The organism is Microbacterium sp. JAI119 (assembly GCF_013410135.1).
Taxonomy (GTDB): domain Bacteria; phylum Actinomycetota; class Actinomycetes; order Actinomycetales; family Microbacteriaceae; genus Microbacterium; species Microbacterium oxydans.
In genome coordinates, this window is record NZ_JACCCK010000003.1 from 107,971 (window position 1) to 219,738 (window position 111,768).

The window sequence follows — 111,768 nt, forward strand, 5'->3', positions numbered from 1 at the left end:
GCGGCGGACCGGAGGACTTCACGCTCCTCCCGGCCCCGCACATGTGAGGCCGACCATGGCGCAGAGCTTGCGGGAAGAGCATGGCGTGTCCGCACCGCTCGACCAGGTGCACTCGACGCGGGTGCCGTCCGGCCCGTTGCCGCCCGGCCCGAGGGTGAACGCCTGGGGACGGACCGGAGCCGTGGCGGACGAACCTCCTGTCGGTGTGCGCGAGCTCGTCGACGGACTGTGGCACCCCGGGGAGTTCCATCGGGTGGAGGACGGCACGGCCACGAGCATCCGCCGTCGCCCGGTGCCCTCAGCCGGGGCGTGCTACCCGGTGCAGACGCACCTCGTCGACGCGGTCGGTGTGCGCTGGGCGGTCGACCACGACGGAGGCTTCTTCCTCCGGCGTGATCCGCGTTCCGATCGCGTGGACGGATGGCCGTCGACCACCGCGGGGGACGGCATCGCGCGGGTGGTGTTCACGGTCCAGCCGGGTCGATCCTTCGGCCGCTACCGGCATCGGGCCTGGCCGCTCTGGATCGCCGACACCGCCTACGCGGTCGCCGCGGTGCGCTTCCTGCTGGGTGCGCGGGCGGGGCGCGGGCAGTTCGGGCCGTCGTCCCGGCTGCGCGGACTGCTCGGCGTGCCCCGCGCTTCCGACGTCGACAGCTGGCTGCGGCGGGGGCTCGTCCCCGAGATCCCGCTCGCCGCGGTCGAGCTCCCACACACCCCGGTGCCGATCGACGCGGCACGTCGTGCTCTCGGCTCCAGGCGCTCGCCGTCCACGTCCGAGTTCCTCGTCCGGACCTCCGCGCGAGATCGCCTGTCCCCGCGCGGGGAGATCGATCGCGTCGCGCGCGCCTCCGGACAAGCCTGGGTGCGGGGTGCGAGCGCCGTCCGTTCCTGGTCCGTGCCGACCACGGCTCCGGCACCGCTCATCGGCACCGCGCTCTGGAACGCCCACCTCACCGCGGCCGGTCTCTGCTACCGCGCGGCCCTCGACGGAGGCTGTGGCGCTCGCCCGGTGTCCGGCTTCTCCTCGACCGGAGGGCGGTGGATCCTCCATGCGATCGCCTTCCTCGACTCTCCCGGAGGCTCACGATGATGATCGTCCCCGAGCTGTGGCGCGAAGCGCGACGGCACCCCTGGCTGCTGGCCTGGAGCACCCTCCTCCTTCTCCTCGTATACGCGACGCACCTGCTGCAGGCGCTGGCTCTCGCGTGGTCGCTCGCTGCTCTCGTGCGCGGTGAGGGGCAGGGCGCGGTCGTCGGCATCGGGGTGATCCTCGTGATCGGAGTGACGCGGATGCTGCTCACCATCGTGCAGGGAGATGCCGCCGCGCGTCTCGGCGGGAGGGTGAGGGAAGACCTTCGGGGCGCGGCCGTCTCCGCGGTCCTCGTGCCGGAGCGACTGCATGATGCCGGTCTCAGGGACGGCTCGACGCAGCTCGCGCTCGGCGACGGGATCGACGGCACGGACGCCTATGTGTCGAAGTACATCCCCGCCGTGGTGCAGCTCGTCGTCGGCAGCCTGATCGCCGTGTGCCTCGTGGCGGTGCTGTCCCCGCTGATCGCGCTGTGCGTCGCGGCGGGGATCCTGCTCGCGGTGCTCGGCCCGCTGCTGTGGAAGCGCATGCTCGCCCGTCGAGGCTTCGAGCACTGGGACAGCTACGAGGCTCTCAGCGGCGACCTTCTCGAGTCCCTTCGCGGAATGTCGACGTTGCGCGCACTGGGAGACGTCCCCGCCACACGGGCGCGCCTGCACACGAGATCGGAGGCGCTGCGCCTGGCCACCGAACGCGTGATGCGCACGTCGCTCGCGGAGACGGCCATCACAGACCTCGCCGTGCAGGCCGGCGTGGTGGTCGCCGCGGGGCTCGCGGTCGTCGCGGTCCTGACCGGTGAGCCGCCGGCCGTCGAGGTCTACGCGCTGCTGCTGCTCTCCTCCGAGGCGTTCCGTCCGGTGCGTGAGCTCTCCCGACACTGGCACGCGGGTTTCCTCGGTCTCACCGCCGTACCAGGGCTCGTGGCCCTCGGAGCGTTCCGTCGAACGCCCCCTCTCGCAACGACGCGGGTGGAGCCCGACACACACGCTCGTCCTCGGGGCCAGGAACTCCGCATCTCCGGGCTCTCCTACCGCTACCCCGGTGCCGATCGTGACGTCCTGCGCGGTGTCGATCTCCTCGCCGAACGCGGAGAGGTCCACGCGATCGCCGGGCCTTCGGGCGCAGGCAAATCCACGCTCTTCGACCTCGTCCTCGGATTCCTGCCCGCGGCAGCGGGAACGGTCGAGCTCGACGGGCGTCCGCTCCAGCCGAGCGATGTGGCGGTCGTCTCGCAGCGGCCCGTCCTCTTCGCCGGCACCATCCGGGAGAACATCGATCTGTTCGGTGCGGATCGGGAGGACGTCGAACGCGCCTGTGCCGCGGCGGGTGTGCTCGACGAGATCAGGGCCATCCCCGGCGGCTTCGAGGCGATGGTGGCGGAGGCCGGGACGAGTCTGTCGGGAGGACAGCGCCAACGCCTCGCCCTCGCCAGAGCGCTGCTGGCCGGTCGTCCCGTGCTGCTCGTCGACGAGCCGACCAGCGCCCTCGACGACCGCAGCGCCCTGACCGTCGCCGAGACGCTCGAACGCGTCGCCGAAGAGAGGATCGTGCTCATGATCAGCCACCGCCCCGAGGCGCTCGCCCGCGTGGCCGACGTGCGGGTGCTCCGTGACGGGGTGCTCGTGGAGGAGGCTCCGTGACCTCGTCATGGGCCATCCTCGCCCGGCTCCTTCCGCCGCTGCGACCGGAATGGCGTCGCATCATCGGCAGCTACCTGATCGCCACCACGAGTCTGTGCGCCCTCGCCGCCATCGGGGTGCTCACCGCACTCGGCGTCGGCGGCGCCGTCGTTCACGGCACCTGGCCTCCGGCTGTCTGGTGGGTGGCGCTCGGTGCCCTCGTGCTGCTGCGCACCTTCCTCACCTGGCGGGAGATGGACGTGTCGCACGCCCTCGCGTACCGGGTGCTGGCGCGGCTGCGGATGGCTCTCTTCGACGCCTACTCCCGGAGCGTTCCGGGGCGGCGCCGGGAGCATTCGGGCCGCGCGGCCTCCGTGGCGATGACCGACATCGAGAAGCTGGAGTTCTTCTACGCGCACACGGTGGCGCAGATCGGAGCCGCGCTCACCCTGTTCCTGGGAGCCGTGGTCTGCGCGTTCGTCGTGATGCCCGTGGCGGCGCTCGTGATGCTCGGCGGAGCGGCCGCCGTCGCGCTCACCGCCTGGGCGGGAGCAGGTCCGGCGCGCCGGGTGGGGGCGCGCGAGCAGCAGGAACGGGAGGATCAGTCGGAACGGCTGGTCGATGCTCTCGGCGCCGTGCGGGAGGTTCTCGCCTACGGCCTGCAGGGTCGCGTCGTGCGCGAGGCGGTCGCCGGCACCCGGAGGTCGGCGGCGCTCAGCCGTCGGAGGGAGGCCATCGCCCATCTCGTCGACGGCACGCGCGAGCTGATCCTCACCGCCGTGGTGATCGGCGTGATCGCGGCGTCCCTCATCCTCGGCGGCACGGTGGGCGGTACGGTGGGCGGCACTCAGGCCGCGCTGCTTCCCGCGGTGATCGCTCTCGCGGTCGCCGGGGTGGCCGCGGTGGCAGAGGCTGCCCACACGGTGTCGGAGCTGCACCCGCTGATCGCGAGCGCCGACCGTGTGGGGGCGGGTCTGCACCGTCCTCCGGTCGTGGCGCCGGTCGAGCGCCCGATCGCACTGGCCGATGGCCCCGTCGGAGTGCGCTTCGAAAAGGTGTCGTTCTCCTACGACGACAGGACCGACGTGCTCGGAGGGTGGTCGATGGACGTCGATCCGGGGGAGCACGTCGGTCTCGCCGGGCCGTCCGGAGCGGGCAAGAGCACGGTCATCGCGCTCGCCGCCCGCCTGTGGGACCCCTCAGCCGGCACCGTCGCGCTCGTCGACGCGGCAGGCGTCGCCTATCCGCTCGGCCGCATCCGCGACGACGAGCTGCGCCGTGTCGTGGCAGTGGTGGAGCAGGACGCCCGTCTCTTCCACGGCACGGTCCGAGAGAACCTGGTGCGCGGAGCGGCCCCCCGCACCGACGAGCAGCTGCTCGAAGCCCTCACAGCGGTGGGGGCCGATGACTGGATCACCCTCGATGATGAGCTCGGTGAGCACGGTGCCCGGCTGTCGGGAGGTCAGCGCGCCCGGCTGGCCCTGGCACGGGCACTGTGTCGTGCGCCGCGGGTGCTCATCGTCGACGAGATCACCGCGAGCCTGGACGCCGAGTCAGAGCGCATCATCTCCGACGTGCTCGCACGGTTCGACGGGACCGTGATCGCCGCCTCCCACCGACGCGAGACGCTGGCGAGGTTCGGCAGGGTCGTCGGTGTGGAGAGGGTGGGGGCAGTGGTCGGGCCTGCGCCTACAGCCGGTCCACTCCGGTGACGGTGACAACGGCCTCGCCCGCCTCGTCGGAGTCGGCGAGATCGATCGTCGCGGAGATGCCCCAGTCGTGGTCCCCGGCCGGGTCGTCGAAGATCTGGCGCGCCGTCCAGACGGTCGGCCCCTCGGTGAGGATCAGCAGCTTCGAGCTGCGTGCATCCGCTCCGGTGAGGATCTCGTCGTGGTCGGCGAAGTATCCGTCGAGCGCGTCCGACCACGCGTCGGCGCCGAACCCCGGATCGAGCTCGGCCAGCGCGTTCACGTCTTCCCTCGCGGCGAGCTGCACCCGGCGGAACAGTTCGTTGCGCACCAGGATGCGGAAGGCGCGGATGTTGCTCGTCAGGCGCTTGGGTGCGGGAGGGACGATCGGCTCGTCCGGTCGATGCGGATCGAAACGTCCGTTGTCCACCCCGGCCATCAGCTCCTCCCATTCGTCGAGCAGGCTGGAGTCGACCTGACGGACGAGTTCTCCGAGCCACTCGATGAGGTCGCGGAGGTCTTCGTCCTTGAGTTCCTCCGGGATGGTCTGCGAGGCCGCGCGGTAGGCGTCGGAGAGGTAGCGCAGCACGACGCCCTCGGAGCGCGCGATCTTGTAGTAGGCGACATATTCCCCGAACGACATGGCCCGCTCGTACATGTCGCGCACGACCGACTTCGGGTGCAGCTCGAAGTCGCGGATCCAGGGCTGAGCGGCGCTGAACGTCTCGAAGGCCGCGGTCAGCAGCTCGTCGAGCGGCTTCGGGTACGTGATCTGCTCGAGCAGCTCCATGCGCTCGTCGTACTCGATGCCCTCCGACTTCATGGCCGCGACCGCCTCGCCGCGTGCCAGGAACTCCTGCTGGCTCAGCACGGCGCGAGGATCGTCGAGCGTCGACTCCACGATCGAGATCATGTCGAGCGCGTAGGAGCCCGTACCCGTGCCGGCGGCGGGATCGGGGTCGAGCAGTTCGAAGGCCGCGAGGGCGAACGGCGACAGCGGCTGGTTGAGTGCGAAGTTCGGCTGCAGGTCGACCGTGAGGCGGATGTCGCCATCCGGCGTCTTCTCGACGATGCCCGACTCCCGGAGCGTGCGGTAGATGCCGATGGCCCTGAGCGCGAGCTCGCGCTGACGCTTCCGCGGTTCGTGGTTGTCGTATACCAGCGCGCGCATATTGGCGAACACGTCGCCGCCGCGGGCGATCACGTTCAGCATCATGGCGCTCGTGATCTGCATGTGGGAGGTCAGGGTCTCCGGCACGGCGTCGATGAGCTTGCGGAACGAGGGCTCGCCCCACGACACGAAGCCGTCGGGTGCCTTCTTGCGCACGATCTTGCGCTTCTTCTTCGGGTCGTCGCCGGCCTTCTTCACCGCCGCGACGTTCTCGCTCTCGTGCTCGGGAGCCTGGGCCACCACCGTGCCGGCGGTGTCGTATCCCGCACGACCAGCGCGGCCGGCGATCTGATGGAACTCGCGGGCGTTCAACTGCCGCATCCGCGTACCGTCGAACTTCGTGAGGGCGGTGAGCAGCACCGTGCGGATCGGCACATTGATCCCGACGCCGAGAGTGTCGGTGCCGCAGATCACGCGCAGCAGACCGCGCTGCGCCAGCTGTTCGACGAGGCGCCGGTACTTCGGCAGCATGCCAGCGTGGTGCACGCCGATGCCCGCACGCAGGAACCGCGAGAGCGTCTTCCCGAACGCGGTCGTGAACCGGAACTCGGCGATCAGGGCGGCGATCTCGTCGCGCTGCTCGCGGGTGGCCACCTTGGTGCTCGACAGTGCCTGGGCGCGTTCCATCGCTGCGGCCTGCGAGAAGTGCACGACGTAGATCGGCGCCTGCCCGGTGTTCAACAGGTCGTCGATCGTCTCGTGGATCGGAGTCGTCTCGTAGAAGAAGTGCAGGGGGACCGGGCGCTCCACTCCCGTCACGGTGGCCGTCTCACGGCCGGTGCGCCGCGTGAGGTCGGCGGCGAGCTCGGTCACATCGCCGAGGGTCGCCGACATCAGGATGAACTGCGCCTGCGGCAGCTCGAGCAACGGCACCTGCCACGCCCATCCGCGGTCGGGGTCGGCGTAGAAGTGGAACTCGTCCATCACGACCTGCCCGACGTCGGCGTCGGTGCCCTGGCGCAGCGAGAGGTTCGCGAGGATCTCCGCCGTGCAGCAGATGATGGGGGCGTCGGCGTTCACCGAGGAGTCGCCCGTGACCATTCCCACGTTCTCGGCGCCGAACACGTCGACCAGGGAGAAGAACTTCTCGCTCACGAGCGCCTTGATCGGTGCCGTGTAGTAGCTGCGACGCCCGGCCACGAGTGCGCTGAAGTGCGCACCGATCGCCACCAGCGACTTCCCGGTGCCGGTCGGCGTCGACAGGATCAGGTTGTTGCCGGACACGATCTCGATGACCGCCTCGTCCTGCGCGGGATACAGACTGATGCCCGTCGATTCCGCCCATTCGACGAACGCCAGATAGACGGCGTCCGGGTCCGCGGCGTCCGGAACGAGGGCGGGGTCGAGCCGCGGAGGGGTAGTCATGATCCCTCGATCATCCCATCCGCCGATGAGTGCCTGATGCGGCGCGAGGTCAGACCTTGCCGACCGCGCCGAAGTCACGCCGCGCCGAGGCGCCTCGGTGTGCGCGAGGCCGCGCTTGACATCATCGAACGACGACAACCGGAGGTTGCACCGCCCAGGGGGGACGACGATGCCCGACCAGATCTTCACCTTCGCCGCACTCGCGCTGTACTTCGCAGCGATGCTGCTCATCGGCTGGATCGCCTTCCGGCGAACCGGCGATCACGAGGACTACATGCTCGGCGGACGCAATCTCCCGCCGTGGGTGGCCGCGCTCAGCGCCGGTGCCTCCGACATGTCCGGCTGGCTCGTGATGGGGCTACCCGGTGCGATCTACGTCTCCGGTCTCATCGAGGCGTGGATCGCGATCGGCCTCACCATCGGCGCCTACCTGAACTGGCTGCTCGTGGCTCCTCGGCTTCGTGCCTACACGCAGGTGTCGCGCAACTCCATCACGGTGCCGAGCTTCTTCGAGAATCGGCTGCGCGACACGACGCGACTGCTCCGCGTGGTCTCGGGTGTCGTCATCCTCGTGTTCTTCACCCTCTACATCTCGTCGGGCATGGTCGCCGGCGGCGTCTTCTTCGAGAGCTCGTTCAACGGCGACTATCTGACCGGCATGCTGCTGGTCACGGGAGTCACCCTCGCATACACGCTGTTCGGCGGCTTCCTCGGTGCATCACTGACCGACGTCGTGCAGGGGCTCATGATGGTGGTCGCCCTCGTGGTGATCCCGGTCGCGGCGATCGTGGCGATCGGAGGGCTGGCCGAGACGGGCGAGCTGATCAACGAGGTCGCGCCCGACCATCTGTCCCTGCTCTCGGGCACTGCGCTCACCGGCGGCACGATCCTCGCCATCGTGTCCTCCCTCGCGTGGGGACTCGGGTACTTCGGGCAGCCGCACATCATCGTGCGGTTCATGGCACTGCGCTCGCCGCAGGAGGCGAAGAGCGCTCGACGCATCGGCATCTCCTGGATGATCGTCTCCCTCGGCGGCGCGGTGCTGTCGGGCCTGGTCGGCATCGCCTACATCGCCAAGACGGGCGTCGACCTCGCCAACCCCGAGACCGTGGTGCTGCTGATGTCGCAGACGCTGCTGCATCCGTTCGTCGCTGGCCTCGTGCTCGCCGCGGTACTCGCCGCGATCATGAGCACGATTTCCAGTCAGCTCATCGTCTGCTCCTCGGCGCTCGTCGAGGACCTGTACGGGGTGTTCCGCCGGACGCCGCCCTCGCAGAAGACGCTCATGCTGATGGGGCGGCTCGGGGTGCTCGGCGTCGCGATCGTCGCAGCGGTCCTGGCGATCACCCCGAACGACACGATCCTCGGCCTCGTCTCGTTCGCCTGGGCCGGATTCGGCGCCGCGTTCGGGCCGGTCATCCTGCTCAGCCTCTACTGGCGCAAGCTCACCAACTGGGGTGCGCTGGCGGGGATGTTCGTCGGAGCCGCGACGGTGTTCATCTGGAAGGCGCTCGACACCGGGCTCTACGAGCTTCTTCCCGCGTTCGTGTTCGCGATGCTCGCGGCGGTCGTCGTGAGCCTGCTCACATACCGGCACGACGAGGAGATCCAGCAGGAGTTCACCGACACCGGCGCGATGGTGGCGCTGCCGCGTCCGCACGCGGTCGGCGACACCCCCTAGCGGGTCGCGGCGCGCAGCGCGATGCGGATCATGTCGCCGAAGGTCTGCTCGCGCTCCTGCGCGGTGGTCTCCTCGCCCGTGATGATGTGGTCGCTGACGGTGCAGATGGCGAGGGCGCGCCGACCGTGGTACGCCGCGAGCGTGTAGAGCCCGGCGGCCTCCATCTCGACACCGAGGATGCCGTGCTGCACGAACGGCTCCGTGAGTTCGGGGCGCGTGCTGTAGAACTGGTCGCTCGAGAACAGCTGCCCCACGTGCACCGTCGACTCGAGCGGTTCGGCCTCACTCGCCTCGACAGCGGCACGCAGCAGCGAGAAGTCGGCCACGGGTGCGTAGTCGAGTCCGTGGAAGCGCACGCGGTTGATGCCGGAGTCGGTGCTGGCGCCGTTCGCGATGATGATGTCGCGGATCTTCACCCGCTCGGTCAGGGCGCCGCACGAACCGACTCGCACGATCGTCTGCACGTCGTAGGAGTCGAACAACTCGTTCGCATAGATAGCCATCGACGGCTGGCCCATGCCCGAGCCCTGCACCGAGACGCGGTGCCCCTCCCAGGTGCCGGTGAAACCCAGCATCCCGCGCGTCTCGGAGTACAGCTCTGCATCGTCGAGGAACGTCTCGGCGATCCACTTCGCCCGCAGCGGGTCGCCGGGGAACAAGACGATGGGGGCGATCTGACCGGGCTCTGCGGCGATGTGCGTGCTCATGGCCTCAGCGTAGCCAGCCTCACCCCGGTGCGCCGGCGAGCCCCAGTGCGGTGATGAGCTCGTATGCAGCCGAACGGGCCTGCACGATCACGGTCCCGACCTGCACGCCCTTCGCCGAGACCGAGAGGAGCAGCTGGCCGTAGGGGGCGAGGATGAAGCTGAGCAGCGACAGCTGACTCTGCCCGATCGACACCGAGACGACGGCGGAGAGGCTCGGCTCCGTTCCGCGCGAGATGATCTCGGCCTCGGCCCTGGCGACGGCGAAGAGCGAACCGTTCATGGCGGCCAGGCGGTCTCCGGTCTCGGCGAGGGTGCCGACGGAGGCGATGTGCAGGCCGTCGGCGGTCGAGAGGACGGCTGTGGTCAGTTCGGGGAATCGCTCCTCGAGATGACGCAGCCGGGTGAGCGCGGCCTGGCTCACGACGCCCGACCAGAGCGCCCAGTTCGCCGCGAGATCCGGATGCATGAGCACGCCGTCCTGCGTCGGCCCCGACTCGCCGGTCGACGCGGGGTCGTCCGCTCGGATGGGGACGTTCATGACTCTCCTCCCGGGAGGTCGAGGGCCGCGCACGCCACCCGCATGACGCTCTCGCGGTCGCGCGCGTCGGCGGCGAGCACGCGAGTGAGGGGTATCCGATACCTTTCGAGGCTCGCACCGAGCGTCCGGCGCACCTCGTCGAGGGCTTCGGCGGCCACATGCGTGACCGCGATCACCGTCCGCTCGTGGTCGCCGGTGAGACGCGCGAGCCACTCGTCGGCGTCCGCAGAGATGCTCCCGCGGTCTGCACGCAGCCACAGCAGCATGCGGGTGTCGGAGGCGGAGACGCTCTGCCGGGCATGGGCGAAGCGGTCCTGGCCGGGAACGCCGATGAGCGCGACCGAAATCTCGTCCGTGGGCTTCCACGTGCCGTAGTCGAGCCCCACCGTGGTCGTCGTCTTGTCCGTATCGCCGTACTCCGCTGAGCCGGCCGAGATCGGGACATCGGTATCCACGGTGACGACATCGCTCAACGCGCGGACCGCCGTGGTCTTCCCGGCACCGACCGGCCCGGCGAAGACGAGGCGGAACCTCGTCGGCAGATTCCGACGTCGTCGGCGCACGCGTGTGGCCGCCGGTTCTGCGGCGGTGTCGACGGTCGAGGCTTCGGAGCCGGTCAAGCGTTCAGCGCCACCACGTGGCGGTTGACGGCGGACCGGAGCAGGGCGATGTTCGTCGCCTGGCGGTCGGCGGCGAGGTAGATGAACGTGTCGTCGTCGATCATCTTGAGCAGGTGCAGCTGCGTGTCGAGCGTCAGCAGCATGTCCTCGAGTGCGGCCTCGAGGCGGAGCGCTTCGATCGTCTTCCGCTTGCTCTTCACCATCTCGCTGTTGTACGCGCTGGCGACATCGAGGTCGAAGTCCGGCCGGACCGAGTTCGACGCGAGCGGCAGACCCGATTCGACGTCCACCACGGAGGCTCCGATGAACCCGTTGATGTCGTTCGCGATGTCGGCGATGAGTGCGTTCAGTTGATCTTGCGTGGCCATGATGAGGCATCCCCAGTTCCGTCGTCGCGCAGGTGACCGCACCGTGCGGCCACCCCCAGTGCGCAGACGAACGGATAAAGTGTATAACGTTACCGACTGTGCTGCGCGACGGTGGTCGGACACGCCTGGCGAGGAGTGATCGCCCGGGGAGGCTCAGCCCTCGCGGCGGCGCACGATCTCATCGATCCAGAGCGGGGCGAACGGTGAGGTGCAGCCGGGCGCGGTCGGGTAGTCGGCGAGCACCTGCAGGCGCTCGCCGATCTCCCGCGCTCTGGCGCGATGCTCGGGGTGGAAGATCCCGATGTTGGCGAGGGTCTCGTTCATGGCCCATTGCAGGCGTGACGGCGCCGTCGCCAGATCCCGCTCGATCAGATCGAGCAGCTGCGAAAGGTCCAACCCCTCCGCGTCCTTCATCACGCGCACGGTCGTGAGCGACCACGCGGCGGCGGCCACTGTCGGGTCGGGGTCGTCGAACCAGCGCAGTCGCAGCTCCTCGGCGAGTGGAGTCTTCTTGGCGACGTAGTTGACGAACCAGTCGTTGACCTTGGGGGCGCGGGTCTCGCGCAGCATGGCGTCGAGCTGGTCGGCGCCGAAATCCCTGGGGCGACAGATCAGGAGGGCGAGCAGCCGCGCAGGTGTCTCGCCCGTGGCCCACAGATCTTCGGCGAGGTGCTGATCCGTCTTGATGCGCTTCGCCAGGGCGCGCAGTCGGCTGAGGTTGATGCCGTGGTCGTCCCCGCGCTTCTCGTTGGCTGCGCGCACCTTCGGGTCATCCAGCGCGGCCAGTTCCCCGAGCGCTTCGACGGTGTTCATCTTCCCAGCGTAGGCCGGTTCGAATCGCGCGGATGGTTCGATTCCGGCGCCGGATACCACCCCGTTGCGCGATTCGAAGACCGCTCAGTCCTCGTCGACCAGCTCGCCGCGGATGCGACGGAGGTCTTCCATGAGCGACCCGATCAGGATCCAGTGCTGTGATGACGGCGGACGGATCACCAGGGGAGCGGTGAGGGCGGGGATCGCCGACGTCATGTCGTCCGGCTCCGGAAGCGCCTCCGCGATCTGCACGGCGAGACGCACGTCGTGGCCGGCTCGCCGCAGCTGCTCGGCGATCGCCGTGACCGCCGGCTCCTCGCCGATCGTGTCGTCGTAGTGGTCGAAGTACGCGCGGGTCATGCCGATGGTCTGCGTGACGATGGGGGAGAGCCGGTCGAGCAGTGCCCGCAGCTCGCGCAGGTCGGCGCGGTGGGTCGAGCGCCGCGGGTTCAGGGTGAGCGACTCCTCTCCCGCGGCGATCGCGGCTTCCGCCGCCTCCTTCATCGGACGCAGCAGTCGCACCTCCAGCATCAGCTCCTGCAGTCTCGCGGGCGTCTGCGGTTCGGGCAGCGCGTCGGCCAGGCGGTCGAGGCTCGCGGCGAGCTCGCGGCCCAGCAGGCCCACATCCCGGCGGGCGGGTGCGACCAGCACCGGTGGCACGATGAGTGCGTTCACGACGATGCCGATCACCACGCCGATCAGCGTCTCCACGATGCGGGCGAATGCGTACTCCGGGCTGGAGGACCCCAGAGCCAGCACCAGCATCGCGGAGATCGCGACCTGGTTCCCTGTGCCTGGAGACGCGCGGAAGATCCAGGCCACCAGCATGGCGACGACGATCGCGAGCAGCACGATCCAGCTCGGCGACCCCAGCAGCAGACCCAGCGCCACGGCGATCACGACACCCGCGATCACCCCGATGCTGCGCTCGAGCGCCTTCGACAGCGACTGGTTCACACTGGGCTGCACGACCAGGAGGGCGGCGATCGCGGCGAAGACGGGCAGTTGCGCCGGGAAAACCCATCCGGCGATGAGCCAGGCGGCGATGGTCGCGGCTGCCGACTTCACGACCTGCAGCAGCGGAGAGCGCTGTGAGGCACGGATCGCGGCGGGAATGCGCATGACCTCAACGCTAGTCGTGTCGGTCGGTGCGTCGGGGAGCGCCGCTACGGGGCCGGATGAGGGTCGCCGATCGCGCGTCGACCGGAATGTCGGGGAACCGGCGGCGGATGTCAACCCCGTCGCCGATCCCCGCGATCTGCGGCTGAATGGGATCACACGAACGACGAACAGTGAGGAGCATCCCATGGTGCAGATCATCGAGACCATCGACGTCGACGTTCCCGTCCGCACGGCCTACAACCAGTGGACGCAGTTCGAGAGCTTCCCGAAGTTCCTCGACGAGGTCGAATCGATCACCCAGATCGACGACACGCACACCCACTGGAAGGTGAAGGTCGGTGGCGCGACTCGCGAGTTCGACGCCGAGATCACCGAGCAGCACCCGGACGAGCGTGTCGCGTGGAAGAGCACGGGAGGCGAGACCGAGCACGCGGGCGTGGTGACGTTCCACACGCTCACCGACGCCTCGACGCGGGTCACGGTGCAGCTCGACTGGGAACCTGAGGGACTGCTCGAGAAGCTGGGCTCGCTGGTCGGCGTGGGGGGACACGCCGTGAAGAAGGACCTCGAGAACTTCAAGGAGTTCATCGAGGGCCGCGGAGTCGAGACCGGTTCATGGCGCGGCGACGTGGAAGCCTGACCGGAGATCAGATGCAGAGAAGGCCCGACGGCTCAGCCGTCGGGCCTTCTCCATGTCGGAGGATGTCGGGCTCGGTCTTGCGAACCAGGAGGTGCGGGGTTACGCTCTGCCTAACTAATAGTCGTTAGGCACTCACATGACCAGAGCAACGATCCTCGCGGAAGCACGCACGATCTTCGCGCGCCAGGGCTACGCGGAGACGAGCCTGCGCGAGATCGCCGAGGCCGTCGGGATCAAGACCCCCTCGCTCTACGCGCACTTCCCGAGCAAGGAGGCGCTGTACGCGGAGGTGTACGCCGCGGTCTCGGTCGAGCACACCGCCTTCTTCGACGAGCTGGTGCGCAGCAGCAGCACCCTCGAGCCGCTCGCTCGTCTGCAGCACCTGCTGGGCGGGATCGAGGCGTACTACCGCGACCGTCCCGACCTCGCGGAGTTCAGCCTCAGGGCCGCGGTCTCCGAGTACGGGCCCGGTGGCGAGCAGCTGCGTCAGATCTTCCTCGACTCGGAGTCGACCCTGGCTGCAGCAGTGCGCGAGACCTACGACGACGGCGTCTCGGCTGGGGCCTTCGTCCCCGGCGATGCCGACGGCTTCACCGCGCTGGTGTTCGTCGTCATGGACGGCCTGTTCCTGCAACTCACCCATTACACGCCGGAGATCTACCGCGAGCGCTTCGACCAGGCCTGGCGACACCTCTCCACGATCCTCTCCCGATGAACCCTGCCGCACAGATGCGGTGACCCTCGACGATCGCCGGCAGGGAGCCACGAGCTCCCTCCGGCACCGCGTCACCCGGCCGCACCGCGAACCGACCCCCGACCCGCCCTGCGAGGCGTCCGCACTCCGGGAACCCGAATCCCCGCCGACGCACTCGCAGGGCCACATCCCAAGGAATGATGATGACCACCACCGACTACGAGCACGGCGTCGTGCCCCAGGACCAGCGCAAGAGCTGGCTGTCGATCGCCACCGTGTGGATCGCGATCGGCATCGACCTCTCCGGAGCGTTCCTCGGCGTCTCGCTCGCATCCGGAATGGCCTTCTGGCCGGCGATCGCCGCGACGATGCTCGGTTCGCTCCTGCTCGGTCTGCTCGCGATGGCATGCGCGTACGTCGGCGCAGCCACCGGACTCTCCACCGCGATGATCTCGCGCGCCGTGTTCGGCCGGGTCGGTGGTGCGATCCTCGCCCTGGCGATCGCCATCAGCCTCGTCGGCTGGTACGCCGTGCAGGCGGGCTTCTTCGGCGCCAACGCGCAGATCGCCTTCGCCGAGTTCACCGGCATCGATGTGCCCGTGCAGGTGTTCACGGCGATCGGCGGCGTGCTGATGGCCATCACCGCGTTCTGGGGCTACCGCTCGATCAACCGCCTCAGCACCCTCGCCGTGCCGTTGCTGCTCCTGCTCCTCATCGTCGGCGTCATCGTCGCATTCACCGTGAACGGTGCGGCGGGGCTCGATGCTCCGGTCGAGGCGACGTTCACGTTCGGCGGTGCGGTCTCGCTCGTCATGGGCATCTTCATCCTGGGCGTCGTGCTCGCCCCCGACATGGCGCGCTGGGCCAAGACCCCGAGACAGGCCATGATCGCCGGCTTCGTCGGCTTCTTCTTCGGCAACTCGATCATCCTGGTCGTCGCGATCCTGCTCGCCCGCATCATGGACGGCACCGAGCTGATGGCGATCTTCTTCGCGCTCGGCCTCGGTGGCGTCGCGGTGATCGTGCTGATCCTGGCGCAGTGGACAACGAACACGACCAACCTCTACTCGGCGGGTCTCTCGTTCGCGTCGATCAGCGAGCGGCTGAGCCGACGCACCGTGACCGTCGTGCTCGGCGTGATCGGCATCGTCGTCGGCGTGATCGGGGCCGCCGACTACTTCGTGCAGTTCATCCTCGTCATCGGCACCATCATCGCCCCCTACGGCGGCGTGTACCTGGCATCGTTCTTCACGGGCCGCAAGACGGTGCGCTGGGCCCATGGCGCCACCGTGCCGATGGTCGACGGCTGGTCGATCGCCGCCTGGGTGGTCGGCATCTTCGTGGCGGTCGCGACCACGAACCCGGCGGACGGACCCGGCTTCGGATGGTTCACCCTCACGTCGATCTCGGCCCTCGACGGACTGCTCGTCGGCTTCGTCGCGTACCTCGTGCTGCTTCCGCTTCGCCGCCGCGTCGCTCCCGATGCGCCGGCTCCGGCCCCGGACGAGGTGATCGCATGAGCGCTGTCGTCACGACGCCCATGATCACCGAGGCCGACATCGACGAGATCGCGCTCGGTGCCGCCGTGCTCGGCACCGGTGGCGGAGGAGACCCGCACGTGGGATCGCTCATGGCCAAGCGGTTGATCCGCCTGCACGGACCCGTACGACTGCTCGCGGTCGATGAGCTGACCGACGACGACTTCGTCATCCCGATCGGAGGCATCGGCGCGCCATCGGTGAGCGTGGAGCGCATCCAGGCCGAGTCCGAGCTCAGGGCGGCGCTGGACGCCATCGAACGCGCGGTCGGTCGCACGCCCACGGCCGTGATGCCCATCGAGGTCGGCGGAGGCAACTCGATGATCCCGATCGCCGCGGCCGCCCTCGCCGGGCTGCCGGTGGTCGACGGCGACGCCATGGGTCGTGCCTTCCCCGAGGCGCAGATGGTCACCTTCCACCTGGCCGGCTATGGACCCGGGACGACAGTGCTCGTCGACCATCACGGCAACGAAGTGGTCAGCCGTCCTGTCGACGGTGCATGGTCGGAGCGCATCGCGCGGTCCGTCACCGTCGAGATGGGCGGAGGGGCGACCATGATCGACTACGCGTACGGCGGCGACGTGGTGCGCGAGTGCGCGATCCCTGGCACGCTCGGGCTGGCCCAGCGCATCGGTCGTATCCTGCGCGGACGGGATACGGCCGGCAGGGAGCTGCGCGACGACGAGCGCATCGACGCCCTGTGTGCCGACCTCGACGCCGTGCGGCTGTTCGACGGGAAGGTCGCCGACCTGCAGCGCGCCGTCGACGGCGGCTTCACCCGCGGTGCGGCTGAGCTCGTCGGTGTCGGCGACGACCGGGGGAGCGCGTTCCGGCTCGACTTCCAGAACGAGATGCTGCTCGGACGGAGGGACGGTGTGCTGGCTGCCGTCACTCCCGACCTGATCGCGGTGCTCGACCTGGCCACGGGCATGCCGATCACGACCGAGTCCCTGCGCTACGGCGCCCGGGTCGCGGTCATCGCGATCCCCAGTCACGAGAAGTGGCGCACGCCGATCGGTCTGGAGACAGCGGGACCCGCTCACTTCGGCTACGACGTGCAGTGGGTTCCGGTGGAGGACATCGCACAGCGGTCCGCTGCGCGCACGACGGACGGGGAGGTCGCGTGATGGCCGGCAGGTATCGCATCGGCATCGACGTCGGTGGCACGAACACCGACGCCGTGATCCTCGACGAGCGTCTAGAGGTGGTGGCCTCGGTCAAGCGTCCGACGACGGCCGATACGGGCGATGGCGTGGCTGCTGCGATCGACGCCGTGCTGGCGGCCTCGGGTGTCGACGCCGCGCTCATCGGCCATGCGATGCTCGGGACGACGCACTGCACCAACGCGATCGTCGAACGGCGCGGTCTCGGCCGCGTCGGCATCCTCCGCCTCGGGGCACCGGCCACCACGGCTGTCCCTCCCCTGGAGGGGTGGCCGGACGATCTGCGGGCGGCGATCGGCGAGCACGTCCACCTGCTGGCCGGCGGATTCGAGGTCGACGGCCGCGTGCTCTCCCCTGTCGACGAGGAGGCGGTGCGCGCAGCCTGTCGGAAGATGCGCGGCGAGGTCGACGCGGTCGCCGTCGTCGGCGTGTTCTCCCCCATCGATGAGAGCCAGGAGGAACGCGTCGCCACGGTCGTGGTCGAGGAGCTCGGCGTCCCGGTCTCGCGGTCGGCACGGATCGGCTCGCTCGGGTTGCTCGAGCGCGAGAACGCGACCGTGCTGAATGCCGCGCTGATGCAGACGCTCCGGCAGATGGCCGCGGGCTTCGTCGCGGCTCTGCGGGACCGGGGCATCCCTGCCACGCCGTACTTCGGCCAGAACGACGGCACTCTCATGCAGCTCGAGTACGCGCTCGAGTTCCCCGTGCTCACCATCGGCTGCGGGCCCACGAACTCCATCCGCGGAGCCGCGCACCTCTCGGGTGCCACCGACGCCCTCGTGGTGGACATCGGCGGTACGACGACCGACATCGGCGTTCTCGTCGACGGGTTCCCCCGCCAGTCGGCGCACGCGGTCGAGATCGGCGGCATCCGCACGAACTTCCGCATGCCGGATGTGCTCTCGGTCGGCCTCGGCGGCGGCACGATCATCCGTGAGACCCCGGCGGGTGCCACAGTCGGTCCGGACAGCGTCGGCTATCGGCTCCCGCAGGAGGGACTCGCCTTCGGTGGCTCCACGCTCACGGCGACTGACGTCGCCTTGGCGGTCGGCGGGGCTGCGATCGACGGCATCGACGCGCCCGTCGTCCCCGCAACGGTAGGAGCGGCGGCCTGGAGCGCGATGCGGGCGATCCTGGAGGACTCGATCGACCGGATGAAGCCGAATGCCGCCCCCGTCCCGGTGATCCTGGTCGGCGGTGGGGGGATCATCGCCCCGACCGTGCTCGACGGCGTCGCCGAGCTGATCCGTCCCGACCACTTCGGGGCTGCCAACGCGGTCGGCGCCGCCCTCGGCGAGGTCGCCGGACAGATCGAGAAGATCTACCGCGTGGACTCCGCCGACCAGCGGGCCTCTCGGGCGGATGCTGCGGCGGAGGCGACAGAGCGTGCCCGACTCGCCGGTGCCGACCCGGCGACGATCGAGGTCGTCGCGGTGGAGGAGCTGCCCGTCGCGTACTCCGACGGTACGGCCGTGCTGATCCGCGCTCGAGCGGTGGGGCGCCTGGCCGCCTGACGTCCCCGTCGCACGCCTCGGACGGGTGGGGTTCCGCCCGTCCGAGGCGCGTGCTTGCATGGGCGCATGGAGCACGACGCGAAGCTGCGCGGCGAGACGAGGGCGATCTGGGCGACCGCGCTCTGCTTCGTGGTCGGTGCCGTCGCGGGCATGCTCGTGCTGGGCGGTGACGCGCGCCCGCTCACGGGGGGAGGTGCGCTCGCGATGCCGGCGGCGGTGGTCGCCGGGGGCATCGCAGCGGGGGCGTTCCTCACGAGCACCCTGGTGCACCGCCGCGGCGAGACCGCCTCGATGCCGCGGTGGCAGGCGGTGGTGTCCGATCTCTCGACCGGAGCCCTGACCATCGCGTTCGGGGCCGTCACCGTGATGGGGGTGCTGCTCGCGGCAGAGGTGCTGGCGGCCGGTCTCCAGGGCTTGCAGCTCGCGGCGGTCGGTGGCGGGGTCCTGACCGGCGTGGCCGCGGCGGTCGGCGGGCGCTTCGCGTTCGGGGCCGGCATCGACCTGCGCACGTCCGACCTCGCTGCGCTCCTGTTCGGCTTCCTCGTGATCGGCACGCTTTTCGCGATGGTCACCGCCTCCGATCCGCGTTGGTGGGAGCAGAACTTCTCCCAGCTCGGCGTCGGATGGGCGTTCAACGGCACCCTCGTGGTCGCCGGTCTGCTCGTCGCGACCGTCGGCTCGTACATCGGCCGCGACCTGCACCGGATGCTCGGCGACGCCGTGCTCTCCCGCATCGCCCTCGTCGTGGCGCTGTGGGTGGCGTCCGGGATCGCGCTCGCCGCCGTCGGGCTGCTGCCGCTGCACCGCGTGCCGGTTCCGCACGACATCGCGGCTCTCGGCGCGCTCGTGCTGTTCGCCGCGGCCGCTGCCACCACGGTCGCGAGGGTCCCTGGACATCCTCGCGCGCTGTCGATCACCTCGGTCGGTGTGGGTCTGCTGGTCGTGATCGCGCTGGTCCTGTGGGTGCCCTTCGGCGTGTACTCCACCACTGCGGTCGAGGCGATCGTCGTCGGACTCGGGCTGCTGTGGATGGCGACACTCGTGCGTGTGCTCGCGATCCTGGTGCCGGCCGGGTCTCGACCATCCGGGCGTCTGCGGCTGATGCGGGCGGGCGCGGGGCCGGGCGAAAGATAGGGCATCTGTCCGATGTACCGGGGGTACCTCAGAGCGGAGTGTAGGGATACAGCGAACCGTCGAGGAGAACCCCATGTTCGAGCACCCCTATCTCCACCAGCAGCTCACCAGGCATGACCAGGAGCAGATGGAGCGCGCCGCTGCGAGGCGCCTCTCCCTGATCGAGCACGCCGACCAGATCGTGCCGCGGCCGGAAGGAGCGATCCGACGGATGCTTCGCCACGCGTTCGGTCGCTCTACGGGCGACTCGGCAGCGACGGCGCCGGGGAAGGCGCGGGTCACGGCCGCGTGCGACACGGCAGCGGCGGCGCACGCGCAGTGAGCAGAACCATCGCGCACAGCGCACATCCGACGGACCCGAATGTCGGTCGGGGGTGGGACGATGAGTCCATGCCCCCTTTCGCGTCGAGCGCTGCGATGGTCGGCCGTGAGGCCGAGCTGGCAGAGGTGCGTCGATCGTTCGCGGGGGTGCGCGACGGCATCCCCGCAGCCTTGCTCGTCGAGGGCGAGGCGGGTATCGGCAAGTCACGGCTGCTGCGGGAGTACGCCACCGAGATCGCACCGACCGCCGACGTGCACGTGGGGTGGTGCCTCGACCTCGGCGCTTCGCGCACGCCGTACGGTCCCCTCACCGGAATCCTCCGCTCGATCGTGCTGCGCATGGGTGTCGACCGGGTGCGAGAGTCGGTGGGTGTGGGTGTCGAGGCTCTCGGCATGCTGCTCCCCGAGCTCGTCGATTCCCCGACCGACCGCGATCGCACCAGCCCCGAGCGTCTGCGCGACGCCATCGCCTCACTCATCGAAGCGGCTGCCGAACGTGCCCCTCAGGTGCTCGTGGTCGAAGACCTGCACTGGGCGGACGAGTCCACTCTCGCCATCCTCTCCTTCCTGCTGCGGGCCCTCAGCCGCGGCCGCATCCTGCTGCTTCTCACCTGCCGCACCGACGACGTGCGTCGTGGCGATGCCGTGAGCCGCTTCATCGGCGAGGCCACCAGAGCCCGGCTGCTCGAGCGCCTCACTCTGGGCCGCCTCGACGAGACCGCCGTGCGGGAGCTGGCCGAGCAGATCACCGGCCGTGCGCTCACCGCGAGTGCGCTCGACCGTATGCAGGAGCGGGCCGAGGGCGTGCCCTTCTTCATCGAGGAGATCGCCGGATGTTCGAACGGCCCGCTCCCCGATGGCCTTCGTGATCTGCTGCTGGCTCGTTTCGATCGCCTCGGCGACGACGCGCGCCACGTCGTGCAGGTCGTCTCCGGTGCGGAACGCCCGCTCTCGCATCCGCTCATCACGAGCCTGGTCGAGCTGCCGGAGCAGCGGCTCGACGAAGCGATCCGCGAGGCGACCCGCAGCGGCATCCTCGTTGTCGGCGACGACGACTACCGTTTCCGGCACGCTCTGCTGCGCGAAGCCGTGCACGACGACCTGCTCCCCGGCGAGCGGGCGCGACTGCACCGCGCATACGCCGAGGCGCTCGAAGCGCAGTGCGCCGGGTCCGATTCCAGCGATGCCGCCGCGCTCGCGTACCACTGGCAGCTGGCGCAGGACGATCGGAGGGCCCTGGTCGCCGCCGCCGACGCGATGCGTCACGCGAAGGGACAGTACGCGTTCGCGAGTGCCGCCCGTTTCGGCGAGCTGGCCCTGGAGCTCTGGCCGCTCGTGCCCGACGCCGCAGACGCGGCCCGCATCGAGCGTCTCGAGCTGCTGCTGGTGCTCGGCTCCATCCTGCGCAATGCGGGTGATGGTGAACGGGCGCTCGCCGTGGCCAACGTCGCGCTCGCCGAGGTCGACCCGGAGACGGTCGATCCGCGGCTGCACGCTCGCCTCCTCCGCAACAAGGCGCTGTATCTCGTCAACCTCGGGCGCCTCGGAGCCATCCCGCTGCTGCAGCAGGCTCTCTCGATCGCCGACGAGCGGATCGGCGATGAGGTGTTCCGGGCGGAGCTGCTCAACCAGCTGGCGAGCCGCCGGATGATCGCGGGCGATCGTGAGGAGGCGATCCGGCTCGCTGACGAAGCCGAGCGCGGGGCGGCCGGAGCCGAATCCACGGATCAGCTGTCGATCGCCGCGAACGTGCGCGGAGGTTCGCTGGCGCACCTGGGTCGCATCGACGAAGGCGTGCGCGAGTACGAGCGTGCGCGTGAGCTCGCGACGGGTTCCAACGCCGAGATGCGCTATCGGGTGAACTACTCCGACCTGCTCACGCTGTTGGGGCGCTACCGAGAGGCCGTCGAGGTCGCAGAGGAGGGGCTGCGGCGCGCTCGCGAACTCAGGGTCGAACGCACCTCGGGGTCGATCATGGCGCAGAACATGGTCGTCCCCCTGCTCGAGCTCGGCGAGATCGACCGGGTCGAGGAGATGCTGTCGCGGGACTTCGTGCAGGGGACTCTGCGCGTGTTCCGCATGTACATGAGCATGACGCGCGTGCGGGTGCTGGCGTGGCGCGGGCGGTCGGCGGAGGCCGCAGAGCTCCTGCAGGCCTGGCTTCCCGCGTTCGAGGAGACGGGCGTCTCCGAAAGGCAGATCTGGTACGACCGCGTGATGATGATCGTCGCCGTCGCCGAGAGTCGAGGAGACCTCCGCGGGGCGCTCGACACCATCCTCGAGATGCTGGAGAACGATGAGCCGGCGCTGCTGCACCAGCGTCGTCTGCTGCTGGAGGGAGGCGCGATCATCGCCGAGCTGCGGGCGGCAGGAGTCGACGTCTCGGGGGCGTCCACCGCGATCCGTGCCGCGTGGTCCAGCCAACCGGCGCAGCTGCAGGACGACGCATGGGAGACGATCCTCGACGCCCTCCTCGGCCCGCACCCTGACGCTCTCGCCGAGGCGCTGCGGTGCGCGGAGGGGGAGGACGTGCCGGTGATCTTCCGCGCCGTTCTCCGTCTGGAGCAGGCACGCGTGCTGGTCCGCGAAGGAGACCGGATCGCTGCGGGCGCTGTGCTCGCCGAGGCTGAAGCCCTCGCGGAGTCTCTCGGCAACGCTCAGCTCCAGTCCGCCGTCTCCCGGTTCGCCACAGACGCGGGGTTGAGGGGAGACGCGGTGTCAGCGTCGAGCACCGACCCGCTCACCGCGAGGGAGCGGCAGGTGCTCGAGCTCATCGCCGAAGGCCTGAGCAACCGCCAGATCGGTGAGCGCCTGTTCATCAGCGTGAAGACCGTGAGCGTGCATGTGTCCGCCGTGCTGCGCAAGCTCGGCGTGAGCACACGCACCGAAGCAGCTCTCCTGAAGAAGAATGACCAGCCCCGTACTGCGGCGGAGCCTGCCGTGGTAGCGTGACAGTGCGCGCGTCTCGGATGTTCCGGTTCGGCGTAGGCCGTGCAAACGGCTAAGTCAACAGAAAGTAGAAACACATGGCCACTGGCACTGTGAAATGGTTCAACGCGGAAAAGGGCTTCGGCTTCATCGCTCCCGATGACGGCTCGGACGACCTTTTCGCCCACTACTCGGCTATCGCCGGCTCCGGTTTCAAGGAGCTCCGCGAGAACCAGAAGGTCGAATTCGACGCTGAGCGTGGCCCCAAGGGCATGCAGGCGGCGAACATCCGCGCTCTCTGAGCGCGCGCTGACTTCCTGAAACCGGTCGGACCCTCACGGGTCCGGCCGGTTTTTTCGTGCGCTGCCGCCGTTCGAATCGCGCGAATGGTTCCATCCGGCGGCAGTTCACTCCCATTCGCGCGATTCGAACGGGGAATCTCAGGGTGAGGATCACCTAACCTCCGTGTTAGATTAGGCCAGGCTTACCAAAGGCTGGGCGCATCACCCGTGCCGCCCCCTCACCCCGAACCGAAGGAACGCCTGTGCGCACCTCTCGAATCCTCGCCATCGGCGCGGCCGCCGCGCTCGCCATCGGCCTCTCCGCCTGCGCATCCTCCGCGCCGGAGTCGACCTCGACCGCCGGCGGCAACCCCGCCTCCGACGACGCCTTCCCCGTCACCGTCGAGCACGTCTACGGCGAGACCACGATCACCGAGAAGCCCGAGCGCGTCGCGACCGTGGCCTGGGCGAACCACGAGGTGCCGCTGGCACTGGGCATCGTTCCGGTCGGCATGAGCAAGGCCGCCTGGGGCGACGACGACGACAACGGTGTGCTGCCCTGGGTCGAGGAGAAGCTCGACGAGCTGGGTGCCGAGACGCCGGTGCTGTTCGACGAGACGGACGGTATCGACTACGAGGCCGTCGCCGACACCGAGCCCGACGTGATCCTCGCCGCCTACTCCGGTCTGACGCAGGAGGAGTACGACACCCTCTCCAAGATCGCCCCGGTCATCGCCTACCCGAAGGTCGCCTGGGGCACCTCGGTCGACGACATGATCGAGATGGACTCCAAGGCCCTCGGCCTCGAGAAGGAGGGTAAGGCCCTGATCGAGCAGCTCGACGCCGACGCGCAGAAGGCCCTCGAAGCGAACAGCGTGCTCAAGGACAAGAAGGTCCTGTTCTCCTACATCGACCCGACCGATCTCAGCCAGATCGGCTACTACACGGCGATCGACACCCGCCCCGGCTACCTCCACGACCTCGGCCTGCCGTTCCCCTCGATCGTCGAGGAGAACAAGGACAGCGACCAGTTCTACCTGACCGTCAGCGCGGAAGAGGCGCAGAAGTTCGACGACGTCGACCTGTTCATCACGTATGGCGACGAGTCGATCATCCCGCTGCTGCAGGCCGACCCGCTGCTGTCGAAGATCCCGGCCATCGCCGAGGGACGCATCGCCGTCCTTCCCGACGCCACCCCGATCGCGGCCTCCGCGAACCCGTCGCCGCTGTCGATCCCGTGGGGACTCAGCGACTACCTCGCACTCCTGGCCGCGCCGCTGTCCAAGTAGCCGTTCCATCCGCAGCAGCGGAGTGAATGCTCAGTGACCTCAGCAACCGTCATCGCACCAGCACCGGGCGCCGCAGACCTGCGGCGCCCGGTGCTGGTGCGAACCATCTGGCTCCTCGTCGGGCTGGTGGTGCTCGTCGTCCTCAGCGTCCTGTCGATCTCCTTCGGCGTGCGCGCGGTCTCGTTCGACGACATCGTCGCCGCGCTCACGGGCCACACCGACACGATCGCCGAGGCCGCGATCGTGAAGCGCATACCGCGCACCGTGCTCGCCCTCCTCGTCGGCGCTGCACTCGCCCTCTCCGGAGCGACCATGCAGGCGGTCACTCGGAACCCGATCGCCGACCCCGGCATCCTCGGCGTCTCGAACGGCGCCTCCCTGGCTGTCGTCTGCGGCATCGCCTTCTTCGGACTCGCCGACCCCTACGGGCAGATGGCCTTCGCGATCGTGGGTGCCGGCGTCGCCGCCGTCTTCGTCTACACGGTGGGCTCGCTCGGGCGCGGGGGAGCGACCCCTCTCAAGCTCGCCCTCGCGGGGGCGGCGACATCGGCCGCCTTCGCCTCGCTCATCAGCGCCGTGATGCTGCCCCGCGTCGACCTGCTGCAGACGTTCCAGTCCTGGCAGATCGGCGGCGTCGGCGGAGCGGAGTGGCCGCGCATCGCCCTGACCGCGCCGGTGCTCGCCGTCGGCGCCCTCATCTGCTTCCTGTGCTCGCGGGGCATGAACTCCCTCGCCCTCGGCGACGAGATGGCCAAGGGTCTCGGCGAGAACGTGTTCCGCACCCGCATGATCTCGGCACTCGGCGCCGTGATCCTCGCCGGGGCCGCGACCGCGATCGCCGGACCCATCGGATTCGTCGGGCTGATCATCCCGCACGTGTGCCGCATGCTGGTGGGGACCGACCACCGTTGGCTGCTTCCGTTCTCGGCCATCGCCGGCGCCGCCCTGCTGACGGCGAGCGACATCGTGGGCCGCGTGATCGCCCCGTCGTCCGAGGAGATCCAGGTCGGGATCATCACCGCCATCATCGGAGCGCCGTTCTTCATCTGGATCGTCCGTCGGCAGAAGGTGCGTGAGCTGTGAGCACGACCGAGCACACCGAGCACACCCTCGAACGCGGCGAGGAGTCCGCCTCCGCCCGCATCACGCGGATCGTCGCGGGCCGACGCTCGCGCCACCGTCGTCACGCGATCGCCACGATCGTGCTCGGCGTCCTGGTCCTCGCCCTCTTCGCGGTCGCACTCATGGTGGGGAACACGTTCTACACACCGGACGAGGTGATCCGCGTGATCCTCGGCGAGACCGTGCCGGGGGCGTCGTTCACGGTGGGCGACCTGCGGCTGCCGCGCGCGGTGCTCGCCGTCCTCACCGGCATCGCCTTCGGCATGGCGGGCGTCTGCTTCCAGACGATGCTGCGAAACCCCCTCGCCTCGCCCGACATCATCGGCATCTCCAACGGCGCCGGAGCTGCAGCCGTGTTCGGCATCATCGTGCTCTCCGTCAACGGGCCGGTCGTGTCGCTGCTCGCGCTCGTCGGTGCCGTGGTCACGGCCTTCGTGATCTACCTCCTCTCGATCAAGGGCGGCTTCGCCGGCACACGACTCATCCTGATCGGGATCGGCATCGCGGCGATGCTGCAGAGCGTCATCTCCTACCTGCTGTCGCGCGCGGCGAACTGGGACATCCAGACCGCGATGCAGTGGCTCACCGGAAGCCTCAACAACGCATCGTGGGAGCGGGTGCTGCCGATGGCGATCGCCGCGCTGATCATCGTGCCGCTGATGCTGTCACAGGGCCGTGCACTCGGAGCGCTCCAGCTGGGAGACGATTCCGCGGCGGGACTCGGCATCCGCGTCAGCGCCACCCGCCTGCTGCTCATCCTCGGTGCGGTCGCGCTGCTCGCATTCGCGACGGCCGCCACCGGGCCCATCGCCTTCGTCGCGTTCATGGCGGGGCCCATCGCCGCGCGCATCACGGGTCCAGGCGCGAACCTGCTCCTGCCGTCGGCGTTCGTCGGGGCTCTGCTCGTGCTCGCCGGCGACCTCATCGGCCAGTTCGCCTTCGGAACCCGCTACCCCGTCGGAGTCATCACCGGCGTCGTCGGTGCGCCGTACCTGATCTATCTCCTCATCCGCACCAACCGCTCCGGGGGTTCGCTTTGACCGTCTCGCACAGCCTGTCCGCCGAGGGCGTCACGCTCGCCTACGGCGACCGCACCATCATCGACGGTCTCGACCTGCAGATCGCCCCCGGCCGCATCACGACCATCGTGGGAGCGAACGGATGCGGCAAGTCGACGCTGCTGCGTTCGCTCGCCCGTCTGCTGTCGCCGAGCGACGGGCAGATCGTGCTCGACGGCAAGTCGGTGCACGCACGCCCGACCAAGGAGGTCGCGCGCATCCTCGGGCTGCTTCCGCAGTCGCCCGTCGCGCCGGAGGGCATCGCGGTCGCCGATCTGGTCGGCCGCGGACGGCACCCGCATCAGAAGATGCTCGCCCGCTGGAGCACGCACGATTACGAGGTGGTGGCAGACGCCCTCGACGCGACCGGCATCTCCGACCTCGCCGACCGCAGCGTCGACGAGCTCTCGGGCGGTCAGCGCCAGCGCGTGTGGATCGCGATGGCGCTCGCGCAGGAGACCGACATCCTGCTGCTGGACGAACCGACGACCTTCCTCGACGTCGCGCACCAGGTCGAGGTGCTCGATCTGCTCACCGACCTGAGCGTCTCGCGCGGCACCACGATCGTGATGGTGCTGCACGACCTCAACCTCGCGGCCCGCTACGCCGACGAGCTGGTGGCGATGAAGGACGGGCGGGTGCACGCGACCGGTGCGCCGCAGGACATCGTCACCGCCGAACTCGTCGAAGAGGTCTTCGGCCTCGCCAATCAGATCACCATCGATCCGGTCTCCGGCAAGCCGATGGTCACACCCATCGGGAGGCACCATGTCCGCTGAGACGACCACGACCGAGCGCCCGACCTACATCCTCACCCGCGCCGAGGTGCGGGCCGTCGCGCGTGTCTCGCCCTCCTTCGTGCGGGTGACCTTCGGTGGAGACGAGTTGAGCGAGTTCGGCACACCGGGCGAGGTGTTCGACAGCCGCATCAAGCTGGTCTTCCCGCCCGCGTCCGGGGTGCTGCCCGACCTCGACAGGGCATCGGACAACTGGTGGCAGGCCTTCCTCGCCGTGCCGGAGGAGGAGCGCGGATCCATGCGCACCTACTCCGTGCGCGAGCTGCGGGTCGACGACGAGACCGGGACCGAGGTCGACGTCGACTTCGTGCTGCACCTCGAGCCGGGACTCACCGGCCCCGCGTCGCTGTGGGCGAGCCAGGCCGCGGTCGGGCAGGAGCTGTACCTGGTCGGTCCGCGTCGTGGCGTGGACGTGGACGCGCACGGGGGGGCCGAGTTCGCCCCCGGTACCGCGGTATCGGTCGTGCTCGCGGGCGACGAGACGGCTGCTCCGGCGATCGCCCGCATCCTGGAAGATGCGCCTCGCGACCTGCGCGGTGTCGCCTTCATCGAGGTGCCCTCGCCTGCCGACATCCTGCGCATCGACGTGCCCTCAGGGGTCGAGGTGCACTGGCTTCCCCGTGATGCCGGCGAGCCGCACGGGCTGCGACTGATCCCCGCCGTGCTCGGCCACCTCGGAGACGCCGACGCTGCGGACGAGATCCGGGTGAAGGACATCGACGGCGAGGACCTGCTGTGGGAGACGCCGGAGTACTCCGGTCTCGGCGAGGACATCGCCACGGCCGACGCTCCGGCCGAACGCTACTTCTGGATCGCGGGGGAGAGCGGCGTGGTCACCACGCTGCGTCGCCACCTGGTCAAGGACCTCGGCATCGACCGCAGCCAGGTGGCCTTCATGGGCTACTGGCGCCGCGGTGTCGCCATGCGCGGCTGACCCCCCTCCTCCCTCTTCCTGCCCTTCCTCCGTCCTGCCAAAACGGAGACGACCCGAGCATCCGCCGGCGTGTCTTGTGTGGACGCGCCGCCCGGATGCCGGGTCGTCTCCGTTTCGGCCTGCCTGCCCCGGAGTGGACGGCTGGCGGGGAAGGGGTTACTTCGCGAGGAAGGTCTTCAGCGCGGCGTTGACCTCGTCGGCGTGGGTCCAGAGCAGGCCGTGCGGGGCGCCCTCGACCTCGACGTAGTCGGCCTCCGGGACCGCCTGGTGGAAGCGGCGCGCGGTGGCATCGATCGGGAGGATGTTGTCCTTCGTGCCATGCAGGATGAGCGTGGGCTTCGCGGCCGCTGCCACAGCCTCGACGTCGGAGCGGAAGTCCTCGATCCAGGCGGGCACGACGGCGTAGGCAGCCACGGGCGCGCTGCCGATCGCCACGTTCCAGCTGCCGGTCACGGCCTGCTCGCTGATGCGCGAGCCGAGGTTCTCGTCGAGGTTGTAGAAGTTCTTGTAGAAGTCGGTGAACCACGCGAAGCGATCGCCCTTCGCCGCGGCCTCGATGCCGTCGAAGACCTCCTGCGGCACGCCCTCGGGGTTGTCGTCGCGCTGCACGAGGAACGGCTCGAGCGAGGCGAGGAAGGCGAGCTTGGCGACGCGGTCGTGCCCGTAGCGGGCGACGTAGCGGGCGAGCTCGCCGGTGCCCATCGAGAAGCCGACGAGCACGACGTCGCGCAGGTCGAGGGTCTCGAGCACGGTGTTCAGGTCGGCGGCGAACGTGTCGTAGTCGTAGCCGGAGTTCACCTTTGAGGACTGGCCGAATCCGCGGCGGTCGTAGGTGATGACGCGGTAGCCCTGGGCGAGGAGTTCGCGGGTCTGGCGCTCCCAGCTGTGCCCGTCGAGCGGGTAGCCGTGGATCAGGACGACGGGCTGACCGGCTCCCTGGTCTTCGTAGTAGAGCTCGATCGCGGTGCTGTTCTCGTTTCCGACGGTGATGTAGCCCATGGTCCTGATCCTTTCGGTTCCGGTGAGAACGGTCGTTCTCGCTCGATGTCCTCAATCTAGAGAACGTTCGTTCTCGTGTCAAGTAGACTTCTGGACATGACCGAAGACGAGGCTCGCGAGCGCATTCTGTCCGCCGCGGAGGAGCTCTACTACCGCAAGGGCTACGCCGCTGTGGGCATGGACGAGCTGCGCTCGGCCGCCGGCGTGTCGCTGCGCCGCCTCTACGCGCTCTTCCCCGCTAAGAGCGACATCGTCGCGGCCGTGCTGGCGCGCAAGCACGCGGAGTGGGAGTCCGGCCTTTCGGGGGCGGTGTCGGATGCGGGGGATGACCCCCGTGCGCGCATCCTGGCCGTCTACGGGTACCTCGAGAACTGGTTCTGCGCCGACGACTTCCGTGGATGCGCCTTCATCAATGCGTTCGGCGAACTCGGCGGCACCAATGCGGAGGTCGCGGAGATCGTGCGGGCGCACAAGGCGTCATTCCAGGAGTACATGGCCGGCCTCGTCGCCGACACCGGAGCTCCGCCCGCGCTCGCCGCGCAGCTGTCGATCCTCGCCGAAGGAGCGCAGAGCACCGCGGCGATCTCGGCCGATCCGGCCGTCGCCGCACAGGCGCGGGGTGCGGCCGAGGTGCTGATCGACGCGGCTTTCGCCCGCGCCTGAACTCTCGCCCGGCGCATCATCATATTTTGGCTAACCTGGTTAGCGAAACGGCGCACCTCTGTCAAGGCCGGTGCGACCGAGGAAACGCAGCCGTAGCCTTCGGGACATGGAATCACGCACGAAGGGCATCGGTCGTCAGGCGCTGATCATCGCGGCGGCGACATTCATGGTGATCGCGGCCGCTGTCGGGGCCGGAGCATTCGGCGGCGCGTCCGTCGACGATCTGCAGGACGGGGCGCTCTCGGCTCAGGGCTCGTACCTCGCGCCGGCGGGGCCCGCATTCTCGATCTGGTCGCTGATCTACCTCGGCCTGATCGCGTACACGGTGTGGCAGGCGCTCCCCGCTCAGCGGCAGGATCCGCGTCAGCAGGCCGTGGGCGGGTGGATCGCCGCCTCGATGGTGCTGAACGGGCTGTGGCTGGTGACCGCACGGTTCCTGACGCTGTGGCTCACGGTCGTCGTGATCGCGGCGCTCCTGGCCGTGCTCGCGCGGGTGATCGTGCTGCTCGGCCGCTTTCCCTCCCGGAACCTCGCCGACCGCATCCTCACCGACGGCGCGAACGGCCTGCACTTCGGTTGGGTCACCATCGCGACGGTGGCGAACACGGCCGCGTGGTTCACGCAGATCGCTCCGGAGAGCTGGGCGCAGGCAGCGGATGCCTGGGCCATCGCCGTGCTCATCGTGGTCCTGGTGATCGGGGCTGCCGCGGCGTGGGCCACCGGACGCATCGCTCCTGCCCTCGCGACGGCCTGGGGTCTCGCCTGGCTCGCGGTCGGTCGCCTCACGGGAGAGCCCGAGAGCACCGCGACGGCGATCGCCGCGATCATCGTGGCCGTGCTGCTCGTGCTCACCGGGGTCGCGGCGGTCGTGCGCCGGTCGCGCATCCGGAGCGCTGGGGCTCAGAGCACGAGCCGGTAGCCCATGCCCGATTCGGTGAGCAGATGCACCGGAGCACCCGGCTCCTGCTCCAGCTTCTTGCGCAGCTGCGACATGTACAGGCGCAGGTAGCCGGAGTCGGACACCTGCTCACTGCCCCAGATCTCCTTGAGCAGATCCTGGCGGGTGACGAGTGCGCCCGGGTGCCGGGACAGGTGCTCCAGCATGCGCCACTCGGTCGGCGTGAGGTGCACCCTCGTGCCGCCGCGGGTGACGGTCTTGGTCGAGAGGTCGACCACCACATCGCCGAAAGCCACCGTGGACTCGCCGCCCGCCGGAGCAGACCGTCGTGACAGCGCCCGCAGACGTGCCAGCAGCTCGTCCACCTGGAACGGCTTGGTCACGAAGTCGTCGGCCCCGGCGTCGAGTGCCTCGACCTTGTCGGCGGACCCCGTGCGTCCCGACACCACGATGATGGGCACGTTGGTCCATCCGCGAAGCGCTTGGATGACCTCGATGCCGTCGAGGCGGGGCATGCCGAGATCGAGCATGATGAGATCCGGATGCGTCTGAGCGGCTGCGGCGATCGCGGCCGCTCCGTCGGGGGCGACAACCACGTCGTAGCCGTGGGCGGCGAGGGTGATCCGCAGGGCGCGGACCATCTGCGGATCGTCGTCGGCGATGAGGAGCTTCACTCCGTGCCTTCCATGTCGCGGGATCCTGCGGCCAGCGGCAGGGAGATGACCATCGTGAGGCCGCCGCCGGGGGTGTCCTCGGGTGTCAGGGTACCGCCCATGCCCTCGGTGAACCCGCGCGACAGGGCGAGTCCCAGACCGAGTCCCGTGGTGTTGTCGGTGTCGCCGAAGCGTTGGAACGGCTGGAAGATGCGGTCGCGCCGCTCGGGCGAGACGCCTTCCCCGCGGTCGATGATGCGGATCTCGGCACGGTCGCCGAGAGCGCTCGTGGAGACGATGATGCGTGAGTCGTCAGGGGCATGCCGGTGGGCGTTGGCGATCACGTTGACCAGCACGCGAAGCAGCAGCACGGGGTCGGCGTGCAGCGGGGGCAGATCGGGGTCGAGGGCCAGCTCGACGTCGGACGGGCCGAGACCCAGCTCGTCGACGGCTGTGAGCACGATGCCCGCAGCGTCCATCCGGGACGATGAGACCGCCAGGACTCCGGCCTGCACGCGGCTCACGTCGAGCAGATCCGTGACGAGCGTCGACAGCGTCGCGAGGCTCTCGTCGGCGGTCGCGAGCAACTCGGCGCGGTCGGACTCGGACAGTCCGTGGGCACCGCGAAGACCACCGATCGCGGCGACCGCGGAGGCGAGCGGACGCCGAAGATCGTGGCTCACGGCCGACAGCAGAGCGCTGCGCACCTGATCGGTCTCGGCCAGAGCCTCAGCCTCCCTGGCGGTGGCCCGCAGATCGGTGTGCTCGATCGCGGCGGCGAGCTGGGCGACGATCGCATCCAGCAGCCGACGCTCGGGACCGGCGAGCGGCTCTCCGTTCAGCTCCAGCACCGCACGGGGACCCCCGCCGGTGACGACTCCGACCGGGATGGTCGTGGCGCGTCCGTCGGCCACGGGCTCGCCGTCGCTCGCCAGCACCTCGCCATCCGGTGCGAGCAGGCGCACGCCGCTCAGGCCGAACGCCTCTCGGGTGCGGCTGACCAGGGCGAGCACCGCATTGTCACCGCGCAGCACGTTGCCGGCGACGGCGGCGAGCAGCTCGGCTTCGGCGGCCGCACGTTGGGCGGTGCGGGCTCGACGGGCAGCCTGGTCGACGATGATGCTGACCAGGATCGCGATCACGACGTAGAGCGCGAGAGCCAGCACGTGCAGCGGGTGCGCGATCGTGATCGTGAAGAGCGGCGCGACGAAGAGGAAGTCGAGGGTGATGCCCGAGAGCACGGCGGCGAACACCGCGGGACGGATGCCGCCGATGAGGGCGACCACGACCACGAGCAGCTGGTAGGCGAGCACTTCGGCGGTGATCGACTCGGGACTGCGATACGTGTACATGATCCACGACAGGATCGGACCGAACACCAGGGCGACGCCGAACCCCAGCAGCTGCCGCCGCCAGCCCAGAGCCCCGCCCTTGATGCGCGGGAGCACCATCCGCCCGCCCGCCGCGGCATGGGTGACGATGTGCACGTCGATGTCGCCGGAGCGCCGGATGACCTCCGAGCCGATGCCGGGACCGGTGAGAGCGGCGGCCAGTCGGCTGCGTCTGCTGACGCCGATCACGAGCTGAGTGGCGTCGGCGCCCTGTGCGAACTCGACGAGCGTGGCAGGGATGTCGTCGCCGACGACCTGGTGATAGGTGCCGCCGAGCGATTCCACGAGGGTGCGCTGTGCGGCGAGGGCACCGGGCGTCTCGTCGCGCAGACCGTCCTGCGCGGAGATGTGCACGGCGAGCAGTTCCCCACCGGCGGAGCGGGCCGCGATCCTGGCTCCACGGCGGAGGAGGGTCTCGCCCTCTGGCCCTCCGGTCAGGGCGACGACCACGCGCTCCCTGGCCTGCCATGTGCCCTCGATGCCCTGCTCGGCACGGTAGCTGCGCAGCGCGCTGTCGACCTCGTCGGCGAGCCAGAGCAGGGCCAGCTCGCGCAGTGCGGTGAGGTTGCCGAGGCGGAAGTAGTTCGACAGGGCGGCGTCGATCCGCTCGGCGGGATACACGAGTCCTGCCGACAGGCGATCACGCAGGGTCTGCGGGGCCAGATCGACGACCTCGATCTCGTCGGCGGCACGGACCACGGCGTCCGGAATCGTCTCCTGCTGTGCGATGCCGGTGATCTTCTCGACCACGGCGTTGAGCGACTCGATGTGCTGCACGTTGACCGTGGTCACCACGTCGATGCCGGCGTTCAGCAGCTCGTCCACGTCCTGCCAGCGCTTCGCGTTGCGGGAGCCGGGGGCGTTCGTGTGCGCCAGCTCGTCCACGAGGGCGATCTCGGGCGCGCGGTCGAGCACGGCGTCCACGTCGAGCTCGGTCAGCGCGACTCCGCGGTGCAGGTCGACTCGCCGTGGAACCTCGGGGAGCCCTGCAGTCTGCGCCTGTGTCGCGGCGCGCTCGTGCGTCTCCACGATCGCGATCACGACATCGTGGCCCTCGTCGAGCATCCGCCGTCCCTCGGCGAGCATCTCGTAGGTCTTGCCGACGCCGGGGGCGGCCCCGAGCAGGACTCGGAGCCGCCCCCGGCGCTGGTGGCCCTGGGCTCGACGAAGAGGTGCTGCGGTCATTCGCCCTCCCGGTCATCGAGCGCGAGGTTGAGTTCGGCGACGTTGATGCGTTCCTCGCCGAGGAATCCCAGATCCCGCCCTTGAATCCTAGACTCCACGAGGTCGCGCACCTCCTGTTCGGAGAGTCCGCGGGCGTCGGCGACGCGCGGCACCTGCAGCAGCGCGTACGCGACGCTGATGTGCGGATCGAGCCCCGAGCCGGATGCCGTGACCGCGTCGGCCGGCACCTCCGACGGGTCGACGCCCTCGCGCTCCGCGATCGCAGCCTTGCGTTCGGCGATGGCGGTCACGAGGTCGGGGTTCTCCGGCCCGAGGTTGCTGCCGCTGGAGCCGGCTCCGTCGTATCCGTCGCCCGCGGCGGAGGGGCGTGACTGGAAGTACTCCGGGAGCGCCTCGCCGTCTGCGTCTGTGAAGGACTGGCCGATCAGCGAGCTGCCCTTGTCGTCGGGCAGCGGCGAGCCGTTGGCCTGCCACGGAAGCAGGAGCTGGCCGATGCCGGTGACCAGGAGTGTGTAACCGACGCCGAGCACGAGGGTGAGGACCACCATCGCGCGGAGGGCGACACCGGTGGTGCGGAGAGCGGTGCGAGTGGATGACATGTTCTGGATTCCGTTTCAGAGCCGGGTCAGAAGCCCGGGATGAGGCTGATCACGAGGTCGATGAGCTTGATGCCGATGAACGGGGCGATCACACCGCCGAGACCGTAGATCAGCAGGTTGCGCTGCAGGATCTGCGAGGCGCTCGCCGGGCGGTACTTCACCCCTCGCAGGGCCAGCGGGATCAGGAACACGATCACGATCGCGTTGAAGATGATCGCACTGGTGACAGCGGAGGCCGGCGAGTGCAGCTGCATGATGTTCAGGGCCGCGAGTCCGGGGAAGACCCCCATGAACATCGCCGGGATGATCGCGAAGTACTTGGCGATGTCGTTCGCGAGCGAGAACGTGGTGAGCGCTCCGCGCGTGATGAGCAGCTGCTTGCCGATGCGCACGATGTCGATCAGCTTGGTGGGGTCGGAATCGAGGTCGACCATGTTGCCCGCCTCTTTCGCCGCCGAGGTGCCGGTGTTCATCGCGACGCCGACATCGGCCTGCGCGAGGGCGGGGGCGTCGTTCGTGCCGTCACCGGTCATCGCGACCAGGCGTCCTCCTTCCTGCTCCCGCCGGATGAGCTCGAGCTTGTCTTCGGGGGTGGCCTCGGCGAGGAAGTCGTCGACACCGGCCTCCTTCGCGATGGCGGCGGCCGTGAGCGGGTTGTCGCCCGTGATCATGACGGTGCGGATGCCCATCGCCCGCAGCTCGTCGAAGCGCTCACGCAGGCCGTCCTTCACGATGTCCTTGAGGTGCACGACGCCGAGGATGCGGGCGTCCGCGCCAGGGCCTTTCACCGCGACGACGAGAGGAGTGCCGCCGCTCTCGGCCACGGCGTCGGTGCGACTCGTGAGTTCGAGGTCGTCGCCGTCGAGTCCGAGCCAGGCGCGGACAGCGGAGCCGGCACCCTTGCGGATCTGCGTGCCGTCGGCCAGGTCGAGGCCCGACATACGGGTCTGTGCCGTGAACGGAACGACAACGGCGTCATCGGGGGCGATCACCCGGATGCCCTGCGCGGCCGCGAGTTCGACGATCGAGGCACCCTCTGGGGTGGGGTCCGCAAGAGACGACAGCGCCGCGACGCGCAGCAGCTCGTCTGCATCGACACCCGGAAGAGCCAGCACCTCGTGCGCCCGGCGGTTGCCGTACGTGATGGTGCCCGTCTTGTCGAGCAGCAGGGTGGTGACATCTCCCGCGGCCTCGACCGCACGACCGGACATCGCGAGCACGTTGCGCTGCACGAGCCGGTCCATGCCGGCGATGCCGATGGCCGAGAGCAGCGCCCCGATGGTGGTCGGGATCAGGCAGACGAGCAGGGCGATGAGCACCGGGATGCTGACGGGGGAGGCGGCGTACGACGCGATCGGGTTCAGGGCCAGCACCACGACCACGAAGATGATCGACAGGCTCGCGAGCAGGATGTTCAGCGCGATCTCGTTGGGAGTGCGCTGACGGCTGGCACCTTCGACGAGCGCGATCATGCGGTCGACGAAGGTCTCGCCCGGCTTCGAGGTGATGCGCACCACGATCCGGTCCGACAGCACCCGGGTGCCACCGGTCACCGCACTGCGGTCGCCACCGGACTCTCGGATCACTGGAGCGCTCTCGCCCGTGATCGCCGACTCGTCGACGGTGGCGATGCCCGAGACGATGTCGCCGTCGCCGGGGATCAGCTCGCCCGCCGTGACGATCACGATGTCGTCGCGCTGCAGCTCGGCCGACGAGACCTGGGCGGTCGCTGCGTGCTCGGCCGCGGCATCCGCCGTGCCGTCGTAGCCGACCACGCGCCGGGCCATCGTGCTGGTGCGGGTCTTGCGCAGGCTCGCGGCCTGCGCCTTGCCGCGGCCCTCGGCGACAGACTCGGCGACGTTCGCGAACAGCACCGTCAGCCACAGCCAGATGGCGATGCCCCAGGTGAAGGGCGCGGGCACCGGGGTGCCGCCGGAGTCCGCCGGGCCGCCCACGAACGGCTCGGCGATCGCGAGCACCGTCGTGAACGCGGCGCCGACCCAGACCAGGAGCATGACGGGGTTGCGCACGAGAGCTGCCGGGTTGAGCTTGCGCACGGCGCCGGGAAGGGCCTGCACGAGCTGCGACCAGCCGAAGGAGCGCGGTGCGGTGGGGGCGGATGCCGCAGCATCCTGTTGTTCGGAGGAGGATTCCGCGGGGGTGGTGATGAGGGTCATGGTCAGACGAGTCCTTCAGCGAGCGGGCCCAGTGCGAGCACAGGGAAGTAGGTGAGCGCGGTGACGACGACCGTCACGGTGAGGAGCAGACCGACGAACTGGGGTCGGTGCGTCGGCAGGGTGCCGGAGGTGGCGGGGATGCGCTCCTGCGCCGCGAACGAGCCGGCGAGGGCCAGCACGAGCACGATCGGCAGGAACCGGCCGAGCAGCATCGCGATGCCGAGGGCGGTGTTGAACCACGGGGTGTTCGCGGTGAGTCCGGCGAAAGCGGAGCCGTTGTTGTTCGACGCCGAGGTGAAGGCGTAGAGCACCTCGCTCATGCCGTGCACTCCGGGGTTCAGGATGCTGGTGGACTCCACGTCCTCCCTGATGCCGGGAATCGCGAAGCTCATGGCCGTGCCGACCAGCACCAGGGTCGGCGTCACCAGGATGTACAGGCTCGCGAGCTTGATCTCCCGCGGCCCGATCCGCTTGCCGAGATACTCCGGGGTGCGCCCGACCAGCAGTCCGCCGACGAACACCGCGATGATCGCGAGCACGAGCATGCCGTACAGGCCCGAGCCGACGCCACCGGGAGCGACCTCGCCGAGCATCATGTTCAGCATCGGCATCATGCCGCCGAGCGCCGTGTACGAGTCGTGCATCGAGTTGACGGCGCCCGTCGAGGTGAGGGTGCTCGCGCTGCCGAACAGGGTCGAACCCAGGATGCCGAAGCGCACCTCCTTGCCCTCCATCGCGGCCCCGGCGAGCTCGGGCGCCGTGCCGCGGCCCGCGAGCTCGAGCGCCGAGAGGGCGAAGGTCGAGACGAGGAAGATCGTGCCCATGACCGCGGCGATCGCGTAGCCCTGACGATGATCGCCGACCATGCGGCCGAACGTGCGGGGCAGTGCGAACGGGATCACGAGGATCAGCAGCACCTGCAGCAGGTTCGTGAAGCCGGTCGGGTTCTCGAACGGGTGCGCGGAGTTGGCGTTGAAGAAGCCGCCGCCGTTGGTGCCGAGCAGCTTGATGGCCTCCTGCGAGGCGACAGGGCCGCCGGGGATGGTCTGCGTGCCGCCCGACACCGTGGTGACGTCGGTGAAACCGGCGAAGTTCTGGATCACGCCGCCCGCGAGCAGGGCCACGGCGCCGATCAGGGCGATCGGGAGGAGGATGCGGCCGAGACCGCGGATCAGATCGACCCAGAAGTTGCCGATCGTGGTCGAACCCCGGCGGGCGAGACCGCGGATGAGGGCGATCGCGATGGTGAGACCGACCGCGGCCGAGACGAAGTTCTGCACCGTGAGACCAGCGAGCTGCACGGTGTAGCCCATCGTCTGCTCGGGGGAGTACGACTGCCAGTTGGTGTTGGCCACGAACGAGGCGGCGGTGTTGAAGGAGAGCCCCTCGGGCACGGCAGGGAGCCCGAGCGCCTGGGGGAGGAAGGCCTGCAGTCGCTGGAGACCGTAGACGAGGAGAACCCCGACCACGGAGAAGGCGATCACGCTGCGGGCATAGGCGCGCCAGGTCTGCTCGGACGACGAGTCGACCCCGATCAGCCGGTAGACGCCGCGCTCGACCCGCAGGTCGCGTGCCGAGGTGTAGACGTGGGCGATGTAGTCGCCGAGGGGGCGGTAGAGGAGCACGAGCACGACCACGACGGCCGCGACCTGCAGGATGCCGAACCAGATCGTCGCGTCCATCAGAACCTCTCCGGGGCGACGAGCGCCACCACGAGGTAGACGACGGCGGCGACCGCGAGGGCGGCCGCGAGGATCTCGAAGACGATCACAGTCGCTCCACCCCCTTGGCCGCCAGGGAGACGAGGGCGAACAGCGCGAGAGTCAGCGCGATGTAGATGATGTCGAGCACGGATTCGATACAACTCCCGCACGGCCCCCATCGCCGCGATCCTCACGCTTCCCCTACGCCCTCCGCCCCGATGCATGCGGGTTGCTCACGGTTGGGCCCTATGCTCACGAGGTGGGAATCAGAAGGATGCGCATCGGGACCGGGACGTGGATCGTCGCCGCCCTCGTGGTCGCGGCGCTCGTGTGCGTGCTCACGGGGTTCCTGCCGCGGGCCGATGCCGGTGCGCTCGGCGAACGGATCGCACCCGTGCTGGGGTTCGTCGTCGCGATCACGATCGTCGCCGAGCTCGCCCGCGACGCGGCGGTGTTCGACGTCGTCTCCCAGCGTCTCGCACGCTGGGGCCGGGGCCGCGTCACGGTGCTGTGGGCGTTGGTGGTCGTGCTCGCCGTGGTGAGCACCGTGTTCCTCTCGCTCGACACCACTGCCGTGATCGTCACCCCGGTGGTCGTCGTGCTGGCGCAGAGCATCGGCGTCTCCCCGTTGCCGTTCGCCCTGGCCACCGTCTGGCTCGCCAACACGGCATCTCTCGCGCTGCCGGTCTCGAACCTCACGAACCTGCTCGCCGCGCCCGCCATGGGGGAAGGGCCAGGGGCGTTCATCGCGCTGAGCTGGGCGCCCACGCTCGTGGGGATCCTGGTACCGGTCGCGATCCTCACCGTCCTGCATCGGCGCACGGTCTTCGGTGCGTATGAGACGCCCGTGCCGCGGCGGCCGGCCGATCCGACGCTGTTCTGGAGCGCCACCGGCATCCTCCTCGTGCTGATGCCGCTGCTCGCGCTCACCCACGACGTGTGGATCCCGGCCACGGTCGCGGCTCTCGCGTTGATCGTGCTCTTCGCCGTCCGTCGACGCCGCGCCCTGCGGCTCTCGCTCGTCCCGTGGCAGGCGATCGCGCTCGCCGCGTCGCTGTTCGTGCTGGTCGAGGCCGCGCACGCGCAGGGGCTGCTCGACTTCCTGACCTCGCCCACCGCGAGCGGCGACTCTCCCGGCGACCTGTTCCGGCTGGCCGCGCTCGGGGCCGTGAGCGCCAACGCGATCAACAACCTCCCGGCGTACCTCGTGCTCGAGCCTGCCGCCGGTGATCCCGTCGCCCTGATGGCCCTGCTGATCGGCGTGAACATCGGCCCGCTCATCACCCCGTGGGCATCGCTCGCGACGCTGCTCTGGCACAACCGGATCGTCGCGCTGGGCGTGACGATCCGGTGGAGCCGCTTCATGCTGTGGGGCGTGGTGGCCGCCGTCCCGACCGTGCTCGCCGCGGTGCTCGTGCTGATGCTGGTCGCGGGCTAGCCCGCTCACCTGCCGCGTCAGGCTCAGGGTCGACATCGTGCCACCGGCTGGGGTGACTAGTGTCACGACCCGGTCAGCGGGGAGCCTCGCCGACCCGACGCATCTCGGACGCGAGGGCCGCGTTGGTCTCGGTGAACTGCGCGGTGATGCGCTCTCGCACCTCAGGTGACTTGTTCTGGCTGAGTTTGGCGCGGGCGTCGAACCGGGCGACGCGCATCCGCAGACCGACCGTCCCCTTCGCCGCTCGTCGTGTGCCCTCCTCGTCTTCCGACAGGTGGCGGCCGTGCGCCCGGTGGTCCTCGAAGTGGTCGGTCAGCCGCGTGAGCATGGCGTAGTTCTCCTCCTCGCTGAGGATCTCGGGGATGCCGTAGAGGTGCGCGGTGACGTGGTTCCAGGTCGGCACCAGGTCGCCGGGCGCGTAGAGGCTCGGCGACACGTAATCATGCGGTCCCTGGATGATCACGAGTATCTCGTGCCGACCGAGTTCGTGGAGTTGCTCATCCGGCCGTCCGAAGTGGCTCGCTATCACGATGTCGTCCTCGTCCTCGACCAGCAGCGTGGGGTAGTGCGAGGCGATGAGTCCCGTGCTCGTCGGGGAGACGAACGTCGCCCAGGGGTTGCCGCGGATCAGGCGCTTCACCTCGACGGGGTCGGTCATCAGGTAGCGGGGTGTGTGACGCATCAGGACTCCTTCGTGTGGGGCGTGGGCGTGCGGCGGGTGGTTGTCGGGTGACCGATCAGCCGGGTGCGCACCGCGAGCGCGGCGCACGCGATCACGGTGAATCCGCCGACCGCGGTGGCCCAGCCGATCGGCTCGTGCAGCAGGAGTGCAGCCCAGGCGATGCTCATCACGGGCTGGACGAGCTGGATCTGGCTCACCTGTGCCATCGGCCCGATCGCGAGACCGCGGTACCAGGCGAAGAAGCCGAGGAACATGCTCACCGCAGCGAGGTACGTGAACGCCAGCCACTGCACGGGGGTCGCTGCGGGAGGCTGCTGGACCGCTGCCACCACGGTCAGCACGGCCATCAGCGGAGCAGCGACGATCAACGCCCAGGAGATGGTCTGCCAGGAGCCGAGCTCGCGGGCGAGCAGTCCTCCCTCCGCGTATCCGATCGCCGCGGCGACGACGGCACCGAACAGCAGCAGGTCTGCTCCGGTGAGGGAGCCGAGCCCGCCGTTCTGCAGTGCGGCGAAAGCGACCGCGGCGACGGCGCCGAGGAGCGCGAACACCCAGAAGGATCGGGCGGGGCGTTCCCCGGTGCGGAGCACCACGGCGACCGCGGTCGCGGCGGGAAGCAGGCCGATCACGACGGCGCCGTGGCTGGCGGGGGTCGTGGTCATCGCGAAGGAGGTGAGCAGGGGGAACCCGGCCACCACTCCGCCGGCGACGATCGCGAGGCGTGCCCATTGCCGTCCGGTCGGTGTCCGCTGGCGGGTCGCGGCCAGGGCGATCCCGGCGAGGAGGGCGGCGATGACCGCGCGGCCGGATCCGATGAAGAGCGGGGTGAGCCCGCCGATCGCGATGCGCGTGAACGGGAGGGTGAAGGAGAAGGCGAGAACGCCCAGGAGCCCCCACCACAGGCCGGCGCGCGTCGATAGCACTGTCGATCGCGAGGCGATAACGCTACTGTCTACTTTCATGAGTCAGGATAGCAGTGACCGCATCGTCGCCGGCGTGCGCGCGTGGATCGCCTCGGCGTCGCCCGGTGCACGGGTGCCATCGAACCGGGCCCTCATGGCCGAGTACGGGGCGAGCCCGGTGACGGTGCAGAAGGCGATGCAGCAGCTCGTCCGACTCGGCCTGGTCGAGTCGCGACCCGGAGCGGGGACGTTCGTTCGTGCCGTGCCGCGTGCCCGCTCGGTCGACTACGGCTGGCAGACGGCTGCCCTCGGCACGGCGCCCACGGGCCTCATCGGCCTGTCGTCGACGCAGCGCACTGTCGCCCCCGACGCGATCGGTATGCACTCGGGCTATCCCTCGGTCGACCTGTTGCCGGAGCGGCTCGTGCGGCAGGCGCTCGTGCGCGCGGCCCGCTCGGACGCGGCACTGACCCGTTCCCCCGCTGCAGGTCTTCCGGAGCTGCAGGCCTGGTTCGCCGGCGAGCTCGCATCCGCCGCTCCCGTCGGCATCACGCCGGCCTCCGCGCGGGACGCGCTCATCATCTCGGGAAGCCAGAGCGGGCTCAGTTCGATCTTCCGCGCGGTCGTGGGCGTCGGGCAACCGCTGCTGATCGAGTCGCCGACGTACTGGGGCGCGCTGCTCGCCGCGGCGCAGGCCGGTGTGACGCTGGTGCCGATCCCCTCCGGCGCGCACGGCCCCGATCCCGACGACATCGAGCGGGCGTTCGCGCAGACCGGGGCTCGGGCGTTCTACGCGCAGCCGACGTTCGCGAATCCGACCGGGGCGCAGTGGCCGCTTGCCACGCGGGAGGCCGTGCTCGAGACGGTCCGCCGCCACGGAGCTTTCCTGATCGAAGACGACTGGGCGCACGACCTGGGGATCGATGCCGACCCGCGTCCGATCGTCGCGTCCGACGACGACGGCCACGTGGTCTACCTGCGCTCGCTCACCAAGAGCGCCTCGCCCGCCCTGCGCGTCGCCGCCGTGATCGCGCGCGGCCCGGCACGGGATCGCATCCTCGCCGATCGGGCGGCCGAGTCCATGTACGTGAGCGGGTTGCTGCAGGCCGCCGCGCTCGACGTGGTCACCCAGCCCGCGTGGCGCACGCACCTCCGCGGATTCCGGGAGCACCTGCGCGCGCGCCGCGACCTGCTGCTCGCGAGCCTGGCGACGCACGCACCCTCCGCGCACGTCGAGGGCGTTCCGGCGGGGGGCCTCAACCTGTGGGTACGGCTGCCCGACGGGACGGATGTCGTGCAGGTCGTGCGCGAGTGCGAGGTGCGCGGGCTCATCATCGCGCCGGGGTCGGAGTGGTTCCCGGCCGAACCGTCCGGTTCCTACGTGCGACTCAACTATGCCAACGCCGACCCTGCCCGCTTCTCCGAGGCCGCCGTCATCCTGGGTGCCGTGCTCGACGGAGCCTGAGGGCGTTCAGCGCTGTTCGGGCTTCGCGCCCAGGTCGGCCCAGAGCCAGGTGAGATCCACCGAGGTCGTCTTCGGTAGCGAGACCGAGGCAGGATCGAGGGCCGGGCGGAAGATCGCGTCGTCGAGAGTGCTCATACTCTGTATTGCGCGATCCGCCCCGAAGAGTTCACGCTTCGGGCACGCCGTCCTGGGGTGGACCAGCGGGACGGTGCGCACGCCGACCGCTGACGACCACCGGGCGACCGCCCCGCTCCTGACCGGGCAGCGGACGGGAGCGGCGACCGTAGATGAGCTCCGACGAGTCGAGCAGCCACGGGACCAGCGTGATCGACACCCCGTGCACGAGCATGAGCTGGTTGGCGAGCCGGCGGGCGCGACGGTTGTGCAGGAACGACTCCCACCAGTGGCCCACGATGTACTGCGGCAGGTACACGGTCACGACGGACGAGCCGTGCTTCTCGCGGTACTGCTTGATGAACTGCGTCACCGGCTGCGCGAACGAGCGATACGGCGACTCGACGATCACGAGCGGGATCGGCACCAGATGGTCGGCCCAGTCCTTCTGCAGTTGCGCCGCGTCGTCGGAGGCCACGGCCACGTGCACCGCGAGGGTCTTGCCGTGCTTCGCCGCGATCGCGTAGTCGATGGCCTTCACGACGGGCTTCTGCAGACGGTTGACGAGCACGATCGCCAGGTCGCCGGTCGCGCCGAACTTCGTGGTGTCGTCGATCGCGATCTCGTGTTCGACATCGCGGTAGTACCGCTTCACGCCCAGCATCAGGAAGGCGAGGATCGGGATCGCGAAGAACACCAGATACGCACCGTGCGTGAACTTCGTGATCGTCACGATGACGAGCACCAGCACGGTCATCACGGCACCGGTGGAGTTGATGATGAGCCCGACCTTCGCCGAGCGGCGGTCCGCGGCCGATGCGCCGTCGATCCCCGGGCCGGCCTTGTCCTCCGTCGGCCCGCGCAGCACGCGTCGCCAGTGCCGCACCATGCCGATCTGGCCGAGCGAGAACGACACGAACACCCCGATGATGTACAGCTGGATCAGCGTGGTCAGCTTCGCCTGGAACACCAGGAGCACCACGATGGCGCCGATGCCGAGCAGGATCATGCCGTTCGAGAACACCAGGCGGTCGCCGCGGGTGTTGAGCGACTTGGGCGCGTAGCCGTCACGCGCGAGCACGGCCCCCAGCAGCGGGAAGCCGTTGAACGCGGTGTTCGCCGCGAGCAGCAGCACGCACGCGGTGGCGGCCTGGATGATGAAGAAGGGGATGCTGCCTCCGCCGAACGTCGCGGCGGCGATCTGCGCCATGAGGCTCGGCTGCGGGTTCGTGCAGTCGAAGCCGACCAGGTCGCACGGGTTCTCGGCGTAGTGCACACCCGTGATGAGGGCGAGCGCGGTCAGACCGGCGAACAGGCACGCGGCGATGCTGCCCATCAGCACGAGGGTCGACTGGGCGTTGCGGATCTTCGGGGCGCGGAAGGCGGGCACCCCGTTCGAGACGGCCTCGACACCGGTGAGGGCCGAGCATCCGCTCGAGAACGCGCGCAGGATCAGCAGGATCACGGCCGCCTGGCCGAGGCTCTCCGCCTGCACGCTGAAATCGTGGCTCGAGGCCACGGGGGCATCGCCGAGGAAGGTGCGGATGAGTCCGGTGACGATCATGATGCCGACCGACCCGATGAACACGTACGTCGGGATCGCGAAGACCAGAGACGCCTCGCGCACGCCACGCAGGTTCACCACGATGATGAGGATCACGAAGCCGACGGCGAGTTCCACGCGGAACGGGTCGAGACCGGGCACCGCCGAGATGATGTTGTCGACACCGGAGGCGACCGACACGGCGACGGTCAGCACGTAGTCGACCAGGAGGGCCGCAGCAACGATCACGCCGGGGATCTCGCCGAGGTTCTTCGACGCGACCTCGTAGTCACCGCCGCCCGACGGGTAGGCCTTGATGAGCTGGCGGTAGCTGAGCACGACCACGACCAGCAGCACCACGACGGCGCCCGCGACGAGCGGCGTGAACGACAGGAAGGTGAGCCCGCCGATCAGCAGGATCATCACGAGCTCCTGCGGGGCGTAAGCCACAGAGCTGAGGGCGTCGGACGCGAAGATCGGCAGAGCCATCCGCTTCGGGAGCAGCTGGTCGTCGACCTGCTGGCTCGTCAGCGGTTCGCCGATGAGGATGCGTTTGGCGCGCGGCGGTGCTTCCGCGCCCTCCCTGTTTTCGTCTGACACGTCCGGCGACACTACGCCTCCTGATGGCATCCTCACGCCATCCTCACGGAATCCCTACGGTGGGATGGCGCGGTCCTCACGGAATCCTTACGCGCAAAGCTACACTGGCACGCGGTGGAAGATCAGGTGCTGCTCGGATTCATCGCGATCGCGATAGGGGTGGCTTTCGGCATCCTCCTGTTCGTGCCCTTCGTGGCGATCAGCTATCGCCGCCGCGGACGTCTCGGCCTCGGTCGCACCGTGCTGTGGCTCGCCGCGCTGATCTACTTCTGGGCCATCTGGACCTACACCCTGCTCCCGCTGCCCGACCCCGACACGATCCGCTGCGTCGGGGCGATCACCGATCCGATGTCGGTCGTGCGGGATGTGCAGAAGGCCTTCGCGGCGCCGGGCAACCCCCTGCGTCAACCGGCACTGCTGCAGCTGGTGTTCAACGTGCTGCTGTTCGTCCCGCTCGGGTTCTTCGTCCGGGTGCTCGCCGGCCGTGGGATGCTTACGGCGCTCGCCGCCGGTTTCGGCCTGTCGCTGCTGGTCGAGACGACGCAGTTGACCGGGGTGTGGGGCGTCTACCCGTGCGCGTATCGCTTCTTCGATGTGGGCGACCTCATGACGAATACCCTGGGTGCGGTCATCGGCTGCATCGTGGCGATCCTCGTCCCGCGGTCGCTGCGCGGTGCGAAGGCGAGCCCGGACGCCGATCTTCCCCGTCCGGTCACCCGCGGGCGTCGCCTGCTCGTGATGCTGTGCGACTTCCTCGCCTACGGGTTCCTGAGCATGGCGGCCGGTGTGACCGTGCAGGTGTGGCTGGAGTTCGTCGTGGACGATCGCGCTGCGGTGCTCGACGGGACCCTCGCATCCGCCGCCGCCACCATCGCCCCTTCGGCTCTGTTCCTGGCGCTGATCCTGATCAGCGGGCGCTCGGTCGGCGACATCGCGGTGCAGCTCCGATACGCGGGATCGCGCCTGCCCGCACCGTTCGCGCGGCTCCTGCGCTGGGCAGGCGGCATCGGCGGAATCAGCGCGCTGCAGCTGACCGGCGGGTTCTTCGGTTTCGCGGCGGCCGTATTGTTCCTCGCCGCGATCGTGCTGCCGTTCACGACGCGCGACGGTCGCGGGCTTCCCGGCATCGCCTCCGGACAGCACCTCGTCGACGCGCGAGCGGATGCCGCGGGCTCTGCGCCGATCGCGCCCGCCTCCGCTTCCCCGTCGCGCGACGCATGACGCACCGGTGGTTCGGCGTGCGCGCGCTCAACTCTCTGTGTGGGGGCGTGGCATGTACCACTCGGTGAACTCGGTCGCACGCCCGTCGGGTGCGAGCCGGATGATCCAGAGGTTGAGGTAGTCGCGTTCGGCCGGGTATTTCGTGCGCCCCTGGACGACCACGAAGCCGTCGACCTCGTGGAGGACCTCCCACTCGAACGTCCAGGACCCCGGTTCATCGCCGTCTTCGATCCACCCCGACACGATCGCCTCGCGCCCGACGCGCGGCTCCGAATCGGGACTCGTGAGGTATCGGGCGTCGTGCGTGAAGAGCGCCCCGATCCGTTCCGGATCGTTCGACTTCCACGCCTCGATGTAGGCCCTGGTCCAGTCCTCGCCTGCTGTCGTCATGTGCTCCGTTCTAGGCCGTGGTCGAGGCCGCGTCAACCCGTTTGAGAACCGTAGGGACATCGGGGATCCACAGCGGTTTCCGATCACGAAGCCGTAACGTCGAGGACATGACGACCGTTCACGTCACCGAGGACACGATCAACCAGGCCCGCGAGCTGCGCGACGAGCTGCAGCGGTTCCTGCGCGAGTACGAGTTCGGGATGCGCGAGGTCGAGACGAAGATCTCGATCCTGCGAGACGAGTTCACGCACGACCACGCGTACAACCCCATCGAGCACGTGAAGAGCCGTCTGAAGTCGCCCGACAGCATCGTCGAGAAGCTTGCCAGGAAGGGCATCGACGAGCCCGACTTCGACCGTATCCGTGCCGACATCACCGACATCGCCGGCGTGCGGGTGACCTGCAGCTTCGTCGCCGACGTGTACCGGCTGTTCGACCTGCTCACCGCACAGGACGATGTCACCGTGCGCACGGTCAAGGACTACATCGCCCACCCGAAGGCCAACGGCTACAAGAGCCTGCACGCGATCATCGAGGTGCCCGTCTTCCTGTCGACAGGTGCGCTCTCGGTGCCGGTCGAGGTGCAGTTCCGCACGATAGCCATGGACTTCTGGGCGAGCCTCGAGCACAAGATCTACTACAAGTTCTCCAACCAGGTGCCCTCGCACCTCGTCGACAGCCTCTCTGATGCGGCGGAAGCGGCGTCGGAGCTCGACAGCCGCATGGAGCGCCTGCACCGTGAGGCGCACGGGGTGCCGCAGCGCCAGCTCGCGCCCCCGCCGCCTCCGGCTCCGACGTCCACCCCGGACGCACCCTCGAGCCCCCGCGTCGTCGGAGTCTGACCGGGACGCGCCCGTGCGCGACGCTGTTGCGCCCACGGGGCGGCCCTGGGAGCATCGGCAGGTGGTGAGAACGCAGGAAGCCTTGTCCGTCAAAGCCGATCGCGCCGTCGACGAGCGACTCGACGTCGACGACCTCCCCGGCATCGATCGTGGGTCGCAGCGATGCGAGTGCGACCACGGCGACGACGACGGCTACCAGCCGTGCGGACGCAAGGCCAAGTGGCGTGTCACCGTGGACTGCGTGTGCGGCGAGGGCCACCCGCGTCGCGTCGAGATCCTGTGCTCGAGGTGCATGCGCACCCTGCGCCAGTTCCAGGGACGCGAGGCCATCACCGTGCGTCGTCTCTGACCGGCGGACACCGACTCCTGATCGGTCACATCCGATCTCGCCGTCGCTCCGAACAAGCGGGGAGCACATCGGAGACGGTGGAACAGGAGACGATCATGGCGCAGCGCCGCAGTGGCAAGAGGTTCCTCGTCTGGGCGGCCCTGGCCGGTGTGATCGGCGGCGGGGTGTTCCTCGCCACGGCCGAGCTGTTCGCGCTGCTCTTCGCGCGTGCCGCCAGCCCGATCCTCGCGGTCGGCGGGTTCGTGATCGACATCGTGCCGCAGCCCTTCAAGGAGTTCGCGATCGCCACCTTCGGCGAGTACGACAAGATCGCTCTGCTGGCTGGACTCGGGCTCGCTGTGCTCATCGCCTCGGCGATCGCCGGCATCCTGCAGTTCGTGCGCCCGCCGCTCGGCGTGATCGCACTCGTCGTCGCCGGGGTGCTCTCCACGGCCGCCATCGTGACCAGGGCGGCCGTGTCGCCCCTGGCCTTCCTGCCTCCGGTGCTCGGAACCGTCGCCGGGTCGATCATCCTCGTGCTCCTCAGCCGCCGTCTGCGCGGGTGGAGGGACGCCCGCACTGCCGTCGGGGAAGCCGGCCGAACCGCCGGGGCGCAAGCCGGCAGCACCGCCGGGGCGCAAGCCGCCGGTGCCCATGACTCCGGCGCGGTAATCGCCGAGCCGGAGGACGGCGGTGTCGGGCCGGCGGATGTCGAGCCCGCTCGACCCGGCATCGACCGACGCCGATTCTTCGTCCTCGCCGCGCTCGCCGGAGCATCCGCACTGGTCGTGGGGATCACGGCACGGACGGTGAGCATGGCCGTGTCATCGGTGGAGGCGATCCGCGGCGCGCTCAAGCTCCCCACCCCGAAGACCAGGGTCACGGTGCCGCAGGGTGCGGAGCTCGACATCCCGGGCCTCAGCAAGCTCTTCACCCCCAACAAGGACTTCTACCGCGTCGACACCGCGCTCACGGTCCCCTCGATCGACCCGGACACCTGGCGACTCGTGATCGACGGTATGGTCGACCAGCGCGTGGAGATGAGCTTCCAGGACCTCCTCGACATGGGCCTCGACGAGTACGCGATCACGCTCACCTGCGTGTCGAACGAGGTCGGCGGCGAGCTCGTCGGCAACGCGAAGTGGCTCGGAGTGCCGTTGCGCGACGTGTTGAAGAAGGCGGGCGTGAAATCCGGGGCCGACATGGTGCTCTCGCGCAGCGTCGACGGCTATACCGCGAGCACGCCGCTCTCGGCGCTCACCGACGACAACCTCGATGCGATCCTGGCGGTCGGCATGAACGGAGAGCCGCTGCCCCTCGAGCACGGCTTCCCGGTGCGGATGGTGGTGCCAGGGCTCTACGGCTACGTGTCGGCGACCAAGTGGCTCACCGAGCTGAAGGTCACGACCTTCGACAAGGACGAGGCGTACTGGACGCCCCGCGGGTACAGCGCAGAGGCCCCGATCAAGTTCGCCTCGCGCGTCGACACTCCCAAGATCGGGGAGGCGGTCGCGGCGGGGAAGATCCCGATCGCCGGTGTCGCCTGGGCCCAGTCGGTCGGGATCGAACGCGTCGAGGTCAGTATCGACAACGGTGACTGGATGCCGGCGACGCTGTCGGCTCCGATCAACGACGACACGTGGGTGCAGTGGTTCATGGAGTGGGATGCCACCCCCGGCACGCACTACGTCGCCGTGCGCGCGGTCAACAAGAACGGCGATCTGCAGATCGAGGAGCGCGCCCCCATCGCCCCGAACGGATCTTCGGGATGGCAGCGTTCGCTCATCCGGGTCAACTGAGTCCGGTGCACAGCCGGCCTCGCGGGCCTAGGGTGGGAGCCATGGGCCCGCTCCCCGCACTCGTGATCACGGTCTCCGACCGATCCTTCTCGGGAGAGCGTGAGGATCGGGGAGGCCCGATCGCGGTGGGGCTGCTGCGTGACGCGGGATGGCACTGCCCCGACGCCGAGATCGTGGCGGACGGAATCGATTCGGTGGCGGATGCCCTGCGCAGAGCCGTCGCCCGCGGTATCCGCCTGGTCGTGACCACCGGCGGTACCGGTGTCGGGCCGCGCGACCTGACGCCGGAGGGCACCCGCCGCGTGATCACCAGGGAGATCCCGGGGGTCGCGGAGGAGCTGCGTCGCAGCGGACTCGCCGACACCCCGCTCTCGATCTTGTCGCGCGGTCTCGCCGGCATCGTCGATCCCGCGGGGATGCTCGTGGTGAACCTGCCCGGATCCACGCGAGCCGTGGCCTCCGGCGTACCCGTGGTGCTCGGCGTCGCCGGGCACATCCTGGACCAGGTGGAGGGCGGAGACCACTCATGAACGACGTACGAATCGCTGCGGTGACGGAGGTGCGCCTCGACCTCGACGCGCACCTCGCCGCGGTCGAAGACCCTCGACTCGGCGCGGTGACCACCTTCGTCGGCCGGGTGCGCGACAACGACCCGGATGCCGAGACGCCGGTCGTCGGGCTGGAGTACAGCGCCCATCCCGATGCCGAAGCCGCGCTGCGAAGCATCGCTGCCGAAGCGGGGGCCGGATCCGAAGCCCCTGCCGTGGTGGCGGTGAGTCATCGCATCGGGCGGCTCGATGTGGGCGATGCGGCTGTCGTGATCGCGGTCGCCTCCGAACACCGTGCCGAGGCGTTCGAGGTGTGCCGAGCGGTCATCGAGGCGATCAAGAGCGACCTCCCCGTGTGGAAGCGTCAGCTCGAGGTCGACGGGACCTCGTCGTGGAAGGGCATCGGCGGCTGACTCCGTCGCGGCACTTGCATGAGCTTTTGACGTCTGCCGGAGGAAACGCCGCCCAGCGATCATGCAGGTGTCCCCTGGTCATGCATGTGACCAGCAGACGCGGCAGGTCGCGTGCGGTCAGCCGCCGGCGAAGGGCGGGAGAACGTCGATGAGCTCGGCGTCGTCGAGGGCGAGGTCGTCGTCGCTGCGCACTCCATCGACCATGACGGCGCAGCGCGGAAGGATGTCGGCCAGCGCCGGATGCTCGGCGACCACGGCGGTGCGCAGCGCGACGAGTGTCGTCTCCGCGCGCTCCTCGGAGTCGACACCGGCAGCCTCCGCGGCCGCGGCGAAGTAGCGCACCCGAGTCATCGGGCGTCTCCATCGGCGTGGGTCTCTCCGGGAGATGCTTCGCCGGGACGCACCCAGTCGCCGGAGCGCCCACCCGACTTCGCCACGATGCGCACGTCCTCGATCACCACGGCGCGGTCCATGCCCTTGATCATGTCGACGACCGCCAGAGCGGTGACCGACACGGCGGTGAGCGCCTCCATCTCCACACCGGTGCGATCGGCGGTGCCCACCGTGGCCTCGATGCGCACGCCGTCGTCGACGATCTCGAGGTCGACGCTCGCCCGGTGCACCCCGATCACGTGTGCCAGCGGCAGCAGCGCAGGGGTGGACTTGGCCGCCTGGATACCCGCGATGCGTGCCACGGCGAGCACGTCGCCCTTCGGCATCGTCCCGTCGCGCAGGGCGGCGATCACATCGGTGCTGCAGCGCACGAAGCCGCGGGCGGTGGCGGTGCGGACGGTCGGCTGCTTCGCGGTCACGTCGACCATGTGCGCGCGGCCGGCCGCGTCGAGGTGAGGGAAACTCATCCGACCAGCATGACATCGATCACGTCGCCGACGGCGACCGTCTCGACCTCGGCCGGCACGATCGCGAACGCGTGCGCGCGAGCGAGGCCTCCGGCGAGGTGGGATCCCGATCCGCCCGCGGTCGCCGGACGCACGGTGCGCGCGGCGAGGTCGACGACGGCGGGAAGATACTGGCGGCGGCTAGGGGGAGGCGTCCACGAGGCATCCGCGGTGAACGGCGCATGCGGGCGGTGGATCTCGCTCCGTCCCTGCATCGCGAGCAGCGCGGGTCGCACGAACACCTCGAACGACACGGCGACGCTGACGGGGTTGCCCGGCAGGCCGAACACCAGGCACCCGCCCTCGATCACCCCGAAGGCCTGAGGCTTGCCCGGCTGCATCGCGACCGCGCTGAACTCGACCTGTCCGCCGCCGTCGAAGGCCCCGCGCACGGGCTCGTAGGCGCCTGCGCTCACGCCGCCGGTGAAGACGATCACGTCCGCGCCGAGGGCCATGGCTTCGGCGGTGACGGCTCCGACGGCCTCGGGCTCGTCGGGAACGCGCGCGACCAGAACGACCTCGGCGTCGGCGTCGGCGACCAGCTGCTGGAGCAGGGGGCCGTTCGAGTCGGGGATGCGCCCGCGCACCGGTGCGTCTCCCGGTCCGAGCAGTTCGCTTCCGGTCGACACCACGACCACGCGAGGCGCACGGGTGACCGAGACCGCCTCGACGCCCGCGGCGACCGCTGCGGCGAGCTGGAAGGGCCCGAGGCGTTCACCCGCGTGCACGACCTCATCGCCTGCGTGCAGGTCGGCACCGCGCCGGCGTACGAACACGCCGGGCCTGGCGGGGGCGCGCAGCACCGTCACCTCTCCGAGGGAGTCGGCGAGGCCACCGGCCGTGTCCTCGAAAGGCACGATCACGTCGGCATCGGTGGGCGTGGGAGAACCGGTCATGATGCGGGCGGTTTCGCCAGGGCCGAGCGCCGGGTCGAGGGCGACGCCGGCAGGGAGGTCGGCGACCACACGCAGCGTCACCGGGTTCTGCTCGGAGGCCGACGCGACGTCCGCACCGCGCACCGCGAACCCGTCCATCGCGGAGTTGTCGAACAGGGGGATGTCGTGGGCGGCCGCGGCGGGTGCGGCGAGTGTGCGTCCTGCGGCATCCGCCACCGGGAGCGTGACCTGCTCGACGACGCGAACCGCGTCGAGCACGCGGGAGAGCTGCTCCTCGACCGTGCGGCGGCCGCTCATGCCGACACCCCCGATGCTGTGGATGCCGGGCGGATCGAGATCTCGTGCTGCCGGGAGGTCAGCGCATCGATCATCGCGAGCCGCCCGAGCAGCGGTTCACCGGCGCCGGTGACGAGCTTGATCACCTCGCCGGCCAACATCCCGCCCACCTGCACGCACAGCGCCCCGAGCACCCCGACCTGGGCACAGCTGGGTGGCTCGCCCTCGGTGCCCAGCGGGAAGAGGTCCGCGAGCACCACCGACTCTCCCTGCGGCGGGGTCGACCAGAAGACAGTGACCTGCGCGTGCCACTCCTGCACGGCACCCCACACGAGCGGGAGTCCGAGCTCCTCGGCCGCAGCGGCCACATCCCGGCGGGTCGCGAACGAGTCGCTCGTGTCGACCACGAGATCGGCGCCCGCGAGGAGCCGCTCGGCGTTGGCGCTGTCGAGGCGTTCGAACACCGGGTGCACGACGGTCTGCGGGGCGAGAGACGCGATCGCGCGCGCGGCGGATGCGGTCTTCGCGGCACCGATGTCCTCCACCCGATGGGCGAGCTGACGCTGCAGGTTGGTGAGCTCCACCACGTCGTCGTCGATCACGGTGAGCGTGCCGACCCCCGCGGCGGCGAGGGCGAGCAGCACGGGGGAGCCGAGCCCGCCCGCGCCGACGACGGTGACACGAGCCGCGCTCAGGCGGCGCTGGCCTTCCTCGCCGATGCCGGTGAGGACCGCATGCCGCGCAGTGCGGACGAGTTCTTCCGGCGCCAGCGCGGCGGCAGGGGCGACGAGAGGCTGCATGGGTTCAGCGTATGCCCGCTCCGCCGACTGTGTCTTCAGCCCTCGGTCTCCGTCATCGCACCGAGCTCGGAGGGATGCGTCAGCCGCCACCACTTCGTCGGCTGGTCGATGGTGCCCGAGATCGTGACTGCAGCGGTGACGGTGTTCGGGCCGGCGGTCCAGGTGACGGTTCCCACCTCCGTGCCGTCGCGATAGGTCGGCGGGGTCTTGATGTCCATCGTCACGACGACCGGTGTGTCCGACCAGGTGAAGATCGTCGCGTCCTCGTCGATGAGCAGCTGGGCACTGTCTCCCCAGGGTGTCGTGATCGTGCCCACCTTCTGCCCTGCCGACGCGACCGGCATCTGGTGGAACCCGGCGCGGATGCTGTCGAGCACCGCGAGCACACCGGCGTTGACCGACTCGCGCGACGCTCCCCCGAGTACGACCCCGGTCACCGCGAGCGGCTCGGCCGTGCCGACGGCCAGACTCGCGGTGTACAGCAGGCTGTAGGTGCCCTCGCCCAACGTGCCCGTCTTCAATCCCGTGATCCCCGTCGTCCCGAGGAGGCCGTTGGTGTTGTGGAGCAGGCCGGCGCCGGGAAGCGTGATCGACGGAGTCGCCACGATCTGGGCGATGACGGGGTTCGCCGCGGCGAGTTTGCCGATCGCGAGGAGATCGGTGGGTGTGCTGGTGTTGCGGGGACTGATGCCCGTGGGCTCGGTGATCGTCGTGCCGGTCAGTCCGTGGGCGGCGAGCCAGTTTCGCGTGGCGCCGAGGAACGCGTTCTGCGACCCGAAGATCCGGGAGGACAGTGCATCGGCGTAGTTGCTGGCCGAGGGGATGAGCATGGCGGCCAGGGCATCGCGCAGCGACATCGAGGTGCCGGTGGGCATGGGTGCGATCGTCGCCCCGAGGACGTAGTAACGGTCGTAGAGGTCGTGATCAGCCTTGCTGAAAGTGATGGTGGGACCCGGGTCGTCGGCGGAGGCGAGCGGGGAGGCATCGAGGATGACCAGGGCGGTGATGAGCTTGGTGATGCTCGCGATGGGCAGGGGCTCGCCCGTGCCGCTCGACGACCAGACGCCGTTCGCCGTTTCGCCGAGATAGACGTCAGCGCCCGCCACGCTGAGCGCCGAGGCATCCGCCGGGGGCGTGGTGATCGATGCCGGAGCGGCTGCCGGGACCTGCGGCATCTGCGTCGACACCGCCGGCGGACTCACGGGAGCGGTGAGTGCCCACCCGACGTAGCCGCCCGCCGCGGCAAGCAGCAGCACGACGACGATGGCGGTGGCGACGAGGCCGCGGCGCCGTCGCCGTCTGCGTACCTCCGGGGGGATCCGGTCAGGGGTGGAGAACTCCTGTTCGCGGGCCATCAGCTCCGCGAAGTCGGACAGCCCGTCCTGTGGTTGATTCGGCGCCGTCATCGAGAGCCATCATGGCGGAGAACCCGCCCGCGCGGTATCGGCCATTCGGGGGACACGACGGAGTGTCGCAGAATCGGAACTATCGACCTGATCTCTCCGCTCGTGCGGTAGATTCCTGTCATGCAGACCTATCGGATCGCCCGGGCCGCGCAACTGCTCGGCGTCAGCGACGACACCGTCCGTCGCTGGATCGAGCAGGGATTGCTGCCGGTCACCGATGCGGCGCCGGCGGAGATCCCCGGTGACGCGCTCGCGGCACGGGCCGAGGCGCTCGCCGCGGAGGAGACGGATGCCGGGACCGTGCTCTCCAGCGCCCGCAATCGTTTCCTCGGCATCGTGACGCGCGTGCAGATCGACGGGCTGATGGCGCAGGTCGACATCCAGTCAGGGCCGCATCGCGTCGTTTCGCTCATGTCCGCCGAGGCGGCCCGCGATCTGCAGCTCGAGGTGGGCTCACTCGCCACCGCATCCGTCAAGGCGACGCAGGTCGTCGTCGAGGTCCCGAAAGACTGACATGAACCGCACGCTCCGCCGCTCCACCGTCCTCGTCCTCGCCGCCGCCGTCCTCGCCCTGGGCGGCTGTGCGAGCACGGCAGGGAGCACGCCGTCGCCATCGGCCACCACCGAGCAGAGCAGCCTGAGTGGAGACCTCACGGTCTACGCCGCCGCATCGCTCAGCGGCGCCTTCGATGCCATCGGCGAGGCGTTCGTCGCCGAGAATCCGGAGGTGCGGTTCAGCCCGGTGTACGACGGCTCATCCACACTGGTCACGCAGATCCTCGAAGGCGCACCGGCCGATGTGTTCGCCTCGGCCGACGAGGCGAACATGGACAAGGCCGCCGACGTCACCGCGGATCCGACGCTGTTCGCCTCCAACACCCTCGTCATCGCGGTGCCTTCCGGGAACCCGGGCGGCGTCGAGACGCTCGCCGATCTGGCCGACGTGACCACGGTGCTGTGTGCACCGGAGGTGCCGTGCGGTGCCGCTTCCGCGAAGCTGCTCGCCGCCGCGGATGTGACGGTAGATGCGTCCAGCCTCGAGCAGAACGTGACGGCGGTGCTCACGAAGGTCGCCGCGTCCGAGGCCGATGCCGGACTCGTGTACGCCACTGACGTGATCGGGCGTTCCGATGTCGAGGCAGTCGTGCCCGATGGTGCGGACGAAGTCGTCAACCATTACCCGATCGCCGCGCTCTCGGACGCGCCGAACGCCGAGGCGGCTGATGCGTTCGTGGCGTTCGTGCTGTCGGACGCCGGACAGAGGATCCTGGCGGACTTCGGCTTCGGAGCCCCATGAGTGCAGCAGGGGGTCGAGGGTACGCTCCGCGGGCGCTCGCCATCCCCGCTGCGATCGGTCTGGCCTTCCTGATCCTGCCGTTGATCGCTCTCGTCGCGCGTGTGCAGTGGTCGACGTTCCTGGCCGATGTGACGTCGCAGGCAGCCCTCTCTGCTCTCCTCCTCTCGCTCGGCACCGGTCTCGTCGCCACGCTGCTCTGCATCGTCGTCGGCGTTCCGCTCGCGCTGTACATCGCCCGTTCCGGCCCCCGGCTCGCCGCCGTGCTCCGCGCCGTCGTCACGGTGCCGCTGGTGCTGCCGCCGATGGTGGGCGGCGTCGCGCTGCTGTACCTGTTCGGACGTGCGGGGTGGTTCGGCGGGCTCGGCCTCTCCTTCAGCACGCCCGCCGTGGTGCTGGCGCAGACCTTCGTCGCGCTGCCCTTCCTGGTCCTGGCCGTCGAGGGTGCCGTGCGCACGTCGGGCGTGGACCACGAGCGCACGGCCGCGGCCCTCGGAGCCGGACGGTGGACGATCCTGCGCCGCATCACCCTGCCTCTCGCGGCACCCGGGATCGTGGCAGGCGTCGTGCTGTGCTTCGCGCGGGCGATCGGGGAATTCGGTGCGACGGCGCTGTTCGCAGGCAATCGACCGGGAGTCACCCAGACGATGCCGCTCGCGATCTACACCGCGTTCAACGGTGCGGGAGTCTCGCAGGGCACGGCGGTCGCGCTCGCCCTGTTGCTGCTCGCGACCGCCATCGTCGTGCTGCTTCTCGTGCGCGGCTGGCGACCGGGGGCCGCACGATGACGGGAAGGGAGACCCGGGCCGAGGCACCGGGGCTGCGCGCACACATCGTGGTCGATCGCGAGCACTTCGCCGTCGACGTCGCTCTGCAGGTGGCGGTGGGGGAGACCATGGCCATCATGGGGCCCAGCGGCGCGGGCAAATCGACCCTGCTGCAGGCACTCGCGGGCCTCGAGCCGCTGAGCGCGGGAGAGATCGAGGTCGCCGGCCGGGTCGTCGACCGCGTCGCCTCACCACGGGTGCGGACGCCGCCGATGAACCGCGGCGTGGTGCTGCTCGGCCAGGATGCGCGTCTGTTCCCGCACCTGTCCGTCCGCGAGAACGTCGCCTTCGGCCCTCGGGCGGCAGGCACGGACGCCCGTGCCGCGCGAGACTCTGCCGATGAGTGGCTCGCACGCGTCGGGCTCGCCGGATCCGGGGACCGGATGCCGCGTGAGCTCTCGGGTGGTGAAGGACAGCGCGTGGCCGTCGCCAGGGCGCTCGCCGCCTCTCCGCGCGCGGTGCTGCTCGACGAACCGCTGGTGGCGCTCGACCCGGTGACGGCGGGCGAGATCCGACAGATGCTGCGCGACCAGCTCGCCGGGGTCACCACGATCGCGGTCACCCACGATGCCGCTGATGCGGTCGCGTTGGCCGAGCGCCTCCTGGTCGTCGAGTCGGGGCGGGTCACACAGAGCGGGCCGGTCCGCGACGTGCTGTCGGCACCCGCGTCGGGCTTCGTCGCCTCGATCGCCGGCGTCAATCGCCTGGTCGGCGTCGCGAGTGGGGGCGCGTGGCGGGGTGGTGAGGTGCGGCTGACCAGCGCGGATCCCGCTTCGCGCGCGCTCGCCGAGGACGATGGAACGCCGCTGATCGCCGTGTTCCGCCCCGAGCACGTGCGGTTGGTCGACGGCTCGGACGGCGGTGGATGGATCGCCGAGGTCGACCGGCTCGAACCCACGGTCACCGGCGTCCGGCTGCAGACTGGGTCGTGCGTCGTCGACCTCTCTGTCTCCGATGCCGCCGGACTGCTCGTCGGCGAGACCGTCCAGCTGCGGATCGAGCCGGAGCATGTGCGGTTCGTTCCCCTGCGCTGAGTCGTCGCCCCGGGCGGTCGTGGGCGGAACACTGACAATGTGCCGGTCGTCGCCGCCGAGCCGCCCCCGCGCGCTGCTCCGGGGGTTAGTCTCGGAACATGACGGGGAGCGGGGGAGCACCGTGACGGCCGTGCCGGTGGTCATCGGCATGCGCGCGCCGCGCACCGAGCCCGCATCGCATGCCGCCGGCCTCACGGGAGGTCTCGTCGACACGCATGGCCGTGTGCATCGCGATCTGCGCATCTCCCTCACCGATCGCTGTTCGCTGCGCTGCACGTACTGCATGCCCGAGCAGGGCAACGAGTGGCTCGCCCGCACGAGCATCCTCTCCACCGACGAGATCGTCGAGGTGGCGGAGGTCGCCGCAGCTCTCGGCATCCGCACCTTCCGTCTCACCGGCGGCGAACCGCTGCTGCGCACCGACATCGTCGACGTCGTGCGGCGCATCGCCCGCATCGAGGGGGAGGAGGGCCCTGTCGAGGTGGCGATGACCACCAACGGCATCAGCCTCGCCCAGAAGCTCCCGGCCCTGATCGATGCCGGACTCACGCGCCTCAACATCAGCATCGACACGGTCGACCGCCAGCGCTTCGCCGACCTCACCCGCCGCGACCGCCTCGACGACGTGTTCGCGGGTATCGAGGCGGCTGCGGCCTCGTCCCTCCGTCCCCTCAAGCTGAACGCGGTCGCCATGCGCGGCGTGAACGACGACGAGCTGGTCGATCTCGTGGAGTTCGCGATGGGCGTGGGCGCTCAGCTCCGATTCATCGAGCAGATGCCGCTGGACGCCGGGCACACCTGGGACCGCGCCTCGATGGTCACGCGCGAGGAGATCCTCGCCTCGCTGGGAGAACGCTGGCACCTCGAGCCGGTCGAGGGCCGCGGTGGCGCTCCCGCCGAGAAGTGGCGGATCGACGGCGGGCCGCACGAGGTCGGCGTGATCGCCTCGGTCACCGCCCCGTTCTGCGGCGCCTGCGATCGTCTGCGGCTGACCGCCGACGGGCAACTGCGCAACTGCCTGTTCTCGCTCGCCGAGTACGACCTGACCGGGCTGCTGCGCGGAGAGTCGGCCTCCGCGCCGGGGCAACGCGCGGACGAGATCGCCGCACTGCTGCGTTCGTGCGTGCATGGCAAGCTGCCGGGGCACGCGATCGACGACCCCTCGTTCCTGCAGCCCGCGCGCGGCATGAACGCGATCGGCGGCTGAGCGAAGAAGAGCGAGCTGAAGACGCTCTCTCGATATGTAGGGGTGAACGGATGTGGGAGACGATCCGGCCGGGGACCGACGGGTACCGGTTGACGATCCGGGCGACACGAGTCTCCATGATCCAGCTCGTCGCGATCATCGTCGGCTGCATCATCGTGGGAGGAGGCGGTGCCGCGGCGGCGTTGATCGCCATCTCGCTGGAGACCGACGTCATGTTCGGCCGATCCGGTGTCGTCCTGGTCGCCGGCGGCCTGGGGATCGTCATCGTGCTCGCCCTGCTGTGGATCTTCGCCTGGCGGAGGAAGCGCTACGTCATCGAGTGGGACGACGAGGGGCTACGAATCGTCGGAGCCGGGTCGGAGCGATCGTTCCCCTGGGAGTCGATCTCTCGAGTACTGATCCGCCTCGACACCGACTACGCGCGGATCGAGGTGAGGGACATCGACGGCAGGTCGGTGACGCTCCTGGCCGGCTTCGGCTCGCAAGACGTCAAGCGGACCAATGCGATGGACCCGATTCCCGTCGGTGTGACAAACCTCCTGCGACGTCATCTCCTCATCGAGCAACGGAGCAAGCGAAACGCACTCGACCTGCACGTCTTCCTGCGGGAGCAGCGAGCAGTCACGTGAACCAGATCGTTCCGATCCTTAGGCGAGGAACTCCCGGGCCGCGGCCGACAGCGCGGTGACGCCGACCTCGATCGTCGGGTGGATCTCCGGTGCGAAGAACGGCGAGTGATTCGTCGGGATGTCCTCGCCCAGGCGTCCCGCAGCGACGGCCTCGGCGAACCGGGCGGGGTCGATACCGCCCCAGAACCAGAACACGAGGGGTGCTCCGGCATCGCGGGCGAACCATGACACGTCCTCGCTGCCGGTGAACATCCCGGGATCGATCACGGCTGCCTCGCCCAGGGCGCGCTGCAGGGCTGCGGAGACGCGCGCGGTGGCTTCTTCGTCGTTGATGGTGGCTGGCAGCGTGTGGTCGGTGCGGATCTCGGGCTCGCGCTCGGCCCCGGAGGCTGTGGCCTCGGCCCGCACGATGCGCTCGACGCTCGCGAGCACCTTGTCGCGCGTCCCCTCGTCCGGGTAGCGCAGGCTGAGCTCGAGCTTCGCCTCGGCCGGGATGATGTTGTTCTTGAAGCCCGCGTGGATCGATCCCACGGTCACGACAGCGACCCCCTGCGGATCGATCTCCCGCGACGCGATGGTCTGCAGGCGCATCACGGTGGCCGCCGCCATCACGACGGGATCGATCGTCGCGTGCGGGCGCGAGCCGTGGCCGCCGCGGCCGTGCAGGGTGACGGTGAGTCCGTCGGAGGCGGCCATCTGCGTACCGCTGCGCACGCCGATCACGCCTGCGGGGAGCGGCGTGACGTGCTGGCCGAGCACGACATCGGGTTTCGGGTAGCGGTCGAGGATCCCGTCGTCGAGCATCGCGCGCGCCCCGGCGCCGTACTCCTCGGCGGGCTGGATCAGCACGACGAGGGTTCCCGACCAGTCGGACCGCTCGGCGACGAGCCTCTCGACCGCGCCGATCATGGCGGTGACGTGCATGTCGTGGCCGCAGGCGTGCATGACGGGAACGGTCGTCCCCGCGGGGTCGACGCCCTTCGCTGTGCTGGCGTAAGACAGGCCGGTCTGCTCCTCGACGGGGAGCGCGTCCATGTCGGCGCGCACCCACACCACCGGACCTTCGCCGTTGCGGAGCACGCCGACGACGCCGGTGACGCCGACACCCTCTTCGACCTCGAGGCCGAGGTCGCGCAGGTGCTGGGCGGCGATGCCGGCGGTGCGCGTCTCCTGGAACGAGAGCTCGGGGTGCTGGTGCAGGTCGATGTAGAGCGCTTCGAGGTCGATCGTCATGGCCCGAGCCTAGCCGGGCAGCCCCGCGTTGCCGAGACCCATGGTCGCCGCCCAGACCCACTGTCACAAGCGTCTGGCTCGATGGGTTTCGGCGCGGCGCATGGGTCTCGGTGCCGCGGGTAGGGGGGGGATCAGGCGGGGGATGTGTAGGTCGTGAGGTCTGGGCCGGGGTGCAGCACGGCGTTCACGATCGCCCGGATCGCGAACTCGCTGGTCGCGCCCAGTTCGATCGCCCCGGGGTGCAGGAGCCACTGCAGCTGCAGCCCGTCCATCACGGCGAGGATCGCGGCGGAGGCGGCAGCGACCGAGTCGGGGTCGCGCACGCCCTCCTGGGCGCACAGCTCGTGGAACGCGGCCGTGACCTCGCGGCGCAGTGTCGTGTACCTCTCCTCGAAGAACGGGCGCGAGGGATGCTCGTCGGTGACCGACTCCGCCGAGAGTACCGTGTAGGCCTGCACGATGCCCGGCCGCTTCTCGTTCGTGAAGGCGGTGCGCACGAGGTGCAGGAACAGTTCCGGTCCCCCGGGAATGTGCTTCTGGGCGAGGCCGGCGACATCGTCCCTGTCTCGGTAAGCGAGCACCTCGAGTAGGAGCTTCTGCTTCGAGCCGAAGTGGTGGAGCACGCCGGCGTGCGTGATGCCGACCTGCTCGGCGACGTCCGCCAGGGTCCCGTTGGTCGAGCCCTTGTTGCCGAAGATCTCGATCGCGGCCTTGAGGATCTGCTCGCGTTTCTCGAGCGTCGCCGGGCGCACGCGCACTGTCTGGTCGCTGTCTGCCACCGCGGCCTCCTCTCCATCGTCGGACTGTGCTTGCGGTCAAACTTACTACTCGGTAACCTCACGGAAGCTTACTTTCTCGACAGTAAGCAAATCACGACGGCCGGCGGACCCCCGTTCGCCGGCGACACAGCACAAAGACCCGTGCCTAGGAGAAGCAATGAAGCTCAGAAAGTCTCTGATCGCCGCGACCGCGATCACCGCGCTCGGTGTGTCGGCCCTCGCCGGCTGCTCGGCCGGCGGTGGATCCGGCGACGGCGCCGGATCCGCATCCCTCACCATCGCGAAGCCCGACGGTGCGATCACCACCGAGTCGAACAACCCGTTCGTCGGCGACTCCGCCGCGTCGAAGTACGGCTACGCCAAGGTCGTGTTCGAGACCCTGGCCCTGGTGAACCAGACGGGAGATCGCGGTACCACGCCATGGCTCGCCGAGAGCCTCGAGTGGAACGACGACTACACGCAGCTCACGGTCGTCCCGCGCGCGGACGTCACCTGGAGCGACGGCGAGCCGTTCACGGCCGACGACATCGTCTTCTCGTTCGAGACCGCCTCGATCCCCGCCCTCGACACCGCCGGCCTCAAGTACGAGGGCGCCGAGGTCGACGGCGACAAGGTCGTGCTGAGCTTCGGCGACTCCAAGTACGTCAACCAGGCACGCGTGCTGCACGTGCCGATCGTCCCCAAGCACATCTGGGAGAAGTTCGAGGACCCGGCCACCGACCCCGTCAAGGGCGACGACCTCGTCGGCACCGGCCCCTACGCGATGGCGAACTGGTCGACCGAGTCGGTCACGCTCGACGCGCGCGACGACTACTGGGGCGGCGACCTCGCCGTGCCCGAGCTGCACTACGTCTCGTACGGTGACAACACCGCCCTCACCACGGCCCTCGCGAACGGCGACGCCGACTGGGCGCAGGCGTTCATCCCGCAGATCGAGGAGCAGTTCCTCTCGGCCGACCCCGAGCACAACAAGTTCCTCGCCTCCCCGACCACCGGCTCGGCCACGCTGTTCATGAACCTGCAGCAGAAGCCGTTCGACGACCCCGCCTTCCGTCAGGCGCTCGCCTGGGTGATCGACCGCGACGCCTACGTCGACATCGCGCGCGAGGGTGCCAGCGAGCCGGTCTGGTCCGTGACGGGACTGTCGTCGATCCTCGAAGACGAGATCCAGCCGGAGTTCGAGGGATTCGACTACAAGGTCGACGCCGAGAAGGCGCGTGACCTGCTGGAGACCGCCGGATACACCTGGAAGGACGACGCCCTGATCGACCCCGAAGGCACGCCCGTCTCGTTCACGCTCTCCGTCCCGTCCGGCTGGAGCGACTGGAACACGGCGCAGGAGCTCATCGCCGAGGACGTGAAGGACAGCATCGGCGCCGAGGTCAAGATCGACATGCCCGACTGGGGCGGCTGGGCCGATCCCCGCGACAACGGCACGTTCTCTGCGATCATCCACTGGCTGGAGGACAGCGGCACGGCGTACGGCCTCTACACCTCGACCATGGATCCGCGGTGGATCTCCCCCGAGGGCAAGGCCGGCTTCAACTTCGGTCGCTTCGACGACCCGGAGGCGACCGCCGCCCTGAACACCTACGCGAACGCCTCGTCCGACGAGGAGCGCACCACCGCCATCGACACGCTGCAGACGATCTTCTCCGAGCAGGTGCCGGCCATCCCGCTGGGCGCCCACCCGCTGCTGGGCGAGTTCAACACGCGCAACTACGTCGGCTGGCCTTCGGAGGACGACACCTACGCGTCCGCCGACCCGACGCAGCCGAACATCGTGCAGATCCTCACGAAGCTGAAGCCCGCCGAGTAGGACCTCGACAGGCTCAGCCACCCACAGCCGGGACTTCGACAGGCTCAGCCACCCCATCTGGGTCCCTGAGCCTGTCGAAGGGCCCGCCCCCACGAAGGACACCCCCATGCCAGACCCCCTGCTCACCGTGCGCGACTTCTCCGTCGTGTACGACGTCGATCCGCCCGTCGAGGCGGTGAAGAACGTGACCCTCGAACTGCAGCGCGGCGAGATCCTGGGCCTCGCCGGGGAGAGCGGATGCGGCAAGACCACGCTCGCCTACGGGGTGCAGCGCCTGCTGCGCGCTCCGGCCGTCATCACCGGCGGCAGCGTGACCTTCCACGACGTGACCGGCATCGACATCGACATCAACGCTCTGGACGTCGACGCGATGCAGCGATTCCGCTGGGACAAGGTGTCGATGGTGTTCCAGGGCGCGATGAACGCCCTCAACCCCGTCGCGACGATCGGCTCGCAGCTGGAGGACGTGTTCGAGATCCACCGCCCCGACATGAACCGCAAGCAGCGGCGTGCCGAGGCCGAGGAACTGCTCGAGATCGTCAAGGTCGGCCGTCAGCGTGTGCGCTCCTTCCCGCACGAGCTCTCCGGCGGCATGCGCCAGCGCGTCATGATCGCCATGGCCCTGGCGCTCCGTCCGCAGCTGATGGTCATGGACGAGCCGACGACCGCGCTCGACGTGCTGGTGCAGCGGGAGATCCTCAAGCAGATCTCTCAGCTGCGGCACGAGTTCGGCTTCTCGGTGATCTTCATCACCCACGACCTTCCGCTTCTGCTGGAGATCAGCGACCGGATCGCGATCATGCGCGAAGGAGAGATCATCGAGCTCGATACGGCAGAGCGCATCTGGACGCAGCCGGAGCACGAGTACACGAAGACCCTGTTGTCGTCGTTCCCCCGGCTCACCGGGGAGAGAGGGGTGCTGGTGCGATGACCACCCTCGAGTTCCGCAATGTCACGAAGGCGTACAACGTCCGAGGCGCCGGGCAGATCAAAGCCCTCGACGACGTGAGCTTCACCCTGACGTCCGGCCAGACGATCGGCCTGGTCGGCCAGTCCGGCAGCGGCAAGTCCACGATCGCGAAGATCCTCACCCAGCTCGAGACCCCGACCAGCGGCGAGGTGCTGCTCGACGGCAAGCCCATCCCGCGCCGCGGCAGGGGCCTGCGGAAGTACCGCCAGCAGTTGCGCATGGTGTTCCAGGACCCGTTCGCCTCGCTCAACCCGTACCACTCGATCCGCTACCACCTGGAGCGTCCGATCCGCCTCGACGAGGTGGTGCCGAAGAAGGAGACCGAGAACGAGGTGCGTCGGCTCCTCGACCGGGTGCGCCTCGATGCGGACGCGGTGATCGACCGCCGCCCCCACGAGCTGTCGGGCGGCCAACGGCAACGCGTTGCCATCGCCCGTGCCCTGGCCTCGCGTCCCTCGCTCCTCGTCGCCGATGAGCCGGTGTCGATGCTCGACGTCTCCATCCGGCTCGGCGTGCTGAACCTGCTCGCCGATCTGCAGCGCGAAGAGGGACTCGGTGTGCTCTACATCACGCACGACCTGGCGACCGCCCGGCACTTCAGCGACGAGATCATGGTCCTCAACCAGGGGCGCGTGGTCGAGTACGGAACCGCCGACGATGTGATCCTCAACCCGCAGGATCCGTACACCCGCGAGCTGCGCGCGGCCTCTCCCGATCCGGAGAAGCACTTCGCTGCAGCGGCATCGAACGGAGGCGCGCTGTGAGCTCCGCTCTCCCCCAGCTCGACGACAACGACCTCGTCGCCCGCGATGCCCTCGAGGTCGGCACCACGGCGACCACGGCAGAGCGCACCAGGCGGCCGGTGCCGTGGCGCTTCTTCGCCGGTCGCGCGGCGTTCTACCTGTTCACACTGTGGGCGGCGATCACGATCAACTTCTTCCTGCCCCGCCTCATGAAGGGCGACGCGGTCAGCTCGTACCTCGCGCGCAACCGCAACGTGAGCCCCGAGGCGGCAGACGCGCTGCGCGTGCTGCTCGGCATCGACACCGACAAGTCCATCTGGCAGCAGTACCTCGAGTACTGGGGGATGCTGCTGCGCGGCGACCTCGGCATCTCGACCCTGCACGGCCTGCGGCCGGTCGCCGAGGTGCTCGCCGCCGCCCTGCCCTGGACGCTCGGGCTGGTCGGCATCGCGACCATCATCTCCTTCGCGATCGGCACGCTGCTCGGAGCCGTCGTCGGATGGAAGCGGGGCAGCAGGCTCGACGCGATCATCCCGGTGACCACGTTCTTCAATACGATCCCGTACTTCTGGCTCGGACTCATCGCGATCGCGATCTTCTCCTCGACCCTGAAGTGGTTCCCGTCATCGCATGCCTACGACAAGGGGCAGTCGCCGGAATGGAGTCTCGACTTCATCGGCCAGGTGATCATGCACGGCACGCTCCCGGCGCTGACCATCGTGGTCGCCTCGCTCGGCGGATGGGTGCTCGGCATGCGCAACATGATGCTGACGGTGCTCGACGACGACTACATCACGGTCGCGCAGGCGAAGGGTATGCCCAACAAGCGGGTGCTCTGGGGTTATGCCGCTCGCAACGCGGTGCTGCCGCAGATCCAGAGCTTCGCGCTGTCGATCGGCTTCATCGTGGGCGGCACGATCGTGATGGAGATGGTGTTCAGCTATCCGGGTGTCGGCAAGCTGCTGCTCGACGCGACCAACGCCAAGGACTTCGCCCTCATGCAGGGCGTGTTCCTCGTGATCACGCTGTCTGTGCTCGTGGCCAACATCCTCGCCGATGTCGTCTACGCCTACCTCGACCCGCGCACGCGCCAGATGGAGTCCTGACATGACCGTTCCCACCACTGCAGCGACCACAGCGCCCGACGGATCGGCCGTCGTCTCCGGCATGCCCGAGACCGCCACGCTGCGCACCCCGTCGACGGGAGCGCCGCCGCGCAAGACGTTCTGGTCGCAGCTCGCGCAGGCGTTCGCGATGTTCCGCAACCCCAAGTCGATCGCCGGGCTCATCATCCTCGGGGTGTTCGTGCTCATCGCGATCCTCGCTCCGTGGATCGCCCCGTACGGGCCGACCCAGAAGGACCGCACGGCGCTGCGTCAGCCGCCCTCCTGGGAGCACTGGCTGGGCACGACGCACATGGGCGAAGACGTGCTGAGCCAGATCATCTACGGCACCCGCGGTGTGATCGTCGTCGGATTCCTCGCGGCCTTCATCGCCACGATCATCGCGATCACGATCGGTGTGATCGCCGGCTACGTGCGCGGCTGGAAGAGCGAGTCGTTGTCGGCGCTGACCAACGTGTTCCTGGTGATCCCCGGCATCCCGTTGATCATCATCATCGCCTCGCAGTTCGAGAACCCGCCGCTGATCGTGATCGCCGCGGTGCTGGGGATAACCGGGTGGGCGTGGGGCGCCCGCGTGCTGCGCGCGCAGACCATGTCGCTGCGCAACCGCGACTTCATCCAGGCCGCGCGCGCGAACGGCGAGCCGCTGCGCCGCATCATCACGGTCGAGATGCTCCCGAACCTCATGGCGCTCATCGCCTCGAGCTTCGTCGGGACCGTGACCGCGGCCATCCTCGGTCTCACGACGCTGGCCTTCATCGGGGTGATCCCGGTGAGCAACCTCAACTGGGGGACCATCCTGTTCTGGGCGCAGCAGAACGGTGCGTTCCCGCGACTGTGGTGGTGGTACGTGCCGGCCGGGCTCTGCATCGCGATCATCGGCGTCGCGCTCTCGCTCATCAACTTCGGCATCGACGAGTACGTGAACCCGCGACTGCGCTCGGCGGGCGAGCGGGCCAGGGCGATGAAGAAGAAGGGGCTGAACGTGAACGACGCCGTCACCGTCGTCCGCAGCGTGCCCCTGCCGAAGAAGGCTCCCGATCCCGTAACGTCGGCGACCTCGTCCGACCCCTCCGGGCCCGGCGACGCCTCGACGACCCCGACACCGAACACGAACCAGAACACGAAGTGATGACCTCTCAGACTCTGACCACGCAGCTCCCGTACCAGGACCCCGCTCTCTCGATCCCCGAGCGCGTGGCCGACCTCCTCAGCCGCATGACGCTGGAGGAGAAGGTCGGGCAGATGCTTCAGCTCGACGCTCGCGACGACATCGACGACCACATCGCGCGGCGCCATGCGGGCTCGATCCTGCACACCTCGCCCGAGCGCATCCTGCGAGCGAACGAGCTCACGGCGCAGACCCGGCTCCGCATCCCGCTCCTGGTGGGGGAGGACTGCATCCACGGGCACTCGTTCTGGCCGGGGGCGACGATCTACCCGACGCAGCTCGGCATGGCCGCGTCGTGGGACTCCGCGCTCGTCGAACGCGTCGCCCGTGCGACGGCCGAGGAGGTCGCGGTCACCGGCATACACTGGACGTTCTCGCCCGTGCTGTGCATCGCCCGCGATCTGCGCTGGGGTCGCATCGACGAGACCTTCGGTGAAGACCCGTTCCTGATCGGCGAACTGGCTTCGGCCATGGTGCGCGGCTATCAGGGTGACGGACTCGACGACCCCACGGCCATCCTCGCGACCGCCAAGCACTTCGCCGGGTACTCCGAGACCCAGGGCGGGCGCGACGCGAGCGAGGCCGACATCTCCCGCCGCAAGCTGCGCTCGTGGTTCCTGCCGCCGTTCGAGCGCGTCGCCCGCGAGGGCTGCCGCACGTTCATGCTCGGCTACCAGACCACCGACGGCGTGCCGATCACCACCAACGACTGGCTGCTCAGCGACGTGCTGCGCGGCGAATGGGGCTACACCGGCACGCTCATCACCGACTGGGACAACGTCGGTCGCATGGTGTGGGAGCAGCGGATCCAGCCCGACATCACGCACGCGGCCGCGGCTGCCGTGCGGGCGGGGAACGACATGATCATGACCACGCCCGGCTTCTTCGAGGGAGCGCTGGATGCCGTGGCGAAGGGGATGCTCGCCGAGGACGCCTTCGACGCCGCCGCCGCCCGCATCCTGACGCTGAAGTTCGAGCTGGGGCTCTTCGAGAACCCGCGCCTTCCTAGCACCGCGCTCGACACCGTGGTGGGCAGCGTGGAGCACGCGGAACTGAACCTCGAGGTCGCCCGCCGCTCGCTCGTGCTGCTCGAGAACGACGGCGTGCTGCCGCTCGACCCCGCGTCCGCGCTGAAGGTCGCGGTCACCGGCCCCCTCGCCGACGACGCGCAGACGCAGCTCGGCGACTGGGCCGGCGGCTCCGGTCAGGCGGGATGGCTCGACGGTCAGCCTCGCGAGATGATCACGACCGTGCTCGACGGCCTGCAGACGATCGACGGCTGGAGCGTCACCCACGCCCGCGGTGCCGACATCCTCACGCTCGAGGAAGACCCGCAGGGTCCGTTCTTCCCCGACAAGCAGCCGCGTCCGCCGGTGGTGAGGGCCTGCGAGCCCGACGCCGCTCTGATCGCGGAGGCCGTCTCGGCCGCATCCGACTCGGACGTCGTCGTGGCGGTCGTGGGCGATCGGATCGAGCTCGTCGGCGAGGGCCGCTCCACTGCGACCCTCGAGCTCATCGGCGGGCAGAACGCCTTGATCGATGCGCTCATCGCGACCGGGAAGCCCGTCGTGATCGTGCTGCTCGCCTCGAAGCCGCTCGTGCTCCCGGCGTCCGCATCGAAGGCGGCAGCGGTGATCTGGGCGGCGAACCCCGGCATGCAGGGTGGGCGCGCGCTGGCTGACATCATCTCCGGGGCAGCAGAGCCGTCTGGGCGCCTGCCGATCTCGTTCGCCCGCCACGTAGGCCAGCAGCCGACGTACTACAACCAGATCCGCGGACAACACGGCGACCGCTACGCGGACCTCACGCAGTCGCCCGCCTGGGCGTTCGGAGAAGGTCTGTCGTACACCACGGTGGAGTACTCCGACCTCGTGCTGGAGGAGACCTCGCTGGCGGAGTCCGACACGATCGTCGGGCACGTCACGGTGTCGAACACGGGGGAACGGCCTGCACGCGAGACGGTGCAGGTCTACGTGCGCGACTCGGTGACGAGCGTGAGCTGGACCGACAAGGAGCTCAAGACCTTCCGTCAGGTCGACGTCGCCCCGGGGGAGTCCGTACGGGTGCGCCTGGAGCTGCCGGTGTCCGACTGCACGATCGTCGACGCCGCGGGCACGCGTCTGGTCGAGGCCGGTACGTTCGAGCTGCTGGTGGGCCCGAGCTCCCGCGACGAGGTGCTCCTCTCCGCGGACTTCGAGGTCCGCTGACCCGCTCCCTGTCGAGACCCACTCTCCTCGCCCAGACCCACTCCCGCCGGCGCATGCGGCGATGGGTCTCGGCGGCGGGAGTGGGTCTCGCGGCGTTCGCAGGCGAGTGGGTCAGTCCTGCAGGCGGTGCGGGCCGGCGCCCTGAGTGCCGAGCGCGTCGTCGGGGTTGAGCAGGCCGCAGGCCTTCATCGACAGGCAGCCGCAGCCGATGCATCCGGTGAGTTCGCGTTCGAGCCGTTCGATGCCTTCGCGGCGTTTCTCCAGCTCGCGCTTCCAGCGTCGGGAGGCCCGCTGCCAGTCCTCGTGGCTCGGGGTCTCGGTCAGTGGCACGTCGGCGAAGGCCGTCTGCACGTCGGAGAGCGGGATGCCGAGGCGCTTCGCGACCGTGATGAGCGAGACGCGGCGCAGCATGTGCCGTGCATAGCGGCGCTGGTTGCCCGGCGTGCGGGTCGACGCGATGAGGCCGAGGCCCTCGTAGAAGTGCAGCGCGGAAGCGGCGACCCCCGTGCGTCGGGTCATCTCGCCGATCGTGAGCGGTTCGTCGGGTGCATGCGGACTCATCCGGCCGCCTTTCCTTCGATTTGACCTCAAGTGTACTTGAGGTTTTACGGTAGTCATGTGGCCCGGCAAGGGCTGATCGACCCGAACGAGGACAGCGTGACCCGAACGAAGACCCTGCGATGACCTATGTGATCGCCCTGCCGTGCGTCGATGTGAAGGACAAGGCCTGCATCGACGAGTGCCCTGTCGACTGCATCTACGAGGGCGAACGCTCGCTCTACATCCACCCCGACGAGTGTGTGGACTGCGGCGCCTGCGAGCCGGTGTGCCCGGTCGAGGCCATCTTCTACGAAGACGATCTGCCCGATGAGTGGCAGGACTATTACAAGGCCAACGTCGAGTTCTTCGACGAGATCGGGTCTCCCGGCGGTGCCGCGAAGACGGGCACGCTGACGTTCGATCACCCGATCATCGCCGCGCTCGCGCCCCAGGGGGAGCACGCATGACCGCCGCCGGATCACCCGCCGTGAAGCCGCGCATCGCCATCGTGGGGGCGGGCCCTGCGGGCATCTACGCCGCCGACATCCTGCTCGACCGTGTCCCCACCGCAGCGATCGACCTGTTCGAGAAGCTCCCGGCGCCCTACGGTCTCGTCCGCTACGGCGTCGCGCCCGACCATCCCCGCATCCGGAAGATCACCGACGCCCTGCACGAGGTGCTCGTGAACCCACGCATCCGGTTGCGGTGCAACGTCGAGATCGGCCGTGACGTCGAGATCGACGAGCTGCGTGCCGCGTACGACGGAGTGATCGTGGCGACGGGTGCCGACCTCGACGTCGCTCTCGACATCCCCGGCATAGATCTCCCCGGCTCGTTCGGCGCCGCCGACTTCGTCGCCTGGTACGACGGGCACCCCGATGCACCGCGCACCTGGCCGCTCGCCGCCGAGTCGGTCGCCGTTCTCGGGGCCGGCAACGTGGCGCTGGATGTCACGAGGATCCTGGCCAAGCACGCCTCGGCGCTGACCCACACCGACACCCCTGATGCCGTGCTCGACCAGCTCGCGGCCAGCCCGTTGCGCGATGTGCACCTCTTCGCTCGGCGAGGACCGGCCGACGTGCGCTTCTCGGCCATGGAGTTGCGCGAGCTCGCCGAGCAGGACGACGTCGATGTGATCGTCGACCCCGAAGAACTCGCCCTCGACGAGCACGCCGAGCGGATGGTCGCGCAGTTCTCGCAGCGGCGCATCATCGTGCGCACCATGACCGAATGGGCCGCCGTCGACCCCGCGACGCGCACGGCCTCGCGCCGCATACACCTGCACCTGCGGCAACGCCCGGTGCGGCTGCTGGGGACCGACTCCGTGACCGGCATCGAGATGGAGCGAACCGCGTCAGACGAGCTCGGTCGCATGGTCGGCACCGGCGAGCTGCTGCGCTACGACGTCGGAGCGGTCTACCGTGCCGTGGGATACCGATCGACGCCCGTGCCTGGGATGCCGTTCGACACTACGCTCGGAGTCGTGCCGCACATCGAAGGTCGAGTCGTCGACGCGGAGGGCGTCCCGATCCCCCGGCTGTACGCCACGGGCTGGATCAAGCGCGGGCCGGTCGGACTCATCGGCTCGACCAAGTCGGACGCCGCGCAGACCATCGGCCACGTCGTCGACGACCTCGGATCGGTCGAGCTGGAAGCGCGTGACGATGATCCGATCGCCCACCTGTCGCACGCGGTCGACCTCGATGGCTGGCTGCGGATCGATGCCGCGGAGCGTGGGGCGGGAGCAGCCCGTGGCCGTGAGCGGACGAAGATCGTCGAGCGCGAGGAGATGCTGACGCATGCGAAGCAGGAACAGATGATGGAGGCCGGTCGATGACCGCGACACCCGTGCCCACCCCGATCGGCGAAGGGCTCAAGGCCGCGTTCCGCACGCATCCCGCCGGCGTCGCGATCATCACCGCGAGCACTCCGGACGGGCCGGTCGGCCTCACGGCGTCGAGCGTCGCCTCGGTGGCGGTCGACCCCGCGGCGATCGTGTTCTCCGTGACCAGGGCGACGGGGTCCGCGGGAGCGATCCTCGGAGCGGACACCTTCGTGGTGCATCTGATCGACGACGAGCACTCCGACCTCGCGCAGAGCTTCGCGGTCAGCGGCTCCGAGCGCTTCACCCCCGAGCAGGGGTGGGCGACGCTGCCGACCGGAGAACCGCACCTCCCCGAGGCCAGGGCGGCGCTGCGGTGTCGCACCATCGAGACCGTCGCAGTGGGGTCGTCGACCGTGGTCATCGCCGAGGTCATCGAGGTGCTGCCCGGTCCGTCCGGGCGTCCTCTGGTCTACCTCGACCGCCGATTCCACTCGCTCCCGCACGACCCCGAGCACTGATCCGCACCCACCGATAGCACCATCGAAAGGAAGCACAATGTCCACTCTCTACACGCTCCCCGAGCTCCCGTACGACTACTCCGCGCTCGAGCCGCACATCTCCGGCAAGATCATGGAGCTGCACCACTCCAAGCACCACCAGGCGTACGTGACCGGCGCGAACACCGCGCTCGAGCAGCTCGCCACCGCACGCAGCGCCGGCGACCTCGCGAACGTCAACAAGCTCGAGAAGGACCTCGCGTTCAACCTCGGCGGCCACATCAACCACTCCGTCTTCTGGCAGAACCTCTCGCCCGAGGGCGGCGGCGCTCCGGAGGGCGAGCTCGAGGCCGCGCTCGTCGACGCATTCGGATCGATCGATGCGTTCCGGGCGCACTTCACCGCGACCGCGCTCGGTGTGCAGGGATCGGGCTGGGCCGTGCTCGCCTGGGACAGCGTGGGCGCCCGCCCCGTGATCTTCCAGCTCTTCGACCAGCAGGGGAACGCACCGCTCGGCGTGACGCCGCTGCTGCAGCTCGACGTCTGGGAGCACGCCTACTACCTCGACTACCTCAACGTGCGCGCCGACTACGTCAAGGCGTTCTGGAACCTCGTGAATTGGCCCGATGTGCAGCGTCGCTTCGAGGTTGCTCGCACGGCGACGAAGGGTCTCATCGTCGCGAGCTGATCGGTGACGACGGCTCGCCTCGACCTACAGGAGGCGGGCCGTCGTCCCGCGCACGTTCAGCTCGTACGGAAGTGCAGACGGGATGTGCACGGCATCGGGGGTGGCGAGCTTCGCCAGCACGGCGTCTGCGGCGCGCTCCCCCTGGCCCAGCGGGAACTGGTCGACGGTGGTGAGACGGAAGAACTCGCCGAGCTCATGGCCGTCGATGCCGACGATCGACAACTCCTCCGGCACGCTGAAGCCGAGGTCGCGGGCAGCGAGCAGTGCTCCGATGGCCATCTCATCCGACGCCGCGAAGACCGCGGTCGGGCGGGGGCCCGGCCTGCCGAGCAGCTGCTTCGCCGCCCGGTAGCCGCCCTCCACGGTGAAGTCGGCTGGTTCGAGGAAGGCGTGGTTCAGGGGGATCCCTGCCGTGGCGAGTGCCTTCTCGAAGCCCAGACGACGGTTGGTCGGGATGTGGAAGTCGATGTCGAACTCGGGGTTGGCTCCGATGTGCGCGATGTCGGTGTGGCCGAGGCTGATCAGGTGCTCGGTGGCCAACTGCGCGACGGCGACGTCATCGACGGTCATGGTGTCGAGCTTCGGGTTCGGACCGCCGATCGCGATCACGGGGAGTCCGAGGTCGAGCAGGTACTGCGTCTCGTCCTCGTCGAGCTCGATCGACACCGCGATCACGGCGTCCACGCGCTGCCGTCGCAGGAAGGTGTCGAACACGTGTCGGCGCACGTCCTTGTCGGCGGTGATGTTGTACAGCGTGATGTCGTAGCCCTCGCGCATCAGCGCGGCCGAGACGCCGGAGAGCACCGTGCTGAAGAACCACCGGTCGAGGAACGGGACGATGACTCCGACGTTGCGGGTGCGACCCGATGCCAGGCTCGACGCACGGGACGACACCACGTAGCCGAGAGTCTGCGCTGCGGCCTGCACCCTCTCCTTCGCGGATTCGGACACGTGGCCGCGACCGCTCAGTGCGCGCGAGACGGTCGCGGTGGAGACTCCGGCGAGCCGGGCGACCTCATCGATGCTGGCCATGGTTCCTCTGTCGAAAAGCTCCGGTCGCGGTGTGTGTCGCTTCACGCGGGCGTGGGCGACGACAACCGCGACCGGAGGGTGTCAGGCGTGGGTCGCGGTGGTGTACCAGACGGCCGTGTCGACCGGGATCGCGGCTCCTTCGAAGGGCTGGCTCTGCAGCAACACCAAGGCGTCGGCCGGCAGCTCGACGGGGGCGGTACCGAGGTTCGCGACCACGTGCACGTCACCACGGCGGAACGCGACCGCCTCGGGACCGGCGTCCTCCCACACCAGAGAGCCGCTGCCGAAGCCGTGCTCACGCCGTCCGGCCAGCAGGCGCTTGTACAGCGCGAGCGTCGACGCCGGGTCGACCTCTTCGACGTCGCGCGCGTAGGTCGCCCAGTCGGCGGGCTGGGGAAGCCACGACAGTCCGGTGTCGTTGAAGCCGAAGGCCGGAGCCTCTGCGTTCCAGGGCAGCGGCACGCGGCATCCGTCACGTCCGTAGCGTGCGCCGTTCGTGCGGAACCACGTCGGGTCCTGACGGTACTCGTCCGGGATCTCCATCGCCTCGGGCAGCCCGAGCTCTTCGCCCTGGTAGAGGTAGGAGGAACCGGGCAGAGCCAGCATCAGGGTCGTCGCAGCGCGAGCGCGAGCCAGTCCGGTCGCGGTGTCCGGCTTGTCAGGGGTGTTCGGTCCGATGCCCTCGCCCTGGGGGTTGTCGGAGGTGAGTGCGAGGCGCGTCGCGTGGCGCACCACATCGTGGTTCGACAGCACCCACGTACTCGGGGCGCCGACCTCACCGAACGCGTCCAGCGACTCGCGGATCACGTCGCCGAGCTTCTTCGCGTCCCACTCCGTCATCAGGTACGGGAAGTTGAAGGTCTGGTGCATCTCGTCCGGGCGCACCCAGAGCGCGGTCTGCTTGAGGGTGGGCATCCAGGCCTCGCCGCACAGGGCGCGGTCGCCGTCGTACTCGGCGAGCACCTTGTGCCAGTCGCGGTAGATCTCGTGCACGCCGTCCTGGCCCCAGTACGGCACGTTCGACTCGCCGCCGCCCATGGAGTCCGCGTCGGTCGGGGGCGTGTAGTCGGGCAGACCCTCGGTCTTGATCATGCCGTGGGCCACGTCCACACGGAAGCCGTCGACACCACGGTCGAGCCAGAAGCGCAGGATAGAGCGGAACTCCTCCTGCACCTCCTCGTTGTTCCAGTCGAAGTCGGGCTGCGTCGCGTCGAAGATGTGCAGGTACCACTGGCCGGGGGTTCCGTCGGCCTCGGTCACGCGCTGCCACATGCCGCCGCCGAACACCGACTCCCAGTTGTTCGGCGGGAGCTCGCCGTTCTCGCCCTTGCCGTCGCGGAAGATGTAGCGCGCGCGCTCGGGGCTGCCAGGTGCGGCCTTCAGTGCCTCCTGGAACCAGGGGTGCTGGTCGGACGAGTGGTTGGGGACGAGGTCGACGATCACGCGGATGCCGCGGGCATGCGCAGCCTCGAGCATGTCGTCGAAGTCGCCCAGCGTGCCGAACAGCGGGTCGACGTCGCGGTAGTCGGCCACGTCGTAGCCGGCGTCGCGCTGCGGGCTCGTCATGAAAGGACTGAGCCAGATCGCGTCGACGCCGAGCTCCTGCAGGGCATCGAGCCGGCTCGTGATGCCCGGCAGGTCGCCGATGCCGTCGCCCGAGGCGTCCGCGAAGGAGCGGGGGTAGATCTGGTAGATGACGGCGCTGCGCCACCACTCGGAACCGGGGGCTGCGATCTGCTCAAGCTGTGCCATGGGAACAGGCTAGTGCAAACGCTTACATTCATGCCAGGGCGGGGATCGAATCGGTTCGGCGTGCCCGACTTCCCTGGATCGCCCTGGCCGTTTGCATGACCGTTCCCCGCGTGCATGAGCGTCCCGGCTGTCCGAGTCATGCATCCGTCACAGGATCATGCAGGTGCCACCCGCACTTCCGCCCGTCCCGGGAGTATGGTGAGGCATCCGACGAGTGGAGGCTGTCATGGTTCCCGAGATCAACTACTGGGCGGTCCTGCTGGCCACCGCATCGAGCATGGTCGTCGGCTCGATCTGGTACGCGCCGAAGGTGTTCGGCACACGCTGGTCGAAGCTCGCGAACGTCGACATGGACCGGCCTGCCGCGACGGCGGTGTGGCCCATCGTCACCACCGTCATCGTGAGCTTCATCACGGCCTGGGTCCTCGCCGGTGCCTCGTCGATCGCCTGGCACTTCTACGGCGGATCCTTCTTCTGGGGAACGATCGTCACCGCGGTCACGCTGTGGGCCGGGTTCACGGCCGCACGCTTCATCACCCATGACGCTTTCGAGGGGCGATCGACCCGACTCACCACGCTCAACATCGCGCATGAGCTGGTCACGGTCGTGGTCATGGCACTGCTCATCGGCGTGTGGCCGCCGGCCCTCGCCTCCTGATCGCCCTGAGCGTCACGGGGTCGGCATGCCGCCGTTCACGTTCAAGGTCTCCCCGGCCACGTAGCTCGACTCCGCCGAGGCGAGGAACACGTATGCGGGAGCGAGCTCGGCCGGCTGTCCCATGCGCCCGAGGGGCGTGTCCTTCCCGAACTCGGGGAGCTTGTCCTGCGGCTGTCCGTCGCTGGGCTGCAGGGGCGTCCAGATCGGCCCCGGTGCCACGGCGTTCACGCGGATGCCCTTCGGCGCGAGCTGTTCCGCGAGGCCCTTCGAGAAGGCGTTGATCGTGGCCTTCGTCGAGGCGTAGTCCACCAGGATGCCGGAGGGCGAGTAGGCCTGGATCGACGTGGTGTTGATGATCGTCGAGCCCGCGGGGAGATGGGGCAGGGCCGCCTTGGTGATCCAGAACATCGCGTAGACGTTGGTCTTGAAGATGTCGTCGAACTGCTCGTCCGTGATGTCGGTCAGCGACTCCTGATACACCTGCTTGCCGCCGTTGTTGACGACGACGTCGAGGCCGCCCAGCTTCTCGACCGCCTCGGCGACGAGGGCACGGCAGTACTCCGGGTCGCGCAGGTCGCCGGGGATGGTGGCGACCGTCGCGCCGGCCTCCCGCAGGATCTCGGCGATCCGGCTCGCGTCCTCTTCCTGCGGCAGGTACGAGATCGCGACATCGGCGCCCTCACGGGCGAACGCGATCGCGGTGGCAGCGCCGATGCCGGAGTCGCCGCCCGTGATCAGGGCCTTGCGTCCGGTCAGGCGCCCGGTGCCGCGATAGGACTCCTCGCCCAGGTCGGCGCGCGGAGTGAGATCCGCGTCGAGTCCCGGCTCCGGCATGTGCTGCTTCCGCGGTTCGATGTCGGAGTAGAGCGCGGACGGGTCGGTGAAGGTGTACTGGTCGCGGGACATGGGCGATCCTTTCGAGGCTGTTCGGGGCGGGGTGACCATGCTGAGCGCCGCGCCTGGATCGCGCAAACGCCTTGCACGGGGATGCCCCGTGCGCTACGGGAGGCGGGCATCGTCATCCCGTGGCGAAGTGTGGCCGAAAGGCACTTCACCGATCGACTGCTGTCATGACAGGCTTCGCATCGTCCCCCGTGTCACCCGTGCGTCCTGCCCGCGGGGGCTGTCGCCTTCGAGAGGTCACGATGTCCGGTTCTGCCCGCCGATCCGCCCCCTGGGTGACCGTCGCCGCGCTCGTCGTCGGCGCGGTGCTCGTGGGTGCTGCGCCTGCGGTGTCGGATGCCTTCGCGGCGCGAGCCGATACCCCGGCGGACCCGGTCGCGGACCCGGCAGCCTCGGTCGCGCTGGCGTACGAGTTCCTGGACGCGCGCACCGACGAGTTCTGCGACGGGGATGGCCGCTGTCTGCCGCGCAGCTACGAGGGTGGCTTCTTCACGACTCCGACCTGGGATTTCACGCCCTCCTTCGTCTACGACGACGCCCTCGTGATCATCGCCTACACCGCCCGCGGCTTTCCGGACGACCTCCGGCGCGCACGGGCGATCGGCGACGCCCTCCTCTTCGTGCAGGAGAACGATCCGATCGGCGACGGGCGCACCAGAGCGTCGTACGAGCCGCACGGCATCCGTCAGGGGCGGGTGGAGATCACGGGAGCCGGCGCCTTCACCGGAAACCAGGCCTGGGTCGGGCTGGCCCTCGCCCGTCTCGCACACGCGACAGGGGACTCCCGATATCTCGACGGCGCGGTTCGGATCGGTGAATGGATCCAGGACCACACGGCGGACATGACCAGGGCGCCCTACGGCTACACCGGCGGTCAGCTCGAAGACGGCACTTCGCTGACGTGGAAGTCCACCGAGCACAACAGCGACATCGCCGGTTTCTTCACCCAGCTCGGCCAGCTCACCGGCGCCCGGGTCTGGACGGATCGGGCGGCGGTCGCCGCGGACTTCGTCGCCGCCATGCAGAGCGCAGACGGCCACGTGAACACCGGCACGGGCCTGGACGGCTCGACGATCAACACCCGTCCGATACCGCTGGACGCCCAGACCTGGAGCTCCCTCGCCACGGGCGACCCACGCTACGGTGCGGCGCTCGACTGGACGCTCGCCAACCTGCTGGCAACAGATGGTCCGTACACGGGGCCGTCGATCAGTGAGGTCGATACGTCCAAGGCGTGGTTCGAGGGCAGTGGACACCTCGCGCTCGCACTCACGCTGCGTGACGGCGACGGCGACGCCGACCGTGCTGAGACGCTTCTGAGCAGTATCCGGCTTGCGCAGCGCGATGCACCGAACGGCGATGGCAAGGGGATCGTCGCCACGTCGAGCGACGGCCTCGACTCCGGTTTCGGTGACCTGTACTACGCCAGCCTGCACACCGGCGCGACCGCCTGGTACCTGCTCGCAGCGGTCGGCGACAACCCGTTCGCCCTTCCGGTCGACTGAACAGACCGACCTGAACCGGCGGGCGGCGTCGACTCGGTCCGATTCGCGGTACGGAGGCTAGGCGGCGACGCGGGCGACCGCGGCGATCGCGCTCGTGAAGAAGTCGACACCGTCGACTCCGCTGCGCATCGCGGCCGCGGTGTCGGGACCGAAGCCGGCCTCGGTGGCGTGCTCGGGGTGCGGCATCAGGCCGACGACGTTGCCCGCTGCGTTGGTGAGGCCGGCGATGTCGCGCAGTGATCCGTTCGGGTTGACCCCGGCGTAGCGGAACGCCACCAGACCATCGCCCTCGATGCGATCGAGCGTCTGCTCGTCGGCGATGTAGCCGCCGTCGGCGTTCTTCAGCGGGATCACGATCTCCTGACCGGTGCGGAACGCATTGGTCCACGCGGTGTCGGAGTTCTCGACCGTGAGCTTCTGGTCGCGCCGCACGAAGTGCTGGTGGTTGTTGCGGATCAGGCCGCCCGGCAGCAGGTGCGCCTCGACCAGCATCTGGAAGCCGTTGCAGATGCCGAGCACGGGCATGCCCTTGGCCGCAGCATCCTTGACCTCGCTCATGATCGGCGAGAGCGCGGCGATCGCGCCGGCGCGGAGGTAGTCGCCGTAGCTGAAACCACCCGGCAGGACCAGCGCGTCGACGCCTTCGAGGTCATGCGATCCGTGCCACAGGGCGACGGGCTCGGCGCCGGCGATGCGGACGGCGCGCTGTGCGTCGCGGTCGTCGAGCGAGCCCGGGAAGGTGATGACGCCGATGCGGACGGTCACTCCGCGACCTCGATGCCGACGACGTCCTCGATCACGGAGTTGGAGAGCACCTCGTCGGCGATGCGCTTGGCCTCAGCGAGAACCTCGTCGGTGACCTCGCCCTCGACGGTGAGCTCGAAACGCTTGCCGATGCGGACGTCGGTGAAGCCCTCGACGCCGAGACGGGCGAAGGCGCCGGAGACGGCTTTGCCCTGCGGGTCGAGCAGTTCGGGCTTGGGCATGACGTCGACGACGATGGTGGGCATGACGGCTCCAAGAGTCGCGGGCGGAGGGGCGCACCCAGTCTACTGCCCTCGCCGCATCCGCTCGGCGCCGTGGAGGAGTCAGGCGGAGTGGAAGACGGTGTGGAGGTCGCCGACCGCTTCGCGGCCGCCGAGGCCGTCGATCTCGAACAGCACGGAGATGCCGATCACCTGGCTGCCGAGGCGCTCGACCAGTTCGCGACCGGCGGCGAGAGTTCCTCCGGTCGCGAGCACATCGTCGATCAGCAGCACCCGCGAGCCGGCGGGCAGGTCGTCGTGCATCTCGATCGTGGCGGTGCCGTACTCGAGCGCATAGTCGACGGACGCCGCGGGCCTGGGCAGCTTGCCGGCCTTGCGGATCGGGATCAGGCCGACGCCTGCGGCGATGGCGGCGGCGCTGGCGAGGATGAAGCCGCGCGCCTCGATGCCCGCGATCACGTCGAACTGTCCGGCGAAGGGCTCGATGATCGCCTCCGTCGTCACGCGGAGGGCCTCGGCGTCGGCGAGAAGAGGCGTGATGTCGCGGAAGATGATGCCCGGCTGCGGGTAGTCCGGCACGTTGCGGATCAGGGCTTCGGCACGGACGAGGGCGGGGGAGAGGGTGGCGTCGGGCACTGCCCAAGGGTACCGCCGGTGCGCGACTCCTCAGAAACACCGGCCCCGCTCCCCGCGAGGGGCTCGAGGCGGTGCCAGGGGCGAATTCTTGAGGAGCTGTGCACGGCCCCGGGCCCGCGCCGGCGCGGCTTGACACGCGTGGGAGCGCTCCCATAGAGTGACTGCTCAATGCGTGGGAGCGCTCCCACGCGTCCCGAAGCACCACACCGCACGACCACCACAAAGGAGTGAACTGTGAACACACGTGCCCGCCACCGGATCCTCGCGATCGCCGCCGTGGCCTCCGCATCCGCCCTCGCCCTCGCCGGCTGCTCCGGCGACAACGGCGGCAGCGGTGACGCGAACGGCGACGAAGAGGTCACACTGACCGTGACCACGTTCGGAACCTTCGGCTACGAAGACCTCTACAAGGAGTACGAGAAGGCGCACCCGAATGTGAAGATCGAGGCGACGAACATCGACACCGGCGGCAACGCCCGCACCGATGCCTTCACCAAGATCGCTGCCGGCTCCGGTCTCAGCGACGTCGTCGCGATCGAAGAGGGCTGGCTCGGCGCGATCATGGACGTCTCGGACACCTTCGTCGACCTGCGTGACTACGGCATCGAAGACCGCAAGGACGATTGGGTCGACTGGAAGTACGGCCAGGCCACCGACGCCGAGGGCCGCGTGATCGGCTACGGCACCGACATCGGCCCGAGCGGCATCTGCTACAACGGCGCCGCGTTCGAGGCCGCCGGCCTCCCGAGCGACCGCGAGTCGGTGGCCGAGCTGCTGAACGGCGACTGGGCGAACTACTTCAAGGTCGGAGCCGACTACACCGCGAAGACCGGCAAGGCCTGGTACGACCACTCCGGCTTCGTCTGGAACGCCATGGTGAACCAGCTCGACGAGGGCTACTACACGAGCGACGGCAAGCTGAACGTCGAGGACAACGCCGAGCTCAAAGAGCGCTTCGAGCAGCTCGGGGCCGCGACCGAGGGCGGCCAGTCGGCCGCGCAGACGGCCTGGGACTGGAACGGCGGCAAGTCGTTCGTCGACGGCACCTTCGCCACCTTCGTCTGCCCGGGCTGGATGCTCGGTGTGGTGCAGGGTCAGGTCGAGGCCGGCGGCGGTGACGCATCGACCGGATGGGACTTCGCCGACGTGTTCCCCGGAGGTGCGGCCAACTGGGGCGGCGCGTTCCTGTCGATCCCGGAGTCGTCGCAGCACAAGGAGGCGGCGGCCGAGCTGGCCGACTGGCTGACCCAGCCCGAGCAGCAGGTGAAGCAGTCCGCTGCGGCGGGCAACTTCCCCTCGACGATCGAGGCGCAGGAGACTCTCGCGGCCGACGCGACGCCGAACGCGTTCTTCAACGACGCTCCCACCGGCGCGATCCTCGCCGAGCGTGCCAAGGGAGTCGTCGCGCAGTTCAAGGGCGCCGACGACTCGGTCATCCAGGAGAACGTCTTCGGGCCGGCGCTCAGCAGCCTCGACCGCGGTGACACCGACACCCAGGGCGCCTGGGACCAGGCCATCGGCCTGCTGAACGACCTCGTCGGCTGATCATCTCCGCTCCGACAGGCTCAGCGACCCCGCAGATCGGGGGGCTGAGCCTGTCGGAGCCCCGGCAAAGGACCCTCATGACTCTCACCGCACCGCCGGCGCAGCAGCAGCGCACCGCATCCGCGACCTCGGACGCCCCGGCGAGACGCTCCTGGCGCCACCGCCTCTCCCGGTTCGACCAGAACGCCTCGCCGTACTTCTACATCTCGCCGTTCTTCCTGCTGTTCGGGCTGGTCGGCCTGTTCCCGCTGCTCTACACGGTCTGGGTGGCCGTGCACGAGTGGGACCTGCTCAAGGGCGAGGGGGAGTTCGTCGGCGTCGGCAACTTCGCCAAGATCCTCGGCGATGCCATGTTCTGGAACTCGATCGGCAACACCCTGAGCATCTTCCTGCTCTCCGCGATCCCCCAGCTCGCGGTCGCGCTGGTGATCGCCTACCTCCTCGACCGCGGGCTGCGCGCCCCGACGTTCTGGCGCATGAGCGTGCTCATCCCGTTCGTGGTCACCCCTGTCGCGGTCGCGATCATCTTCTCGAGCATCTTCAACGAGGCCGACGGCCTGGCGAACAACCTGCTCAATCTCATCGGCATCGCAGACCAGGAGTGGAAGCACAACACCGCCCTGTCGCACATCGCGATCGCCGTGATGGTGAACTTCCGCTGGACGGGCTACAACGCCCTCATCCTGCTCGCCGCGATGCAGGCCGTGCCGCGCGACCTGTACGAGTCCGCCGCCCTCGACGGGGCCGGTGCCGCTCGCCGCTTCTTCTCCATCACGATTCCCACGATCCGTCCCACCCTGATCTTCGTGATCATCACCGCGACGATCGGCGGCTTGCAGATCTTCGCAGAGCCGCGTCTGTTCGACGTGTCGACGGCCGGGGGCATCGGCGGCAGCGACCGCCAGTTCCAGACGACGGTGCTGTTCCTGTGGGAGCTGGCGTTCTTCCGGCGCAACCTGGGTGAAGCGTCGGCGGTCGCGATCCTGCTGTTCCTGCTGATCGTGCTCATCGGCGTGATCAACTTCCTCATCTCCCGACGCATCTCCACCGGGGATGCACCGAAGGGCCGCGCCGCCCGCCGCAGCGCGCGCACCGCCGGCGCGGCTGCGACCGCAGCCGCAGCCGCAGCCGGCACGACGATCGCCATCACGACCGAGGAGAACGCGCGATGACCGCCACGCAGGCGCTGAGCGTCCCCGAGAAGATCCGCCGGCGCCGTGCCGCCACCGGAGGCACGGCCGGCATCGGCAGCCGCCCCGGCTTCCTCACCTATGGCCTCCTCGCTGCCTTCATCATCGGCAGCGTGTATCCGCTGTGGTGGTCGGTCGTGGTCGCGAGCGGCACCAACGCGACGCGCGGGGAGACGCTGCCCCTCATCCCCGGCGGCAACTTCTTCACCAACGCCGCCAAGGTGTTCGACGCGATCCCGTTCTGGCTGGCGCTGGGCAATTCGTTCCTCATCTCGGGCATCATCACCGTCTCGGTGGTCACGTTCTCGACGCTCGCCGGATACGCGTTCGCCAAACTGCGCTTCAAGGGGCGCGACGGACTCATGGTCTTCGTGATCGCGACGATGGCCATCCCGACGCAGCTGGGCATCATCCCGCTGTTCATGCTGATGCGCGAGCTGGGCTGGACCGGCTCGATCGGCGCCGTCATCGTGCCGACTCTCGTCACGGCATTCGGTGTCTTCTTCATGCGCCAGTACCTGGTGGACGTGATCCCCGACGAGCTGATCGAGGCTGCGCGCATGGACGGCGCGAACCAGTTCCGCACGTTCCTGACCGTCGGGCTCCCCGCGGCCCGGCCCGCCATGGCGATCCTCGGCCTCTTCACCTTCATGACAGCGTGGACCGACTACCTGTGGCCGCTGATCGTGCTCTCCCCCCAGAACCCGACCCTGCAGACGGCGCTCAGCCAGCTGCAGTCGGGGTATTACATCGACTACTCGATCGTGCTCGCCGGAGCGGTGCTCGCGACCCTTCCGCTGCTCGTGCTCTTCGTGGTCGCGGGTCGGCAGCTGGTCAGTGGCATCATGGCTGGCGCGGTGAAAGGATGACCCCTATGACCCGCTCCTTCCCCGAGAACTTCCTCTTCGGCGCAGCCACGGCCGCGTACCAGATCGAAGGGGCGGCGTTCGAGGACGGGCGCACCGCATCGATCTGGGATGCGTTCTCGCGTGAGCCGGGCGCCGTGATCGGAGCGGAGAACGGCGACGTCGCGTGCGATCACTACCATCGGTACCCGCAGGATGTCGCGCTCATGAAGCGGCTCGGCCTGCAGACCTACCGGTTCTCCACCTCGTGGTCCCGGGTGCGTCCTGACGGCGGAGCGGTGAACGCCACGGGCGTCGACTTCTACGAGCGCCTGGTCGACGAACTGCTCGCCGCCGACATCCTGCCCTGGCTGACGCTGTACCACTGGGACATGCCGCAGGCGCTGCAGGAGGTCGGAGGATGGACGAACCGCGACACCGTCGACCGCTTCCTGGAGTACGCGGGGACCATGCACGATGCGCTCGGCGACCGGGTGAACGTCTGGACCACGCTGAACGAGCCGTGGTGCTCATCGTTCCTCTCCTACACGGCGGGTGAGCACGCGCCGGGGCACACCAGCATCGCGGAGGGGCTGCTCGCCGCGCACCACCTGCTGCTCGCACACGGCAAGACGGTACAGGAGCTGCGGGGGCGCGATGCCTCGCTCAATCTCGGCATCACGCTCAACCACACGGTCGCCGATCCTGCCGACCCGCAGAACCCGGCCGACGTCGACGCCGCCCGCCGCGTGGACGGACAGTTCAACCGCTGGTTCCTCGACCCGATCTACCGCGGCAGCTATCCGGCCGACATCGTCGAGGACATCCGTGCGGTGGACGTTGAAGCCGTCGCGACGTTCGAAGCGGCTGTGCACGACGGCGACCTCGATACGATCGCGCAGCCCATCGACACCCAGGGCGTGAACTACTACCACGGCGACTTCGTCTCGGGCACGGCACCGACCGAGGAACCCGTCTCGGCCGAGCCCGACACCGAGCGCGTGCGCCGCAGCCCGTATCCGTCGAGTGAGGGCATCCACGCGGTCGAGCGAGGTCTGCCCCGCACGGCGCAGAACTGGGAGGTGCAGCCCGAGGGGCTCACCCGTGTGCTGCAGCGGGTCTGGACGGAGTACGCCGAGCCCGCGGGAACGGTGCTCTACATGACCGAGAACGGCGCGGCCTACGACGACGTCGTGGTGGTCGAAGACGGCGAGCCACGCGTGCACGATACCGACCGTGCCGAGTTCCTCCGGCTGCACCTGGGTGCCGTGCTCGACGCGGCGGAGGCGGGTGTCGACGTGCGCGGCTACTTCTACTGGTCGCTTTTCGACAACTTCGAGTGGGCCTGGGGCTACGACAAGCGCTTCGGCATCGTGCGCGTCGACTATGACACCCAGGAGCGCACCCTCAAGGACTCCGCCCACGAGTACACCCGCATCATCGCCGCTCGCGCGCTCTGAGCCGGGCGCCGGGGATAGTCTGACGGCATGACGCGTGTGTGGCTCACGCCGTGGGAGTGGGCGTGCTGCGGAGACCCGTTCGAGATCGGCGGCGAGGTCGACTTCGGGATCCGGTCGCGTGATCCGGAGGGTCTGGTCGACGAGCTGGGGGCGGAACTGGCTGGCACCGTCGATGCGCTGGAGTCGCATCACGAAGAGGAGCACGCGGATCGGGTTCGCGGCAGAGTCATCGCGGTGCATGAGGTCAGTCGGGAGGTGGTCGAGCGCAGGTTCGAGCACTTCGTGGACCCATTCGCCCGGGCCCGGACCGCCGGTAGGCTGCAGCTTCCGAATGGCGTGTCCGCGGGGGCGAGATTCTCGCGGCAAGGGTCCAGCATCGAACGGGTGCCCGGCACGACCCGCCTGTCTTCCGTCGGCGGACTACCGGTCGCGGCCGTCGAGTATCACGGGCCGTCGACCCGACCCGCTGACGCCGAGGATTCGCCGGTCGAGGAGCGGCGACGTCAACGGATCGGTTGGCTCGTCGACGTCGACGAGCTCCAGCCCGCCCCTCGAATCGCGTGAATGGTTCGATCCGCGGTCGAGATGCGACCATTTGCGCGATTCGAAGCGAGATGGCCGCGTGACCGGTGAGAATAGGGCGATGGAAGAGGACGTGCGTTGATGTCGCCCCGAGCGACCATCGAAGAGGTGGCGTCGGCTGCCGGTGTCTCCCGGTCCACCGTGTCGCGGGTCGTGAACGGCTCGACGGCCGTGAGTCCCGAGGCCCTCGCCGCCGTGCGCGCAGCCATCGACGAGCTCAACTACGTGCCCAACCGTGCGGCACGCTCACTCGCGTCGCGTCAGACGCACGCCATCGCGCTGATCGTTCCGGAGGACACCACGCGCTTCTTCGGGGACCCGTTCTTCGCTGCGATCGTCGCGGGCATCACCGGGGCGCTGGGCGGCTCGGACTACCTGCTCAACCTGCTGATCGCGAGCGATGACCCCGGCGACAAGATGACCAGCTTCGTGCGCAACGGCGGAGTCGACGGCGCGCTCATCGTGTCGCACCACACGAGCGATGCGTTCGTCGATCGGATAGCGGATGCGGTGCCCGTCGTGTTCGGCGGACGCCCTGTGCGTCGAAACGAAGGCGACTACGTCGTCGACGTCGACAACGTCGCGGGGGCGAGGAATGCCACCCAGCGATTGATCGACATCGGTCGCACGCGTATCGCCACGATCTCGGGTCCGCTCACGATGGTCGCCTCCGAGGATCGCGTACAGGGCTTCCGGGCCGCTCTCACCGGTGCGGGGCTCACCCCGTACGCGGAGGAAGAGGGCGACTACAGCGAGAGCAGCGGGGCAGAGGCCGCGAGGCGCTTGCTCGACGGGGGCCGACCTGATGCGATCTTCGTCGCGAGCGACCTGATGGCCCGCGGTGCGCTGACAGCCCTGCGCTCGGCCGGCCTGCGGGTGCCGGAGGACATCGCGCTGGTCGGCTTCGACGACTCCTTGGTCGCCGTCACGACGGACCCGCCGCTCACCACGATGCGCCAGCCGATGTACGCGCAGGGTGAGGCCATGGCGCGGGTGCTGCTGTCACGTCTCGCGGGCGAGAATCCGCCGACCACGACGATCCTTCCGACCGAGCTGGTCGTCCGCGGCTCCGCCTGAGCGCCGCGCGGCCGTCAACGACGGGAAGGACACGGCTGCGGCCCTGGCGCCCCCTCCGGGCCAGGCCCGCAGCCGTGCGTCTGAGGGCTCAGTCGACGAGCGAACTGAGCAGATCACCGCCGAACAGGGAGAAGGCGGTGATGCCGGCCGAGAGCAGCAGCACCGCGGCGGTGCCGGCCACGGCGAAGACGGAGATCCCGCGACCTCCCAGCCGCTGACCGCGGAGGCCGATCGAGACGCCGGCCCTGGCGGCGAGGCCCCCGGCGTCGTCGTCGCGATACAGCTCGGTGCGTGCGGTGAAGCGCCGGTGGAACTCCTCGGCCAGGGTGACGGCGGCCGCCATGGTCGCGGCCCGATCGAACCGTGTGCGCGACGGCAGGTAGACGTACAGGCGATCGGAGACGAGCTCGATCTCGGCGCCGGAACCGACGTCGAGCACCCGGGCCATCAGGTCGGGGGTGAAGATGTACAGGGCGTCCTGCTGATACCCCTCGGGAACGATGAGACGGAACGTCTTCGCGAAATCCCCCTCCAACTCCATGCGGGCTGCTCCGCGTCCGAGTCCGAGCGTGGGGACGATGCTGTGCTTCCGGTTCTCCAGCACGATGTGCGGGACGGATGCGGGCAGCGGCAGCTCGATGAAGGCGAACGGGCGCTGGATCGTCGCGCGCTCCTGCCCCCGCGAGACCGAATGGTGCATGCCCAGCTCGAACGGCATCCGCGCGTCGTCGCAGGCGATGACCGCTCGTTCGCGACCGTGCACGACTCTGGTGAAAGCCGCGCCGGGGCGGCGGGTGCGCTCGAGGAGGTCGGCGTACGCCCAGCCGTTCTGCCACGCGAATGCGGCGATCTTCACCCGACGACTCAGGCCCACCGCCCACCAGAGGAAGCCGACGGCGGCGAGCACCGTGTACCCGATGACGAAGATCCCGAGGATCGGCGCGACCGTGAGGATGTCGCCGCGCCCGAGGAACCACAGCCCTGTCAGCATCGCGACGGCGAACAGCAGCACAGCCACCAGGATCACGAGGAATCGGCGGTGCGGCGGGATCCCGCAGATGCGCTCGTAGGTCAGGATGTCGCGGAGGCCGGCGCTTCGTCGCAGCGGTTCCAGGTCGACGGCTACAGGCTCCATGACAGCGTCGCCCACGGCCCGTTGCGCTTCTCCGTCGCAGCGGCCTTGAAGTCGGACCAGCCGTCTCCGAACTTCTCGAACGACTTCTCGTCGACGTTGCCGTCCGACCAGTGCATGACGCGACCCACGATGTAGCTCAGCCCGAAGTCGGCCCACGACTCGAAGGCCGGGCGGCCGTCGACGTTGATGCGGTGGATGATCGCCCGCGCTTCGGCGACATCGGCGTGCCCGAGCGCGACGCCCCACGTGGCCATCGCCACGGCCTGCCCGATCCCGTAGCCGTCGAGGGTCTTCACGAACAGGTCGGGCGTGACGATGTCCTTGCCGACGCGCTTGCGCACCTGTGCCTCCGCGTACTCGATCGAGGTGACGAAGGTGCGGGCGTCGCGCTTGTCCCCGCCCTCCTGCACGATCGCGGCGAGCCATTCCTTCGCCTTCGGGGCGCGGCCCAGACGCTGAGCGAGTTCGGTGCGCACGGCGAGGTAGAGCACCCACACCTCGCGGCGTCGACGCACGGTGCTGAGGCGCTCGATGTTGGCCAGCCACTCCTCGCGCGTGTGCACACCCCACTGGTCGACGAGCACCTTCTTCTCGCGGTCGCCGAGGAGCGAGGCCGTCGGATCGTTCCAGTGCCCGGAGGGGAGGTTGACGATCTGCAGGAAGCCGAGCGCGATCTCGTCGGCCTCCGCGCCAGTGGTGGAATACTCCGGCGACGCCTTGACCTTCGCGTCGGGGAGGATCCAGGTCACGAGGAAGAACAGCGCGATGACGCCGACGATCGCCCAGGCCCACCACTGACCGACGAGCCACTCGAAGATCGAGGTGATGCTGTTGAAGTCGACGCTCGCGAAAGAGTGCATTGAGGCTCCTGGGAGGGGGTGAATCCGCGCCTGTTCATAGATTGAACAAACATTCAGTGAGTAATCTATATGGCGGGGGGCGATTCGGAAAGACAGGCCGGCGGGACTCAGGAGGTGGATGCCGATGGCACGCTCCGACGAGCAGAACCGGGTGGCCAGGGAGCGCGCCAGGGAGAACATCCTGCAGGCGGCGATCGAGGCGTTCAGCGAGCGAGGCGTCGCGGGGGCGAGCATCGCCGAGATCACGAAGCGGGCCGGCGTCGCGCAGGGCCTCGTGAACTATCACTTCGGCGGCAAGGAGCAGCTCGTCGCCGCCGTGATCGACCGGTGGTTCGAGACCGTGCTCGGGTTCGCCCGTGTCGAAGGCACGCCGGATGAGATGCTCGCCGCGGTGATCGACGGCGCCCTCACCGCGACGGCGTATGCCATACCCCTGCAGCGGGCCGTGCTCGCGATGCAGCAGCAGCCGGCCACGCATCGGCTCTTCGCGGAGTCGGAGGCGCGGCACGAGGCGGGCGCCACCGCGGCGGAGGACGCGGTCCGCGACCTGTTCCGCGCGCGCGGGGCTGAGGACCCGGCGCTGGAAGAGGTCATGCTGCGCAGCACCATCGAGGGCGTCTTCGTGAAGTCCGCCGTCTTCGGCGAGACCTATCCGCTCGAAGAGGCGCGACGGTGGATGTTCCGTCGATACGGACTGCCGGAGCCCACCGCTCCCATCGCGCCCCCGGCTCCGCTCCGCGACGGCGAACCGCGGCCGCGGGCGACAGCGGCTCTGCGTCCGGATGAAGCTGTGCCGAACCCGCGCCTCTGATGCCGCGGCAGCCAGCGGGGCCCGGTCGAGAACGACCGGGCCCCGCTGTCTCCGGCGGTGCGGAGCGTGTCAGTTGCCGTAGAGGGAGACGACGCCGGCGGTGTCGACGCTCGTCATGGACAGGTCGTCAGAGGAGCCGTTGCACTGCGGGTAGTGCATGATCGACGAGGAGTCGTACGGCGTCAGCGGACGCCAGTTGTTGTCCTCGAAGCAGGTGCCGGCCTCCGGGCGGGTGTGCTCGTGGCGGAAGCCGAGAACGTGGCCGAGCTCATGTCCGAGGACGTTCGTCGGGGTCCAGGACGACCCGGGGGTCCAGATCGAGTCGTCGATGAGCACGTTCTGCAGACGCGGTGCCGTGCTCGGGAAGAACGCCCTGGCGATGTACTGCGTCGTCTGGACCGGCTCGACCGAGAACAGGACGGCGTTGTTACGCGTCGTGCAGTTGGCGTCGGCGCTGCTGTCGTAGATGAAGTCCACCTTCGACGACGCGGCCTCCCAGAGTGCGGCGCCGCTCTCCATCGCGTTGACCACGTCGGCGTGACGAGCACCGAAAGCGGTGCTGACGCAGTACGTGAGGTTGCCCACCTGGGTGTTCGACCACTTGTCGTCGATGTTGTTGACCGTGTTGACGATCAGGCCGTTGGTCACGGGGTCGGCGCCGAGGAGCTGCTCGTAGAACGATCGCAGCTCGCCCTGGTTGGAGATCACCTCGTCTCCGTTGACGACGTAGGCGCCGTCGACGTCTCGGTAGGTCGACGCCTCGAACTCCTGGAAGGTGGGGATGTCGTCGGCGTCGGGCGTGGAGTTTGCGGCAGCGGGGATGACCGTGCCGAGGCAGAGCGCAGCAGCCGCGGTAGCGGCGAACGCCAGTTTTCTCGTGAGTCGCAAAGTAGTAGTCCTTTTCGATCTGAACGATTCCGCGCACCCCCTCGGTACGCGGCCTCCGGGTGGACGAGGGAGCAGCTCTGCGTCCCGATCCGTCCGAAGTCCGCTCACGGTAAGCACCGCTTTCACGGGATGGCAAGGCATTTCCCGGCACGTTCACAGATTTATGCACTCAGGTCAGAAATACCGAACATTGTTCTGGTCGAAGGTGCTGCCAGGAGCCGCGAGAGGTCAGGGGTCAGGCATGACCCATGCGGGCGAAGGCGCCGAGCACGCTCCGTTCGGATGCCGTGAGGTATCGCTCCAGCTCTTCCGCGGCCGCCTCGGGACCCCTCTCGAGGAGGGCTGTGAGCACCGCACGGTTCCGACGGACGAACGGCTCATGCAGGGACCGCGGCTCTTCGATCTCGAGGAAGACGAGCCGCAGTTCGGCGGCGACGTCGCGGTAGGTGCGGGCCAGGCGCGCGCTGTCGGCGAGGGCGACGATCGCATCATGGAAGGCCATGTTGGCGCTGCCGATGCGCCGCCAGTCCTCGTGCGGCAGCTGCTCCTCGGCCTCGGCGAGGGCGTCGTGCATGAGCTGTACGGCGGGGTGCTCCGGCTCTGACTGGCGCAGGGCCGTGCATTCGATCACGCGGCGGGCGCGGTAGATGTCGATCACGTCGGCGATGGTGGGGGAGGCCACCGAGACGCCACGGTGCGGGATGTGCTCGACGAGGCCCTGCTCCGCGAGGACGCGGAACGCTTCGCGAAGGGTGTTGCGCGAGACGTCGAACTGCTCGGCGAGGGCAGACTCCGAAAGGCGGGACCCCGGCGCGAAGTCGCCGTCGATGATGCGCTGACGGAGCACGTCGGCGAGCGGACCCTGCTGGTTCATGCCTTCATCGTAGGCGTCGGTGCACGGGGGTCGTCGCCGATCGGGTGCCGGAAATCACACGACGGCAACCGTTCTGTAGCGCGGCCGTAACATGATTGTTGAACAATCGGGTTCTATCCGTTCTACACTGGGGGTCACCCGACACCCACCAACGACGATGGGAATCCCCCTCCATGTCTGAGCAGACCACTGCCTCCCTCTCGCCGGAAGACGAAGCCCGCCTCTCCTCCGCGAAGAAGCGCGCCGGGCGCAGCGCCGTCATCGGCGCGATCTTCCTCATGGCCACCAGTGCCATCGGTCCCGGCTTCATCACGCAGACCGCCACGTTCACGGCGACGATGGGCGCGGCGTTCGCGTTCGCGATCCTCGTCTCGATCCTCGTCGACATCGCGGTGCAGCTGAACATCTGGCGCATGATCACCTCTTCCGGAAAGCGCGCGGGTGAACTCGCCAACAGCGCCATCCCGTTCTCCGGGCATCTGATCGCGGTGCTCGTCGTGATCGGCGGGCTGGCCTTCAACATCGGGAACATCGCCGGTGGAGGTCTCGGCCTGAACGCGCTGCTCGGCATCGACGCGAAGCTCGGCGGGATCATCACCGCAGTCCTCGCGATCATCATCTTCCTCGTGAAAAAGGCCGGCCCCGTGATGGACGTCGTGCTCGTGGTGCTCGGCATCGGCATGATCGTCATGACTGTGGTCGTGGCCGTGATCGCGCAGCCGCCGATCGGCGAGGCGCTGCGTCAGACCTTCGTGCCCGATGAGCTCAACTTCGCCACCATCACCACGATCGTCGGCGGAACCGTCGGCGGATACATCACCTACTCCGGCGCCCACCGCTACCTCGACTCGGGTCACACGGGTCCGGAGCACGCCGGCCCCGTGATGCGCGCGGCGACCAACGGCATCCTCGTGACGGGCATCATGCGCTACGTGCTGTTCCTCGCGATCCTCGGCGTCGTGGCCTCCGGCGTCACCCTCGACCTCTCCGGGCAGGGTGCGAACCCGGCCGGTCAGGCGTTCGGTGCGGTGCTCGGCGACGCAGGCCTGCGCATCTTCGGTGCGATCTTCTGGGCCGCGGCGATCAGCTCGGTCATCGGCGCCGCGTACACCTCTGCGACCTTCCTCTCCACGTTCACGAAGAAGCTCAAGGGCGGATGGCCGCTGCAGCTCGCGACCGTCGCGTTCATCGTCGTGTCTCTGGCGGTGTACCTGTCGATCGGCACGGCCCCGGCTGCGATCCTCGTCTTCGTCGGCGGCTTCAACGGCCTGATCCTGCCGATCGGACTCACGGTATTCATGTACATCGGCTGGTTCCGGCGCGATCTGCTCGGCTCGAAGAAGTACCCGATGTGGCTGCTCGTCGCCGGTACGCTCGTGACGCTGCTCACCTGGTACATGGGGATCGTGTCGATCGGTCCCATCTTCGCCTTCCTCGGAATCGGAGCGTGATCGCATGACGTCGATCGACCTGAACTCGGACCTCGGCGAGAACGTCGCCGAGCGGATCGTCAGCGACGACGAGAGCATGCTGCGGCTGGTCACGAGCGCGAACGTGTCGTGCGGCTTCCACGCCGGGAGCCCGGAGGGCATCCGAGAGACGCTCGCGGCCGCGGTGCAGGGCGGCGTCGTGATCGGTGCGCACCCCGGCTACCGTGACTACGAGAACTTCGGACGGACGAAGGTCGACATCGACTCGGCCGCACTGCAGGCGCACGTCGAGTACCAGCTCGGTGCGCTCATGGGTCTGGCCTCGGCGGTCGGCGGCAGGGTGTCGTACGTCAAGCCTCACGGCGCGCTGTACAACACGATCGCGCGTGACGAACGGCAGTCGAAGGATGTCGTCGCGGCCATCAGGGCGATCGACCCGAAGCTCGTGCTGCTGGGGCTCTCCGGTGGTGTCGTGCTCGATGTCGCCCAGCGTGCAGGACTCGAGGTCGCGGCCGAGGCCTTCGCCGATCGCGCCTATCAGCCGGACGGGCAGCTCGTCTCCCGCACCGAGGAGGGGGCCGTGCTGCACGACCCCGCCGAAGTCGCCGAGCGCATGGTGCGCCTCGCCGTCGACGGCGTGATCCGCGCGATCGACGGCACCGATGTACCCGTGGTCGCGCAGTCGATCTGCGTGCACGGCGACAGTCCCGGCTCGGTGGCGATGGCGGCGGAGACCAGACGGATGCTGCAGGATGCGGGCATCACGATCGCCCCGTTCGCGGGAGCCTGACGTGTCCGTCCTCGCCTCCGCCGCTCAGCTCGCCGATGCTCGCAGAGCTCGGGCCGCCATCCGTGCCGGGCATGCCGAGCCGACCAGTGGCGTCGCGGTCGGGCTGACGCAGGCGAACCTGATCGCGGTGCCGGCCGACTGGGCTTTCGAGACGCTGCTGTTCGCCCAGCGCAACCCGAAGCCGTGCCCCGTGCTGGAGGTCATCGAGCAGGGTCAGGTGGAGTCTCGGCTCGCGCCCGGCAGCGACATCCGCACCGACATCGGCCGGTATCGCGTCTGGCGCGACGGCGAGTTGGCGGAGGAGGTCGGCGACGCGAGAGCGGCCTGGGCCGAGCACCCTGATCTGGTCGCCTTCCTCATCGGATGCAGCTTCACCTTCGAATCCGGGCTCGTGCAGGCCGGCATCCCGATCCGGCATCAGGAGCTCGGACGCAACGTGCCGATGTACCGCACCGATGCGGCGTGCGCTCCCGCGGGACGACTGCGCGGCGAGATGGTCGTGTCGATGCGCCCCATCCCCGCGTCCCGGGTGGCGGACGCGGTGCAGATCTCCGGGCGGACTCCCGCTGTGCACGGTGCTCCCGTCCACATCGGCGACCCGGCCTCGCTCGGCATCGACGACCTGGCGCATCCGGACTTCGGTGACGCCCCCGAGGTGCGCGACGGCGAGGTCCCGGTGTTCTGGGCGTGCGGTGTCACTCCGCAGGCGGCGATCATGGCCTCGAAGCCGCCGTTCGCCATCACGCACGCTCCGGGCTACATGTTCATCACCGATGTTCCCGATGCCGAGTATCTCGTCTGATGCGCATCCTCACCGCATCCGATCACGCCCTGCTCGTCGAGGCGGCCGACCTCGACGAGGCGATGCGCCTGAACCTCGCCTGGGACGGACTGCCCGGAGTCCTCGAGCGCATCCCCGGCGCCAGGACCGTCCTGGTGCGTTTCGACCCCGTCCGCATCTCCGCGGATGATCTGAGCACCGTGCTGGAGGCGACGGAGGTCGATGCGGCGCACCTCCCGGCGACCGGCGATGCCGTCATCCCCGTGCGGTACGACGGTGAAGACCTCGACGAGGCGGCGTCGCTGCTGGGCGTGTCGGCGGAAGAGCTCGTCAACAGGCATCTCGCTGCCGATTGGCGGGTCGCGTTCTCCGGGTTCGCCCCCGGCTTCGGGTACGTGGTGAGCAGCGATCCGCTGTTCGATGTGCCGCGCCGATCGTCGCCGCGTACGCGCGTGCCCGCCGGCTCGGTCGCGCTCGCCGGACAGTTCACCGGGGTGTACCCCCGCGAGAGCCCGGGCGGATGGCAGCTGATCGGTCGCACGGATGCCGTGATGTGGGACATCGACCGCACGCCGCCTGCGCTGCTGGCGCCCGGCGCGACGGTGCGCTTCGAGCCCGTGCGGGAAACCGCTCGGCTGGCAGAAGGTCATCCAGGCCGAAACGGAGATGACCCGGCGCGGCCTGGGCGCGTCGCGGCGCAACACGCGGCGTCGGCTGCGGACGGTCTGGGTTTCGGCACTGATGCCGCGGTCGAGGTGGTCCGTCCTTCGCTGCAGCTGCTGGTGCAGGATGCCGGTCGCCCCGGCTATGCGGCGCTCGGGGTCTCGGCATCGGGGGTGGCCGACCGTCGGGCGATGCGCGATGCCAACCGGGCTGTGGGCAACGCGACCGATGCCGCGGTGCTTGAGAGCGTCGGGGGAACGGTCCTGCGGTTCCGGGGTGCCGGTGTCGCGGCGGTCACCGGTGCTCTCGGTGCGCTCACTCTGCAGGACGCCGAGGGGCGCGAGCGCTCTGTCGCACACGGTGAACCCTTCGCCACGGTCGACGGCGATCACCTCACTCTCGGGCACCCCGAACGCGGACTGCGCTACGTCGTCGCCGTGCGTGGGGGCCTGGACGCGGCGCCGGCGCTGGGAAGTCGCGCGGCGGACACGCTCGCCGGTCTCGGCCCGGAAAGGCTCGGAGCCGGTGCCGTCATCCGGGTCGGCGATGCCGGCGTGCATCCCGTCGAGCCCGATGCCCTTCCGCGCGATCTGCCGGCCCCCGGCGAACTCATCGAGCTCGAGATCACGCTCGGTCCGCGCGACGACTGGTTCACGGCGTCGGCACTCGCCACCCTCACCGACCAGGAGTGGACGGTCACGCCACGGTCCGATCGCGTCGGCATCCGCCTGCACGGTGAGGTGCCTCTGGAACGTGCGCGCGTGGGCGAACTCGCGAGCGAGGGTGCCGTCACCGGTGCGATCCAGGTGCCGCCCGACGGACAGCCGGTCCTGTTCCTCCCCGACCATCCGCTCACCGGGGGATACCCCATCATCGGTGCGCTCACGGATCGCAGCCTCGACCTCGCGGGTCAGCTGGCTCCGGGAGTGCGTCTTCGTCTCACCGTCAAGGAGCCCTCATGACCACGGCGTCACCCACGCAGAAGGTGCTGATCGCGAATCGCGGAGAGATCGCGGTTCGTGTGATCCGTGCCTGCGCTGAAGCCGGATACACCTCGGTCGCGGTCTATGCGGATCAGGATGCCGATGCCCTGCACGTGCGCCTGGCCGACGAGGCCGTGGGGCTGGGCGGCTCCACGGCGGCCGAGACGTACCTGTCCGTCGACGCGCTGCTCGCGGCCGCGCGGCAGTCAGGGGCGACTGCCGTGCACCCCGGATACGGATTCCTGTCGGAGAGCGCGGGCTTCGCCCGTGCCGTGGAGGATGCGGGGCTGGTCTGGATCGGACCGACCCCCGAGAGCATCGACGCGCTCGGCGACAAGATGACGGCCCGCCGCATCGCCCAGCAGGTCGGCGCACCGCTCGCCGCCGGCACCGACGAGCCTCTGGCAGGGCCCGCGGAGGCGGTGGCGTTCGCCGAGGAACATGGCCTCCCGATCGCGATCAAGGCCGCGTTCGGCGGCGGCGGACGCGGGCTCAAGGTGGTGCGTGAGCTTTCCGAGGTCGCGGGGGCCTTCGACGCGGCCACTCGCGAGGCGGTCGCGGCTTTCGGCCGAGGAGAGTGCTTCGTGGAGCGCTTCCTCGAGAGCCCGCGCCACATCGAGGTGCAGGTGCTCGGCGACGGACTCGGCGGTGTCGTGGTGGTCGGCGACCGCGACTGCTCGATGCAGCGCCGCAATCAGAAGCTGATCGAGGAGGCGCCTGCTCCCGGGCTCTCCGTCGAGCAGCGTGCGCGGTTCCACGATGCAGCGCGCTCGATCTGCGGTGAGGTGCAGTACCGCGGGGCGGGCACCGTGGAGTTCCTGCTCGCCGCCGACGGCACCATCTCGTTCCTCGAGGTGAACACCCGGCTCCAAGTGGAGCATCCGGTCACTGAAGAGGTCACCGGCGTCGATCTGGTGCGCGAGCAGTTCCGCATCGCGTTCGGGGAAGGCCCATCGTTCGTCGAGACGCCCACGCCGGCCGGGCACGCGTTCGAGTTCCGCATCAATGCCGAAGACCCCGGGCGCGGATTCCTGCCGAGCCCCGGTCGTGTCGAGAGGCTGCGGATCCCCGGCGGCCCTGGCGTGCGCTGGGACAGCGGCATCGAAGAGGGCGACGTCGTGCAGCCGGCCTTCGACTCGATGATCGCCAAGCTGATCGTGCACGCCGACTCCCGCGATGCCGCCATCGTGCGCGCGCGGCGGGCGCTGCGGGAGCTCACGGTCGATGGACCGGCCACCGTCATCCCGTTCGACGTGATGGCGCTCGACGAGCAGGCGTTCGCCACGGCGACCTTCGCGGTGCACACCCAGTGGATCGAGAAGGCGCTGCTGCCGAAGCTCGAGACTCAGTCGCGACCTGCAGCGGTGCCGGAAGACGTGCTGCAGCGCTTCCCGGTCGAGATCGACGGTCGACGTGTGATGCTCGGGATCCCCGCCGGATTGTTGTCGGGCCTCGGTCGTCCCGTCGACCCTGCGGCCGCAGCACCCACGACCGATCCGAGTGAGCTGCGCTCGCCGGTTTCCGGCACTCTCGTGCGGTGGCTCGTCGACGACGGCGCCGAGGTCACGGAGGGCGAACCCGTCGCGGTGCTCGACGCCATGAAGATGGAGACCACGGTGACCGCGCACCGGACCGGGACCCTTTCCTACCGAGCTGAGGTCGCGGAGATGGTGTCGGCGGATCAGGTTCTCGGGGCCATCGGCTGAGCGCTCCACGGCGAACGCAGCGATCCCGGATGCCTCAGGAGGGGCATCCGGGATCGTCGTCTGTGGGACCGGCTTACTCGGGATCGCCGCCGAGCGGGCCGACGGCCTCCAAGGGCTTGGGGTCGTCGGCGCCTGTCTTGCGCAGGCGGGCGATGAGGTTGCCCAGGTGGTAGATCAGGATCGCAGCGACGGTGGCGATGACGATGCCGCCCAACTCGAAGCCGGATGCCTCGTCCTTGATCATGAAGCCTCCGACGGCCATGATCAGCGCGACAGCTGCCGTGTACTGATTGACCGGGCGCGAGAAGTCGACCCGGTTGTCGACCCAGATCTTGATGCCGATGACGCCGATCAGGCCGTAGAGCGCCGTGGTCACGCCGCCGAGCACTCCCGCGGGCACCGAGTTGATGACCTCGCCGAACTTGGGGGAGAGGCTGAGGAGGATCGCGGCCGCGCCGGCCACCCAGTACGCGGCGGTCGAGTAGACGCGGGTGGATGCCATCACGCCGATGTTCTCGCCGTAGGTCGTCGTGCCCGAACCGCCGAAGAATCCCGCGAGCGTGGTGGAGACGCCGTCTGCGATCAGGGCCTTGCCGGTCTGCTGGTTCACGGTCGTGTCACCCGTCATGGTCGCGACGCCGCGCACGTGTCCGACGTTCTCGGCGATCAGGACCAGGACCACGGGAAGGAACATCGCGAGCGCGGTGAGGGTGCCGGGCTCGGTGAAGTTCGGGAAGTGGAAGGTGGGAAGGCCCACCCAGTCGGCCTTCTCGACGGCCGAGAAGTCGAGCTCTCCCCGGAACGCCGCGAAGATGTAGCCGGCGATCACGCCGAGGAAGATCGAGATGCGGCCCAGGAATCCGCGGAAGACGACGGCGAAGAGGATGGTGATGGCGAGCGTGAACGTCGCCGTCACGGGCGCTGCCGCGTAGTTGTTGTGCGCGGCACCGGCGAGGTTGAACCCGATGAGGGCGACGATCGTGCCGGCGAGGACCGGCGGCAGGAAGCGGTCGACCCACTTCACCCCGACCGTGTGCACCACGACCCCGATGATCGCCAGCAGTACGCCGACCGCGACGATCCCGGCCAGGGCCGTGCCCATGTTCGCGGAGGCGGTGGCGGCGGTCACGGGCGCGATGAAGGCGAACGACGAACCGAGGTAGCTGGGCAGCTTGTTGCGTGTGACCAGCAGGAACAGGATCGTTCCCACACCGCTGAAGAGAAGCGTGGTGGCGACCGGGAACCCGGTGATGATCGGCACCAGGAACGTGGCCCCGAACATCGCCACGACATGCTGGAGTCCGATCGCGATCGTCGCGGGCCAGTTCAGGCGCTCGTCGGGACGGACGACGGCGCCGGGCTCGACCGTGCGGCCGTTTCCGTGCAGCTTCCACAGGGCCATGCGGGCTCCTCAGGTTCGGGGGATGGCAGGAGTGCCGGAGCAACACTACCGATTCCTGAGTTTTCACTGAACGTCTTCTACCATGGTAGACGGCGAGGTAGAATGGTAGACATGAGCCTGAACATCAAGAACGAGACGACGCATGAGCTGGTGCGCCGGCTCGCGGCGCTCACCGGGCAGAGCCAGACCAGTGCGGTGGAAGATGCCGTTCGGCGGCGCCTCGCCGAGTTGGAGGAGCAACGCTCGGGCGAAGAAGAGGAGCGCCGTCGCCGTATCCGTGCGGTGATCCGCCGGGCGCAGCAGATTCCCTCCACCGGACGCACGACCGAGGAGATCATGGACGAGCTCTACGACGAGACGGGTATGCCGCGTTGATCGTCGATTCCTCGGCCCTCGTGGCTGTCTTGATGGCTGAGCCCGAAGCTGCCGAGATGAGCGAACTGTTGGAGGAGGGTCCCTTCTCACTGTCCGCGGCCACGCTCACGGAGTGCATGATCGTGCTCCGCGGCAAGGGAGGCGAGGCGAAGGTGCTCGCGCTGGACGAGCTTCTGGAAGCGACGGGTGCGACCGTCGTTCCGCTCGACGAGGCCCAGGCGCGTCTGGCGGCCAGGGCGTTCGTCAGATTCGGACGCGGTTCCGGGAGCGCGGCTCAGCTGAACTACGGCGACTGCTTCTCTTATGCTCTCGCGATCAGCCGCGACGAGCCTCTGCTCTTCAAGGGTGACGACTTCATCCACACAGACGTGCGCCGGGTGGAGCTGACCTGAGTTGTCAGGCCTGAAGCGTCAGGCGCCGAGGCGCTCGATCAGCTCGCGGTAGCGGTCGGCGGTGCGCTCGACCACGTCGTCCGGGAGCAGGGGTGGCTCGCCCTCCTGGTCCCAGTTGGCGGCGAGCCAGTCGCGCACGATCTGCTTGTCGAAGCTCGCCATCCGCGCGCTCGGTGTCGTGCCGGTGCGCCAGGCCTCGGCATCCCAGTAGCGGGACGAATCGCTCGTGAGCACCTCGTCGGCCAGGCGCAGCGTGCCGTCGGCGTCCGTGCCGAACTCGAACTTGGTGTCGGCGAGGATCAGACCCTTCTCCTCGGCGATGGCGGACGCAGCCGTGTAGATGGCAAGGGAGGTGTCGCGCAGCTCGACCGCGCGCTCGGGGCCGACGAGCTCGACCGAGCGCTCGAACGTGATGTTCTCATCGTGTTCGCCCATCGGGGCCTTGTATGCCGGAGTGAAGAGAGGTTCGGGCAGTCGGTCGCCGTTCTGCAGGCCGGCCGGCAGCGGGATGCCGCACACCGTCCCGCTCTCCCGATACTCCGCCCATCCGGAACCGGTGATGTAACCGCGTACGACGCACTCGATCGGCAGCATCTCGAGCGACTGGGCGAGCATCGCGCGATCCGCCACGGCCTCTGGCAGCTCGCCCTCGGCGATGTGGTTGGGGAAGTCGGAGAGCTGCGCGAACCACCAGCGGCTCAGTCGCGTCAGCAGGGCGCCCTTGTCGGTGATACCGGGGGAGAGGACGAAGTCGAAGGCGCTCACCCGGTCGGAGGCGACGACGAGGATGCGCGTATCCGCCGGATCCTCGGAGGCGTACAGGTCGCGGACCTTGCCCGAGTAGATGTGCCGCCAGCCGGGAATGCTCTGTGCCGTGCCTTCTGAAGGTGTGCTCACCCGCCCATTATCCCGGTTCCCTCGCGATGCTCTCACCCGCGCTCCTTCGCGACCCATGCTCCGCGTCGACACCCATCCCCGCACACGCCGGGGGGCGTGGGTCTCGACGGAGAGCATGGGTCTCGACGGAGAGCATGGGTCTCGGTGAGAAGTTCGACCCCGTCTGTTCAAGGGGCGGAAACAGGCGTATAGTCCACATGGACTATTTGAGGTGGGACATGAAGAAGGATGCGGTCGACCGGCTCACTCCCATGGGGGTGATGGTGCTCGCGCTGCTGCGCGAAGGCGACATGCACCCCTATGAGATGGTGCGTCTCATGCGGGCGCGCCATGATGATCGACTGCTCACGATCACCAACGGGACGCTGTACCACACGGTGTCCCGGCTGCACCGCGCCGGCCTGATCGACGAACTCGGCATCGACCGCGAGGGAAATCGGCCCGAGCGGACGACCTACTCCTTGACGGAGACCGGACGTGAGGCCGTCGTGACGTGGGTGCAGCGTGAGCTGCCCCGCATCGATCACCCGGCCGACTTCCGCATCGCGCTCGCCGAGGCGCACAACCTCGAACGCCCGGAGGTCATGGACCTCCTGCGCGCGAGGCGCGTCGCGCTCGTCGAGGATCACGCTCGCCACCGCGACGGGCTCGGCAACGCGAGGGAGAAGCACGTGCCCGAGCAGGTGCTGGTCGAGATCGAGCGTCAGGAAGCTCTGCTGGCGGCCGAGCTCCGCTGGCTCGACTCCCTCCTCGATCGTCTCGAAGCCCGTGTCCTGCCGTGGGGTCCCACGGCATTCCAGAACTCAGACCGCTACCGCGCTCAGCGAAAGGCTGCACAGCAATGACAGATATCCCTCGCGACGGAGACCGCCCGCCGGTCTCCGCGCCCTCCACCTCCGGTCCGTCGACCGGTACCTACTCGGTCGGGCACAAGCCCGCGAGCCCCTGGCCCGCCCTCTGGGCGCTGGTCATCGGGTTCTTCATGATCCTGGTCGACACCACGATCGTCTCGGTCGCGAACCCGGCGATCAAGGCCGCCCTCGACCCCGACACGAACAACCTCGACAACGTCGTGTGGGTCACGAGCGCCTACCTGCTCGCGTATGCGGTGCCGCTGTTGATCACCGGGCGCCTGGGTGACCGCTTCGGCCCGAAGAACATCTACCTCATCGGCCTCGCGGTGTTCACCCTCGCCTCGCTGTGGTGCGGGCTGTCCGATTCGCTCGAGATGCTCATCGCCGCACGTGCCGTGCAGGGTCTCGGCGCCGCTTTCATGACCCCGCAGACCATGGCCGTGATCACCCGCACCTTCCCGCCCGAACGTCGAGGCGCGGCGATGGGGCTGTGGGGTGCGACCGCCGGTGTCGCCACGCTCGTCGGTCCGCTCGTGGGTGGTCTGCTCGTGGACGGCTTCGGCTGGGAGTGGATCTTCTTCGTGAACATCCCGGTCGGCATCGTCGCCTTCGTGCTCGCTTGGCGCCTGGTCCCGAAGCTGGCCACGCACCCGCACCGCTTCGACATCGTGGGTGTGGTGCTCAGCGCCGTGGCGCTGTTCCTCATCGTGTTCGGACTCCAGGAAGGCGAGAAATTCGACTGGGGCGTGATCTGGGGCCCGATCTCGGTGTGGAGCCTGATCATCGCCGGACTCGTCGTGCTCGGGTTGTTCATCTTCCAGCAGGCGAAGACACGCAGTGAACCTCTTGTTCCGCTCGAACTGTTCCGCGACCGCAACTTCTCCGGAGCGAACGTGGCCATCGCCGCCGTGGGCTTCACGGTGACGAGCATGTCGCTGCCGATGATGTTCTTCCTGCAGACCGCGCGGGGGCTCACCCCGACGGAGGCGGCGCTGCTCCTCATCCCGATGGCGGTGCTGTCGGGAGTGCTCGCTCCGGTCGCGGGCAAGATTCTCGACCGCGTGGACCCGCGCATCATCCTCATCCCCGGGCTGCTCTGCGTCGCCGCCGCACTGATCTGGTACTCCGCTCTGATCAACATGGACACCCCGATCTGGATGTTCCTGCTGCCCTCTGCGCTGATGGGTATCGGCAACGCCGGCATGTGGGGGCCGCTCGCCACCACCGCGACGCGCAAGCTGCCCCCGCGCCAGGCGGGTGCAGGTGCCGGCATCTACAACACCACCAGGACCATCGGATCGGTGATCGGGTCGGCCTCCATCGCCGCGTTCATGCAGTCCCGTCTCGAAGCGAACCTTCCGGGGCTCGCTGACGCACCGGCGGGCATCTCCACCGGGGGTGCACTGCCGCCGCAGGTGGCGGACGGGTTCGCTGCGGGAATGTCGCAGGCGATCCTGCTGCCGGCGTGCGTCATGGCGGTCGCGCTCATCGCCTCGCTGTTCCTCGGTCGTTACGACAAGACGGAGCCGGCAGTGCCCGCATCCGCGCGCACCGAGTAATCGAACCAGGGGAGGGGCCGTGTCCGTCGGTTTGCGGATGCCGCCCCTTTCTGGTGTCATCGGGCGATGACGATCGCACTCTCTCGACCGAACATCGACCTCTTCGACTCCTGGGCCGCCGCAGTGGCCGAGTTCGAGGGTGGACACGTCGACGGGGGCGGTCTCGAGAAGGGCTTCGTGCCGGACCGGGCCGCTTTCGAGGCGTTCGTCGAGCGTGCAGAGCTCTACGCCACACCTGGCGCGGTACTCCCGGAGGGGCACGTGCCCTGCGACTACTACTGGATCACCGAGGGCGATCAGGTGGTCGGCTTCCTCTCCTTCCGCCGAGAGCTCAACGACTACCTGCGTCGCTTCGGCGGCCACATCGGTTATTCGGTGATCCCTTCCCGTCGCCGCGAAGGGATCGTTCGCGAGGCGATGCGGCAGGTGCTCCGCCAGGCGAAGGCGGAGGGCTACGAACGGGTCATGCTCACCTGTGACGACGACAACGTCGGGTCCATCCGCACCATCGAGGGAGCCGGTGGCGAGCTCGAAGACGTGATCGAGGCACCGCAGGCGGGGCAGCCTCTCGTCCGCCGGTATTGGATCGACGTTTCGGGCACCCGACTCGCCGCGAGCTAGGGTAGTTCCTCGGCGGTCGTCCGGTCGCTGCTGTCGACCCGAGGAGCACACGTCGTGATCCGAAATCCATCCACCGCGGCTGGCCGTCTGCGCCGATCGGTGCGCACCGCCGGCGCAGCCGCACTCGTCGCCTTCGTCGGCGTCGGGGCGCTCCTCGCCGGTGCCGCCCCCGCCGCCGCAGCGAACGACGGCGACAAGTACGTCATCGGCACCGACACGACGTTCGCGCCGTTCGAGTTCACGAATGCCGACGGCGACCTCGTCGGCATCGACATGGACCTGCTCCGCGCGATCGCGAAGGACCAGGGGTTCGAGGTCGAGATCCGCCAGCTCGGATTCGACGCCGCCGTCCAGGCGCTGCAGTCGAACCAGGTCGATGCGGTCATGGCCGGCATGTCGATCACCGAGGAGCGGCAGAAGACGTTCGACTTCAGCGAGCCCTACTTCACCAGCGGCATCCAGCTCGGCGTGCTCGAGTCGAGCGACATCACGTCGCTCGACGACCTCGACGGCAAGGCCGTCGCGGTCAAGACCGGTACGCAGGGGCAGACCTTCGCCGACGAGAACAAGGACGAGTACGGGTTCAAGGTCACCCCGTACCAGGACACGACCGACATGGTCGACGCGGTGAAGGCCGGCCAGGCGGTCGGCTACTTCGAGGACTTCCCGGTGCTCGCATACGGCATCCAGCAGGGCTCCGGCTTCCGCCTCGTGGGTCAGCCCGAGCTCGGCGGCGAGTACGGATTCGCGGTCAACAAGGGGCAGAAGCCCGAGCTGATCGAGATGTTCAACGCCGGGCTCGCGAACCTGAAGGCTTCAGGGGAGTACGACAAGATCGTCGACACCTACCTGTCGGGTGGCGAGGAGTCCACGCAGCCGACCGACATCTTCTCCGTCGCGGTGAAGTACTGGCCGGCTCTCATGGAGGGCCTGTGGCTCACGATCCTCGCGACGATCGTCGCCATCGTGGCCGCGTTCATCCTGGGGCTCATCTTCGGCTTCGGACGGGTCTCGAAGTTCGCGCCGTTCCGCTGGGTCGCGACCGCCTACGTGTACGTCTTCCGCGGCACTCCGATCCTCATCCAGGCCTTCTTCGTGTTCTTCGCGATCCCGCAGCTGTTCCCCGGCCTCACCTTCAACCCGTTCGTCGCCGGAGCGATCACGCTCTCGCTCAACACGGGTGCCTACATGACCGAGATCATCCGCGGTGGCATCCAGGCGGTCGACCCCGGCCAGAATGAGGCCTCGCGTTCGCTGGGTCTGAGCCACTGGAAGACCATGCAGAAGGTCGTGCTCCCGCAGGCGTTCCGCATCATGGTGCCCTCGTTCGTCAACCAGGGCATCATCACCCTCAAGGACACGTCGCTGATCAGCGTCATCGGCCTCGCCGAGCTGACGTTCGTCTCCCGCCAGATCATCGCCTCGACGTATCTGTCGGCGCAGGTGCTGACGATCGTCGCCATCATCTACTTCGTCGTGATCACGCTGCTGACGCTGCTCGCGAACCGCCTGGAGAGGACGTTCAACGCATGAGCAAGATCCTGGTGCAGGACCTGCACAAGTCGTTCGGTGACAACGAGGTGCTCAAGGGCATCGATCTGGCCGTGGAGGATGGCGAGGTCGTCGCGGTCATCGGCCCGTCCGGCTCGGGGAAGTCCACGCTGCTGCGCTGCCTGAACAAGCTCGAGGAGCCCACGTCGGGGCACGTCATCATCGATGGCGTCGACCTGACGGACAAGAGCGTGAAGCTCGATGAGGTGCGCCAGCGCATCGGCATGGTGTTCCAGCACTTCAACCTCTTCCCGCACATGACCGTGCTCGAGAACATCACTCTCGCCCCGGTCGAGTGCGGCAAGCTGACCAAGGCCGAGGCGAAGGAGCGGGCGCTCTCGCTCCTCGAGCGTGTCGGCCTGTCGGAGAAGGCGGGCGCGAAGCCGGCATCCCTCTCCGGCGGTCAGAAGCAGCGCGTGGCGATCGCCCGTGCGCTGGCGATGGACCCCGAGATCATGCTGTTCGACGAGGCGACGAGCGCGCTCGACCCGGAGATGGTCGGCGAGGTGCTCCAGGTCATCCGCGACCTCGCCTCCGGCGGCATGACCATGGTGCTGGTGACGCACGAGATGGGCTTCGCGCGTGAGGTCTCTGGCCGCACGGTCTTCATGGACGGCGGCGTCGTGGTGGAGGAGGCCCCGCCCGCCGAGCTGTTCGGCGCCCCCAAGAACGAGCGTCTGAAGGACTTCCTCTCCAAGGTGCTCTGACGCCCTTCCTCGTTACGAATCGTGCAAATGGTTGCATTCCGCCCCGGGATGCAACCATTTGCGCGATAGGAACGAGGGTCAGGGTGCGGGATGCCTGCGGATGGTCGCGCTGACCAGGGCGGCGACCGCGCAGAGACCCGCGGCGGCGAACCACGCGACCGTGTACTGGCCGGTGTGGTCGCGCACGACACCGGCGAGGATCGAGGCGATGCCGGCGCCGATCTGATGCGCCGCGAACACCCAGCCGAACACGAGCGGACCCTTGTCGCCGAAGACCTCACGGCACAGCGCGATGGTCGGCGGCACGGTCGCGACCCAGTCGAGCCCGTAGATGACGATGAACACGACGATGCTCGGCTGCACCTCCGCCGAGAGCAGGCTCGGCAGGAAGAGCAGGCTCACCCCGCGCAGCGCGTAATACGCGGCCAGGAGGATGCGTGGATTCACGCGGTCGGTGAGCCAGCCGGAGAACACGGTGCCGACGATGTCGAAGACGCCCACGACCGCGAGAAGGCCGGCCGCGGTGGTCGTCGCCATGCCATGGTCGTGGGCGCTCGGGATGAAATGCGTGCCGATCAGTCCGTTGGTCGTCGCTCCGCAGATCGCGAAGCCGATCGCCAGCGCCCAGAAGGTCTTGGTGCGCGCGGCCTCTCTCAGCGTCGAGAGGGCGAGCTTCGCCGCGCCCCAGGCAGAGCCGCGACGGACGGGTGCAGGGGCGGGCGCGAGTGAGGTCTCGCCGTAGCGGGCGACGCCGAGGTCGCTCGGCCTGTTGCGCAGGAAGATCCAGACCAGGGGCACGACGGCGAGAGCTCCGCCCGCGATGATGAGTGACGCTCCGCGCCAACCGACGTCCTCGGCAGCGGCCGCGATCACGGGGAGGAAGATGAGCTGACCTGTCGCGCTGCCTGCGGTCAGAACGCCCGAGACGAGTCCGCGCCGGGTGGCGAACCAGGTGTCGGTGATGGTCGCCGCGAACACGAGCGCCATCGAGCCCGTGCCGAGTCCGATCAGCACGCCCCAGGTCAGGATGAGCTGGCCGGGGGTCGCCACGAACACGCTCAGCGCTGAGCCCGCCCCGATCACGAAGAGAGCGACGACCGTGACCGCGCGGATCCCGAACCGCTGCATGAGGGCTGCTGCGAACGGGGCGATGAGTCCGTAGAGCAGCAGATTGATGGAGACGGCGAGCGACAACTCCGCCGTGGTCCATCCGAACTCCTCCTCGAGTGGCACCATGAGCACGCCGGGAGCTGCGCGGAAACCGGCGGCGCCGATCAGGGCGATGAGAGCCACGAGGGCCACAGTCCACGCGGGGTGGAATCGACGCTGCCGAGTGCCGAGGGGTTCCTCGATCGACCCGTCGAGCGATTCGGCGGTCATGCTGCGCGTCCGGTGAGGAGGGGGAACGGCTCCCCGCCCATGCTGTGTCGCGCCCAGTGGGTGCTGTCGACGTCGAGGGGTGCCGCGCACGTGACGCACCAATCGACCGAATCCGAGATCTCGCCGCATCGACCGCAGCTCACCGTCAGGCCCCAGGGGCCATCGGGGTCGGTCACGCGGGAGAACCGTGCGTAGGCGTGCAGGATCGGGAGTGTCTGATGCCCCGCGATCGTCACGCGGTAACCGCTGCGCGCATCGGCGGGGTCTTCGCGCTCGACGAGTCCTGCCTCGCTCATCGCCGTGAGTCGCCGGGACAGTACGGAGTCGGCCGCGCCGGTGGCTTCGCGCAGCTGGTCGAACCGAGTGCGTCCGGAGAAGAGCTCACGCAGGATGAGCAGCACCCAGGGGTCGGCGAGGATGTCGGCGGAGCGCGCGATGGGGCAGGTCGCAGACGACCAGTCGGAGCGGAGCGGCATGCAATAACTTTCTTGAAGAAAGCGTCGAGTGTCAATCGCGTTCACACACGTTGGCAGTCATCCGCCCCGTATTCGGCGGATTTCATGCGCTACGCCGCGAACTTCTCCGGCTCCCCGAGCCCGCCGGCTGCCCGTGCACTCGCCGAGCGCACGGGCAGTCGGCGTGGGGAAGCCGTGCGTTCGTGAAGAAGCCGAGCGTCCGGCGGCACGGCAAGCGCGACGACGCGGCGGGCGTGACGACGCGGGCGGCGCCGGTTACTCGGCGACGCGGGCGGCGATGTCGGTGCGGTAGTGGGAGCCGTCGAGGCGGATACGGGCGATCGCGTCGTAGGCGCGGTCCCGCGCGGTGCGGAAGTCGGAGGCGACAGCCACCACGTTCAGCACCCGACCGCCCGTGGCGATGAGCGATCCGCCCGGGGCATCGGGGCTCGCAGTGGCGGCGTGTACGATCCGGACGCCCTCGACGGCTGCGGCGTCGGCCAGGCCCTCGATCGGGCGGCCGGTCTGCGGCGACTCGGGATATCCCTCGCTGGCCAGCACGACCGTGATCGCGACGTCGTCGCTGAACACGGGCTCCGGCTGATCCTCGAGGGTGCCGGATGCCGCGGCGAACAGCAGTTCCGACAGCGGGGTGACCAGGCGCGGAAGCACGATCTGCGTCTCGGGGTCTCCGAAGCGGGCGTTGAACTCGATCACGCGTACGCCGGCGGGGGTGAGGATCAGCCCCGCGTAGAGGAGTCCGATGAACGGGGTGCCCTCCGCGTCGAGCTGCCGCACGACGGGAAGTGCCACGTCGCGGGTGACCTCTTCGACGAAGGCCCGCTCGCTGCCGAACTGCTCGTCGAGCCACGGGAGCGGCGAGTAGGCGCCCATGCCTCCCGTGTTGGGCCCTTCGTCGCCGTCGAGCGCACGCTTGAAGTCCTGTGCGGGGCTGAGTGCGCGCACGGTGTCGCCGTCGCTCAGGAAGAACAGGGAGACCTCGGGGCCGGAGAGGAATTCCTCGATCAGCACGGGGCCTGCGGGAAGATACTGCTCGGCGTGTGCGAGGGCGTGCGCGCGGTCGGACGTGACGATGACGCCCTTGCCCGCAGCGAGTCCATCGGCCTTGACCACGTAGGGGGCGCCGAGGTCGTCGAACGCCGACTCGACATCGGCCGTGGTGGCGGCGCGGACAGCGCGGCCGGTGGGGACGCCTGCGGCATCCATCACGCGCTTCGCGAACGACTTCGAGCCCTCCAGCTGGGCGGCGGCCTTCCCCGGTCCGAACACCGGGATTCCGCGGACACGCAGTGCATCGGCGACCCCGGCGACGAGCGGGGCCTCAGGACCGACGACGACCAGATCGATCGCGTGCTCATGGGCGAAGGCGGTGACCGCTCCACCATCGAGCGGATCGACCGAGACCGGGGTGGCATCCTGAGCGATGCCGGCGTTGCCCGGCGCGACGAAGATCTCGTGCTCCGTCTGCTCTGCCCGCAGGGCGAGGATGATCGCGTGCTCACGGGCACCGGAACCGAGGACGAGAATCTTCACCCGTCCAGACTACCGAGGGTCGTGGACCGGGTTTCGGCGGTCTGTGGCGTGCGGCCCTCTGGCGACGTTCAGAGCTCTACGGGGCGCTCTACCGTGGAGTCCCACGGCACGGTCCAGCCGGCCGCGTCGAAGAGCGCGTCGAGCACCATCGCGGTGAAGCCCCAGACGATCGTGCCGTCGACATCGAACGCCGGGCCGCGGAAGGTGTGGCCCATGCGGGTGATCGTCGAGGTGAACCTGGTCTCCGGATCGAGCAACTGCGCGACAGGGACTCGGAACACCTCGACCGTCTCCGCATGATCGACCGCCACGACCCGGGACGGCGACTGCCACCACGCCAGCACGGGGGTCACGAGATGGTTGCTCGCGGCGAGCGGGATCTCGGGCAGGGTGGCCAGGATCTCGACACCGGCCGGGTCCAGTCCGGTCTCCTCTTCCGCCTCGCGCAGGGCCGTGGCGACCACGTCGGCATCTTCCGGTTCCACCCTCCCGCCGGGGAAGGAAACCTGTCCGGGGTGCGACGAGAGCGTGGGGGCGCGCCGCTGCAGCAGCACGTCGAGGTCTCGGGCGACGGCCGCGACGGTCGTGGAGGCCGGGACGCTGTCGAGCACACCGAACAGGATGAGGACAGCCGCGTCGTGGGCGCTCTGCGGGTCGGCCAGCGGGGGAATGTGCACGCCCCACGAGTGGTCGGCGACCGCCGCGAGCAGCTCGGCGCGGGCGCCCTGGGGATGCAGGCTCATGCGTTCGAGCATAGGACTCGGCGCGCCGCGGCCGGTCTTAGTCTGGAGCAATGGCCAAGAAGATCGACATCGAGGACGGACGCGCGGCGCTCGACGCTGTCCGCACCGCGGAGGCCTCCGGTGCGAAGCCGCAGCGCACCGACCTCGCCACGGCCGTGCGCTACCTGCTGCAGCTCCTCGACGAGAAGGCGCCGGGCAACAGCGTCGAGGTGCGCGTCCCACCCTTCGGTGCGGTACAGGTCGTCCAGGGGCCCCGGCACACGCGAGGTACACCGCCGAACGTGGTCGAGATGGATGCGGCGACGTGGATCGCCGTCTCCACCGGCACGGAGGCCTGGGCAGATGCAGCGGCATCCGGTCGTATCCACGCCTCCGGCACGCGCGCCGATCTGAGTGATGTCCTGCCGGTGCGACCGTGATCGGGGCCCTCGGCCCGAGACGCACGGAGCCGCCCCGCGACCACCAGGATCGGGAGCGGCTCTGCGCGTAGCGGGAGCTCGCGGTCAGACGAGCTGCGAGCGGAACGCCTTCGCGGCACCCATGAGCTCTTCCACCCGTGCGCGGTCGGCGCGGT

General features: G+C 69.1%; 111 protein-coding genes (2 of these 111 cut by a window edge). 67 read left to right on the forward strand and 44 right to left on the reverse strand.

What is annotated here, in order from left to right:
- The 4 genes in view from HDC31_RS14960 to HDC31_RS14975 are tightly spaced (at most 38 nt apart) and all read left to right on the forward strand, a layout consistent with a single transcriptional unit that may run on beyond the window.
- Window positions 1-47: the end of a YcaO-like family protein gene (locus HDC31_RS14960; protein WP_113681518.1), read on the forward strand. The gene continues 1,357 nt to the left of window position 1, outside the view; only the last 47 of its 1,404 coding nucleotides appear in the window; the start codon falls outside the window, past its left edge; its stop codon occupies window positions 45-47.
- Between the two features lie 38 nt (window positions 48-85).
- The gene (locus tag HDC31_RS14965) at window positions 86-1,090 is read left to right on the forward strand and encodes a hypothetical protein (protein WP_179516289.1); all 1,005 of its coding nucleotides are present in this window, start codon (window positions 86-88) and stop codon (window positions 1,088-1,090) included.
- Complete coding sequence (locus tag HDC31_RS14970) at window positions 1,087-2,730, forward strand: ATP-binding cassette domain-containing protein (RefSeq protein ID WP_058632031.1); 1,644 nt, start codon at window positions 1,087-1,089, stop codon at window positions 2,728-2,730. Before HDC31_RS14965 ends, HDC31_RS14970 begins: the two co-directional genes overlap by 4 nt.
- Window positions 2,727-4,421, forward strand: coding sequence for an ABC transporter ATP-binding protein (locus HDC31_RS14975; RefSeq protein WP_179516290.1), 1,695 nt, complete (start codon window positions 2,727-2,729; stop codon window positions 4,419-4,421). Before HDC31_RS14970 ends, HDC31_RS14975 begins: the two co-directional genes overlap by 4 nt.
- Here HDC31_RS14975 and HDC31_RS14980 read toward each other — a convergent pair.
- Window positions 4,399-6,933, reverse strand: coding sequence for an RNA helicase (locus HDC31_RS14980; protein ID WP_113681089.1), 2,535 nt, complete (start codon window positions 6,931-6,933; stop codon window positions 4,399-4,401). The genes HDC31_RS14975 and HDC31_RS14980 overlap by 23 nt on opposite strands.
- Before the next feature lie 169 nt (window positions 6,934-7,102).
- Here HDC31_RS14980 and putP point away from each other — a divergent pair, with 169 nt between their 5' ends.
- Window positions 7,103-8,614 (forward strand): sodium/proline symporter PutP, encoded by a 1,512-nt coding sequence (putP, locus tag HDC31_RS14985; protein WP_113681085.1) that lies wholly within the window; start codon window positions 7,103-7,105, stop codon window positions 8,612-8,614.
- On the opposite strand, the gene deoD is transcribed toward putP, so the two are convergent.
- The 6 genes from deoD to HDC31_RS15015 form a co-directional block, all read right to left on the reverse strand.
- Window positions 8,611-9,321, reverse strand: coding sequence for a purine-nucleoside phosphorylase (gene deoD, locus HDC31_RS14990; RefSeq protein ID WP_061018067.1), 711 nt, complete (start codon window positions 9,319-9,321; stop codon window positions 8,611-8,613). The genes putP and deoD overlap by 4 nt on opposite strands.
- 19 nt (window positions 9,322-9,340) lie before the next feature.
- On the reverse strand, window positions 9,341-9,859 hold the full coding sequence (locus HDC31_RS14995; protein WP_058632026.1) for a hypothetical protein: 519 nt from the start codon (window positions 9,857-9,859) through the stop codon (window positions 9,341-9,343).
- Window positions 9,856-10,479 carry an ATP/GTP-binding protein gene (locus HDC31_RS15000; protein WP_061018069.1) on the reverse strand — a complete coding sequence of 208 codons (624 nt, stop codon included), beginning with the start codon at window positions 10,477-10,479 and terminating at the stop codon, window positions 9,856-9,858. The genes HDC31_RS14995 and HDC31_RS15000 overlap by 4 nt, the downstream gene beginning before the upstream one ends.
- Complete coding sequence (locus HDC31_RS15005) at window positions 10,476-10,847, reverse strand: hypothetical protein (RefSeq protein ID WP_113681086.1); 372 nt, start codon at window positions 10,845-10,847, stop codon at window positions 10,476-10,478. The genes HDC31_RS15000 and HDC31_RS15005 overlap by 4 nt, the downstream gene beginning before the upstream one ends.
- Window positions 10,848-11,000: 153 nt before the next feature.
- Window positions 11,001-11,660, reverse strand: a complete 660-nt coding sequence (locus HDC31_RS15010) for a DNA alkylation repair protein (RefSeq protein ID WP_113681090.1) — start codon at window positions 11,658-11,660, stop codon at window positions 11,001-11,003.
- Window positions 11,661-11,744: 84 nt separating this feature from the next.
- Window positions 11,745-12,782 (reverse strand): aromatic acid exporter family protein, encoded by a 1,038-nt coding sequence (locus HDC31_RS15015; RefSeq protein WP_046746884.1) that lies wholly within the window; start codon window positions 12,780-12,782, stop codon window positions 11,745-11,747.
- A gap of 184 nt (window positions 12,783-12,966) precedes the next feature.
- Between HDC31_RS15015 and HDC31_RS15020 the strand changes: the two genes are divergently transcribed.
- From HDC31_RS15020 to HDC31_RS15085, 14 genes are all read left to right on the forward strand, one after another.
- Complete coding sequence (locus tag HDC31_RS15020; protein ID WP_058632067.1) at window positions 12,967-13,422, forward strand: SRPBCC family protein; 456 nt, start codon at window positions 12,967-12,969, stop codon at window positions 13,420-13,422.
- 136 nt (window positions 13,423-13,558) lie between these two features.
- Window positions 13,559-14,137 (forward strand): TetR/AcrR family transcriptional regulator, encoded by a 579-nt coding sequence (locus HDC31_RS15025; protein ID WP_052748621.1) that lies wholly within the window; start codon window positions 13,559-13,561, stop codon window positions 14,135-14,137.
- Window positions 14,138-14,319: 182 nt separating this feature from the next.
- On the forward strand, window positions 14,320-15,636 hold the full coding sequence (locus tag HDC31_RS15030; RefSeq protein ID WP_257022223.1) for a cytosine permease: 1,317 nt from the start codon (window positions 14,320-14,322) through the stop codon (window positions 15,634-15,636).
- Window positions 15,633-16,781: a DUF917 domain-containing protein gene (locus HDC31_RS15035; protein WP_113681088.1), complete on the forward strand. Its 1,149-nt coding sequence runs from the start codon at window positions 15,633-15,635 to the stop codon at window positions 16,779-16,781. The genes HDC31_RS15030 and HDC31_RS15035 overlap by 4 nt, the downstream gene beginning before the upstream one ends.
- Window positions 16,781-18,331, forward strand: coding sequence for a hydantoinase/oxoprolinase N-terminal domain-containing protein (locus tag HDC31_RS15040; protein WP_058632022.1), 1,551 nt, complete (start codon window positions 16,781-16,783; stop codon window positions 18,329-18,331). Before HDC31_RS15035 ends, HDC31_RS15040 begins: the two co-directional genes overlap by 1 nt.
- Window positions 18,332-18,397: 66 nt before the next feature.
- Entirely contained in the window at window positions 18,398-19,465 is a 1,068-nt protein-coding gene (locus tag HDC31_RS15045) for a DUF998 domain-containing protein (RefSeq protein ID WP_179516291.1), read from the forward strand.
- Between the two features lie 73 nt (window positions 19,466-19,538).
- Complete coding sequence (locus HDC31_RS15050; protein ID WP_058632021.1) at window positions 19,539-19,787, forward strand: hypothetical protein; 249 nt, start codon at window positions 19,539-19,541, stop codon at window positions 19,785-19,787.
- 68 nt (window positions 19,788-19,855) lie between these two features.
- Window positions 19,856-22,738, forward strand: a complete 2,883-nt coding sequence (locus tag HDC31_RS15055; RefSeq protein ID WP_179516292.1) for an AAA family ATPase — start codon at window positions 19,856-19,858, stop codon at window positions 22,736-22,738.
- Between the two features lie 74 nt (window positions 22,739-22,812).
- Window positions 22,813-23,016, forward strand: a complete 204-nt coding sequence (locus HDC31_RS15060; protein WP_017831237.1) for a cold-shock protein — start codon at window positions 22,813-22,815, stop codon at window positions 23,014-23,016.
- A 242-nt stretch (window positions 23,017-23,258) separates the two neighbouring features.
- A complete protein-coding gene (locus HDC31_RS15065) occupies window positions 23,259-24,284 on the forward strand; it encodes an iron-siderophore ABC transporter substrate-binding protein (protein ID WP_061016188.1) in 1,026 nt (341 codons plus the stop codon).
- 33 nt (window positions 24,285-24,317) lie between these two features.
- On the forward strand, window positions 24,318-25,367 hold the full coding sequence (locus HDC31_RS15070; RefSeq protein WP_061016191.1) for an iron ABC transporter permease: 1,050 nt from the start codon (window positions 24,318-24,320) through the stop codon (window positions 25,365-25,367).
- On the forward strand, window positions 25,364-26,446 hold the full coding sequence (locus HDC31_RS15075; protein WP_113681574.1) for an iron chelate uptake ABC transporter family permease subunit: 1,083 nt from the start codon (window positions 25,364-25,366) through the stop codon (window positions 26,444-26,446). The genes HDC31_RS15070 and HDC31_RS15075 overlap by 4 nt, the downstream gene beginning before the upstream one ends.
- Window positions 26,443-27,243 (forward strand): ABC transporter ATP-binding protein, encoded by an 801-nt coding sequence (locus HDC31_RS15080; RefSeq protein ID WP_045262087.1) that lies wholly within the window; start codon window positions 26,443-26,445, stop codon window positions 27,241-27,243. Before HDC31_RS15075 ends, HDC31_RS15080 begins: the two co-directional genes overlap by 4 nt.
- Window positions 27,233-28,195: a siderophore-interacting protein gene (locus HDC31_RS15085; protein WP_113681575.1), complete on the forward strand. Its 963-nt coding sequence runs from the start codon at window positions 27,233-27,235 to the stop codon at window positions 28,193-28,195. The genes HDC31_RS15080 and HDC31_RS15085 overlap by 11 nt, the downstream gene beginning before the upstream one ends.
- 156 nt (window positions 28,196-28,351) lie before the next feature.
- Here HDC31_RS15085 and HDC31_RS15090 read toward each other — a convergent pair whose 3' ends face one another.
- Window positions 28,352-29,194 (reverse strand): alpha/beta fold hydrolase, encoded by an 843-nt coding sequence (locus tag HDC31_RS15090; protein ID WP_061016195.1) that lies wholly within the window; start codon window positions 29,192-29,194, stop codon window positions 28,352-28,354.
- A 96-nt stretch (window positions 29,195-29,290) separates the two neighbouring features.
- Between HDC31_RS15090 and HDC31_RS15095 the strand changes: the two genes are divergently transcribed.
- Window positions 29,291-29,857: a TetR/AcrR family transcriptional regulator gene (locus HDC31_RS15095; protein WP_179516293.1), complete on the forward strand. Its 567-nt coding sequence runs from the start codon at window positions 29,291-29,293 to the stop codon at window positions 29,855-29,857.
- Window positions 29,858-29,963: 106 nt separating this feature from the next.
- Window positions 29,964-30,776, forward strand: a complete 813-nt coding sequence (locus HDC31_RS15100; RefSeq protein ID WP_061016200.1) for a tryptophan-rich sensory protein — start codon at window positions 29,964-29,966, stop codon at window positions 30,774-30,776.
- On the opposite strand, the gene HDC31_RS15105 is transcribed toward HDC31_RS15100, so the two are convergent.
- Genes HDC31_RS15105 through HDC31_RS20525 form a run of 6 tightly spaced genes read right to left on the reverse strand, consistent with a single transcriptional unit; the run spans window position 30,758 to window position 38,531 of the window.
- A complete protein-coding gene (locus HDC31_RS15105; RefSeq protein WP_046746772.1) occupies window positions 30,758-31,429 on the reverse strand; it encodes a response regulator in 672 nt (223 codons plus the stop codon). The two genes, HDC31_RS15100 and HDC31_RS15105, sit on opposite strands and share 19 nt — an antisense overlap.
- Window positions 31,426-33,984, reverse strand: a complete 2,559-nt coding sequence (locus HDC31_RS15110) for an ATP-binding protein (RefSeq protein ID WP_179516294.1) — start codon at window positions 33,982-33,984, stop codon at window positions 31,426-31,428. The genes HDC31_RS15105 and HDC31_RS15110 overlap by 4 nt, the downstream gene beginning before the upstream one ends.
- Window positions 33,981-34,583 carry a potassium-transporting ATPase subunit KdpC gene (kdpC, locus tag HDC31_RS15115; RefSeq protein ID WP_113681986.1) on the reverse strand — a complete coding sequence of 201 codons (603 nt, stop codon included), beginning with the start codon at window positions 34,581-34,583 and terminating at the stop codon, window positions 33,981-33,983. The genes HDC31_RS15110 and kdpC overlap by 4 nt, the downstream gene beginning before the upstream one ends.
- 26 nt (window positions 34,584-34,609) lie before the next feature.
- Window positions 34,610-36,760: a potassium-transporting ATPase subunit KdpB gene (kdpB, locus tag HDC31_RS15120; protein WP_179516295.1), complete on the reverse strand. Its 2,151-nt coding sequence runs from the start codon at window positions 36,758-36,760 to the stop codon at window positions 34,610-34,612.
- A 2-nt stretch (window positions 36,761-36,762) separates the two neighbouring features.
- The gene (gene kdpA, locus HDC31_RS15125; RefSeq protein WP_113680941.1) at window positions 36,763-38,442 is read right to left on the reverse strand and encodes a potassium-transporting ATPase subunit KdpA; all 1,680 of its coding nucleotides are present in this window, start codon (window positions 38,440-38,442) and stop codon (window positions 36,763-36,765) included.
- Window positions 38,442-38,531, reverse strand: coding sequence for a potassium-transporting ATPase subunit F (locus tag HDC31_RS20525; protein WP_017201862.1), 90 nt, complete (start codon window positions 38,529-38,531; stop codon window positions 38,442-38,444). Before HDC31_RS20525 ends, kdpA begins: the two co-directional genes overlap by 1 nt.
- A 206-nt stretch (window positions 38,532-38,737) precedes the next feature.
- On the opposite strand from HDC31_RS20525, the gene HDC31_RS15135 reads away from it, so the two are divergent.
- Window positions 38,738-39,901 (forward strand): SLC13 family permease, encoded by a 1,164-nt coding sequence (locus tag HDC31_RS15135; protein WP_113680940.1) that lies wholly within the window; start codon window positions 38,738-38,740, stop codon window positions 39,899-39,901.
- A 73-nt stretch (window positions 39,902-39,974) separates the two neighbouring features.
- On the opposite strand, the gene HDC31_RS15140 is transcribed toward HDC31_RS15135, so the two are convergent.
- Window positions 39,975-40,583, reverse strand: a complete 609-nt coding sequence (locus tag HDC31_RS15140) for an FMN-binding negative transcriptional regulator (protein WP_113680939.1) — start codon at window positions 40,581-40,583, stop codon at window positions 39,975-39,977.
- Window positions 40,583-41,545, reverse strand: coding sequence for a DMT family transporter (locus tag HDC31_RS15145; protein ID WP_179516296.1), 963 nt, complete (start codon window positions 41,543-41,545; stop codon window positions 40,583-40,585). Before HDC31_RS15145 ends, HDC31_RS15140 begins: the two co-directional genes overlap by 1 nt.
- Here HDC31_RS15145 and HDC31_RS15150 point away from each other — a divergent pair.
- Complete coding sequence (locus HDC31_RS15150; protein ID WP_179516297.1) at window positions 41,544-42,950, forward strand: PLP-dependent aminotransferase family protein; 1,407 nt, start codon at window positions 41,544-41,546, stop codon at window positions 42,948-42,950. The genes HDC31_RS15145 and HDC31_RS15150 overlap by 2 nt on opposite strands.
- Window positions 42,951-42,956: 6 nt before the next feature.
- Here HDC31_RS15150 and HDC31_RS20330 read toward each other — a convergent pair whose 3' ends face one another.
- Window positions 42,957-43,085, reverse strand: coding sequence for a hypothetical protein (locus HDC31_RS20330; RefSeq protein ID WP_257022224.1), 129 nt, complete (start codon window positions 43,083-43,085; stop codon window positions 42,957-42,959).
- 31 nt (window positions 43,086-43,116) lie between these two features.
- On the reverse strand, window positions 43,117-45,237 hold the full coding sequence (locus tag HDC31_RS15155; protein WP_218867851.1) for an APC family permease: 2,121 nt from the start codon (window positions 45,235-45,237) through the stop codon (window positions 43,117-43,119).
- 84 nt (window positions 45,238-45,321) lie between these two features.
- On the opposite strand from HDC31_RS15155, the gene HDC31_RS15160 reads away from it, so the two are divergent.
- Complete coding sequence (locus HDC31_RS15160; RefSeq protein WP_113680178.1) at window positions 45,322-46,428, forward strand: VanZ family protein; 1,107 nt, start codon at window positions 45,322-45,324, stop codon at window positions 46,426-46,428.
- A gap of 27 nt (window positions 46,429-46,455) precedes the next feature.
- Here the strand turns inward: HDC31_RS15160 and HDC31_RS15165 are convergent, their stop codons facing one another.
- Window positions 46,456-46,818 (reverse strand): nuclear transport factor 2 family protein, encoded by a 363-nt coding sequence (locus HDC31_RS15165; RefSeq protein ID WP_113680177.1) that lies wholly within the window; start codon window positions 46,816-46,818, stop codon window positions 46,456-46,458.
- Between the two features lie 107 nt (window positions 46,819-46,925).
- On the opposite strand from HDC31_RS15165, the gene HDC31_RS15170 reads away from it, so the two are divergent.
- From HDC31_RS15170 to HDC31_RS15190, 5 genes are all read left to right on the forward strand, one after another.
- Window positions 46,926-47,660, forward strand: coding sequence for a GTP pyrophosphokinase family protein (locus HDC31_RS15170; RefSeq protein WP_046746784.1), 735 nt, complete (start codon window positions 46,926-46,928; stop codon window positions 47,658-47,660).
- Between the two features lie 61 nt (window positions 47,661-47,721).
- Complete coding sequence (locus HDC31_RS15175) at window positions 47,722-48,009, forward strand: hypothetical protein (protein ID WP_127011667.1); 288 nt, start codon at window positions 47,722-47,724, stop codon at window positions 48,007-48,009.
- Between the two features lie 95 nt (window positions 48,010-48,104).
- Window positions 48,105-49,787, forward strand: coding sequence for a molybdopterin-dependent oxidoreductase (locus tag HDC31_RS15180; RefSeq protein WP_179516298.1), 1,683 nt, complete (start codon window positions 48,105-48,107; stop codon window positions 49,785-49,787).
- A 41-nt stretch (window positions 49,788-49,828) separates the two neighbouring features.
- Window positions 49,829-50,317: a molybdenum cofactor biosynthesis protein B gene (locus HDC31_RS15185; RefSeq protein WP_058632003.1), complete on the forward strand. Its 489-nt coding sequence runs from the start codon at window positions 49,829-49,831 to the stop codon at window positions 50,315-50,317.
- The gene (locus tag HDC31_RS15190; protein WP_113680551.1) at window positions 50,314-50,748 is read left to right on the forward strand and encodes a molybdenum cofactor biosynthesis protein MoaE; all 435 of its coding nucleotides are present in this window, start codon (window positions 50,314-50,316) and stop codon (window positions 50,746-50,748) included. Before HDC31_RS15185 ends, HDC31_RS15190 begins: the two co-directional genes overlap by 4 nt.
- A 117-nt stretch (window positions 50,749-50,865) precedes the next feature.
- Here HDC31_RS15190 and HDC31_RS15195 read toward each other — a convergent pair whose 3' ends face one another.
- The 5 genes from HDC31_RS15195 to HDC31_RS15215 are packed head-to-tail and all read right to left on the reverse strand — an operon-like array spanning window position 50,866 to window position 55,025.
- Entirely contained in the window at window positions 50,866-51,099 is a 234-nt protein-coding gene (locus HDC31_RS15195) for a MoaD/ThiS family protein (protein WP_046746788.1), read from the reverse strand.
- Window positions 51,096-51,608 carry a cyclic pyranopterin monophosphate synthase MoaC gene (gene moaC, locus HDC31_RS15200; RefSeq protein WP_046746789.1) on the reverse strand — a complete coding sequence of 171 codons (513 nt, stop codon included), beginning with the start codon at window positions 51,606-51,608 and terminating at the stop codon, window positions 51,096-51,098. Before moaC ends, HDC31_RS15195 begins: the two co-directional genes overlap by 4 nt.
- Window positions 51,605-52,840 (reverse strand): gephyrin-like molybdotransferase Glp, encoded by a 1,236-nt coding sequence (gene glp / locus HDC31_RS15205; RefSeq protein WP_179516299.1) that lies wholly within the window; start codon window positions 52,838-52,840, stop codon window positions 51,605-51,607. The genes moaC and glp overlap by 4 nt, the downstream gene beginning before the upstream one ends.
- Window positions 52,837-53,619 (reverse strand): HesA/MoeB/ThiF family protein, encoded by a 783-nt coding sequence (locus HDC31_RS15210; protein ID WP_179516300.1) that lies wholly within the window; start codon window positions 53,617-53,619, stop codon window positions 52,837-52,839. Before HDC31_RS15210 ends, glp begins: the two co-directional genes overlap by 4 nt.
- 35 nt (window positions 53,620-53,654) lie before the next feature.
- Window positions 53,655-55,025, reverse strand: coding sequence for a D-alanyl-D-alanine carboxypeptidase family protein (locus tag HDC31_RS15215; RefSeq protein WP_179516301.1), 1,371 nt, complete (start codon window positions 55,023-55,025; stop codon window positions 53,655-53,657).
- Between the two features lie 120 nt (window positions 55,026-55,145).
- Here HDC31_RS15215 and HDC31_RS15220 point away from each other — a divergent pair, with 120 nt between their 5' ends.
- The 6 genes from HDC31_RS15220 to HDC31_RS15245 all read left to right on the forward strand — a co-directional run bounded on the left by HDC31_RS15220 (window position 55,146) and on the right by HDC31_RS15245 (window position 60,016).
- Window positions 55,146-55,538, forward strand: a complete 393-nt coding sequence (locus HDC31_RS15220; protein ID WP_113680649.1) for a molybdopterin-binding protein — start codon at window positions 55,146-55,148, stop codon at window positions 55,536-55,538.
- A 1-nt stretch (window position 55,539) separates the two neighbouring features.
- Window positions 55,540-56,322 (forward strand): molybdate ABC transporter substrate-binding protein, encoded by a 783-nt coding sequence (modA, locus tag HDC31_RS15225; protein WP_113680650.1) that lies wholly within the window; start codon window positions 55,540-55,542, stop codon window positions 56,320-56,322.
- Window positions 56,319-57,107, forward strand: coding sequence for a molybdate ABC transporter permease subunit (modB, locus tag HDC31_RS15230; RefSeq protein WP_179516302.1), 789 nt, complete (start codon window positions 56,319-56,321; stop codon window positions 57,105-57,107). The genes modA and modB overlap by 4 nt, the downstream gene beginning before the upstream one ends.
- Window positions 57,104-58,180: an ABC transporter ATP-binding protein gene (locus HDC31_RS15235; protein WP_179516303.1), complete on the forward strand. Its 1,077-nt coding sequence runs from the start codon at window positions 57,104-57,106 to the stop codon at window positions 58,178-58,180. Before modB ends, HDC31_RS15235 begins: the two co-directional genes overlap by 4 nt.
- A gap of 121 nt (window positions 58,181-58,301) precedes the next feature.
- Window positions 58,302-59,387, forward strand: coding sequence for a GTP 3',8-cyclase MoaA (gene moaA / locus HDC31_RS15240; protein ID WP_371861872.1), 1,086 nt, complete (start codon window positions 58,302-58,304; stop codon window positions 59,385-59,387).
- 50 nt (window positions 59,388-59,437) lie between these two features.
- Entirely contained in the window at window positions 59,438-60,016 is a 579-nt protein-coding gene (locus HDC31_RS15245; RefSeq protein ID WP_147251323.1) for a PH domain-containing protein, read from the forward strand.
- Between the two features lie 18 nt (window positions 60,017-60,034).
- Here the strand turns inward: HDC31_RS15245 and HDC31_RS15250 are convergent, their stop codons facing one another.
- Both HDC31_RS15250 and HDC31_RS15255 read right to left on the reverse strand, forming a co-directional pair.
- The gene (locus HDC31_RS15250; protein ID WP_179516304.1) at window positions 60,035-61,249 is read right to left on the reverse strand and encodes an amidohydrolase; all 1,215 of its coding nucleotides are present in this window, start codon (window positions 61,247-61,249) and stop codon (window positions 60,035-60,037) included.
- A gap of 131 nt (window positions 61,250-61,380) precedes the next feature.
- Window positions 61,381-62,028 (reverse strand): TetR/AcrR family transcriptional regulator, encoded by a 648-nt coding sequence (locus tag HDC31_RS15255; RefSeq protein WP_113681453.1) that lies wholly within the window; start codon window positions 62,026-62,028, stop codon window positions 61,381-61,383.
- A 157-nt stretch (window positions 62,029-62,185) separates the two neighbouring features.
- On the opposite strand from HDC31_RS15255, the gene HDC31_RS15260 reads away from it, so the two are divergent.
- The 6 genes from HDC31_RS15260 (at window position 62,186) to HDC31_RS15285 (ending at window position 70,062) form a co-directional block, all read left to right on the forward strand.
- Window positions 62,186-63,847 carry an ABC transporter substrate-binding protein gene (locus HDC31_RS15260; RefSeq protein ID WP_113681452.1) on the forward strand — a complete coding sequence of 554 codons (1,662 nt, stop codon included), beginning with the start codon at window positions 62,186-62,188 and terminating at the stop codon, window positions 63,845-63,847.
- Window positions 63,848-63,953: 106 nt separating this feature from the next.
- Window positions 63,954-64,778, forward strand: a complete 825-nt coding sequence (locus HDC31_RS15265; protein ID WP_061015111.1) for an ABC transporter ATP-binding protein — start codon at window positions 63,954-63,956, stop codon at window positions 64,776-64,778.
- Complete coding sequence (locus HDC31_RS15270) at window positions 64,775-65,581, forward strand: ABC transporter ATP-binding protein (protein ID WP_113681451.1); 807 nt, start codon at window positions 64,775-64,777, stop codon at window positions 65,579-65,581. The genes HDC31_RS15265 and HDC31_RS15270 overlap by 4 nt, the downstream gene beginning before the upstream one ends.
- Entirely contained in the window at window positions 65,578-66,666 is a 1,089-nt protein-coding gene (locus tag HDC31_RS15275) for an ABC transporter permease (RefSeq protein WP_046746803.1), read from the forward strand. The genes HDC31_RS15270 and HDC31_RS15275 overlap by 4 nt, the downstream gene beginning before the upstream one ends.
- 1 nt (window position 66,667) lies before the next feature.
- Window positions 66,668-67,816 carry an ABC transporter permease gene (locus HDC31_RS15280; protein ID WP_113681450.1) on the forward strand — a complete coding sequence of 383 codons (1,149 nt, stop codon included), beginning with the start codon at window positions 66,668-66,670 and terminating at the stop codon, window positions 67,814-67,816.
- Window positions 67,816-70,062, forward strand: a complete 2,247-nt coding sequence (locus tag HDC31_RS15285) for a glycoside hydrolase family 3 N-terminal domain-containing protein (RefSeq protein WP_179516305.1) — start codon at window positions 67,816-67,818, stop codon at window positions 70,060-70,062. Before HDC31_RS15280 ends, HDC31_RS15285 begins: the two co-directional genes overlap by 1 nt.
- A 111-nt stretch (window positions 70,063-70,173) precedes the next feature.
- On the opposite strand, the gene soxR is transcribed toward HDC31_RS15285, so the two are convergent.
- Window positions 70,174-70,623 carry a redox-sensitive transcriptional activator SoxR gene (soxR, locus tag HDC31_RS15290; protein WP_082108542.1) on the reverse strand — a complete coding sequence of 150 codons (450 nt, stop codon included), beginning with the start codon at window positions 70,621-70,623 and terminating at the stop codon, window positions 70,174-70,176.
- Between the two features lie 119 nt (window positions 70,624-70,742).
- On the opposite strand from soxR, the gene fdxA reads away from it, so the two are divergent.
- From fdxA to HDC31_RS15310, 4 genes are read left to right on the forward strand one after another with little or no spacing between them, the layout of a single operon-like run.
- A complete protein-coding gene (gene fdxA / locus HDC31_RS15295) occupies window positions 70,743-71,069 on the forward strand; it encodes a ferredoxin (protein WP_046746806.1) in 327 nt (108 codons plus the stop codon).
- Window positions 71,066-72,439, forward strand: coding sequence for an FAD-dependent oxidoreductase (locus tag HDC31_RS15300; RefSeq protein ID WP_113681449.1), 1,374 nt, complete (start codon window positions 71,066-71,068; stop codon window positions 72,437-72,439). Before fdxA ends, HDC31_RS15300 begins: the two co-directional genes overlap by 4 nt.
- Complete coding sequence (locus tag HDC31_RS15305) at window positions 72,436-72,945, forward strand: flavin reductase family protein (RefSeq protein WP_046746807.1); 510 nt, start codon at window positions 72,436-72,438, stop codon at window positions 72,943-72,945. The genes HDC31_RS15300 and HDC31_RS15305 overlap by 4 nt, the downstream gene beginning before the upstream one ends.
- Window positions 72,946-72,982: 37 nt before the next feature.
- On the forward strand, window positions 72,983-73,612 hold the full coding sequence (locus tag HDC31_RS15310) for a superoxide dismutase (protein ID WP_113681448.1): 630 nt from the start codon (window positions 72,983-72,985) through the stop codon (window positions 73,610-73,612).
- A gap of 24 nt (window positions 73,613-73,636) precedes the next feature.
- Here HDC31_RS15310 and HDC31_RS15315 read toward each other — a convergent pair whose 3' ends face one another.
- Entirely contained in the window at window positions 73,637-74,644 is a 1,008-nt protein-coding gene (locus tag HDC31_RS15315; protein ID WP_113681447.1) for a LacI family DNA-binding transcriptional regulator, read from the reverse strand.
- Window positions 74,645-74,725: 81 nt separating this feature from the next.
- The gene (locus tag HDC31_RS15320) at window positions 74,726-76,396 is read right to left on the reverse strand and encodes a glycoside hydrolase family 13 protein (protein WP_046746812.1); all 1,671 of its coding nucleotides are present in this window, start codon (window positions 76,394-76,396) and stop codon (window positions 74,726-74,728) included.
- A 226-nt stretch (window positions 76,397-76,622) separates the two neighbouring features.
- Between HDC31_RS15320 and HDC31_RS15325 the strand changes: the two genes are divergently transcribed.
- On the forward strand, window positions 76,623-77,054 hold the full coding sequence (locus HDC31_RS15325; RefSeq protein WP_046746813.1) for a DUF1761 domain-containing protein: 432 nt from the start codon (window positions 76,623-76,625) through the stop codon (window positions 77,052-77,054).
- A gap of 12 nt (window positions 77,055-77,066) precedes the next feature.
- On the opposite strand, the gene HDC31_RS15330 is transcribed toward HDC31_RS15325, so the two are convergent.
- Window positions 77,067-77,960, reverse strand: a complete 894-nt coding sequence (locus HDC31_RS15330) for a glucose 1-dehydrogenase (protein ID WP_113681446.1) — start codon at window positions 77,958-77,960, stop codon at window positions 77,067-77,069.
- A gap of 239 nt (window positions 77,961-78,199) precedes the next feature.
- Between HDC31_RS15330 and HDC31_RS15335 the strand changes: the two genes are divergently transcribed.
- Window positions 78,200-79,462, forward strand: a complete 1,263-nt coding sequence (locus tag HDC31_RS15335; RefSeq protein WP_113681445.1) for a hypothetical protein — start codon at window positions 78,200-78,202, stop codon at window positions 79,460-79,462.
- Between the two features lie 57 nt (window positions 79,463-79,519).
- Here the strand turns inward: HDC31_RS15335 and purQ are convergent, their stop codons facing one another.
- The 3 genes from purQ to HDC31_RS15350 all read right to left on the reverse strand — a co-directional run bounded on the left by purQ (window position 79,520) and on the right by HDC31_RS15350 (window position 81,084).
- A complete protein-coding gene (purQ, locus tag HDC31_RS15340; protein WP_046746816.1) occupies window positions 79,520-80,227 on the reverse strand; it encodes a phosphoribosylformylglycinamidine synthase subunit PurQ in 708 nt (235 codons plus the stop codon).
- On the reverse strand, window positions 80,224-80,472 hold the full coding sequence (gene purS / locus HDC31_RS15345) for a phosphoribosylformylglycinamidine synthase subunit PurS (protein WP_017831295.1): 249 nt from the start codon (window positions 80,470-80,472) through the stop codon (window positions 80,224-80,226). Before purS ends, purQ begins: the two co-directional genes overlap by 4 nt.
- A 78-nt stretch (window positions 80,473-80,550) precedes the next feature.
- Window positions 80,551-81,084, reverse strand: a complete 534-nt coding sequence (locus tag HDC31_RS15350; protein ID WP_113681444.1) for an adenine phosphoribosyltransferase — start codon at window positions 81,082-81,084, stop codon at window positions 80,551-80,553.
- A 234-nt stretch (window positions 81,085-81,318) separates the two neighbouring features.
- Here HDC31_RS15350 and HDC31_RS15355 point away from each other — a divergent pair, with 234 nt between their 5' ends.
- From HDC31_RS15355 to HDC31_RS15380, 6 genes are all read left to right on the forward strand, one after another.
- A complete protein-coding gene (locus HDC31_RS15355; RefSeq protein WP_113681443.1) occupies window positions 81,319-82,629 on the forward strand; it encodes an ABC transporter substrate-binding protein in 1,311 nt (436 codons plus the stop codon).
- Between the two features lie 77 nt (window positions 82,630-82,706).
- A complete protein-coding gene (locus tag HDC31_RS15360; RefSeq protein ID WP_179516306.1) occupies window positions 82,707-83,801 on the forward strand; it encodes a carbohydrate ABC transporter permease in 1,095 nt (364 codons plus the stop codon).
- A complete protein-coding gene (locus tag HDC31_RS15365; RefSeq protein WP_046746820.1) occupies window positions 83,798-84,688 on the forward strand; it encodes a carbohydrate ABC transporter permease in 891 nt (296 codons plus the stop codon). The genes HDC31_RS15360 and HDC31_RS15365 overlap by 4 nt, the downstream gene beginning before the upstream one ends.
- 5 nt (window positions 84,689-84,693) lie before the next feature.
- Entirely contained in the window at window positions 84,694-86,124 is a 1,431-nt protein-coding gene (locus HDC31_RS15370; protein WP_174799799.1) for a GH1 family beta-glucosidase, read from the forward strand.
- A gap of 27 nt (window positions 86,125-86,151) precedes the next feature.
- Window positions 86,152-86,688 (forward strand): DUF6578 domain-containing protein, encoded by a 537-nt coding sequence (locus HDC31_RS15375; protein WP_113681092.1) that lies wholly within the window; start codon window positions 86,152-86,154, stop codon window positions 86,686-86,688.
- A 99-nt stretch (window positions 86,689-86,787) separates the two neighbouring features.
- Window positions 86,788-87,783: a LacI family DNA-binding transcriptional regulator gene (locus HDC31_RS15380; RefSeq protein WP_113681093.1), complete on the forward strand. Its 996-nt coding sequence runs from the start codon at window positions 86,788-86,790 to the stop codon at window positions 87,781-87,783.
- Window positions 87,784-87,871: 88 nt separating this feature from the next.
- On the opposite strand, the gene HDC31_RS15385 is transcribed toward HDC31_RS15380, so the two are convergent.
- Window positions 87,872-88,933, reverse strand: coding sequence for a hypothetical protein (locus HDC31_RS15385; RefSeq protein WP_218867852.1), 1,062 nt, complete (start codon window positions 88,931-88,933; stop codon window positions 87,872-87,874).
- Window positions 88,906-89,778 (reverse strand): DUF1266 domain-containing protein, encoded by an 873-nt coding sequence (locus HDC31_RS15390; RefSeq protein WP_179516308.1) that lies wholly within the window; start codon window positions 89,776-89,778, stop codon window positions 88,906-88,908. Before HDC31_RS15390 ends, HDC31_RS15385 begins: the two co-directional genes overlap by 28 nt.
- A gap of 124 nt (window positions 89,779-89,902) precedes the next feature.
- On the opposite strand from HDC31_RS15390, the gene HDC31_RS15395 reads away from it, so the two are divergent.
- On the forward strand, window positions 89,903-90,589 hold the full coding sequence (locus HDC31_RS15395; protein WP_046746825.1) for a TetR/AcrR family transcriptional regulator: 687 nt from the start codon (window positions 89,903-89,905) through the stop codon (window positions 90,587-90,589).
- A 69-nt stretch (window positions 90,590-90,658) separates the two neighbouring features.
- On the opposite strand, the gene HDC31_RS15400 is transcribed toward HDC31_RS15395, so the two are convergent.
- Entirely contained in the window at window positions 90,659-91,477 is an 819-nt protein-coding gene (locus HDC31_RS15400) for a matrixin family metalloprotease (protein ID WP_046746826.1), read from the reverse strand.
- A gap of 235 nt (window positions 91,478-91,712) precedes the next feature.
- On the reverse strand, window positions 91,713-92,351 hold the full coding sequence (locus HDC31_RS15405) for a GntR family transcriptional regulator (protein ID WP_113681096.1): 639 nt from the start codon (window positions 92,349-92,351) through the stop codon (window positions 91,713-91,715).
- A 173-nt stretch (window positions 92,352-92,524) separates the two neighbouring features.
- Here HDC31_RS15405 and HDC31_RS15410 point away from each other — a divergent pair, with 173 nt between their 5' ends.
- Genes HDC31_RS15410 through HDC31_RS15430 form a run of 5 tightly spaced genes read left to right on the forward strand, consistent with a single transcriptional unit; the run spans window position 92,525 to window position 98,704 of the window.
- On the forward strand, window positions 92,525-93,802 hold the full coding sequence (locus HDC31_RS15410) for an NRAMP family divalent metal transporter (RefSeq protein ID WP_046746828.1): 1,278 nt from the start codon (window positions 92,525-92,527) through the stop codon (window positions 93,800-93,802).
- A gap of 4 nt (window positions 93,803-93,806) precedes the next feature.
- A complete protein-coding gene (locus tag HDC31_RS15415) occupies window positions 93,807-94,571 on the forward strand; it encodes a LamB/YcsF family protein (RefSeq protein ID WP_113681097.1) in 765 nt (254 codons plus the stop codon).
- Between the two features lies 1 nt (window position 94,572).
- Window positions 94,573-95,373: a putative hydro-lyase gene (locus HDC31_RS15420; RefSeq protein ID WP_046746830.1), complete on the forward strand. Its 801-nt coding sequence runs from the start codon at window positions 94,573-94,575 to the stop codon at window positions 95,371-95,373.
- Window positions 95,373-96,977 carry an urea amidolyase family protein gene (locus HDC31_RS15425; RefSeq protein WP_179516309.1) on the forward strand — a complete coding sequence of 535 codons (1,605 nt, stop codon included), beginning with the start codon at window positions 95,373-95,375 and terminating at the stop codon, window positions 96,975-96,977. Before HDC31_RS15420 ends, HDC31_RS15425 begins: the two co-directional genes overlap by 1 nt.
- Complete coding sequence (locus HDC31_RS15430; RefSeq protein ID WP_179516310.1) at window positions 96,974-98,704, forward strand: biotin carboxylase N-terminal domain-containing protein; 1,731 nt, start codon at window positions 96,974-96,976, stop codon at window positions 98,702-98,704. The genes HDC31_RS15425 and HDC31_RS15430 overlap by 4 nt, the downstream gene beginning before the upstream one ends.
- Before the next feature lie 73 nt (window positions 98,705-98,777).
- Here the strand turns inward: HDC31_RS15430 and HDC31_RS15435 are convergent, their stop codons facing one another.
- Window positions 98,778-100,106, reverse strand: a complete 1,329-nt coding sequence (locus HDC31_RS15435; RefSeq protein ID WP_113681474.1) for a uracil-xanthine permease family protein — start codon at window positions 100,104-100,106, stop codon at window positions 98,778-98,780.
- Window positions 100,107-100,217: 111 nt separating this feature from the next.
- Between HDC31_RS15435 and HDC31_RS15440 the strand changes: the two genes are divergently transcribed.
- On the forward strand, window positions 100,218-100,481 hold the full coding sequence (locus HDC31_RS15440) for a type II toxin-antitoxin system VapB family antitoxin (protein WP_045262550.1): 264 nt from the start codon (window positions 100,218-100,220) through the stop codon (window positions 100,479-100,481).
- A complete protein-coding gene (locus HDC31_RS15445; RefSeq protein WP_113681475.1) occupies window positions 100,478-100,873 on the forward strand; it encodes a type II toxin-antitoxin system VapC family toxin in 396 nt (131 codons plus the stop codon). The genes HDC31_RS15440 and HDC31_RS15445 overlap by 4 nt, the downstream gene beginning before the upstream one ends.
- A gap of 18 nt (window positions 100,874-100,891) precedes the next feature.
- Here the strand turns inward: HDC31_RS15445 and HDC31_RS15450 are convergent, their stop codons facing one another.
- The gene (locus tag HDC31_RS15450) at window positions 100,892-101,770 is read right to left on the reverse strand and encodes a phosphoribosylaminoimidazolesuccinocarboxamide synthase (protein ID WP_113681476.1); all 879 of its coding nucleotides are present in this window, start codon (window positions 101,768-101,770) and stop codon (window positions 100,892-100,894) included.
- 218 nt (window positions 101,771-101,988) lie between these two features.
- On the opposite strand from HDC31_RS15450, the gene HDC31_RS15455 reads away from it, so the two are divergent.
- The 5 genes from HDC31_RS15455 (at window position 101,989) to HDC31_RS15475 (ending at window position 107,062) form a co-directional block, all read left to right on the forward strand.
- On the forward strand, window positions 101,989-102,615 hold the full coding sequence (locus HDC31_RS15455; RefSeq protein ID WP_046746836.1) for a PadR family transcriptional regulator: 627 nt from the start codon (window positions 101,989-101,991) through the stop codon (window positions 102,613-102,615).
- Complete coding sequence (locus HDC31_RS15460) at window positions 102,612-104,183, forward strand: MFS transporter (protein ID WP_113681477.1); 1,572 nt, start codon at window positions 102,612-102,614, stop codon at window positions 104,181-104,183. The genes HDC31_RS15455 and HDC31_RS15460 overlap by 4 nt, the downstream gene beginning before the upstream one ends.
- 66 nt (window positions 104,184-104,249) lie before the next feature.
- On the forward strand, window positions 104,250-104,804 hold the full coding sequence (locus tag HDC31_RS15465) for a GNAT family N-acetyltransferase (RefSeq protein ID WP_058631625.1): 555 nt from the start codon (window positions 104,250-104,252) through the stop codon (window positions 104,802-104,804).
- Window positions 104,805-104,858: 54 nt separating this feature from the next.
- A complete protein-coding gene (locus HDC31_RS15470; RefSeq protein ID WP_058631626.1) occupies window positions 104,859-106,337 on the forward strand; it encodes an amino acid ABC transporter substrate-binding protein/permease in 1,479 nt (492 codons plus the stop codon).
- The gene (locus HDC31_RS15475) at window positions 106,334-107,062 is read left to right on the forward strand and encodes an amino acid ABC transporter ATP-binding protein (protein ID WP_058631627.1); all 729 of its coding nucleotides are present in this window, start codon (window positions 106,334-106,336) and stop codon (window positions 107,060-107,062) included. Before HDC31_RS15470 ends, HDC31_RS15475 begins: the two co-directional genes overlap by 4 nt.
- A gap of 78 nt (window positions 107,063-107,140) precedes the next feature.
- On the opposite strand, the gene HDC31_RS15480 is transcribed toward HDC31_RS15475, so the two are convergent.
- The 4 genes from HDC31_RS15480 to HDC31_RS15495 all read right to left on the reverse strand — a co-directional run bounded on the left by HDC31_RS15480 (window position 107,141) and on the right by HDC31_RS15495 (window position 111,194).
- Window positions 107,141-108,442, reverse strand: coding sequence for an MFS transporter (locus HDC31_RS15480; RefSeq protein ID WP_113681478.1), 1,302 nt, complete (start codon window positions 108,440-108,442; stop codon window positions 107,141-107,143).
- Complete coding sequence (locus tag HDC31_RS15485; RefSeq protein WP_058631629.1) at window positions 108,439-108,918, reverse strand: helix-turn-helix domain-containing protein; 480 nt, start codon at window positions 108,916-108,918, stop codon at window positions 108,439-108,441. The genes HDC31_RS15480 and HDC31_RS15485 overlap by 4 nt, the downstream gene beginning before the upstream one ends.
- Before the next feature lie 255 nt (window positions 108,919-109,173).
- The gene (gene purD, locus HDC31_RS15490) at window positions 109,174-110,451 is read right to left on the reverse strand and encodes a phosphoribosylamine--glycine ligase (RefSeq protein ID WP_046746842.1); all 1,278 of its coding nucleotides are present in this window, start codon (window positions 110,449-110,451) and stop codon (window positions 109,174-109,176) included.
- A 68-nt stretch (window positions 110,452-110,519) separates the two neighbouring features.
- A complete protein-coding gene (locus HDC31_RS15495; protein ID WP_179516311.1) occupies window positions 110,520-111,194 on the reverse strand; it encodes a CoA pyrophosphatase in 675 nt (224 codons plus the stop codon).
- A gap of 50 nt (window positions 111,195-111,244) precedes the next feature.
- On the opposite strand from HDC31_RS15495, the gene HDC31_RS15500 reads away from it, so the two are divergent.
- Entirely contained in the window at window positions 111,245-111,613 is a 369-nt protein-coding gene (locus HDC31_RS15500; protein WP_179516312.1) for a sterol carrier family protein, read from the forward strand.
- Between the two features lie 84 nt (window positions 111,614-111,697).
- Here the strand turns inward: HDC31_RS15500 and HDC31_RS15505 are convergent, their stop codons facing one another.
- Window positions 111,698-111,768 carry the 3' portion of a BtpA/SgcQ family protein gene (locus HDC31_RS15505; RefSeq protein WP_179516313.1) on the reverse strand. It continues 748 nt past the right edge of the window, so the window shows 71 of its 819 coding nt (coding positions 749-819); the start codon falls outside the window, past its right edge — the gene reads right to left on this strand; its stop codon occupies window positions 111,698-111,700.

Bases quoted from the DNA above. Each gene is read 5' to 3' on its own strand.
- HDC31_RS15320 (WP_046746812.1), bottom strand. From the start codon at position 76,396: ATGGCACAGCTTGAGCAGATCGCAGCCCCCGGTTCCGAGTGGTGGCGC.
- HDC31_RS15460 (WP_113681477.1), top strand. From the start codon at position 102,612: ATGACAGATATCCCTCGCGACGGAGACCGCCCGCCGGTCTCCGCGCCC.
- HDC31_RS15165 (WP_113680177.1), bottom strand. From the start codon at position 46,818: ATGACGACAGCAGGCGAGGACTGGACCAGGGCCTACATCGAGGCGTGG.
- putP (WP_113681085.1), top strand. From the start codon at position 7,103: ATGCCCGACCAGATCTTCACCTTCGCCGCACTCGCGCTGTACTTCGCA.
- HDC31_RS15315 (WP_113681447.1), bottom strand. From the start codon at position 74,644: ATGGCCAGCATCGATGAGGTCGCCCGGCTCGCCGGAGTCTCCACCGCG.
- HDC31_RS15005 (WP_113681086.1), bottom strand. From the start codon at position 10,847: ATGGCCACGCAAGATCAACTGAACGCACTCATCGCCGACATCGCGAAC.
- HDC31_RS15250 (WP_179516304.1), bottom strand. From the start codon at position 61,249: ATGACGATCGACCTCGAAGCGCTCTACATCGACCTGCACCAGCACCCC.
- HDC31_RS15220 (WP_113680649.1), top strand. From the start codon at position 55,146: ATGCAGACCTATCGGATCGCCCGGGCCGCGCAACTGCTCGGCGTCAGC.
- HDC31_RS15330 (WP_113681446.1), bottom strand. From the start codon at position 77,960: ATGTCCCGCGACCAGTACACCTTCACCGACCCGTCCGCGCTCTACTCC.
- HDC31_RS15500 (WP_179516312.1), top strand. From the start codon at position 111,245: ATGGCCAAGAAGATCGACATCGAGGACGGACGCGCGGCGCTCGACGCT.
- HDC31_RS15245 (WP_147251323.1), top strand. From the start codon at position 59,438: ATGTGGGAGACGATCCGGCCGGGGACCGACGGGTACCGGTTGACGATC.
- modB (WP_179516302.1), top strand. From the start codon at position 56,319: ATGAGTGCAGCAGGGGGTCGAGGGTACGCTCCGCGGGCGCTCGCCATC.
- HDC31_RS15360 (WP_179516306.1), top strand. From the start codon at position 82,707: ATGACTCTCACCGCACCGCCGGCGCAGCAGCAGCGCACCGCATCCGCG.
- modA (WP_113680650.1), top strand. From the start codon at position 55,540: ATGAACCGCACGCTCCGCCGCTCCACCGTCCTCGTCCTCGCCGCCGCC.
- HDC31_RS15405 (WP_113681096.1), bottom strand. From the start codon at position 92,351: ATGAACCAGCAGGGTCCGCTCGCCGACGTGCTCCGTCAGCGCATCATC.
- HDC31_RS15135 (WP_113680940.1), top strand. From the start codon at position 38,738: ATGCGCATCGGGACCGGGACGTGGATCGTCGCCGCCCTCGTGGTCGCG.
- HDC31_RS15270 (WP_113681451.1), top strand. From the start codon at position 64,775: ATGACCACCCTCGAGTTCCGCAATGTCACGAAGGCGTACAACGTCCGA.
- HDC31_RS15285 (WP_179516305.1), top strand. From the start codon at position 67,816: ATGACCTCTCAGACTCTGACCACGCAGCTCCCGTACCAGGACCCCGCT.
- HDC31_RS15185 (WP_058632003.1), top strand. From the start codon at position 49,829: ATGGGCCCGCTCCCCGCACTCGTGATCACGGTCTCCGACCGATCCTTC.
- HDC31_RS15465 (WP_058631625.1), top strand. From the start codon at position 104,250: ATGACGATCGCACTCTCTCGACCGAACATCGACCTCTTCGACTCCTGG.
- HDC31_RS15060 (WP_017831237.1), top strand. From the start codon at position 22,813: ATGGCCACTGGCACTGTGAAATGGTTCAACGCGGAAAAGGGCTTCGGC.
- purS (WP_017831295.1), bottom strand. From the start codon at position 80,472: ATGCCCACCATCGTCGTCGACGTCATGCCCAAGCCCGAACTGCTCGAC.
- HDC31_RS15375 (WP_113681092.1), top strand. From the start codon at position 86,152: ATGACGCGTGTGTGGCTCACGCCGTGGGAGTGGGCGTGCTGCGGAGAC.
- HDC31_RS15430 (WP_179516310.1), top strand. From the start codon at position 96,974: ATGACCACGGCGTCACCCACGCAGAAGGTGCTGATCGCGAATCGCGGA.
- HDC31_RS15210 (WP_179516300.1), bottom strand. From the start codon at position 53,619: ATGCAGCCTCTCGTCGCCCCTGCCGCCGCGCTGGCGCCGGAAGAACTC.
- deoD (WP_061018067.1), bottom strand. From the start codon at position 9,321: ATGAGCACGCACATCGCCGCAGAGCCCGGTCAGATCGCCCCCATCGTC.
- HDC31_RS15305 (WP_046746807.1), top strand. From the start codon at position 72,436: ATGACCGCGACACCCGTGCCCACCCCGATCGGCGAAGGGCTCAAGGCC.
- HDC31_RS15380 (WP_113681093.1), top strand. From the start codon at position 86,788: ATGTCGCCCCGAGCGACCATCGAAGAGGTGGCGTCGGCTGCCGGTGTC.
- HDC31_RS14995 (WP_058632026.1), bottom strand. From the start codon at position 9,859: ATGAACGTCCCCATCCGAGCGGACGACCCCGCGTCGACCGGCGAGTCG.
- HDC31_RS15485 (WP_058631629.1), bottom strand. From the start codon at position 108,918: ATGCCGCTCCGCTCCGACTGGTCGTCTGCGACCTGCCCCATCGCGCGC.
- HDC31_RS15035 (WP_113681088.1), top strand. From the start codon at position 15,633: ATGAGCGCTGTCGTCACGACGCCCATGATCACCGAGGCCGACATCGAC.
- HDC31_RS15140 (WP_113680939.1), bottom strand. From the start codon at position 40,583: ATGCGTCACACACCCCGCTACCTGATGACCGACCCCGTCGAGGTGAAG.
- HDC31_RS15480 (WP_113681478.1), bottom strand. From the start codon at position 108,442: ATGACCGCCGAATCGCTCGACGGGTCGATCGAGGAACCCCTCGGCACT.
- kdpA (WP_113680941.1), bottom strand. From the start codon at position 38,442: ATGGACGCGACGATCTGGTTCGGCATCCTGCAGGTCGCGGCCGTCGTG.
- HDC31_RS15040 (WP_058632022.1), top strand. From the start codon at position 16,781: ATGGCCGGCAGGTATCGCATCGGCATCGACGTCGGTGGCACGAACACC.
- HDC31_RS15475 (WP_058631627.1), top strand. From the start codon at position 106,334: ATGAGCAAGATCCTGGTGCAGGACCTGCACAAGTCGTTCGGTGACAAC.
- HDC31_RS14980 (WP_113681089.1), bottom strand. From the start codon at position 6,933: ATGACTACCCCTCCGCGGCTCGACCCCGCCCTCGTTCCGGACGCCGCG.
- HDC31_RS15095 (WP_179516293.1), top strand. From the start codon at position 29,291: ATGACCGAAGACGAGGCTCGCGAGCGCATTCTGTCCGCCGCGGAGGAG.
- HDC31_RS15180 (WP_179516298.1), top strand. From the start codon at position 48,105: ATGGCGCAGCGCCGCAGTGGCAAGAGGTTCCTCGTCTGGGCGGCCCTG.
- HDC31_RS15025 (WP_052748621.1), top strand. From the start codon at position 13,559: ATGACCAGAGCAACGATCCTCGCGGAAGCACGCACGATCTTCGCGCGC.
- HDC31_RS15235 (WP_179516303.1), top strand. From the start codon at position 57,104: ATGACGGGAAGGGAGACCCGGGCCGAGGCACCGGGGCTGCGCGCACAC.
- HDC31_RS15215 (WP_179516301.1), bottom strand. From the start codon at position 55,025: ATGACGGCGCCGAATCAACCACAGGACGGGCTGTCCGACTTCGCGGAG.
- HDC31_RS15455 (WP_046746836.1), top strand. From the start codon at position 101,989: ATGAAGAAGGATGCGGTCGACCGGCTCACTCCCATGGGGGTGATGGTG.
- HDC31_RS15020 (WP_058632067.1), top strand. From the start codon at position 12,967: ATGGTGCAGATCATCGAGACCATCGACGTCGACGTTCCCGTCCGCACG.
- HDC31_RS15435 (WP_113681474.1), bottom strand. From the start codon at position 100,106: ATGGCCCTGTGGAAGCTGCACGGAAACGGCCGCACGGTCGAGCCCGGC.
- HDC31_RS15150 (WP_179516297.1), top strand. From the start codon at position 41,544: ATGAGTCAGGATAGCAGTGACCGCATCGTCGCCGGCGTGCGCGCGTGG.
- HDC31_RS15010 (WP_113681090.1), bottom strand. From the start codon at position 11,660: ATGAACACCGTCGAAGCGCTCGGGGAACTGGCCGCGCTGGATGACCCG.
- HDC31_RS15265 (WP_061015111.1), top strand. From the start codon at position 63,954: ATGCCAGACCCCCTGCTCACCGTGCGCGACTTCTCCGTCGTGTACGAC.
- HDC31_RS20330 (WP_257022224.1), bottom strand. From the start codon at position 43,085: ATGAGCACTCTCGACGACGCGATCTTCCGCCCGGCCCTCGATCCTGCC.
- HDC31_RS15085 (WP_113681575.1), top strand. From the start codon at position 27,233: ATGTCCGCTGAGACGACCACGACCGAGCGCCCGACCTACATCCTCACC.
- HDC31_RS15155 (WP_218867851.1), bottom strand. From the start codon at position 45,237: ATGCCATCAGGAGGCGTAGTGTCGCCGGACGTGTCAGACGAAAACAGG.
- HDC31_RS15425 (WP_179516309.1), top strand. From the start codon at position 95,373: ATGCGCATCCTCACCGCATCCGATCACGCCCTGCTCGTCGAGGCGGCC.
- HDC31_RS15100 (WP_061016200.1), top strand. From the start codon at position 29,964: ATGGAATCACGCACGAAGGGCATCGGTCGTCAGGCGCTGATCATCGCG.
- HDC31_RS15280 (WP_113681450.1), top strand. From the start codon at position 66,668: ATGACCGTTCCCACCACTGCAGCGACCACAGCGCCCGACGGATCGGCC.
- kdpC (WP_113681986.1), bottom strand. From the start codon at position 34,583: ATGTCATCCACTCGCACCGCTCTCCGCACCACCGGTGTCGCCCTCCGC.
- HDC31_RS15145 (WP_179516296.1), bottom strand. From the start codon at position 41,545: ATGAAAGTAGACAGTAGCGTTATCGCCTCGCGATCGACAGTGCTATCG.
- HDC31_RS15365 (WP_046746820.1), top strand. From the start codon at position 83,798: ATGACCGCCACGCAGGCGCTGAGCGTCCCCGAGAAGATCCGCCGGCGC.
- HDC31_RS14970 (WP_058632031.1), top strand. From the start codon at position 1,087: ATGATGATCGTCCCCGAGCTGTGGCGCGAAGCGCGACGGCACCCCTGG.
- HDC31_RS15055 (WP_179516292.1), top strand. From the start codon at position 19,856: ATGCCCCCTTTCGCGTCGAGCGCTGCGATGGTCGGCCGTGAGGCCGAG.
- glp (WP_179516299.1), bottom strand. From the start codon at position 52,840: ATGAGCGGCCGCCGCACGGTCGAGGAGCAGCTCTCCCGCGTGCTCGAC.
- HDC31_RS15190 (WP_113680551.1), top strand. From the start codon at position 50,314: ATGAACGACGTACGAATCGCTGCGGTGACGGAGGTGCGCCTCGACCTC.
- HDC31_RS15300 (WP_113681449.1), top strand. From the start codon at position 71,066: ATGACCGCCGCCGGATCACCCGCCGTGAAGCCGCGCATCGCCATCGTG.
- HDC31_RS15395 (WP_046746825.1), top strand. From the start codon at position 89,903: ATGGCACGCTCCGACGAGCAGAACCGGGTGGCCAGGGAGCGCGCCAGG.
- HDC31_RS15015 (WP_046746884.1), bottom strand. From the start codon at position 12,782: ATGCGCATTCCCGCCGCGATCCGTGCCTCACAGCGCTCTCCGCTGCTG.
- moaC (WP_046746789.1), bottom strand. From the start codon at position 51,608: ATGAGTTTCCCTCACCTCGACGCGGCCGGCCGCGCGCACATGGTCGAC.
- HDC31_RS15310 (WP_113681448.1), top strand. From the start codon at position 72,983: ATGTCCACTCTCTACACGCTCCCCGAGCTCCCGTACGACTACTCCGCG.
- HDC31_RS15195 (WP_046746788.1), bottom strand. From the start codon at position 51,099: ATGACTCGGGTGCGCTACTTCGCCGCGGCCGCGGAGGCTGCCGGTGTC.
- HDC31_RS15335 (WP_113681445.1), top strand. From the start codon at position 78,200: ATGTCCGGTTCTGCCCGCCGATCCGCCCCCTGGGTGACCGTCGCCGCG.
- HDC31_RS15045 (WP_179516291.1), top strand. From the start codon at position 18,398: ATGGAGCACGACGCGAAGCTGCGCGGCGAGACGAGGGCGATCTGGGCG.
- soxR (WP_082108542.1), bottom strand. From the start codon at position 70,623: ATGAGTCCGCATGCACCCGACGAACCGCTCACGATCGGCGAGATGACC.
- HDC31_RS15110 (WP_179516294.1), bottom strand. From the start codon at position 33,984: ATGACCGCAGCACCTCTTCGTCGAGCCCAGGGCCACCAGCGCCGGGGG.
- HDC31_RS15440 (WP_045262550.1), top strand. From the start codon at position 100,218: ATGAGCCTGAACATCAAGAACGAGACGACGCATGAGCTGGTGCGCCGG.
- HDC31_RS15050 (WP_058632021.1), top strand. From the start codon at position 19,539: ATGTTCGAGCACCCCTATCTCCACCAGCAGCTCACCAGGCATGACCAG.
- HDC31_RS15325 (WP_046746813.1), top strand. From the start codon at position 76,623: ATGGTTCCCGAGATCAACTACTGGGCGGTCCTGCTGGCCACCGCATCG.
- HDC31_RS15415 (WP_113681097.1), top strand. From the start codon at position 93,807: ATGACGTCGATCGACCTGAACTCGGACCTCGGCGAGAACGTCGCCGAG.
- HDC31_RS15170 (WP_046746784.1), top strand. From the start codon at position 46,926: ATGACGACCGTTCACGTCACCGAGGACACGATCAACCAGGCCCGCGAG.
- HDC31_RS15030 (WP_257022223.1), top strand. From the start codon at position 14,320: ATGACCACCACCGACTACGAGCACGGCGTCGTGCCCCAGGACCAGCGC.
- HDC31_RS15495 (WP_179516311.1), bottom strand. From the start codon at position 111,194: ATGAGCCTGCATCCCCAGGGCGCCCGCGCCGAGCTGCTCGCGGCGGTC.
- HDC31_RS15410 (WP_046746828.1), top strand. From the start codon at position 92,525: ATGTCTGAGCAGACCACTGCCTCCCTCTCGCCGGAAGACGAAGCCCGC.
- HDC31_RS15390 (WP_179516308.1), bottom strand. From the start codon at position 89,778: ATGCACTCTTTCGCGAGCGTCGACTTCAACAGCATCACCTCGATCTTC.
- HDC31_RS15260 (WP_113681452.1), top strand. From the start codon at position 62,186: ATGAAGCTCAGAAAGTCTCTGATCGCCGCGACCGCGATCACCGCGCTC.
- HDC31_RS15090 (WP_061016195.1), bottom strand. From the start codon at position 29,194: ATGGGCTACATCACCGTCGGAAACGAGAACAGCACCGCGATCGAGCTC.
- kdpB (WP_179516295.1), bottom strand. From the start codon at position 36,760: ATGACCCTCATCACCACCCCCGCGGAATCCTCCTCCGAACAACAGGAT.
- fdxA (WP_046746806.1), top strand. From the start codon at position 70,743: ATGACCTATGTGATCGCCCTGCCGTGCGTCGATGTGAAGGACAAGGCC.
- HDC31_RS15370 (WP_174799799.1), top strand. From the start codon at position 84,694: ATGACCCGCTCCTTCCCCGAGAACTTCCTCTTCGGCGCAGCCACGGCC.